General features: G+C 60.1%; 92 protein-coding genes and 1 pseudogene (1 of these 93 running past the window's edge). 49 read left to right on the top strand and 44 right to left on the bottom strand.

Annotation, left to right across the window (positions count from 1 at the left end):
- On the bottom strand, nucleotides 1-373 hold the 5' portion of the coding sequence (locus tag KIH81_RS05285; protein ID WP_214304405.1) for a type II toxin-antitoxin system HipA family toxin. It extends 869 nt beyond the left edge of the window; the window shows 373 of its 1,242 coding nt (coding positions 1-373); the start codon lies at nucleotides 371-373; its stop codon lies beyond the left edge, outside the window.
- A 29-nt stretch (nucleotides 374-402) separates the two neighbouring features.
- The gene (locus KIH81_RS05280; protein ID WP_214304404.1) at nucleotides 403-696 is read right to left on the bottom strand and encodes a hypothetical protein; all 294 of its coding nucleotides are present in this window, start codon (nucleotides 694-696) and stop codon (nucleotides 403-405) included.
- Between the two features lie 306 nt (nucleotides 697-1,002).
- On the opposite strand from KIH81_RS05280, the gene KIH81_RS05275 reads away from it, so the two are divergent.
- The 3 genes from KIH81_RS05275 (at nucleotide 1,003) to KIH81_RS05265 (ending at nucleotide 4,772) form a co-directional block, all read left to right on the top strand.
- The gene (locus KIH81_RS05275) at nucleotides 1,003-3,615 is read left to right on the top strand and encodes an LPXTG cell wall anchor domain-containing protein (RefSeq protein ID WP_214304403.1); all 2,613 of its coding nucleotides are present in this window, start codon (nucleotides 1,003-1,005) and stop codon (nucleotides 3,613-3,615) included.
- A 40-nt stretch (nucleotides 3,616-3,655) separates the two neighbouring features.
- Nucleotides 3,656-3,859, top strand: coding sequence for a hypothetical protein (locus tag KIH81_RS05270; protein ID WP_214304402.1), 204 nt, complete (start codon nucleotides 3,656-3,658; stop codon nucleotides 3,857-3,859).
- Between the two features lie 61 nt (nucleotides 3,860-3,920).
- Nucleotides 3,921-4,772: a VirB6/TrbL-like conjugal transfer protein, CD1112 family gene (locus KIH81_RS05265; protein ID WP_214304401.1), complete on the top strand. Its 852-nt coding sequence runs from the start codon at nucleotides 3,921-3,923 to the stop codon at nucleotides 4,770-4,772.
- On the opposite strand, the gene KIH81_RS05260 is transcribed toward KIH81_RS05265, so the two are convergent.
- Nucleotides 4,662-5,696, bottom strand: a complete 1,035-nt coding sequence (locus KIH81_RS05260) for a LysR family transcriptional regulator (RefSeq protein WP_214304400.1) — start codon at nucleotides 5,694-5,696, stop codon at nucleotides 4,662-4,664. The two genes, KIH81_RS05265 and KIH81_RS05260, sit on opposite strands and share 111 nt — an antisense overlap.
- A gap of 139 nt (nucleotides 5,697-5,835) precedes the next feature.
- Here KIH81_RS05260 and KIH81_RS05255 point away from each other — a divergent pair, with 139 nt between their 5' ends.
- The gene (locus KIH81_RS05255; protein ID WP_214304399.1) at nucleotides 5,836-6,582 is read left to right on the top strand and encodes a LytR/AlgR family response regulator transcription factor; all 747 of its coding nucleotides are present in this window, start codon (nucleotides 5,836-5,838) and stop codon (nucleotides 6,580-6,582) included.
- A 199-nt stretch (nucleotides 6,583-6,781) separates the two neighbouring features.
- Nucleotides 6,782-9,748, top strand: a complete 2,967-nt coding sequence (locus tag KIH81_RS05250; protein WP_214304398.1) for a glycoside hydrolase family 3 N-terminal domain-containing protein — start codon at nucleotides 6,782-6,784, stop codon at nucleotides 9,746-9,748.
- Nucleotides 9,749-10,045: 297 nt separating this feature from the next.
- Here the strand turns inward: KIH81_RS05250 and KIH81_RS05245 are convergent, their stop codons facing one another.
- From KIH81_RS05245 to KIH81_RS05220, 6 genes are all read right to left on the bottom strand, one after another.
- Entirely contained in the window at nucleotides 10,046-10,213 is a 168-nt protein-coding gene (locus tag KIH81_RS05245) for a hypothetical protein (protein WP_214304397.1), read from the bottom strand.
- 122 nt (nucleotides 10,214-10,335) lie between these two features.
- Nucleotides 10,336-11,142, bottom strand: coding sequence for a hypothetical protein (locus KIH81_RS05240; RefSeq protein WP_214304396.1), 807 nt, complete (start codon nucleotides 11,140-11,142; stop codon nucleotides 10,336-10,338).
- On the bottom strand, nucleotides 11,139-12,155 hold the full coding sequence (locus KIH81_RS05235) for a DNA-processing protein DprA (protein WP_214304395.1): 1,017 nt from the start codon (nucleotides 12,153-12,155) through the stop codon (nucleotides 11,139-11,141). Before KIH81_RS05235 ends, KIH81_RS05240 begins: the two co-directional genes overlap by 4 nt.
- A 250-nt stretch (nucleotides 12,156-12,405) precedes the next feature.
- Nucleotides 12,406-12,915, bottom strand: coding sequence for a hypothetical protein (locus tag KIH81_RS05230; protein WP_214304394.1), 510 nt, complete (start codon nucleotides 12,913-12,915; stop codon nucleotides 12,406-12,408).
- A 22-nt stretch (nucleotides 12,916-12,937) separates the two neighbouring features.
- Entirely contained in the window at nucleotides 12,938-13,615 is a 678-nt protein-coding gene (locus tag KIH81_RS05225; protein WP_214304393.1) for a hypothetical protein, read from the bottom strand.
- Between the two features lie 15 nt (nucleotides 13,616-13,630).
- A complete protein-coding gene (locus tag KIH81_RS05220) occupies nucleotides 13,631-14,227 on the bottom strand; it encodes a helix-turn-helix domain-containing protein (protein ID WP_214304392.1) in 597 nt (198 codons plus the stop codon).
- 94 nt (nucleotides 14,228-14,321) lie between these two features.
- On the opposite strand from KIH81_RS05220, the gene KIH81_RS05215 reads away from it, so the two are divergent.
- Complete coding sequence (locus KIH81_RS05215; protein WP_214304391.1) at nucleotides 14,322-14,675, top strand: hypothetical protein; 354 nt, start codon at nucleotides 14,322-14,324, stop codon at nucleotides 14,673-14,675.
- A 269-nt stretch (nucleotides 14,676-14,944) separates the two neighbouring features.
- Here the strand turns inward: KIH81_RS05215 and KIH81_RS05210 are convergent, their stop codons facing one another.
- A complete protein-coding gene (locus KIH81_RS05210) occupies nucleotides 14,945-15,205 on the bottom strand; it encodes a type II toxin-antitoxin system RelB/DinJ family antitoxin (RefSeq protein WP_214304390.1) in 261 nt (86 codons plus the stop codon).
- 287 nt (nucleotides 15,206-15,492) lie between these two features.
- Between KIH81_RS05210 and KIH81_RS05205 the strand changes: the two genes are divergently transcribed.
- From KIH81_RS05205 to KIH81_RS05185, 5 genes are all read left to right on the top strand, one after another.
- Entirely contained in the window at nucleotides 15,493-15,849 is a 357-nt protein-coding gene (locus KIH81_RS05205) for a PrgI family protein (protein WP_214304389.1), read from the top strand.
- 6 nt (nucleotides 15,850-15,855) lie between these two features.
- Nucleotides 15,856-18,189, top strand: a complete 2,334-nt coding sequence (locus KIH81_RS05200) for a VirB4-like conjugal transfer ATPase, CD1110 family (protein WP_214304388.1) — start codon at nucleotides 15,856-15,858, stop codon at nucleotides 18,187-18,189.
- Between the two features lie 630 nt (nucleotides 18,190-18,819).
- Nucleotides 18,820-19,506: a CHAP domain-containing protein gene (locus KIH81_RS12260; protein WP_338024739.1), complete on the top strand. Its 687-nt coding sequence runs from the start codon at nucleotides 18,820-18,822 to the stop codon at nucleotides 19,504-19,506.
- A gap of 170 nt (nucleotides 19,507-19,676) precedes the next feature.
- Nucleotides 19,677-20,678 carry a hypothetical protein gene (locus KIH81_RS05190; RefSeq protein ID WP_214304387.1) on the top strand — a complete coding sequence of 334 codons (1,002 nt, stop codon included), beginning with the start codon at nucleotides 19,677-19,679 and terminating at the stop codon, nucleotides 20,676-20,678.
- Nucleotides 20,675-21,091 (top strand): hypothetical protein, encoded by a 417-nt coding sequence (locus tag KIH81_RS05185; RefSeq protein WP_214304386.1) that lies wholly within the window; start codon nucleotides 20,675-20,677, stop codon nucleotides 21,089-21,091. Before KIH81_RS05190 ends, KIH81_RS05185 begins: the two co-directional genes overlap by 4 nt.
- 384 nt (nucleotides 21,092-21,475) lie before the next feature.
- Here the strand turns inward: KIH81_RS05185 and KIH81_RS05180 are convergent, their stop codons facing one another.
- From KIH81_RS05180 to KIH81_RS05170, 3 genes are all read right to left on the bottom strand, one after another.
- Entirely contained in the window at nucleotides 21,476-21,619 is a 144-nt protein-coding gene (locus KIH81_RS05180; protein WP_236029299.1) for a hypothetical protein, read from the bottom strand.
- Between the two features lie 1,027 nt (nucleotides 21,620-22,646).
- Nucleotides 22,647-22,880, bottom strand: coding sequence for a hypothetical protein (locus KIH81_RS05175; protein ID WP_214304385.1), 234 nt, complete (start codon nucleotides 22,878-22,880; stop codon nucleotides 22,647-22,649).
- A 378-nt stretch (nucleotides 22,881-23,258) separates the two neighbouring features.
- Nucleotides 23,259-24,494: an Abi family protein gene (locus KIH81_RS05170; protein ID WP_214304384.1), complete on the bottom strand. Its 1,236-nt coding sequence runs from the start codon at nucleotides 24,492-24,494 to the stop codon at nucleotides 23,259-23,261.
- 364 nt (nucleotides 24,495-24,858) lie between these two features.
- Here KIH81_RS05170 and KIH81_RS05165 point away from each other — a divergent pair, with 364 nt between their 5' ends.
- Nucleotides 24,859-25,554 (top strand): hypothetical protein, encoded by a 696-nt coding sequence (locus tag KIH81_RS05165; RefSeq protein WP_214304383.1) that lies wholly within the window; start codon nucleotides 24,859-24,861, stop codon nucleotides 25,552-25,554.
- A gap of 122 nt (nucleotides 25,555-25,676) precedes the next feature.
- Nucleotides 25,677-26,726, top strand: coding sequence for a helix-turn-helix transcriptional regulator (locus KIH81_RS05160; protein ID WP_214304382.1), 1,050 nt, complete (start codon nucleotides 25,677-25,679; stop codon nucleotides 26,724-26,726).
- Nucleotides 26,727-26,852: 126 nt separating this feature from the next.
- On the opposite strand, the gene KIH81_RS05155 is transcribed toward KIH81_RS05160, so the two are convergent.
- Nucleotides 26,853-27,458 (bottom strand): hypothetical protein, encoded by a 606-nt coding sequence (locus tag KIH81_RS05155; RefSeq protein ID WP_214304381.1) that lies wholly within the window; start codon nucleotides 27,456-27,458, stop codon nucleotides 26,853-26,855.
- Between the two features lie 396 nt (nucleotides 27,459-27,854).
- On the opposite strand from KIH81_RS05155, the gene KIH81_RS05150 reads away from it, so the two are divergent.
- The 5 genes from KIH81_RS05150 (at nucleotide 27,855) to KIH81_RS05130 (ending at nucleotide 34,624) form a co-directional block, all read left to right on the top strand.
- On the top strand, nucleotides 27,855-29,090 hold the full coding sequence (locus KIH81_RS05150) for an IS30 family transposase (RefSeq protein ID WP_214304380.1): 1,236 nt from the start codon (nucleotides 27,855-27,857) through the stop codon (nucleotides 29,088-29,090).
- A 111-nt stretch (nucleotides 29,091-29,201) separates the two neighbouring features.
- Nucleotides 29,202-32,099, top strand: coding sequence for a Spy0128 family protein (locus KIH81_RS05145; protein WP_214304379.1), 2,898 nt, complete (start codon nucleotides 29,202-29,204; stop codon nucleotides 32,097-32,099).
- A gap of 255 nt (nucleotides 32,100-32,354) precedes the next feature.
- On the top strand, nucleotides 32,355-32,735 hold the full coding sequence (locus KIH81_RS05140) for a hypothetical protein (RefSeq protein ID WP_214304436.1): 381 nt from the start codon (nucleotides 32,355-32,357) through the stop codon (nucleotides 32,733-32,735).
- A gap of 16 nt (nucleotides 32,736-32,751) precedes the next feature.
- Complete coding sequence (locus KIH81_RS05135; RefSeq protein WP_214304378.1) at nucleotides 32,752-33,123, top strand: hypothetical protein; 372 nt, start codon at nucleotides 32,752-32,754, stop codon at nucleotides 33,121-33,123.
- 346 nt (nucleotides 33,124-33,469) lie between these two features.
- Entirely contained in the window at nucleotides 33,470-34,624 is a 1,155-nt protein-coding gene (locus KIH81_RS05130) for a YPYG domain-containing protein (protein WP_214304377.1), read from the top strand.
- 92 nt (nucleotides 34,625-34,716) lie between these two features.
- Here KIH81_RS05130 and KIH81_RS05125 read toward each other — a convergent pair whose 3' ends face one another.
- The gene (locus tag KIH81_RS05125) at nucleotides 34,717-36,321 is read right to left on the bottom strand and encodes a hypothetical protein (protein WP_214304376.1); all 1,605 of its coding nucleotides are present in this window, start codon (nucleotides 36,319-36,321) and stop codon (nucleotides 34,717-34,719) included.
- 369 nt (nucleotides 36,322-36,690) lie between these two features.
- Here KIH81_RS05125 and KIH81_RS05120 point away from each other — a divergent pair, with 369 nt between their 5' ends.
- Complete coding sequence (locus KIH81_RS05120; RefSeq protein WP_214304375.1) at nucleotides 36,691-36,957, top strand: hypothetical protein; 267 nt, start codon at nucleotides 36,691-36,693, stop codon at nucleotides 36,955-36,957.
- Between the two features lie 34 nt (nucleotides 36,958-36,991).
- Entirely contained in the window at nucleotides 36,992-37,156 is a 165-nt protein-coding gene (locus KIH81_RS05115; protein ID WP_214304374.1) for a hypothetical protein, read from the top strand.
- Nucleotides 37,157-37,258: 102 nt separating this feature from the next.
- Here KIH81_RS05115 and KIH81_RS05110 read toward each other — a convergent pair whose 3' ends face one another.
- From KIH81_RS05110 to KIH81_RS05095, 4 genes are all read right to left on the bottom strand, one after another.
- Entirely contained in the window at nucleotides 37,259-39,499 is a 2,241-nt protein-coding gene (locus KIH81_RS05110) for a PASTA domain-containing protein (protein WP_214304373.1), read from the bottom strand.
- Entirely contained in the window at nucleotides 39,486-40,475 is a 990-nt protein-coding gene (locus KIH81_RS05105; RefSeq protein WP_214304372.1) for a zinc ribbon domain-containing protein, read from the bottom strand. The genes KIH81_RS05110 and KIH81_RS05105 overlap by 14 nt, the downstream gene beginning before the upstream one ends.
- 198 nt (nucleotides 40,476-40,673) lie before the next feature.
- Entirely contained in the window at nucleotides 40,674-41,009 is a 336-nt protein-coding gene (locus KIH81_RS05100) for a hypothetical protein (protein ID WP_214304371.1), read from the bottom strand.
- Nucleotides 41,006-42,037 carry an Abi family protein gene (locus KIH81_RS05095; protein WP_214304370.1) on the bottom strand — a complete coding sequence of 344 codons (1,032 nt, stop codon included), beginning with the start codon at nucleotides 42,035-42,037 and terminating at the stop codon, nucleotides 41,006-41,008. The genes KIH81_RS05100 and KIH81_RS05095 overlap by 4 nt, the downstream gene beginning before the upstream one ends.
- A 540-nt stretch (nucleotides 42,038-42,577) precedes the next feature.
- Between KIH81_RS05095 and KIH81_RS05090 the strand changes: the two genes are divergently transcribed.
- Complete coding sequence (locus KIH81_RS05090) at nucleotides 42,578-43,159, top strand: recombinase family protein (protein WP_214304369.1); 582 nt, start codon at nucleotides 42,578-42,580, stop codon at nucleotides 43,157-43,159.
- A 190-nt stretch (nucleotides 43,160-43,349) separates the two neighbouring features.
- A complete protein-coding gene (locus KIH81_RS05085) occupies nucleotides 43,350-43,616 on the top strand; it encodes a hypothetical protein (RefSeq protein WP_214304368.1) in 267 nt (88 codons plus the stop codon).
- Nucleotides 43,617-43,998: 382 nt separating this feature from the next.
- Here the strand turns inward: KIH81_RS05085 and KIH81_RS05080 are convergent, their stop codons facing one another.
- The 6 genes from KIH81_RS05080 to KIH81_RS05055 all read right to left on the bottom strand — a co-directional run bounded on the left by KIH81_RS05080 (nucleotide 43,999) and on the right by KIH81_RS05055 (nucleotide 53,363).
- Nucleotides 43,999-44,181 (bottom strand): hypothetical protein, encoded by a 183-nt coding sequence (locus KIH81_RS05080; protein WP_214304367.1) that lies wholly within the window; start codon nucleotides 44,179-44,181, stop codon nucleotides 43,999-44,001.
- A gap of 189 nt (nucleotides 44,182-44,370) precedes the next feature.
- Nucleotides 44,371-46,479 (bottom strand): AIPR family protein, encoded by a 2,109-nt coding sequence (locus KIH81_RS05075; RefSeq protein WP_214304366.1) that lies wholly within the window; start codon nucleotides 46,477-46,479, stop codon nucleotides 44,371-44,373.
- Entirely contained in the window at nucleotides 46,479-47,462 is a 984-nt protein-coding gene (locus KIH81_RS05070; RefSeq protein WP_214304365.1) for a PD-(D/E)XK motif protein, read from the bottom strand. Before KIH81_RS05070 ends, KIH81_RS05075 begins: the two co-directional genes overlap by 1 nt.
- A complete protein-coding gene (locus KIH81_RS05065; RefSeq protein WP_214304364.1) occupies nucleotides 47,437-50,259 on the bottom strand; it encodes a Z1 domain-containing protein in 2,823 nt (940 codons plus the stop codon). Before KIH81_RS05065 ends, KIH81_RS05070 begins: the two co-directional genes overlap by 26 nt.
- Nucleotides 50,256-51,707, bottom strand: a complete 1,452-nt coding sequence (locus KIH81_RS05060; protein ID WP_214304363.1) for an ATP-binding protein — start codon at nucleotides 51,705-51,707, stop codon at nucleotides 50,256-50,258. Before KIH81_RS05060 ends, KIH81_RS05065 begins: the two co-directional genes overlap by 4 nt.
- A gap of 96 nt (nucleotides 51,708-51,803) precedes the next feature.
- Entirely contained in the window at nucleotides 51,804-53,363 is a 1,560-nt protein-coding gene (locus KIH81_RS05055; protein ID WP_214304362.1) for a DNA cytosine methyltransferase, read from the bottom strand.
- 234 nt (nucleotides 53,364-53,597) lie between these two features.
- On the opposite strand from KIH81_RS05055, the gene KIH81_RS05050 reads away from it, so the two are divergent.
- The 4 genes from KIH81_RS05050 (at nucleotide 53,598) to KIH81_RS05035 (ending at nucleotide 57,758) form a co-directional block, all read left to right on the top strand.
- Nucleotides 53,598-53,771 (top strand): hypothetical protein, encoded by a 174-nt coding sequence (locus KIH81_RS05050; RefSeq protein ID WP_214304361.1) that lies wholly within the window; start codon nucleotides 53,598-53,600, stop codon nucleotides 53,769-53,771.
- Nucleotides 53,772-53,880: 109 nt separating this feature from the next.
- The gene (locus KIH81_RS05045) at nucleotides 53,881-54,879 is read left to right on the top strand and encodes a hypothetical protein (RefSeq protein WP_214304360.1); all 999 of its coding nucleotides are present in this window, start codon (nucleotides 53,881-53,883) and stop codon (nucleotides 54,877-54,879) included.
- The gene (locus tag KIH81_RS05040) at nucleotides 54,876-55,436 is read left to right on the top strand and encodes a hypothetical protein (RefSeq protein WP_214304359.1); all 561 of its coding nucleotides are present in this window, start codon (nucleotides 54,876-54,878) and stop codon (nucleotides 55,434-55,436) included. Before KIH81_RS05045 ends, KIH81_RS05040 begins: the two co-directional genes overlap by 4 nt.
- A gap of 114 nt (nucleotides 55,437-55,550) precedes the next feature.
- Nucleotides 55,551-57,758 carry a PASTA domain-containing protein gene (locus KIH81_RS05035; protein ID WP_214304358.1) on the top strand — a complete coding sequence of 736 codons (2,208 nt, stop codon included), beginning with the start codon at nucleotides 55,551-55,553 and terminating at the stop codon, nucleotides 57,756-57,758.
- Between the two features lie 177 nt (nucleotides 57,759-57,935).
- On the opposite strand, the gene KIH81_RS05030 is transcribed toward KIH81_RS05035, so the two are convergent.
- The 5 genes from KIH81_RS05030 to KIH81_RS05010 form a co-directional block, all read right to left on the bottom strand.
- Nucleotides 57,936-58,913 (bottom strand): ABC transporter substrate-binding protein, encoded by a 978-nt coding sequence (locus tag KIH81_RS05030; protein ID WP_214304357.1) that lies wholly within the window; start codon nucleotides 58,911-58,913, stop codon nucleotides 57,936-57,938.
- A 221-nt stretch (nucleotides 58,914-59,134) separates the two neighbouring features.
- Complete coding sequence (locus KIH81_RS05025; RefSeq protein WP_236029297.1) at nucleotides 59,135-60,142, bottom strand: ABC transporter permease; 1,008 nt, start codon at nucleotides 60,140-60,142, stop codon at nucleotides 59,135-59,137.
- 71 nt (nucleotides 60,143-60,213) lie between these two features.
- The gene (locus KIH81_RS05020; RefSeq protein WP_214304356.1) at nucleotides 60,214-61,728 is read right to left on the bottom strand and encodes a sugar ABC transporter ATP-binding protein; all 1,515 of its coding nucleotides are present in this window, start codon (nucleotides 61,726-61,728) and stop codon (nucleotides 60,214-60,216) included.
- Between the two features lie 78 nt (nucleotides 61,729-61,806).
- Entirely contained in the window at nucleotides 61,807-63,021 is a 1,215-nt protein-coding gene (locus KIH81_RS05015) for an anhydro-N-acetylmuramic acid kinase (RefSeq protein WP_214304355.1), read from the bottom strand.
- 112 nt (nucleotides 63,022-63,133) lie between these two features.
- A complete protein-coding gene (locus KIH81_RS05010) occupies nucleotides 63,134-64,180 on the bottom strand; it encodes a LacI family DNA-binding transcriptional regulator (protein WP_214304354.1) in 1,047 nt (348 codons plus the stop codon).
- A 286-nt stretch (nucleotides 64,181-64,466) separates the two neighbouring features.
- Between KIH81_RS05010 and KIH81_RS05005 the strand changes: the two genes are divergently transcribed.
- The 5 genes from KIH81_RS05005 (at nucleotide 64,467) to KIH81_RS04985 (ending at nucleotide 70,174) form a co-directional block, all read left to right on the top strand.
- The gene (locus KIH81_RS05005; protein WP_236029296.1) at nucleotides 64,467-65,570 is read left to right on the top strand and encodes a LacI family DNA-binding transcriptional regulator; all 1,104 of its coding nucleotides are present in this window, start codon (nucleotides 64,467-64,469) and stop codon (nucleotides 65,568-65,570) included.
- A 221-nt stretch (nucleotides 65,571-65,791) separates the two neighbouring features.
- The gene (locus KIH81_RS05000) at nucleotides 65,792-67,069 is read left to right on the top strand and encodes an extracellular solute-binding protein (RefSeq protein ID WP_214304353.1); all 1,278 of its coding nucleotides are present in this window, start codon (nucleotides 65,792-65,794) and stop codon (nucleotides 67,067-67,069) included.
- 37 nt (nucleotides 67,070-67,106) lie between these two features.
- Nucleotides 67,107-68,024, top strand: coding sequence for a carbohydrate ABC transporter permease (locus KIH81_RS04995; RefSeq protein WP_214304352.1), 918 nt, complete (start codon nucleotides 67,107-67,109; stop codon nucleotides 68,022-68,024).
- Nucleotides 68,025-68,056: 32 nt separating this feature from the next.
- Nucleotides 68,057-68,932, top strand: coding sequence for a carbohydrate ABC transporter permease (locus tag KIH81_RS04990; RefSeq protein ID WP_214304351.1), 876 nt, complete (start codon nucleotides 68,057-68,059; stop codon nucleotides 68,930-68,932).
- Between the two features lie 51 nt (nucleotides 68,933-68,983).
- Complete coding sequence (locus KIH81_RS04985; RefSeq protein WP_214304350.1) at nucleotides 68,984-70,174, top strand: glycoside hydrolase family 1 protein; 1,191 nt, start codon at nucleotides 68,984-68,986, stop codon at nucleotides 70,172-70,174.
- A 392-nt stretch (nucleotides 70,175-70,566) separates the two neighbouring features.
- On the opposite strand, the gene KIH81_RS04980 is transcribed toward KIH81_RS04985, so the two are convergent.
- Nucleotides 70,567-71,535: a hypothetical protein gene (locus KIH81_RS04980; protein WP_236029294.1), complete on the bottom strand. Its 969-nt coding sequence runs from the start codon at nucleotides 71,533-71,535 to the stop codon at nucleotides 70,567-70,569.
- 243 nt (nucleotides 71,536-71,778) lie between these two features.
- Nucleotides 71,779-71,850: pseudogene (locus KIH81_RS12350) on the bottom strand (zinc-ribbon domain-containing protein); the annotation flags it as partial.
- A gap of 129 nt (nucleotides 71,851-71,979) precedes the next feature.
- On the opposite strand from KIH81_RS12350, the gene KIH81_RS04975 reads away from it, so the two are divergent.
- Nucleotides 71,980-72,129, top strand: coding sequence for a hypothetical protein (locus KIH81_RS04975; protein WP_214304348.1), 150 nt, complete (start codon nucleotides 71,980-71,982; stop codon nucleotides 72,127-72,129).
- Between the two features lie 509 nt (nucleotides 72,130-72,638).
- Entirely contained in the window at nucleotides 72,639-74,075 is a 1,437-nt protein-coding gene (locus KIH81_RS04970) for an ATP-binding protein (RefSeq protein ID WP_214304347.1), read from the top strand.
- A gap of 277 nt (nucleotides 74,076-74,352) precedes the next feature.
- Here the strand turns inward: KIH81_RS04970 and KIH81_RS04965 are convergent, their stop codons facing one another.
- Both KIH81_RS04965 and KIH81_RS04960 read right to left on the bottom strand, forming a co-directional pair.
- On the bottom strand, nucleotides 74,353-75,327 hold the full coding sequence (locus KIH81_RS04965) for a glycoside hydrolase family 3 N-terminal domain-containing protein (protein WP_214304346.1): 975 nt from the start codon (nucleotides 75,325-75,327) through the stop codon (nucleotides 74,353-74,355).
- An 89-nt stretch (nucleotides 75,328-75,416) separates the two neighbouring features.
- Nucleotides 75,417-76,793: an IS3 family transposase gene (locus KIH81_RS04960; RefSeq protein ID WP_214304345.1), complete on the bottom strand. Its 1,377-nt coding sequence runs from the start codon at nucleotides 76,791-76,793 to the stop codon at nucleotides 75,417-75,419.
- A gap of 56 nt (nucleotides 76,794-76,849) precedes the next feature.
- On the opposite strand from KIH81_RS04960, the gene KIH81_RS04955 reads away from it, so the two are divergent.
- Complete coding sequence (locus KIH81_RS04955; protein WP_214304344.1) at nucleotides 76,850-77,335, top strand: MFS transporter; 486 nt, start codon at nucleotides 76,850-76,852, stop codon at nucleotides 77,333-77,335.
- A 115-nt stretch (nucleotides 77,336-77,450) separates the two neighbouring features.
- A complete protein-coding gene (locus KIH81_RS04950) occupies nucleotides 77,451-78,140 on the top strand; it encodes a hypothetical protein (protein WP_214304343.1) in 690 nt (229 codons plus the stop codon).
- Between the two features lie 95 nt (nucleotides 78,141-78,235).
- Here the strand turns inward: KIH81_RS04950 and KIH81_RS04945 are convergent, their stop codons facing one another.
- On the bottom strand, nucleotides 78,236-81,484 hold the full coding sequence (locus tag KIH81_RS04945; RefSeq protein WP_214304342.1) for a CAP domain-containing protein: 3,249 nt from the start codon (nucleotides 81,482-81,484) through the stop codon (nucleotides 78,236-78,238).
- A 950-nt stretch (nucleotides 81,485-82,434) separates the two neighbouring features.
- Here KIH81_RS04945 and KIH81_RS04940 point away from each other — a divergent pair.
- The 8 genes from KIH81_RS04940 (at nucleotide 82,435) to KIH81_RS04905 (ending at nucleotide 95,132) form a co-directional block, all read left to right on the top strand.
- Entirely contained in the window at nucleotides 82,435-86,337 is a 3,903-nt protein-coding gene (locus tag KIH81_RS04940) for a Spy0128 family protein (protein WP_420829128.1), read from the top strand.
- A 510-nt stretch (nucleotides 86,338-86,847) separates the two neighbouring features.
- On the top strand, nucleotides 86,848-88,254 hold the full coding sequence (locus tag KIH81_RS04935) for a prealbumin-like fold domain-containing protein (RefSeq protein WP_214304340.1): 1,407 nt from the start codon (nucleotides 86,848-86,850) through the stop codon (nucleotides 88,252-88,254).
- Between the two features lie 103 nt (nucleotides 88,255-88,357).
- Nucleotides 88,358-91,441, top strand: a complete 3,084-nt coding sequence (locus tag KIH81_RS04930; RefSeq protein ID WP_214304339.1) for a SpaA isopeptide-forming pilin-related protein — start codon at nucleotides 88,358-88,360, stop codon at nucleotides 91,439-91,441.
- The gene (locus KIH81_RS04925) at nucleotides 91,431-91,910 is read left to right on the top strand and encodes a hypothetical protein (protein ID WP_214304338.1); all 480 of its coding nucleotides are present in this window, start codon (nucleotides 91,431-91,433) and stop codon (nucleotides 91,908-91,910) included. Before KIH81_RS04930 ends, KIH81_RS04925 begins: the two co-directional genes overlap by 11 nt.
- Before the next feature lie 326 nt (nucleotides 91,911-92,236).
- On the top strand, nucleotides 92,237-92,851 hold the full coding sequence (locus KIH81_RS04920; protein WP_214304337.1) for a hypothetical protein: 615 nt from the start codon (nucleotides 92,237-92,239) through the stop codon (nucleotides 92,849-92,851).
- Nucleotides 92,852-93,014: 163 nt separating this feature from the next.
- Nucleotides 93,015-93,323, top strand: a complete 309-nt coding sequence (locus KIH81_RS04915) for a type II toxin-antitoxin system Phd/YefM family antitoxin (protein WP_214304336.1) — start codon at nucleotides 93,015-93,017, stop codon at nucleotides 93,321-93,323.
- Nucleotides 93,324-93,650 (top strand): type II toxin-antitoxin system RelE family toxin, encoded by a 327-nt coding sequence (locus KIH81_RS04910; protein WP_214304335.1) that lies wholly within the window; start codon nucleotides 93,324-93,326, stop codon nucleotides 93,648-93,650.
- Between the two features lie 315 nt (nucleotides 93,651-93,965).
- Nucleotides 93,966-95,132, top strand: a complete 1,167-nt coding sequence (locus KIH81_RS04905; protein ID WP_236029293.1) for an ATP-binding protein — start codon at nucleotides 93,966-93,968, stop codon at nucleotides 95,130-95,132.
- A gap of 715 nt (nucleotides 95,133-95,847) precedes the next feature.
- Here the strand turns inward: KIH81_RS04905 and KIH81_RS04900 are convergent.
- The 3 genes from KIH81_RS04900 to KIH81_RS04890 all read right to left on the bottom strand — a co-directional run bounded on the left by KIH81_RS04900 (nucleotide 95,848) and on the right by KIH81_RS04890 (nucleotide 100,569).
- Nucleotides 95,848-97,920 (bottom strand): IS3 family transposase, encoded by a 2,073-nt coding sequence (locus KIH81_RS04900; protein WP_214304334.1) that lies wholly within the window; start codon nucleotides 97,918-97,920, stop codon nucleotides 95,848-95,850.
- A 172-nt stretch (nucleotides 97,921-98,092) separates the two neighbouring features.
- On the bottom strand, nucleotides 98,093-99,298 hold the full coding sequence (locus KIH81_RS04895) for an MFS transporter (RefSeq protein ID WP_214304333.1): 1,206 nt from the start codon (nucleotides 99,296-99,298) through the stop codon (nucleotides 98,093-98,095).
- A gap of 38 nt (nucleotides 99,299-99,336) precedes the next feature.
- Nucleotides 99,337-100,569, bottom strand: a complete 1,233-nt coding sequence (locus tag KIH81_RS04890; RefSeq protein WP_214304332.1) for a hypothetical protein — start codon at nucleotides 100,567-100,569, stop codon at nucleotides 99,337-99,339.
- A 218-nt stretch (nucleotides 100,570-100,787) separates the two neighbouring features.
- On the opposite strand from KIH81_RS04890, the gene KIH81_RS04885 reads away from it, so the two are divergent.
- Nucleotides 100,788-101,573, top strand: coding sequence for a GntR family transcriptional regulator (locus tag KIH81_RS04885; RefSeq protein ID WP_214304331.1), 786 nt, complete (start codon nucleotides 100,788-100,790; stop codon nucleotides 101,571-101,573).
- 148 nt (nucleotides 101,574-101,721) lie between these two features.
- On the opposite strand, the gene KIH81_RS04880 is transcribed toward KIH81_RS04885, so the two are convergent.
- Nucleotides 101,722-104,895 (bottom strand): glycoside hydrolase family 3 protein, encoded by a 3,174-nt coding sequence (locus tag KIH81_RS04880; RefSeq protein WP_214304330.1) that lies wholly within the window; start codon nucleotides 104,893-104,895, stop codon nucleotides 101,722-101,724.
- 361 nt (nucleotides 104,896-105,256) lie between these two features.
- Here KIH81_RS04880 and KIH81_RS04875 point away from each other — a divergent pair, with 361 nt between their 5' ends.
- On the top strand, nucleotides 105,257-106,153 hold the full coding sequence (locus KIH81_RS04875; protein WP_214304329.1) for a LysR family transcriptional regulator: 897 nt from the start codon (nucleotides 105,257-105,259) through the stop codon (nucleotides 106,151-106,153).
- 85 nt (nucleotides 106,154-106,238) lie between these two features.
- Here the strand turns inward: KIH81_RS04875 and KIH81_RS04870 are convergent, their stop codons facing one another.
- The gene (locus tag KIH81_RS04870) at nucleotides 106,239-107,225 is read right to left on the bottom strand and encodes an AraC family transcriptional regulator (RefSeq protein ID WP_214304328.1); all 987 of its coding nucleotides are present in this window, start codon (nucleotides 107,223-107,225) and stop codon (nucleotides 106,239-106,241) included.
- Between the two features lie 147 nt (nucleotides 107,226-107,372).
- Here KIH81_RS04870 and KIH81_RS04865 point away from each other — a divergent pair, with 147 nt between their 5' ends.
- The 4 genes from KIH81_RS04865 to KIH81_RS04850 all read left to right on the top strand — a co-directional run bounded on the left by KIH81_RS04865 (nucleotide 107,373) and on the right by KIH81_RS04850 (nucleotide 111,164).
- A complete protein-coding gene (locus KIH81_RS04865) occupies nucleotides 107,373-108,557 on the top strand; it encodes an MFS transporter (protein WP_214304327.1) in 1,185 nt (394 codons plus the stop codon).
- Between the two features lie 96 nt (nucleotides 108,558-108,653).
- Nucleotides 108,654-109,526: a glycoside hydrolase family 43 protein gene (locus tag KIH81_RS04860; protein ID WP_214304326.1), complete on the top strand. Its 873-nt coding sequence runs from the start codon at nucleotides 108,654-108,656 to the stop codon at nucleotides 109,524-109,526.
- Nucleotides 109,527-109,964: 438 nt separating this feature from the next.
- A complete protein-coding gene (locus KIH81_RS04855; RefSeq protein ID WP_214304325.1) occupies nucleotides 109,965-110,798 on the top strand; it encodes an alpha/beta fold hydrolase in 834 nt (277 codons plus the stop codon).
- A gap of 111 nt (nucleotides 110,799-110,909) precedes the next feature.
- Nucleotides 110,910-111,164, top strand: a complete 255-nt coding sequence (locus KIH81_RS04850) for an AbrB/MazE/SpoVT family DNA-binding domain-containing protein (RefSeq protein WP_214304324.1) — start codon at nucleotides 110,910-110,912, stop codon at nucleotides 111,162-111,164.
- A gap of 148 nt (nucleotides 111,165-111,312) precedes the next feature.
- Here KIH81_RS04850 and KIH81_RS04845 read toward each other — a convergent pair whose 3' ends face one another.
- From KIH81_RS04845 to KIH81_RS04830, 4 genes are all read right to left on the bottom strand, one after another.
- A complete protein-coding gene (locus KIH81_RS04845; protein ID WP_214304323.1) occupies nucleotides 111,313-112,254 on the bottom strand; it encodes an NAD(P)H-binding protein in 942 nt (313 codons plus the stop codon).
- A gap of 286 nt (nucleotides 112,255-112,540) precedes the next feature.
- Entirely contained in the window at nucleotides 112,541-113,224 is a 684-nt protein-coding gene (locus KIH81_RS04840; protein WP_214304322.1) for a helix-turn-helix domain-containing protein, read from the bottom strand.
- A gap of 151 nt (nucleotides 113,225-113,375) precedes the next feature.
- Nucleotides 113,376-113,612, bottom strand: a complete 237-nt coding sequence (locus tag KIH81_RS04835; protein WP_214304321.1) for a macrolide ABC transporter ATP-binding protein — start codon at nucleotides 113,610-113,612, stop codon at nucleotides 113,376-113,378.
- Complete coding sequence (locus KIH81_RS04830; protein ID WP_214304320.1) at nucleotides 113,609-114,193, bottom strand: ParA family protein; 585 nt, start codon at nucleotides 114,191-114,193, stop codon at nucleotides 113,609-113,611. Before KIH81_RS04830 ends, KIH81_RS04835 begins: the two co-directional genes overlap by 4 nt.
- Between the last annotated feature and the right edge of the window lie 1,150 nt (nucleotides 114,194-115,343).

The raw sequence follows: 115,343 nt of genomic DNA, 5'->3' as shown, positions 1-115,343 counted from the left end.
CGTCCTCGTTCCAGAAGCGCAGCGCACCCTGTCGGGTTTCGTCGTTGACCGACAGGAGCAGGTCGCCCTCGAAGAGGGTCCGAGCCGTCCTCTGCTCCGACCGCGCCTCCTGCCGTTCCGCGCGCAGCATGAGGTTGCGTCCCCAGCGGTCCGGCATGCAGTCCTGAAATACCCGGTGCATCGTGTTCTGCTTGGCGTGGAACGCGCCGGGCGACAACGGCATGTCGGGGCAGAGAGGAATGGCGTCGCCGGAACGCAGATAGTCCGCGTCATACATGAACGTCGCGGACTCGATGCCCCGCCTGACCGTCGTGAACAGTTTTCCTACACGGACGTCCTTGCCTTGGATCTGCAGCGTGACGCTCGTCTCCATCGATGTCTCCTACTTTTCCTCGGTCGGTCTTATCTGATGCGCTTGGGGGTGTCCTCGTCGGCACGGAGGCGTCCGATGTCCGTATTGAGCGGATCGGTCGCATCCTGCACCGCGTCGAGCATGTCGAGCAGGCGCGCGACGCGCAGGAAACTCTCCAGACTGCCCTCGCCCCTGCGCAGCAGTTTCGTCACGGTCGGCACGGACAGGCCGGCACGTTCGGCGAGCAGCGCCATGGGAATACGCTGCTGCCGTCTCGCCAGATCAAGATTCGCGGCTATCCGACGTTGCGCGCGACCGACTGGAATCGGTGTCCTTGTGGGCAATCTTCGTCTCCCTGAAAGTGATTGGAATCTGTTTACATTAAAGAATACCTGTTTTTAGGAAGATAACCTAAATATATCTTTATGTTATCTTCCTATTCCGTATAACGGTAGCCCGAAAACATGGTCGGGACCATGGGCCATGCGGTGGAACGGCATACTGAGTGCGTGCGGTGGGGCCAACGGTGGCCCCGAAAAATCGGTCCGCACGGTCCATATCGATCCCCTGAGGTGGCCGGAACCGCCCTCGTGCGTCTTCGGCCACCTCCTTTCCCGGGTGATATGGAGTCCCTACGGAGGGTGCAGCGCATGGGCGTGAAGGGAACGATGAAGAAGACGTGGTGCGCACTGACGGCTGCGACGGTGGCGATATGCCTTCTGGCCGGGCCGGCCGTGGCGTCGTCGCTGGAGGTTCCGGACGGCGGCAGCGAGGACGGGACCGGAATCGTGGATGGTTCCGATCGCATGACCCGCGAACAGGACGTCGTCGGCGATGATGGGTCAACGAGTGATAACGGCCGTGATGGGTACGGTCCGGACGCCGGGGAATCGGACGCCGTTTTGCCGGGTGACGGCGATCATGCCATCACGCCGTTCGCGGTCGGCTTCTACCCGCCGAACAAGGCATGGGTACGCATGGGTGACGACGGTGCATGGCAGATGGTCACCGATTCGGAACGGGGCAATCAGGCCGGTGCCAACGGCCAGAGCTTCTTCAACGGCGACAGGGTCGCGGCCGCGGTCAACATGACGATCCAATCCGTGGATTGGAGCACGGAGGACCGTCTGGAACTGGCCGACGACTGGGGTCTCGTGGACCGGTATCTCGACCCGGCCGATACGGGCGAGGTCAGGGTGTACGCCCTTGCATTGGACTCCTACCGGGAACCGTCAACGGACGGCATCAACACCATCGGCGAGGACGTGACCGACCGCTTCGAGGTCACCGTGGAAGGCACGGTGACCCGGGCCGTGGCGACGGTCGATTACCTGGAGGAACTCAACGCCCGCACCAGTCCGATGCAGTTCTCCATGCTCGTGCCGTTCGTGGTGAACTTCGACGTTGCCGCAGACCTGCTTGAGGACCGGAACGAGTCCGGGACGGGAAACGGGGATTCCGATCGCAACACCTGCGCCGACGGGGATATGGCGTTGGCCAACAAGGCGGGCGTGTGGTGGGAGGACCAGGATTACTGGGAGACCAACGAGCCGGTCCTGTGCATCGTGCGTCCCGAACTCGTCAAGGACGTGAAACCGATCGATACGGAGGTCGAAGCGGAGGACACCGACGATGGTGGCTCGGCGGACGATACCGATGCCGAAGCGAAGCCGAGCATCAATGGCAAGGCCGTGCTGCCCGGCCAGAGAGTCTCCTATGAACTCGAACTGCACGTGGACGCGGCATCGGACTATGTGCTGGAACGTCTGGAACTGACGGACGACTACGATCCGCGCACCACCCCGGACCGGGACAGCCTGACGTTGACGGCACGAGACGAGACTGTCGGAGACGCCACGGAGAACGACGTGACGACGATACCGGCCGAGGCATATACGGCCGACTGGGATGAAACGGGACACCGGTTCACCGTCCGTTTCCATCGAGAATGGCTGGATGAGAACTGGGAGCCCGCCGTACCGCACCGGGTGCTGTTGACGTTCGACGCCATGGTCCGGACCGACATCGACTGGTCCTCCGAGCCCGACGACGGGGACGGTCCGCGCATCGAGAACCGGGGATGGGCTTCGCTCAACAACGGCAGGGTCACATCCAACGTAGTGGACAATCCGGTGCTCACGCTCGACCCGTACAAGGACGTGAGCGTCGAGGTCGGTTCCGAAAGCGCCGACGGCATGAGCATCTACCGGGGCCAGACGTTCCTATACCAACTCAACTCTTCCATCCTGGCCGTGGATCGCGCGTATCCGACCGTGTCCTCATGGCACATCGACGACGACTTCGACGAGACCGGCGACACGTACACCGGCCAATGGGCCGTGTACGCCGTTGAAGACCTGCATAACACGGACGGAACCGTGTTGGCGGCCAAAGGCATGCGCATCGCCGGCAGCGGCTTCGACTCCACGCCGTTTGGCGGCGAACTGTTCACCCTTGAGATGGGCGAGGGCATGTTCTCCGTCTCCGCCACCGAACGGTATCTCGCATTGGTGTCCACCGACGGCATGCATCCGCAGGCCTGGCGCGCCTACGTGCAGTTCACGCGCGTGAAAGCTGGCGAGTTCGCGAACACGTTCATCGAAACACTGGATGGGGCACGGCGTCCATCGAACACGGTGACCACCGTCACCCCGGAACGATCGCCGTCCATCAGCATCGAGAAATTCGACGAAGCGTCCGGACCGGAGGCAGGGGACAGGGACGGGACCGAGGATGCGTTGGCATTGGACGGCGGTGACGTGACGATCGTGTTCCGCGTCACCAATACGGGGGACGTGCCGTTGACCGCATTAGAGCTGTCCGACGAGACGGTGGCCGGCGACGGCGAGGTTACGGAACTCTCCTATCCCGACGATTGGGAGACGCTGACGTTGGCGCCCGGCGAATCAGTGGACGTCAGGGGAGTGCTGCGCGGCGTGTCCGCGACGCACACGGACCGTGCCACGGTCGAGGCCTCGCCGGTCATCGAATGTCTGCCGCATGACGACGACCCGTTCGACGACATACCGGCCCAGCCGGCGGCCCCGGACGAGATCTGCACCGATACGCCGGTCGAAAGCGAACCGGACGACTGGAACGCCTACGTGCCTGAAACGCCGGTCACGCCGGAGACGCCATCCGTGAGACTGCCGCATACAGGTGGTGACGTGGTGTGGCTCATGATGCTCGGCGGTGCGGCCACACTGGTTGGCGGCATCATGCTGGCGGTGCTGCACAGGAGAAAGGCGTCATCTGGCGCATAGGGCGTCAGGATGCGGAAAACCAAGGAAAAGGGGAATCATCATGGAAACGATCAACACGATACTGCAGCTCCTGCAGAAGGCCGCGGTGCTCGGTGGCGGCATCTGGAGCGTCTGGGGCGCGATCACGCTGGCCGGAGGGTTGAAGGACCATTCCGGGCCGCAGACACAGTCCGGCATCTGGCAGCTCGTCGGCGGCGCGGTCATCATCACGGCCGCGGCGCTGTTCGCCAACCTGAGCTTCTGAATATCGAGCAGTAAACGAACATTCTAAATATATTGAATAGTCACACAGGGAGTGAATCGTCATGTCGGGTCTGATGGAACCCTGCGTCAACATGCTCAACGCGATCGGCGGCGGCATCGACGGGACCATACTGGACCGCCTCGCCTTGGGGCCCGCCGAATTCTCGGCAAGCATGTACGGCATGACGTCCACGGTGCACGCGGTCGCCGTCAAACCGGTCGCCGCCACCGTGGCCAGCATCGTGTTCACGCTCGAACTGGCGCGCGCATCGGCCAGGGCGGACGGCGACCGGGAGCTCGGGGTCCGGATCATCGGCACCGTGCTCCTGAAATGCGCGCTGGTGCTCCTGTTCGCCCAGCACGCCGGCCTGATCCTGCAAGGCATCGACGGCATCACCTCGACCATCGTCAAGGCCATGTTCGGCGTGCTGTCCAACGCATCAGGCGTCGAAAGCCAGCTGCTCGGCGACCAGATGCGTGCGGCCATCGAGGACGCCGGCGTCGTGGGGCAGGCCGGGCTCATGGTGCTGGTGCTCATCCCCTTCTTCGTCTCGCAGGTCGCGGGCGTGGTCCTGCTCGCGGTGGTGTACATGCGGTTCATGCAGATCTACATGCTCTCCTGTTTCGCGTCGCTGCCGGTCGTGTTCATGGCCAGCGACCACACGAGATCCATGGGTATCGGCTACCTGCGCCGCTACGGCCAGGCATCCTTCCAGGCCATCACCCTGACCGTGGGCGTGGTCCTGTACCGCGCGTTCATCGGCGAGGCCCTGACCTTGGACGGCTATGTGGAGGGCTCAGACCTATGGCAGTACGTGATCTCGAACTTCGGCACGCTGATGCTGGGCGCCATCATGCTCGGCTGTCTGGTCATGGTCTCCTCCGCCACGGCCAAGGCGGTGTTCGGGGAGTGATGGCGAATGGGCTTGCGGGCTAGTTCCGTCTTCCTTTTCGATGAGTGAGACGAAATTCCGTATCGCGCTCGATGCGTTTTTCGGATAAATCAGCCCATATGAGACGGAGAATTCCCAATCGACGGATATGGTGTGCAGCATCGGATGGACGTCTCTCCAATGATTCAGCGTCACCAGAACCATGTTGTCTTGTATGCATCGGTTGAAGACACTGATGCCGTAATAGGCGGATGTGGAGACCACCTCGATTTCCGGATGGTTTTCCGTGAGCCAACGTCTCAATGCGTCGGGGCCGGAATGGTTGCCTGGTGCCGGCAACAGGAGTTGTTCCCCTTTCAAATCATCTACTCCGACGTGTTCTGTTCCGGCCAAGCGATGTCCCTCCGGGACCGCGATGCACATGCGATCCTGTTCCAGGGTCAGGGTTTCGTAAGGGTGTACGGCATTTCCGTAAGGGCCGATCATCACGTCGAAGTCGCGTCCGATGTTGGCGAATGTCCGGGAGATGGTGCGTTCGTTGTCGTCGAATGAGATGATGCTAAGTCTGTAGCGTTCCGCCTTATGTTTCGTCTCGCTCTGGTTGGTGATCCGGTTCCATCTGTCCAAGAGCGGCTTGCACGGGTACAGGACCGAAGTCCCGATGCGAATCTCCTCGACGTGGCTTGCATCGGCCTGCCGTGCATGTTCACGGGCTTTTTCCGACATCGAGACGAGACGCAGGGCGTCGTGGTGGAAAACCTTGCCGGCATCCGTGAGCCGTATGCCTGTCGAACCACGTTCCAGAAGTCTGACTCCGACATAGGCTTCCAGACGATTGATCTGATTCATGACCGCGGTGGGGGAGATGTACAGCTTCTCCGAAGCCTTGGTGAAACTGCCGCTTTGCGTCACTTGAATGAATACGTCTATAGCGGGATCGAGCATGCACTTCTCCTCTATCGGATTTCCTCGTATCAAGTCTAGCTTGATGCGGGCATGGGTATATCCGCTATTCCGCAGACGGCTTCATACGGCTATATAGAGGCATATAGGTTCGTGGCGAGGACATTGCAAGGAGGATAGCATGGTGAATGAAGACAATGGCATCGGTGATTCGTCCGCCACCCTGCGTGTATGCGTGGTCGACGACGAACAGTCGATTCGCGATGCCATGGAAGAGCATCTTGAACGGTACCGGTCGGAACATGGTATAGGAATCAAAATCGACATGTACTCGGACGGTGAATCCTTGTTGCGTGAATATCGTTCGGATTGCGATCTCATTCTGCTGGACGTGGAGATGGGAAGCGTGGACGGCTTCGAAACGGCCCGCATGATACGCAATATCGATAATGGCGTGAGTATCGTATTCGTCACCAACATGTCCCAGATGGCCATCCGGGGATACGAGGTGAATGCGTTGAGTTATCTGGTCAAGCCGGTTCCGTATTTCGCTCTCGAACGTGAGCTTGACCGTTGTCTAAACATCAAGGAGCACCGTATACGCGATACGTCGGTCATGGTGAGTGTCCCGGGCGGACTGGCTCGTGTGTCTGTCGGGGATATTCTCTATCTGGAAAGCGGCAAAAGACACCGCATTCTGCTTCATACCCTGCAGAGCACCTATGAATTCAACGGTTCGTTGCGCGGATTCCAGGACCAACTGCCGGAGAACGACTTCTATTCCTGCAACTCTTGCTATCTGGTCAATATGAGGCATGTGGTTTCGGTCAAAGACAGCGAATGCGTGGTCTATGGAGGCGATGTGCTGGAAATCTCGCGGCGGAGGCGTCGCGGGTTTCTTCAGAGCCTGGGCAATCGGATTTCATAAGAATTCGCGTCGCGACTGTAGCCGTATTTCTGGGAGACCCTAGGCACGTCCATTTAGGAAGGCAAACAATCCGTTCTTGCCAATCATCCATGAGCCGGTCGGTCGCGATGATGCAATGGTCCTATCGCCATGAAGATGTGGCGGAATCCCGGTGAGGATTCACCGGTTTCAGGGATGACAACCGAGAAGGAGAACCCCGATGATCGACATCAACTGGAGTGATGTGATTAATGTATTGCGGTCGGTAACGCCGCATCTGATAGCGGTCGGAATAGTGCTTTTGTTGGCGCTCATCGTGACCGTTGCGGTGAACCGTCGTACGGTGCAGCAGGTCGCGGTGCGCAAACTGGTGCATTCGCAGGCATGGCTCGTAGCATTCGTGGCGTTCCTTGTGGCGGTCAGCATGATGCTGTTCGGCCCGCTTTCCACGTTGCTTACCAGCGCCACCGCCGAGAAGCACGTGCTGTCCTCGACCACTGAGGCGCAGGCGAAGAAGCTCGGCGTCGAGGTGCAGCGCGAGGCGGTCACCCTCCTGAAGAACGATGATTCCAATCTTCCTCTGTCTAACAAGAAGGTCAACGTGTTCGGCTGGAGTTCCACCAACCCCGTGTACGGTGGCACGGGAGCCGGCGCGCTGTCCGATACGTATCCGACCGTGTCGTTGCTGGACGGGTTCAAGCAGGCCGGCCTGGAAACGAACACCGAGCTGAGCGACATGTACGTCAAGTACCGTGCCGACCGTCCGAGCGTGAACATGTGGATCCAGGACTGGACCCAGCCCGAGGTTCCGGCCGCGCAGTACTCCGATGAGATGATTTCCAACGCGAAGGCGTTCTCCGACGAAGCGGTAATCGTGCTGGCCAGGGTCGGTGGAGAGCACGCCGATCTTCCCACCGAGATGAGGCCCAACGGCAAGACCGGACTGAGCGATTCCGCGGAATACGAGCGTACCCACAACTGGTCCAAGAAGCCCACCGGCATCAAATACGAGGACAACTCCACCGAGTATCCCGATTATCAAGAAGGTCAGCACCTGCTTCAGCTGAGCCAGACGGAAAAGGATCTCGTGGACCTGGTCACCAAGAACTTCGATAAGGTGACCGTCATCTACAACGGCGCGAACGCCTTCCAGTTCGACTTCCTCAAGGACCATCCGCAGATCAAGTCCGTGGTATGGTGCCCGCCTGCGGGCCAGACCGGCTTCGTGGCCCTCGGCGAGATCATGGCCGGCAAGGTCAACCCCTCCGGCAAGTCCGCGGACACCTTCGTCACCGACCTGACCAAGTCCCCGACATGGAACAACTTCGGAGACTTCACGTACGACAACATGGATGAGTTCCAGATCCCGGCCGACGACACGTTCATGGCCACCGCGCGACCCACCTTCACCCGGTACGTGGAAGGCATCTACGTCGGTTACAAGTTCTATGAGACAGCCGGCGAGGAAGGCCTCATCGACTACGACAACGAGGTCGCCTTCCCGTTCGGACACGGCCTGTCCTACACCACGTTCAAACAGGATATGGGCAACGTGCATGTAACCGATGACGGCAAAGTCACCTTCGACGTGACCGTGACCAACACGGGCGATGTGGCAGGCAAGGACGTGGTCGAGGTCTACTACAACCCGCCCTACACCAACGGCGGCATCGAAAAGTCAAGCGTGAACCTGATCGCATTCGACAAGACCAAGAAACTGGCCCCCGGCGAATCCGAAAAGCTGACCATGACTTTCAACGAGGAGGACATGGCCTCCTACGACTACAAGAACGCCAAGGCCTATGTCCTCGAGTCCGGCGATTACGGCATCTCGATTCGTTCCGACGCCCATACGGTCATCGAGGAACAGACCGTGAACGTGCCCAAGACCATCACCTATGACCAGTCCGATCCGCGTTCCACTGACAAGACCGCGGCCACCAACCAGTTCGACGATGCCGAGGGAGATGTGACCTACCTTTCCCGTGCCGACCATTTCGCCAACTACGACAAGGCCACCGCGGCTCCGGCCAGCATGTCCATGCCGGAGGCGGACAAGGCCAAATTCGTCAACAACGGCAACTACGATCCGGCCGACCATGACAATGCCGACGACGCCATGCCCACCACCGGGGCGGACAACGGCATCAAACTTGCCGACCTGTATGGAGCTGATTATGACGACGAACGTTGGGATCAGCTGCTGGACGAGCTGACCGTCGATGACATGGAGAACCTCATCGCCATGGGCGGCTATGGCACGCAGGCCATCGACAAGATCGGCAAGATCTTCATGTTCGACCTGGATGGCTCCGCCGCGCTGAACAACAACTTCACCGGTGTCGGCTCCATCGGCTTCTCCTCGGCGGTCGCGTTCGCCTGCACCTGGAACACCGACCTCGCGGACCGGTTCGGTGCCATGATTGGCGACATGTCCCACGACATGGACTCCTCCGGCTGGTACGCCCCCTCGATGAACATCCACCGTTCGGCGTTCTCCGGCCGCAACTACGAGTACTTCTCCGAGGACGGTCTGCTCTCCGGAGTCATGGCCGCCCATGAAATCGCCGCAGCCAAGGACAAGGGCGTGTACTCGTTCATGAAGCACTTTGCCTTGAACGACCAGGAAACCAACCGATGGTCGATGCTGTGCACCTGGTCCAACGAGCAGGCGATTCGCGAGATCTACCTCAAGCCCTTCGAACTGAGCGTCAAGGATGGCGGTGCGCAGGCTGTGATGAGCGCCTACAACTACATTGGAATCACATATGCGGGTGCTTACTCGCCGCTGCTCAACACCGTGCTCCGTGACGAATGGGGCTTCCACGGCATGGTCCTGACAGACTATTTCGGAGGCTTCGGCTACCAGAATTCTGACCAGATCATCCGCAATGGCGGCGACGTGATGCTCGCCACGACGAACATCACCAACCACGTCTCCGACAAGTCCGCCACCTCGGTGATCGCGATGCGCCAGGCGGCGAAGAACATCCTGTACACCACCGCCAACAGCTACCACTACGCGAATGGCGATCCGAAGTCCCAGACGCCCGTTTGGATTACAATCACCATCGTCATGGATGCGGTCTGCGGCCTGCTGATCGCCGGACTCGAAGTCCTGGCCATCCGTCGATACCTTGGTCGTCGTAAGGCCATCGTCACGGTAGAGAGTTCAGACGAACAGTGATGGATAAGAATCAATAATCAGGATTTCGGAAAGTCGCTGTGATTGGCCTGTGTTGTGGATTACCGGACTGCAGTAAACCAGTACGGTAATCCACAACACAGGCCAATCATTGGTAAGGCCTGCATGCCTAGGCCCAAGCCTCGGAGCCTTCGGGAAACTGCGATCCCTTGACCCACCGGCCGTCAATTTGACGGTTCGGTGGTACGGGATCAGTACAAGAGAAACTGGTGAATCGCGGCTGATCGGACTTGTCAGCGAAACGAAAACGAACTAGCACCCTGTCGTTTCGTCCGCAGCTCAGGCGTAAACCTGTTCGCACGGCGACGGGACAGTACCCGTCTCCGTTTCGGATGACTTGCCGAGAAATTCCAGCACATCCTGCGACAGGGGCGCATCGCACAAGCGCAGATAGTCGTATTCGGCACTGTCCTTGTCCACTGTGTACAAATCAGTGAGGTTTACCATGACACGCCTCCTTCCTGTTGGAAACATGCTACCGCAAGCCGTAGTTCGTCACCAAGGGCCTTGCCGGCGCGGATTATACCTTGGGCCAAATGGGGATGCACCTTATACGGGAGTAATGAATGTCAGGGCAATTCGACTTTCCGGTGCCAGGGGCAGTATCCGCCTGTGTAGCGGACGCCCCGCATGAATGACTTCGTCAGGCCTTTGCCCAGGGTGTCGAGATATCGGGTGTTGGCGATGCGGGCGACGCAGTAGATCGATACCTGCGCCGCGCCTTCCAGCTTCAGCCGGACTGCCGCGGATTGGACGGTGCCTCCGGTCACCCAGGTGTCGTCGATGAGTAGCACGTTGTCGGAGAGAAGTCGTCTATCGGCTGAATTGGCCAGAGCGAAGGCGTTCGGATCCAGGAAGCGTTGCTTCGGTTGACGGGATGCAAGGCGGATTTCGGGAAGATTCGGCAATAGACCGCTGATGATGGCATGCAGGGGATGCTCCTGATCGAAACGCGGGGAACTGCGGGTGGAGGGCACCATCGCCCAGCCGCTGAGCGGCAGGTCCGCCAGTTCGTTCAGGCATTGGACGTGGCCGATGATGGCGAGGGCCAGGATGGCCTGTATGTTCCTGCGATAGTCGGGGGAGACAGGACATGGCTCCTTGTACCCGTACATCATCTTCAACGTCTGGCTATCGGGGTCGGTCGCATAGACGCCGCAGGCGACGCGATCGGCCAGTTTGCCATCCAGTCCGATTGCATGCGCCTGGTGTGCGATCATTTCGCAGCTGCGGCAATCGTGGTAGGAGGGGTTCTTGAATCCTCCGCAAACAGGGCAAAGGAGATCGCTCTTCGATTCGTACCGCACGGTCTGCAGGTAGCTTCCCGCCATGGAATCGAGGATGCGGTCAAGATCCAGTCCGTACCGGCTGATCATCCGACCGGCTCCATATGAATGAGACGGCTGATGGCCAGTTCGAGGTCCGAGCCGAGATGGAGCAGCTTCAGCAGGATGTCATGCACCTCATCGACCGATGATGCCACGTATACTCCGGGTCGGTCGATGAGCTCACGGCCCCAGTGTGTGCCGGTGGCCACCGTGTCACGCAGGATGACGGGACGTCCGTGCCGCTGCGCCTGACGTGCCTGGATGCGCGTACCGGAGTATTCCCCGGCCTCCACGATCACGGTCGCGACGCCGTAGCCGCTCATGGAGGCGTTGCGCATGGGGAACGTATGCTTGGAAGGCCCCTGCTGCGGCCAGAACTGGGAGAACACCAGCCCCCGCCGTGCGATTTCGCGCTGCAGCGCCTCGTTCTCCCGCGGATACTGACGGGTGATGCCGGTACCGATGAACGCCACGGTCCGCCCGTCTTCGGCCAACGCTTGGCGATGCGCGGCCGTGTCGATGCCGGTCGCGAGCCCGGCGATCACCGAAAAATCGATGGATACCAGCATGGATGCCGTGTCCCGGGCGAACCTGAGGGCTTCCCCCGACGCCTCACGCGATCCCACGACGCTCACGCCGAGCTCGTCCTGCACCATGGTGCCGTCGGCGAACAGGAACGGCGGCATGTCCGCAACCTCCCGCAACCGGTTCGGATACCGGTCATCCAGCACCGAAACGAAATCAAGCCCCTGATCGCGCCATTCAGCCACTTCCCGGCGCGCGTCATCCAAAGCGTGGGAAAGCTGCATCCGTCGCAGATCGGTGGGAGGAATCTCGGCCTCATCGAAAAGGGATGGCTCGTCGTCGGGTTCCGTCCGGTTCCCGTCCTCGACAAGCGGATTGTTGGCGGGATCCATCTCATGCGCGAGCACTGTTGAGGCACTGCCGTTGCGGGCCACCCTGTTCGCGACGGACGACCACGTGTCATGTTCGGCGTCGATGGTCCTGAGCAACGCCACCAACGCAGCGTTCTCCTCCATCAGCCGATCCGATCCGTTCATGACATGCTCCCGCTGGGTCATTCGTATGAGCCATCAGTCTACTGGTGCGGCGTTACCGCAGCGGATGATGATGCCGCGAATGACGTTTTCTCGACAAATGAATGTGTATAAAGGAATAGATATTAATAATTATTTGAGTATTTATATCATGTGTCATCAATACTTCGACACCATAATCTTTATGGGATTCAGCAACATCCCCACCCAGATTGCGGACGTGGATTGAAAGAGGCTGAAGATTGGTCGACATTCAGAGAATCATGGTCTTCGACCACCTGTCATACCCGTCGGCGCGCGGGGTCGGTCCATCATTTGGATGGACCGAAAGCATCCTGATACGTCCATCGGTCACTTCCACGGTTACTCTTACCAGATCCCTGTCCTGCATGGCGGCGAGATGCCTCACCATATGACCGACGGAGGGGAACAGCAGGTACCGTATGCGCGTATCCGCGGAACTGGCGGGATTGGCGATGAACAACAGATCGCTCTGATCGCAGGGTACCGCTAGCCAGTGTTGACGCTCCCAACGGCCACGTGCATGGCCCAGCAGGAACGCGGTGACCGCCGCAATCAACAACGTGACGGTAATGCCCATTATTGCATCCTGATTCCCCTCGGACGCGGCATGTAGGAAGTTGAGCGCCAGTCGGAGATCCAACGTCATGCCAAGAGCCAGGCCGATGACCACATGTGGCTTGAACGTCCGGCGGCGATACTGTTTCGATGCGAGCTTGGCGCTGCCGTCAACCCAATCCATAAATTCTCCTCTACTTTTTTGCTCATTGCCGTTCCGTCGGAACGTTGTTCCACGGCTCCGTATATGCCTCGACTTTGCGGATCAGCATGCCCACAGCCTTGTTGGCTTCTTTGAGGCGTACATATGGTCTGCTCAGATGCTCTGGATGAATGCCGTAGTTGCATACTTGCACTGCCTCCATCAGCAGATTCCGCTCATCTTGCGTAAGATATGGCCCGCAAAGTTCGATGAGGTCACGCAGGGGCAGACCTGGATATGGCTGGTCGAGGTTGCGGTCGAGGATGCAGCGCACGCCCCGCTCGATGGACTGCCGGACATCGGTGGCCACCTCGCCGTACAGCATGCGCAATCTGCTTCGGTCGGTTTCCTCACGTGTCTCCTCAAGCCGCTGATAGGCCAACGACCACGCCGACTCCATGTATCTCACCTGTTCGTCGTAATCAAGAACTTGCACTTCGGTTCTATAATCCCAGTTCGGTCTCGAGCCGACATGGATGATTGGCCTGTATGGCCTCACGACAACGGATGGCTCAGGCTCGACGACGATTGACGTGGCAGCGGCTTTGCCGTTTTCCCGAACCGCGGTTTTCCGGCAATCGGATAGTTCCGACGTCCGCAGCTGCAAAGCGGAATTAATCGTGTTGACCATGGATAACGCGAGCTGCAGGCCGATGTTTAGTGTGGTCTGGCTGATTTGCATCTTATTTCCCTTATATTATCTATCTTGCTCGGCTTCCTTCGGAATCTCTGTTCCGTTCACCGGGGTGACGATTTTTCTGGCTTGTCTGACCTTTTCCCGATTCTGTTCGACCTCGAGCGTCAGCAATCTGATGAGTGTCTCCTTGGCTTGAATTTCGTGTTCCCATTGGGTGATCTGTTGTTCCAAGGATTCCCGCAATTCCGTTGTCTTGACGGTTTTAATATCGCCCTCAATAGTCGGTTTCCCGCCTGTGGCCTGTTTTTGGAACGGCTTCATCAGATATTGTTCCATGAACCTGCCTGCCGCCTCCGCCACCTGCACGGCGGTTTTGCCCATGTTCTCCGCGAGTTCGTTGGTGGTGTCGTCCAATGCGTCGGCCATGTCATTCAGCGTCGAAATCACTGCTTTTCCCATTATCCGGTACTTGGACGAGCCTTGGGAAAAGCTGCGGATGCCTTTCTCTGTAATCCGGTATCCCGTCTTGTTGGACGCCTTGTAGGCATGGAGGTATCCGTGTCTTATCCATCTCCGGACCGTCTCTTCGTTCACGTGGAATGCCTGCGCGACCTCTTCGACGCTGTATGTTTTTTCTGCCGGCGGCTTATCGGCCATCGCACACCTCTTAATGCTACATGTTGACGCTTATGTTGAGAAATAATACTATAAATGTAGCAATAGAGTCGTGTTTGTATTAAAAGAAAGGTACATGATGGTCTCAACCGAACTCATTCAGCCGGTCGACGATCTATTCATCGAAGGATGGTCCGCCGATGCCATCACGCATGGGCTCAAAGAAGTCGGTGGAGGCAACATGGGTGAGGGGGTCCGTCGCATCGCCCAGACGGCTTTCGATGCGGGACGTATCCGTGGGTTCTCCGAGGGGCGGGTGTGCGGCATAACCACTGGCAGGATGCAAGGTGCCGTCATCACCGGATTGGCATTCGTGGGGATTGGCGCAGTCGCCTATTTTCTTGTGCCCGGGATCAGGAGGAACGGAGATTCCGAAGACGGGGGTCGAGAGAATGAAGAGTCACAGCAGACGTCAACGAACTCCAACTGACCTTTTCGTCATCTTCATGTGTCGTGAAGGCGCTCCTCGTCGCGCTTTTTGAGTGTTGTTTTGTGACGTGGACAGAAAGGCTGTTCCACAGCTTTTCCGTCTGTCATGCCTCTATGCCGTGAAGTTCTGATCTGCGGTGGCTGAAGCGGTCATGCATCCGCTTTGTTTTCTCCTTTTGGCGTGGCAACGGCCATCAGTAGAGCTGGTTGTGCGAGCCGGTACTGTTCGACGCCAGTTGCAGCTCGTCGTGCTCGATGAGATAGATGGATTTAAGCATCCATCAGGTCCTTCATCAGATCGTTCGCCGACGAGAACGACGCGCCTTCGCGGGCATCCGCCTGACGACGTGCCTCCACGTTCAGCGGGTTCTCGCGCGTGGCGCGGAACGGCATGCCGTTATCCGTCAACGACTGGCGCAGGAACATGTTCAATGCGGTTGACAGGTCCAAGCCCATCGACTCGTACAGCTCCTTCGCCTGCTGCTTGACCTGCGGATCGGTCCGGAAGCTAATCGTTGCCTTGACGGCCATCACGCACCTCCTATTGAACATGCCAGTGTATGAACAGTGTAATTACAAACGTAAGTATAGAAAGTCCGGTAACGCCGATGGCTTGATTCCCATTGACACCGGCATTGCGCATTATGCCGCCATTTCATGGGCGCGAACCTTGGCCGTGCTGCTGGTCATGATTCATCCGAAACGCATGGGGGACCACCGGTTCTCCGGAGATGTGCGAGGGTCGGAGGGTGAACCGTATCGGCCGGCTGGCCGATGGTCTTTCCTTATTGGGCGGAAGCGGGGGAGGGGAGGCGACGATGACGTTGGAGATCCGCGTATACAAGGAGATCACGGCCACCGAGGCCCGGGTCATGTGGGGTATGAGCTGGAGGCAATTGGCCGCAGCCGCGATGATGGGCGTGCTATCGGTCGCGGTATGGCTGCTGTTCTGGAAGGTGCTTGGCCTGCCCGGAATCGGCCAGTATGTGGTGTTTGTGGTGGATGTGCCGTTGGCGGCGTGGGGTTGGCTTCGGCCGAAGGGCCTGAAGCCCGAGGTGTGGCTCCGCTATATGCTGTCCCATAGGTTCGGACAGCGTCTGTTCCTCCTCGACGGTCCTGCACACAGGACCGTGCCCGTGCGGTCGGACCGTACGCGGATGAGTGAACGGGGATGAACCATCATGTCACGCAAGGAACGAAGGAAGCGCGAACGCGACTACCGGACCGCCAAGGACCTCATCGGCTACGAGGCCATGCTGGAGAACGGCATCGCGTACCTGGGCGGCGATAGGTGGAGCATCACCCTGCGCCTGTCGGACATCAACTACGAAATGGCCACACGGGAACGACAGATGCAACTGGTGGGCATGTGGGCCGAAATCCTGAACACGTTCGACGGATCCACACGGGTCGAGATCACCTGCAGAACCCGTACCCTGGGCCAGCAGGACATCGCCCGCATGGTCAGCATGCGGCTCGACGGCGGGCCCTTCGACCAGTTGCGCGGCGAATGCAACCGGCTCGCGTTGAAGAAACTCGGCGAACGGTCCCGCAACGCCGTCACCGACAAATACCTGACCCTGTCCATCGAGGAGGAGGACCGGGAACGGGCGTGCGCGACGCTGAACCGACTGGCCAGAAGCGCCGCCAGCCAACTCGCCCCTCTGGATGGCTGCCGTGCCGTCCCGTTGAATCGCGGGGAACGGCTGCGATTGCTCGCCTCGATCCTGAGACCGGACGAACCGTTCCGGTATGACGGCCGGCTCATCGAGGCGGGCCGCGCGGCCTCCAAGGATTTCATCACGCCATGGGGCGTCGAGGCCTCCGATGCCAAGGAACTGCGGTTCTCGAACGCGGATGGCGAGACGATGATGCGCGTGCTGTGGATCCGCGATTTCCCGCCGATCATGTCCGACAGACTCATCGGGGAGATGACCGGCATCAAGACGGACGTCATCGTATCCATACATCTGAGCCCGTTCGACCGGAGCGAAGGCGCTGCACTGGTGGATCGCAAGATCGCCGAAATGGACATGCAGCGCTTGGAGGAGCGCCGCCGCAACATCCGACAGCACATCCCGGCCGACGAGATCTCAGCCGAACTGCGCGACTCACTGGAGGAGGCCAACAGCCTTCGGGACGAAATGCGGCAGTCCAACGAGCGGCTCGTGAACACGGTGGCCGTGATCGCCGTCTTCGCCAGGGAACAGTCCACGCTCGACCAGCGTGTCAAGGATGTGATGGCGGCATGCCGCAAACTCTCCTGCACGACCGAGAGTCTGGCCTATATGCAGCTCGACGGACTGAACGCCATGCTGCCGTTGGGCATGAACCCGCTGCCGATGCGACGCACGCTGACCACGAGCGGCGCGGCGATCCTCATTCCGTTCTCCACCCAGGAGATCATGGACGAGCAGGGCGTGTTCTACGGAATCAACGCGCGCAGCGGCAACGCGCTCATGGTCGACCGGACACGCACCACACTGAACGCGAACGGGTTCATCCTCGGCACCACGGGAAGCGGCAAGTCTCAGGCCGCGAAGATGGAGATGACCTCCCTGTTCCTCACCCGTCCCCAGGACGAAATCCTCATCGTGGACCCGGAACACGAATACGCCCCGTTGTGCGGCGCTTTGCATGGTGCGCGCGTGACGATCAGCGCGGGATCCAAGGACCGCATCAACCCGATGGACATCGTGCTCGACTCCACGCTTGACGATGATCCCATCCGGACCAAGACCAATATGGTCGTCTCCGTGATCGGATCATTGGTGGGCGGCTCCGACGGGCTCGATGCCGCGGAACGTTCCATCGTGGACCGGTGCGCGCTTGGCCTGTACCGCGAATACCGCAACAATCCGGCCCTGCCGCAGCCCACTTTGGCTGACCTGTATCGCAGGCTCGCGTCCAGCAACGAGCCGGAGGCGCGGGGATTGGCGTTGAGCCTCGAATCGTACACGCTCGGCAGCCTGTCGGGCTTCGCCGGCCAGACCTCCGTGGACACATCCAACCGGTTCACCGTGTTCGACGTGGCCGCATTGGAAGGGGAGCTCAAGACGTTCGGGATGATGGTCGTGCTCGACCATCTGTGGAACCGGGTCGCCCGAAACCGGAAAGCCAACCGGCGCACCTGGATCTACGTGGATGAGTTCCACCGCATGTTCTCCCACGAATACGCCTCCAGACAGTTCCTCGACATGTTCAAACGCGCCCGCAAATGGGGTCTCGGCATGACCGGCATCACGCAGAACATCGAGGAACTGCTCGTCAGCCAGGAGGCAAGGTTCATGCTCGCCAACTCGGACTTCCTGCTGCTCATGAACCAGACGCCCACCGACGCGGCAAGGCTGGCCGACATGTGGCACTTGTCGCCTGAACTGAAGGAACGGCTGGGCGGGTCACGTCCCGGCGAGGGGCTGCTTAAGGCCGGTGAGGTGTTCATCCCGTTCGACGGACGGATCGATACCGATTCGATGCCCTATCGCTTGTTCACCACCAAGTTCGGGGAACGGTGAGCGGTGCTGGTCCGGTTCATCGGAGAAACGCATGACACGGCTGCTGCCCGGTTCATGGCCGGTTTCGAAACGAACGGCCTGGTTGCCGGATTTCGGGGACGATTCCGTGACGGAGCTTCCGTATTCACGGCGGGAATCACTTCACGTGAGCTTGGTTTCCGCGGTGTCGCCAAAGGCAGAAGCGGTAAAGGTGCTGTCGTTCGAGGATCAGAGATTACCGACTCTATGCGGGGACGTGTCCGGCGTGACTTTCGTTCCGCCGGCATCGATGACGATGACGATGCAGGCACTTCGGTAGCGGGAATGACGGAGGATAGCATCGGATCCGCCATACGATTCGCCGGGCACGGCGAGCATTCCATTGCCGGACCGGCGTCTGACATGACCGGCACCGGGACGGGTATCTCGCCTCATGCCGGTCGCTCGGGTTTGGCGCGCTTCGGCAAGGTGGAGGCGTCGGCGCACGGTGGGCCCGGGCATTCTATGTCTTCGATGCCGGGTGGGTTACGGCCCCTGTCCTCTCATGGTGAGTTCGGCGGTTCCCGTATGAAGGTCGGAGGCCGGAACTTTGCCGGTGTTGTCGGGCATCGTGGCGCCAAGACGGGTGCCCGTGGCGCGGCGACGCGGGGTGTGCGGCAGATTTCCGGCATGGCCGGCAAGGTCTCGGGCGGCCTGTCACGTCTGGGCCGTGCGGCGGCCGAGATGGGCAGGCGCATGACCGCCGCGCTCATATCGTCGGTTGGCGGCATGGTAGGCGTGCCGATGATGGTGCTCGTGGCGGGACTTATCGCCGTCATCGCGATGATGGGCGCGCTGCTGGCATGGCTGCCGGGGTTCGAGTCCTCCGGTTGCGAGGAAGATAGCGGTGACTGCGTCGCATGGGGAGAGACCATGGGATCGCTTGACCCGGTGCTGGCGATGAAGGAGAACGGGACCGTGGATGTGGAGGCCATGGACCTTCCGTCGATCACCTCATATGAACGTTGGCAGTGCACCTGGTGGGCCGCCGCACGCCGCGAACAGATCGGCAGACCGGTCGACCCGTGGATGGGCGACGGGCACATGTGGTCCGGCAGCGCGCGACGGTTCGGCTATCCGACGGACAAGACCCCGCGCCCCGGAGACGTGATGGTGTTCCAGAAGGGCGTATTGGGCGCGGATCCCACCTATGGGCATGTGGCGATCGTTGAGGAGGTAAGGGAGGACGGGTCGATCGTGATTTCCGAAAGCGGCGTGGGGTTCGGCATCGTCGCCCTGCGCGAATTCACGGCCGAAATGCTGCGAGATTATCGCGACGGCATCGACTTCATCCATTGACCCGATGCGTGCTTGCGCAAAGGCAGTATTAATTAATTATTTATTTAAATATATAAATAATACAGAAGGGGAGAAGATGAAGGAATACCCGAGAAACGAACGCTTTGCAAAGCCCGCCGGCTGCACCAAATCAGCGTTCGATGTGCCTATGTGGCTCGGAAGGAGGTGACGTGATGCGGTGGAACCATCGAAGGAACGAAGACAGGAGCCTCCGGACGGATGGGGCGATCAATCTTGGGCCGGTGTCCGGCGACCCCGGCGTGAGGGGTGCGGAGGAGCCTTCCTCGCGGATCGAGCCACAAGCCCATATGAATCTGGGTCCGCCGGCCAATCGCGATGACACCGCAACGATGGAAGACACCGCACGGGATGCTCGGAAGACACGTTCCCGTCATCGTCATGGTTGTATTCGGCTTGCAGTGCCGGCTGTGCTGAAGGACAGAGGCAAGGCCATGGCCTGCATGGCCGTGTTGGGTGCGTTCGCGGCAGGCGGTGGGGCCTATCTCGTGGTTCGGTCGCTTCTTTCTGATGAGCGTCACGACGCACGGATAGCGGAATCCGTTGCATCGGCTGATGATCAGAATCGGTTGCGGTGGGACCATGCCGTGTCATGCGCGGAGGACCTGCTTGCGCGAATCGCCTCGAGTCCGGTCGCCGGGAAGGTCGAGGTCGGGCCACTGGAACAGGCCAAAACGTCCGCGACGGTGCCGTGCGATGTTGAACAACTGGAAACGCTGACGGTGCAGGTCGAAGAGGACTTTCATGCGGCGTTGGATGCCGAGGCGGAGAAGATTGCGGAATCGATACGGCAGACGGCCGAGCGAGGTGATTTGCTGACTGATGCTCCGGACTCCAGAGAGCATGACGAACTCAACCAGCTCGTGACGCAATGGCGGCAGGTCACAATAGCCCGTGCGAATCTCGAGTCGGCCGCCGAAGCCGCAAGCCATCTCAAAGAGCTTGCCGATGTCGTAGAGCGGCAACGTGATGAGGCGCGGGAACAGCAAGATCGGGCGGAACAATCTGAATCAGCCGACCCGGCGCCTCAGTCATCAGGGCTTTCGCAACCGCAATATGCGCCGGTTGTTCCACAACGGCCGTCGGGACCGACATGGCGGGTTCCGGGGGAGTCGACCACGCAACGTCTGCCGGGAAAGGATGGAAGCCTATGAACCGCGACGAGATGATATACGAGGGAGTTCCGGCGTATGCGGTGCAGCCGGATGATACTTCGAACGCCGCCGCGCTTGCGTCGGTGATTCCGTGTGGGGAGCCGGTGCCCCATAGAAGAGATTCCTGGACCGTGATGATCATCGGATTGGGATTGCTTGCGCATGCGATGCTGTGGGCATTGGTCACCTGGATGCTGGTCATGGTGCTGGAAGGCATCACTTACGATCCAAGCGGATACGCGGTGTTGGCCGGCATGATGATCACGTCTGCGTTGGCAATCCGTTCGGCTGAGGCCGGGGCTTTGGCGCTCGTTCTGGCGGCGATCATACGCATCGTCGAATGGTTCAAGGAACGGAAAATACGGCGCGAGGAGGAGCGGTACGGGCAGTCACTCGACGCTCACTGCAACTAGGTGTTGTCTGAGTCCGTTCTGTTATTGATGGGTCCGCCGAAGCGGAGATCCTGATCTAATGGTTGTGGAACGAGTTATTCCCCGAGATTGGTTGATCGACGGACCGATGCGGCGTCGTAAGAGAGCTGTGTGGTGAGGGATGTGCGGGAATCGAGAGGTTCATCTGTACCCCGCGCGGAGTCGGACGGACTTGTTTGACCGTTGGGATATCGGACGATATCCCAACGGGTGCTGGAAGGGATGATGATTTCGAAGGAACCGGTGTCGGACGGCGCGATGGTACTTGGAGGCGCTCTTGAAGCCTTCTGCCGGCCGTGTGGATCCTGAACGCAAGGCATTGCCCCCGTGGGATGCTTCCTGCCGGCATCGATGATGACTGATGGCTTACGCCTCCAGGCTATGGGGGTCTAGGAGGAAGTCGTAGACGCTCATGGTCAGGATGCCATGGTCGTCGCGAGTCGGTTTGACGATGTCCCGGACGAGGATGATCTTCTTGAAGCTGTCGTCGATGCCGAGCAGGGAGGCCATGTGACAGTCATCTACTCCCTGGACTCGCAACCGGTCCTCGAACAGCTCAAACGACGGGAAGATCTTGCCACAGCGTGCCTCGGGGCCGTCCTTACCATGCCATTGCCGATGCGGTCGGTGAGCTCGTTCAGATACTTGTCCCTAGTGATTAGCATGGGTACTTCTGTTGGATGAGGCCGTGGCATTCTCTATTGAAGAAGAGCATCATATTTACCATTCATATTCAATAGAGAAAGATTCTATTGAAGTTTTTGTCATATATGTCGATGATTTTCAATAGAAATCCATCTGTAGAAAGCAAAGTGCGTACGGCGGTGCATGATGGAGCGGTGATTGACCGTTTCGCGAGTGAGAGTCTCCGCGGTTTTTGACGAGTCGGAACTAGAGATTGTCTGCGTCTATCCCGATGTTAATGGGGTTGCTGAAAGTCTGTGGCCTTGGACTAATGGCTGTGGAACGAGTTATTTTCGTGAGATTGGTGGGACGACGGGCCAATAGCCGGGCTACGCATTTGTTCGTATTGAATTGGGGTTGTTATGTCTGCTGAGACATAGCACGTACGTGATGCACGCGTCCGGTTTCGACTTGGCCATCGTCACCTCGGGCGCATGAGAATCTGTCGTGTTCGGCGGCATGCCTGAATCCATCGGTCATATACAGCCAGTACCCGTGCAGGTCGTCTATATAACCGGATGCGATACCCGGGCATCATGTAGAACAGCGGAACAGATTCGGAAGCGATTCGAGATTCGTTCCTGATGGCCGGACCATGTCAGGGAACTATTCCCAAGGAATTCCCAGCATCTGCTCATGTCCTATTGAAGTAGCCGCGGTTATATAGATGCAGGCCGCAAGGCCGGATAACTGAATCTTCTTCTCTCTTCTCTTTGTGGGGCCCGGAACCTTGTTCCGGGCCCTTTCCGTTTTGGTGGTTCGGGGTTTGGACAGTTCAGACTCAATGGATCTGAGATCAATTCCTGATTGTTGCACTCTGCTAGGCCCGTTTGCATAGATAGCGATCGTGGTGCTACTTGTCGTCTCCCAGAATCTCACGCTCGAACGCATCGAAATCGGCATCCGACCGCAGCACGGTATCGGTTGGCAGAACGAACGGCGATTTGTCGCGTTGGGAGACCGGGACAACCGGTCCGGGATGTACGGAACCGGGAACGCCTCCGAACTCGCCATTGTCGGCGTCCTCCGCCCACCGGTCCAGCATGTCGTCGGTGACTACGCGGCCGTTCTTGGCAATAAACGTCATGGCGCCTCCTCTGTCTGGCATATTCCCTATTTGCACCACTGTGATGCATCGCGCTGCATGCTTCAACAGTAACGACATTATCCCCGAGATGAGCGGGCGCGCGCTGATCACCGGTGTGAGGGCGACTCTTTTTCTGGTATGTTTCGCGATTGGTGCTGGGGAACGCACGCGTATGGTGCTAGCGTAGGTTCCGATCCTGGGTTATAGGAACTAAACGTGGTGTTTTAGGCTCTGGTTTCTAATCGGTTTGGTTCCATGTGATGTGGGTGTGGAAGTCGTTCCAGTCGACGCCGGTCCCTTATTGTGGTCTGCTGTCATCGTTGTCGTTGGTGTCAGTCGCTTCCCCTGCATCAAGTTATCTCCGGACAATCCGCCCGTCTACTTGAGATAGACGAAATTCGCCCGTGTCGATTCGAATGCTTCACGAAGGGTTTTGTCGCGTTCCAGCATCCTGAAGCTATCGGCGGATCTGCTGGTCATGCTCAGGTTGTTGATGGCATACCATCGGGAGCCTGAGCATGACCCTGACTGAGCGAAAACGTCAGGACATCGATATCCCGGTGCCTTTCCATCGGGGCTGGTGTTTTCCTTGATCAGTCCTTGAGCGGCTATAACGCCGACCGCGATATGGTCGTTATCGGCATACAGCACGATTTCGCGGAGTCTGCCGAAATACTGGTTGCGTACTCGTACGGAATTGCAGAACAGCACCCTTCCGTTATGGTCGTCCGAGTATCGGACCAGCTCTTTCAGCACTTCGAGCGCGTTGAGATGCCCGTCGCGGGCGTCCAGTCCCGTCAGTTTGAACGCGGCGGCGCGGATGGGCTCGTTACGGCGCGGATCCCGGTAGGAGACCTGGCGGACGATGTCCGGGTTCACCCAGCCGTGCGTATACCGCGGGTCGATGGAGGCAAGCAGCGACATCACCGCGTCGATGACGTTTTCCGGATCCACGTACAGCAGGTTCTCGTGATGGGCCTCGCGGTTCCTGATTTCGCGCAATTGCATCAGCTTCCGGGCGATCTGGATGCGGCCGTCTTCGCCGGAAGAAACCTGCGGGAAAGCCTCATGCAACACGCTCGTCCACAGTCTCTGTGTTCGCTCGGTCCTACGCGAGGTATACGGTTCTCCGACCAGTCGGCACCAAGTGCCGAACATCAATTGGGACAGCACGTCCTGATGGCCGTATCCCCGATCCGTTCTGGGACTTTTGCGTCTAATGATGCGCTCCAGCGAGGCTTCCTGCGCATGTTGGTGGGCCTTGAAGACATCAGTGCGAATCAGAGGACTGATTGCCGAGGGGAGACGCATCCGTTCGGACGGCTTCTTTTCCCCGTTGTAACGATAGGAATCCACTCCGGTCCAATGCGTCGTGCCGAGTTCGGACGCGCTGAGCTGGGACAGGGCGCGATCGATGCTGTTGCGCAACGCGATCTCCGCGTAGCTAAGGATGACGTGCAATGCTCCCGCGTATTCCTGATTCCAGGAGTGCAGCGCCAGCGCTTTCTCCAAGTCCGGCAACTCACGACGATAGCGATCCAACCTCGCCTGACCCAGAAATCGCTCGGCTATTTCCTGGCGGTCCTTCTCGCTCCCGGTCGATTCCATGTCCATGTAGACCAATGATATACTGTCAGTGTTCGATAGGCTCGACCTATCGGTTGCTTTCACCGGCCCGCTTCCTTTCGCAGGATGCGGGCCGAGTGCTTTCCCCGGGGTCAGGGCCGGAGCCGTGAACCGTCCTCCAGCTCCTTGAGCTCCAGGCGGGCCTGCCGCAGCTGGTTCCATAGGGTGTTGCGCTTGGATATCTTTGGGGGGGCTGAAGGTCAAAGTGGACCTATAGGCCGGCAAACGCCAATCCTTGGATAATGGGCCAGGTGAGTTCTCATGCCGCATATCAAAACGGTAGATATCTACCTGATGGCTGGCGGGCTGTTTACGTTGGAATCACGGATGATTGCCAGGCGAAGGAGCGCATATGGACGACTTGGGTGCGATGAGCAGGGCCGGCCTGATTGAGGTCATGACGGAGCTGAACCGACAGTACGCGCGGCTGCAGCGGGTGGAGGATCTACAGCGGCAGGCCATGACCGAATTGGATAAGACCGGCACATATGGCGCATACTGCCTGATTCTCGGGGTGCTTGGCGGCGTTGCCTGCATGCTCGGTATTCTCGTCGTTCTGGCGGCGAGCGGTGATTCGGATGCCGCCATATTCGGATGGGTGCTGCTTACCGTCGCCGCCCTGCTGTTGGTTTCCTCGTTGACGCAGTACCGAAAGCGCATGCTCCGCTTGGCCGGACCGGACATCGAACTACGGAACCATCTGGCTCGTCTTCAGACCGAGCATGACCGGATAGAGGCGGCGATGAGGCCGTTGGCGTGGCGTTTCCCCGTTTCATGCCGTGGAGCGGAGGCGAACGCTTATATGCTGCAGATGCTGATATGCGGAAGAGCGCGGTGCTTTGCTGACGCGGCATCTCAATGGGAGGCTTACGCTCATCGACGCAGCATGGAGGAATCCGAACGCCTGAGGGTTCAGGAGGCACGCAGACAGACCGTGATGATGTGCCTGATCGCGGCAGTCGAAATCAGCCGAGCGATCGGCCAGCAACGCCTGATTCGTGAGCAGAGTGAGCTGTCAGCGCTGACCGGCGGTCAGGGCGACCGCTAAGTAGGCGAAGGGTCGTCACCTGTGGTGGGTTCGGCTGATGCGCCGGGTTAAAATGGCCGGTAGATTTCTACCGGCCTTAGCTTGGTGGTTGGTTGCCATGATGCGGGATGGAGGGTATGCGTATGGCTGTGGTGGCTCGTCCTGCTCCTCCCACGTCGCAGATCGTGGTCGGCATCCTCGAACTGCTGGATGGCCACACGGATCGCGAGCACGGGGTGAGTGCCGCTTGGATCGCCGAACAGCTCGGTGTGACCGAGAAGACCGTGCGTGGGCATCTGCATACGTTGGAGGGGATCCAGCCGTTCGGGCGCCGGGTCGGGCGAATCATGCGCCGTGACCTGGAGCATGCGGAGAGCGCCGATCCGAGGCCGGGCTGGTATATCGAGCCCGTGTTCGATACCGCGCAGATGCGGTTGCTTGCGGATGGGGCGGTCATCTCCCGTTCGGATGGCGATTATCTGCGTGATCTGATCGCCAAGGTGTATTCGTTCGCCGGTCGTTCCGGGCAGGTCGACGACATGGGTGAGCCGCGTACGCCGCGCAACTACAACCGTGAGTTCCTCAACAACATCGAGCTGTTGAACGACGCCATCGACCATGAGCGGGCCATCGGCTTCCATTACTGCACGTACGATGTGGACGGTTCGCTCGTGCCGCGCCGCGACGCGGAGGGCCATGTGAGGGAGTACCGGGCGGACCCGTACCGGCTGATGTACCGCAACGGCAAGTACTACCTGATCTGCCACATGCAGTCGTACGAGAGCCTGTCCTACCTGCACGTGGAGCGTATCCGCGACCTGAGGGTCGACGGGGCCGACCATTCATTCGAGCGTACGCTCGAGAGCCTCAATCCTCATCCGGATGTCCCGTTCGATTTGGACCGTCATATGGGGGAGCGGCCCTATCCGATGAGCGAGGCGGCCGTGCCCGTTCATTTGAGGATCCGCAAGACGCTGGAGCCCGTCTATGACTGGTTCGACGACGCCAAGGTCACGCGGCTTGACGGGGACGTGTACGACGTGTGGGTCACGGCCAACGAGTACGCCGTCCTGTGCTGGGCCCTGCAGTACGCTGCGACCCGGCTCATCGAGGTGCTGTCCCCGCAATCCCTGCGCGATTCCCTGCGTGATACGGGCGAGTACCTCGCGGGGCTTTACGCCGGAAGTGTGTAAGGGGTTGGCGGCGGTATCGGAGATTCCGCCATATCCTGCCGTCGTGGCCACTGGCTGGTCGAATTGTCAGGTTCCCGTGGATTCCGATGGGTGAAGGCGGTCGCGAATTCTACATTCACGACCGCCTTATTCGGCCGTCGTGCGGCGAGACATGCGGGAGATCCGAACCACGTCGAGCGCGATGGCCAGCCCGCGCTTGAGGTCCCGCATCCATCCGGCGGTCAGGGGCAGCGTGCGGCTGGACGATTGTATGGTCAGAAAACCGGTCGCGCACGTGGTCGCGCTCTCCAGTGTGGCGAGATGGTCGTTGATGGGCTCCGTCATCTGCTCCCAGCTGGCCATCCTGACACGGCTTCCGTCGGGCAGGACGCAGGTCCCGGCGTGGAAGTCGATGCCCGTGATGCCCTGCCTGCCGATACGGGCGAGACCGTCCAGCAGGGCAAGCAGATCGTCCATCCGCCATTCGGCGTCATCGCCGGAGGCCGGGACGAAGGACTCGCACCAGTCGTGTTCGTTCTGTTCCGGCTCGTCCGGTTCGAAGGCGGAGATCATGGTGCGTCCGTTGATCCGGTCGATATCCGTGTCCGCTCCGATGACGGCGTCGATGAAGGACTGCAGGCGTTCGGTCGCGTGACGACGGTCATCCCGGGTCATGCCCTCCAGATGGTCATGGTCGAGCACGTCGTACGAGTCGACCGTGATATCTGTGGTCCATTCGAGATAGATGCACATGGCCGGTCCCTTCCTGCTGTGGTTGCTGATGTCTGCAACATAGGCAGGCATTCGAAAGGTCGGTGCATATCTACCGGAAAACGAGATTGGTTCGTGGGTGTGGCGACCGTGGCGGGTCGGGGGCATGACGGTGAGTCGGGGGCTGTGGATGTCGTCTGCTTCCCGTACTGACGAAATGTCGAATAGTGTCTGCGTGGTCGTTGATGATTACGGTGACGGCGAGTACCATCGCAGCTGAAGAGGTTCACTGTGGCCCTCTTTGTAGCGGTTCCCAAGACGGATTCTTGGGAGAGAAGGAATGGGAAATGTTAACGCTGCCATCCAGGGGGGGGCGAGTTGCGGCGCGGCGGGTTCTAGTGATCGTTGCAACGCTTGGCCGGGTGGCGGGAGTCATGTATGGGCAGGTGGGTTTTCGAGGGCGTGGAGTACGCGAGTCGGGGTCTTATGTGCGAGGCGAGGCGGGAACGCTACGTCGAATACCTCGACTCGGGTTTGAACTTCACGCAGGCCGCGAAGGCGGTCGGCGTCTCCAAACGCACGGGCAAGGTGTGGAGGAACGGCAGGACCCGCGCCACGGGCAGGAACGAGAAAGCCTCGGTCGACTGGTATCGTTCCGCCATGGGCAGGCCGAAGAAGATTCATCCCAGGTATCTGAGCCAGGACGAGCGCATGAGCATCGCCGACCGGAGGCTCGCCGGCGACTCGATCCGCGGGATCGCCCGCCTGCTCGGACGCGAGCCGTCCACCATCAGCCGTGAGATCGCCCGGAACACGAACCCGGTCACCGGCGCGTACGAGCCGTACCGGGCGCAGCGGATGAGCGCGGACCGGCTCGGACGGCCGAAGACCGCGAAGGTGCACGCGGTGCCGGGGCTGCTCGACTACATCCGCGACGGGTTGAGGGCGCATTGGAGCCCCGAGCAGATCGGCGGCATGCTCAGACGGGACTTCCCCGATAATGGGGACATGCACGTTTGCACGGAGACGATCTACCAGGCCATCTACGTCCAGGCCAAAGGAGAGCTCAGGAGGGAGGTCTCCAGGGCGCTTCGCTCCGGCCGGACCGCCCGACGCGCGAGGAACGACGGCGACGGACGCCGTCCGAGGTTCCGCGAGCCGATGGTCATGATCTCGGAACGGCCGCCCGAGGTGGAGGACCGCGCCGTGCCCGGCCATTGGGAGGGCGACCTGATCATGGGCGCGAACAACCGCAGCGCGATCGGCACGCTCGTGGAGCGCTCCACCCGGTTCCTGATCCTCCTGCACCTTCCGGACGGTCACGACGCGGAACACGTCCAGCAGGCCGTCATCGACCAGATGGGCCGTCTCCCGAAGCACCTGCGCAACTCGCTGACGTGGGACCAGGGCTCCGAGCTCGCGCTCCACAAGCGCATCTCGACCGCCCTGGACATGGACGTGTACTTCTGCGACCCGCACTCCCCGTGGCAGCGCGGCACGAACGAGAACACCAACGGGCTGCTCAGGCAGTACTTCCCGAAGGGCACCGACCTGGGCGGGTATTCACAGGCGTACCTGGACGCGGTCGCGGAGGAGATGAACGACCGGCCGCGCAAGACGCTCGGGTTCCGGAAACCCTCCGAGGCCATCCTCGACCTGATTAACGCCGCATGATACGATCACACCACCAAATCAAACAGCAACACAGGTGTTGCAACCACCACTAGAATCCGCCCGCTGATTGCCGCGGTCGCCACCATGATATCCATGTGCACGTCCACGGCAATGGCCGAGGACGCACAGCCTGACGTCGCTCAGGCGACTACGGTCAAGGTCAGTGACGAGCAAGGACTCGTCGACGCCATCAACGCCGCCGCAGGCGACGGCGTCACCATCGAGGTCGACGGGGACATCGCCATAAGCAAACGCATCCCGGTCAAGTCCAAGATCAGCCTGACCGGAACGGGCAAGCTCACCTTCGGCGAGAAAGCCGGACTCCGTGTCACCGACACGGGCGACCTGACCCTCGACGGTCCGACTCTCGACGGCGGGGGCGAAACCGTCGCCCACAAATACCCGATTGTCTACTCGGAAGGGTCGCTCACCATCCAATCCGGCGAGGTGAGCGACTACCATGCCTCGACCGCCAGTAGGGACAGTGATGTCGGCAGCGCTGTCACGGTGTACGGTGGCACGTTCACCATGAACGGTGGCAGCATCACGAACAACAGTATGAACAGCCCTACCGGCATCGGTGGCGGTGGGCTCCAGCTCCTCGGTGGTGTATCCAAAATTACTGCGATCATGAATGGCGGCACCATTAGCGGAAACACCGTTGACGACAGTGGCAGGCCCGCGGGTGAAGGCGGCATGATGCTCGGCGGCGGCATCGCCATATTGGGAGCCCGTGGCCCCGTCGATTTCACTATGAACGGCGGCGTTGTTTCCGGCAATACGCTTAAAGTTCAGCAAGCTACGGCCAACGGTGGCGGCATTGGCATATGGGGCCTGGGCAATCCCGCTTACTTCACCATGAACAACGGAACCGTCGACGGTAACAAAGTCCACGGCGCTCTCGCACACGGTGGCGGTATCGGCGCCGGCACGCATAACCCGGTCACCATTAACGCCGGTAAGATCACGAACAACGAATCCGACGGCATGGGCGGCGGCATCTATACCGATGACGGGCGCAGCAGCGTCGGCTCCGGCAATCCCAACGCCCATAACGAGTTCCATAATCTCCTGGTCACCGGCAACACCGCATCCAACCTCGGTGGTGGCATCTGGCTGTGCCCCACGGGAGCCGGCAACACATATGTGACCGAGGGTGGTGCCGTTTACGGCAACAGCGCGCCCGGCGACGCAGACACGCACATCGAGGCTTCCTCTGCGGCCGGTGATGATTTCGTCGCGCACCCGCGTCCCGACGCCAATAAGGTGACACTGTCCGACCGTATGCTCGGCGGTGGAGTCAACCACTGGTACACAGACGGAGGCACCATCAAGAACACGGACGCGGGAGGCCCTGACCCGGTAGCAGACGGCACCGTCGCACGCTACGACTCCACGTCTGATGCGAATGATGAGCAGACAGTCACCGGCAACACCGATCCGCTTGCGTTGAAGAACGTCACCACGTCCGACGCGCAGGAGCTTTCCAAGGCACTGGCCAAGATCGTCGTCAGTGGCAACAAGGCCATGCTGGGCGGCGGCATCGCGTCCAATTCCACCATCACCATCGGCAAACCCGACGCACAGGAGATCTCCATCACCGTCAACAAGAAGTGGGATTCCAGTGTCGCCGAGGCTGACAGGAAGGCCATTAAGGTCCAGCTCAAGGTCACGGGCACTTTGAACGGTCAGACGATTGACAAGGTGATTGACGAGGCGACCCTCGACGAGACGGGCAATTGGACGCACACGTTCACCGGGCTGCCCGCGGAGGATACGCTGAACGGCCTGAAGTATCAGGTCGTCGAGGTCGGCGACGAATACGAGTCCAACGTTGGCGAATTCCAAAAGGACGAAACCGACGCAAACCATTGGACCATGACCGTCACCAACAAGGCCAAGAAGCCCACGGACACGACGCTGACCATCCCGGGAACCAAGACGCTGAACGGCGGTACCTTGACTGCGGGTCAATTCCGGTTCCAAATCAAGGCCAAGAACCCGTCGACCGCGCCATTGCCCACGGACACGATTGTCACCAACAAGGCTGACGACTCGTTCTCGTTCGGACCCATCACCTACAAGGAATCCGACCTGAACGGCAGGGATTCGGCCGACTTCGAGTACGAGATCACTGAGGTCAAGGGTACGGATTCGACCGTCATCTACGACGACACCGTGTACGACGTCAAAGTCACGCTGAGCAAACAGCAGGATGGCTCGCTCAAGGCCGAGTATTCGATTACCGTCGATGGACAGGAAAAGCAGTCGGTCGCGTTCACGAACACGATCACACCTCCAGGCCCGCCCGTCACCCCGCCGGACAAGCCTGACACCCCTTCCACGGATATCACCATCCCCGGCACCAAGTCTCTTCGGGGACGTGACCTGCAGGCAGGCGAATTCTCGTTCACAATCAAGGCCAAGAACCCTACGACCGCTCCGCTTCCCGTGGATAAGACCGTGAGCAACAAGGCCGATGGTTCGTTCTCGTTCGGACCCATCGCATACCGGGAGACCGATCTGAACGGCAAGGATTCGGCCGACTTCGAGTACGAGATCACCGAGGTAAAGGGCACGGATTCGACCGTCACCTATGACGATGCCGTGTACACCGTCAAGGTCGCCGTGTCCAAGGTTTCGAACAGACTCAACGTTACCTATACGGTATTCGACAAGAACGGGGACACAGTCGATTCCATCGCATTCGACAACACGGTAAAACCCGACAAACCTGACAAGCCGGATCAGCCCACCACGCCGGACACTCCGAACCAACCCGAACAGCCAAACCAGCCCGGCAAGCCCGACACCCCCGGTACGCCGGGTCAGCCCACGACGCCGACCCAGCCTGACAAGCCGCAGAAGCCGACGCTGTCCGTCACCGGCTCCAGCGTGACCGCTGCCGCGGTGGTGACGGTGCTCGCACTGGCGTGCGGCCTGGCTATGTTCGTCGTGCGTCGCCATACCGCGGTGAACAAAACGGCAAGGAGCCACCACTCACGGTAACAGGCGGTTCCCGTAACCGTAACGGCCGGATGATGCGACCGAACTGATAGTTGATTCAGTCCGGCCCCATCACCCGGCCGTTCCTGTCTGTTCAAGTAATCGTTCGTCTCGGACCTGCGCGCCGTGCTTTTCATCCCCATGCGGCGAGTTGCCTGCGGGGATGGCGTTTCCCGGCCTGATGGAATCGAACAAATGTCCACTCTGGGGTAGAACATCTGTTCTAATAATTCGGTTGGTTTCGAGGACGGAGGCGGCATGGCTTGGAGGATCATCACGCACAGGTGCGGGCATCGTGAGCGCATCAACGTCGACGGCACCTATGTGATTGTCGAGCAGCGGGTGCGCAGGGCCGAGGAGAGCCTGTGCGCGTCCTGCGCCGGCAACATCAGCCGACGGGACAACATGCTTGCCGGTTTCTGCACGCTCCTGGGATCGAAGGACCAGTGCGACCGGGCGGAGCCCATACGCATGCGCGTGCTCAACCAGGTGGAGGTGCTGGCCTCGCATGCGCGCATCGAGGATAGGGACGCTTTCCGGGAACTGCGCAGGCAGGTCCTGTGCCGCGATGACGCCGCATGGTGGATTGAGCATCGCAACGACGCCGTCACCATCCTCGCTCAGGACATCGAACTGTAAGGAATAGGGGGCGGTCATGAATGGGAAACGTGAAGAAGGGTCGACGGTGCTGCACCTGTGCGAATGGTACGAGGACGGGAGGCGGTATGTGGCGCAGTTCGAGACCCTCGCGGACGGTTCCATGTTCGCCGTGACTGACGATTGGAGCACCGGGGAGGAACTGTATATCAACCATGCGTTGGCGAGGCCGGATGGCACGGCGATGCCCGGCATCGAACGGCTGAGGTTCTTCGACCTGCCCCTCAGCCACAACGGCTGCTGCCGGCGCGACGACTACACCGCGTGGGAGATCGAGGTGAACGAGCAGATCGAACATGACCGGTTCGATGACGAGCTGCGCGCGTTGGGCGTATTGGACGACGGGGACACTATATTCGGCCGTCCGTGAATCGTTCGGCCGCCGGGAGTGCGTCGGAGACGTTACACGCGCGTGAAGGGAACGCAAGCCGCACGCATGGTGTGCACTTCCCCGTGGAAACGCGAACCGAGCCATACCCTGAGCGTGCGCAATTCGGAGCCGACCCCGAACCAATGGACGGGATCATGCAAACTAGAACATGCTGGATTGCAACGGTTTGCGCACCATGTCATGGCAATCCCGTCAGTTCACGGTTCCGGTGGTTACTCCGTTGTATGTCTCTGTGCTGTACAGCCGTCATGGCATGACGTTGCTCTACCACCGATCTTTGGCAGGTTAATATGGAATGCCATACGAAAACGAGGAGTAAGATTTTATGCTCGACCTAGATGGTATCAACAAGGGGCTTGACGATTTGAAGCGTCGCGCCTCCGAGTCAAAGACGCTGAAGAACATCGCCAACTCCGACGCCGTGCGTAACGCTGCTGCCGGCGCGTCGGATGCTGCCGCTGGTGCGGCGGACGCGGTCGCGAAGGCTGCGCAACGTCTGGAGGAATTCGCCAAGTCGAACGAGCGTAAGTCCTCTGGTGTGCGCTCATCCGAGCGGATGAGCGATGTGAAACCCTTCGCTGCATCTGATGACGGAAAAACCGGGGCGAGTTTGCCGGAGGATGGTCCGGAAATCATCCCGGTGACCGAGATCGTGGATGCGGGAGGCCCTTCGAAACCGTCCGATGGCGGTGCGCGTCACGGTGGCCGCCACGGCGGTCAGACTTCGAAAGCCAAAACGACTAAAAGTGATCGTGTTTTTCTGATTGCCATGATTGCCGTAATCGCCGCGTGCTTCCTGTACCTGGGTATTTCCGCGCTGTTGGATTCGCACGATGATACGGGGTCGGAAACACAGCAGACTGTCCAGACGACGCCCAAGGCATCAGAGACGCCGGAAGCTGATTCGTCTAAAGATGCTGAGGCGAAGCCGGAGACGGTGGACACGGGCGCACTCGTGGGCCGTGACGCCCGCGACGTCATCACCGATCTGCAGAACAAGGGTTTGACCGTCGACACCCGTTATGTCGCGAACCGTGACGCCGACCACACGTCCGACGTACTCGCCGACACCAGCACCAAGTACGTGGTTAAGGAGGCCTCGCAGACAGATTATATGGTCACGCTTATCGTGGAGGCCGACTTGGCCGCGTCGAAATCCGACGATTCCAGCGATTCCGGTTCGTCCGGCTCGGAGTCGTCTTCCGATACGGGTACCGGCTCCTCGGCGGGCGCGAGCATGACCGCCGCCGTGCGTGTGGCCTGCAATCAGGCCGGTGAACGCGCCTTCCCCTACGGATTCAAGGCGCATGGCATCACCGGCGTGGTCCAGGAGGTCACCCTGGAAGCCGATGGCACGTACGCGTACGTTGTCATGGCGGACGTGAAGAACGCCGCCGGACAGAAGCAGGAGCTGCAGGTCACTTGTACGGCAGTGTCCCTGCCCGACGGATTGAGCGCCCAGATCGTCGCCGCCAACTGAAAACTTCGAAAGTCGCGGCCGCAACGACATGACAGGGAACTCCCGCATCAGTGGAAGGACCTTTCATTCCTCCCCTGTGAATGCTGGTGGCGTCAGGCTCTCGCTTGGTCGACCGAGTCGAGCAGGTGGAGGATGTTGATGTCCTTCAGGCGTTTGTCGGCCGTGAGCTGTTCGGTGGGACGGATGCCTTGGTTGGTGTCGGTGTCGTAGACGATGGTGTCGGCCAGACGGGTTGATTCGTCCGTCCTGTCGTGGGCGGGTTCAGGGATCGTTTCGGTTTCGGTGTCGGCGGCGCATTCGTCGCAGGCCGGTAGACCGTCGATGGCGTGGGACATGTCGCCGAACTGTCCGCAACGGGAGCAGGTGCGGATCGCCGCGAGCCGGTAGAGGAACAGCAGGTCCGTCATGAGCGTCACGGGACCCGCCTGCCCGTTTCCTGCGGCCGTCGCGCCGGCGGCGGAATGACCGCTGTCGGACTGCCAGAAGATGCGGGGCAGGCCGAATTTCGTGTCGACGCCGGTGATGCGGAATCCTTCGAGGCCTTGGTCGATGATCTGCTGCATGTCGCGGATGAGTTCGGGGCCGAACGCGAGCTTCCACCCGTCGGGCAGACCGTAGAGGGGAGCGGCCCAGGTCCAGTGGTGTTCGAGGACGGTGTCGAGCATGCGTTTGGTGGTGTGCGCGACGAGGAGGTGGCGCAGCAGGGGCATGCTGATCTCGCTGGCGAGGATGCGTTGGCGGTCCTGTTCGGTGAAGTCGTACAGGTGCTCCCAGGTGTCCGTGCTGTCCCCGGACGGGTCGATCACATTCAGGACGGTACGGTACGTGAAGCAGTCGCGGGTCCACTTGTGGATGAGCCCGATGACGGTAGAGCGCGGGGTCTTCAAACGGGAATTGTTGCTGTATTCTGCCTGCAGCGCGTAGCTGAGACGTCGGTAGTGGGCCTGAAGCGCGGGCGAATCGTCCGGTGTCCAATCGTAATCATCCATACTGGGATCGCACCGGTATTCCAGGGCGATGAACTCGGCACTCAGGTCGTTCATGCGGTCGTGCTGCGTCTCGGCGAGCTGCCAGTCGTCCTGGTCGTCCACTGGATACGTGCCCTGACGGCAGGCGTACCGGTCCATCGGATCGTCGACCAGATCGCCGTCGCTTTTCCTTGGGTCCTGTTCCATGGTCTCGTGGATTTCACGGCGTTGGTCGGGGTCGGGCCAGGCCAGGGGCTCCAACGCGAGCAGACGTTCACGCCAGACACGGGACGCCCGGTTCATGCGGTCGAACTCGTAGGATTCGATGGCCTCGCGCTTCTCGCACAGGGCATGCCATTCGTCCGTGTAAGCCCGGTATCGTGCGTCGTCGCCGTCCCGCTTGGCGCGGTAGGCGAGCAGGCTCACACGTTCCAGGAGCCGGGAGAGGGCCTTTTCACCGTCCTCGAACACGCGCATCGTGCCGCGGGCCGATACGGGTTCGCGTGGGGAGCGTCCCTCGGCGATGTCGTTCTGAATGGTCCGGCTGACCTGACGGGCGAGGTATTGGAGCGCGGCCTCACCGTCCGGCGAGCTTACGCTTTCTATTTCCGGGTATTCCAGGCAGGATGCGGTGAACGCGAGCAGTTCCTCGTCCCACTCGACCCGGTACGTCAGCTCGAACGCGGGATCATTGCTCCAGATACCCCAGTAGGCCATCCTCAACCCCATGGTCGGCTCCTTTCCGTTTTTCGACGGATCTCCTGTCCCGATTCTCTCTCGGAACGTCCTACCCCTCATAACCGGACAACTCCATGTTTGGCATGCGGGACTGCCGGGTGTTCCGACGGTGTGTTTCGAACCGTGACAGTGGAACCGGGATTCCAGCCCGATGGTCCGCATGAGGGTTCCGCGGTGATTTCCGGGACCGGCCCGGCTGCTTCAATGGCGCGTTCTTGGGTGCCGACATGGCGGAATCGTTGGCTCCTATCGGTAATCCGAAGTACGTGATTACCGGCAAGGAGCGGGGTATCGCGGTCGGGCATGGGTCTTTCCTTGTAATGTGTGACAATTAACACCGACACGGAGAAAGAAGCACCGATGAGCAACCTCAGCCTCGAAAACCTCGAAGACAGCGTCCTCTACGACCTGTTCTATGAGGCCGGATCCATCCTCGGAGGGTCGCTCCTGGCGAAGGAACGCGAAGCCAGGCAAGAAGGCGACCTCGAACAATACCGGAAATTCCACGATGAACGCATGGCGATGCGCCGGGAACGCATGTCGGTCAAGTCCAATGACCGCGCGCTCCAGATCGAATGCAAACGCAAGTGGGATGCCCGCGTGAAGGAACTCAGGGAGTCCCGATGAAACTGCTACCAGAGGGCGGGTAGGATACGGTGTTATGACTGTGGTTTCAGGAAGTCATGCGCATCGGAAGACGGTCGGCGGATGGGTGCTCACATCCGCCGACCTCGCGGAATTGGAACGTCTCGAGGACGAACTCGAACGTTCGCTCGCCGAGCTCGACGAACGATTGGAACGGCTACGCGGATCCTGGCGCGGGTGATTCGACGACACAAGTCTCCGATGATTCCGTGAAAGGCCGGAATCATATCGGATTCCGGCCTTTCACGGAGTTGTTTATCTGCGGAGCGTCTGATACTGGTGGTCAGCTCAGATCTGATCTGAATGGAAGACCGCTTTCCGACTGGTTATTGAGCAGCATGGGGCCGCTTCCTCCCAGCCGGTTCACCCATGCGGCGGTCTCCTCCGGCATAGCGGAGGAATCGAATCCGTCGGGGAAACCGGTAAACGTGCCGCAAGGTCCCATGCCGGTGGCATCACCGCTTGCGTTGTGGTAACGGACTCCTTGCCTGATGGTGCTTTCGTCGGGTGTTGTGGCCAGTTGGAACGCAGAGGTGTCGCATTCCAACGTGTATGAGCCGTCCTTGTTCTTCGTGATTGATTTGAAACGGCCGGTGAAGTCATTCACCTCGACGGTGCCGTTCGGATATCCATCGCCGGAATCGCCCATGTTCGCATCCTGGAAATGACCGGAGAATGAGCCATCCGACTTCATCTCCAGACTGGTATACCAGGCCCCTGCTCCGCCAGAGAGCATGTACTTGCCGGCGAACGGCGTGAAGTCGGATGTTCCCTTGGTCTTGGATGGGACGCCGCCGGTGCTGATTGTCTTGCCGTCGAGCAGATCCCAGTCGATGGGCTTCTCGACGAGGTAGTACACGTTCTTCGTGTTGGGCGCGTCCTTGAACGGGACGGGCTTGGCGTTGCTGGAGGGGACGAACGGGCTTGCCGCGTATGCCTTGATGGTGGACGCATCCACGGGGCTGTACTTCGTCTTGTCCCGGATGACGACGTAGGGTCTGTCCTTGTCGGGCGTGTACGTGGTTTTCCCGTCGAAGTAGCCGTCGGCTTCCAGGGTCTTGAGGTCGGCGTCGACGGGCATGTAGAGCAGGAAGTCCTCGGCCTTGTAGACCACACCGGTGCTTGGCGTCGAGGCTGTTGGGTCGCTCTTGGGTGTCCCGTTGTCGCAGTAGGTGCCCGGGCTGCCGGACATGGGGAGGTTCCCGCATACGGGCAGTCCGCCGCCGGCGTAGAGCTCGAACGCACCGGTGTCTCCGGAGATGAGGTGATTCTTCGTTGTCTTTTTCGCGTATTCCTCGTCGGTCTGTGATGCCGGGGCGCAGTTCACGTTTTGGGTGTATGGGCATGCGCCCAGTACGCCGTCGCCGAGGATGTCTGATCCGCCTTCGCCGTTCAGCCCCACTCGGTATGCATCCACCGCGCCGTACGAGTTTCGTTCATCGAGGGTGATGCAGTCGCCTCCGTCCGTGCAGTATTCGCCGGCCAGACGGTTCACGTGTTCGATTTGCGTGTAGCTCCTATCACCCATCTTCAGCGTCCCGTCCAATACCTCGTATCGGCCGGATGCGTCGACGCCGTAGTAGAGGGTGACGTCCTTGGTGTCGGTTTTGACGCCGATGGCGGGGTTGGCGCCGACGATTTTGCCGAGGTATTGGCGGCTGGAGAAGCGGGGTTCCATGGTGACCGTGTAGCCTTTCTTCTCCAAGGCCGCTTGCGCGTCGTCCTTGTTTTGTCCGGCGATTTCGACGGGGATGCCCTCGCCTTCGACGCCGACTCCAAGGTGGATGCCGTCCTGGGTGTCGGTGACCGGGTCTCCGTCGGCGGGCGTGGTGATGACGACTTGGCCGGGTTTGTCGGAGACGACCTCGTGTTCGGTGAGGGTAACGCCCATGCCTTTGAGGTTGTCTTCGGCTTTGTCGGGCGTGAGTCCGACCGTGCCTTCGGGCACGCCGGGCCCGGCGGATTCGACTACCGTGACGGTGCTGCCGGCGTTGAGCCTGTCGCCCGGCTTGGCGCCGTCGAGTCCGAGGTAGGAGCCCTTCTTGGCCCCGGCGTACTGTTTCTTGCGCACGACCTTGAACCCGTGGCCCTCGAGCTGGGACACCGCATCCGAGGCGGTGTCCACGCTGATCTGGGGTACGGTCTTCGGGCCGAACACGTTCCAGGCGACCAGGCCGCCGGCGACCACGCATATGGTGATCAACGCCGCCAGGATGGTGATGAGGATCGCGCGACGGTGATCCGGTTTCACGGCCGCGGCGGTCGTGTCGGCGCCTCCCGCCTGCGGCGTCGGGTTTGCCGGGATCGGCGGCATGGGTACGGGCGCGGCGGCACCGGATGCCGGCGGGGGCGTGCCGGGAGTGGCCATGCTGGTCGGGGAGGCGGCGGGAGCCTGTGCGGAGGGTTCCGGTACGGGCGTCTCTTTGAGGGTGTGGGTGTCGTCGGTGGGGGTGAGGGATTTGCCGCAGTCGATGCAGTATTTGCTGTCGGGCTGGTTCTGGGTGCCGCATTCAGGACAGGACATTGGAGATCGCCCCCATGAAGGTCAGGCCGAGCGCGCCGGCGACGATGGTGGTCAGGATGATGCTGATGATGGTCTGGAGGATGGCCATGAGGAACGTGGTGAGGAATCGGAGCCATTGGCCGTCGAGCTTGCGGCGGGATTCACCCTCCCAGACGAGCACGTACACCCAGATGGATTGCGCCCATGAGGCCAGCGACCAGACCGCGAGGGCGAGCGGGTCCAGGTGCACGAGGGCGAGCAGGAGCGCGGCCGTGTACGAGACCGTCCACGGGGACAGGCGGTGCGCGTATCCGTCATGCAGGGATGCGAACGTGTCGGGCGAGGCCATGATCGCGCGCGTCAGGCGCAGGCAGCCGAGCGTGGCGTACAGGAACGCGGTCGTGCCCAGCCAGATCCCGAAGAACAGGGCCGTGCCCGCGCGGGTGACCAGGTCGTCTACGTAGTAGGCGATCTCGTAGGGCATGTAGTAGCCGAACTCGTCGTAGATGTGGCCCAGGATCACGATGAACGTCAGGGCCGAGATCGCGGTGGTGGCCAGGATGACCGCGATTCCGTACCACGCCTTGCCGCCGCCCGTCTCGGACGGTTTCGTGACGAACGTCTTGAACCATTCGCCGAACGCGCGTGCCTCGGCCTTCGCCTTCTCCTGCTGCTCGGGAGTGAGCAGTGGCTTGACCTCGGAAGGCTGTGGCACGCCGGCAGATGGGGCGGTCGGCGTCGGGGTGGGTGGCTGCATAGGTGCGGCCGCGGGAGCGGGAATCGGGCCGGAGGCGGTCGGTGGCATCGGGATGGACGGTTGCGGCGGGACCGTTGGCACAGGCATGGGCTGCGCCGCGACGGGCGTGGATGCCGGGGCGGACGGTTGTGGCGTGGCGGGCGCGGGCGACGCGGCTGCGATGATTATCGGGGTGCCGCAGCCGCGGCAGAAGCGCGCCTCGTCGGGGCTTTCCGTGCCGCATTTCGGACAGGTGTACATTCGTGTTCCTCCCTCTCTCAATGGGTGAAAACTGGTTATGTGGAATGTTTTAGGGGATTGCCGTCCCTGAAACGCCGTGACGCCCGGAATATCGCGGGTAAAGGGGGCGTCAATCGGGGTGGTTCCGGCCGGTGGTTGGCTGCGGTTCCGGATTCGTCAGTGGAAGCCGAGGCTGACCGTGCCTCGAAGCTCCTGCGGTCAGCCTCGGCTGTAGCGGTCGATGACCTGCTGTGCGGCCTGACGGTCGGGGCCGTCCCGCCCGTCGAGGGGAAGGATGCGGTCGCGTTCGACGGTCATGTTCTTGAACATCATCGGCTCGTCCTCGTCGATGATGTCGTACGACCATTCGTTGCCGAAGAAGTCGTGATAGTTGACCGCGCACACGACGCCCGTGTGCGTCCTGCCGTCGTAGTCGAAGGCCACGCGCGCGTACCGTTCGAAGACGATGCTCGCGCGGTTCAGGTCGACGTGCTTGGCGGCGATACTGCCGGCCGCGTGGCCGGTGTTGGTTTCCGTCTTGGTTCGGCTTCTCACTTGCTCTCCTCGATGGTGGGCAGGTCGAAGTTCCACAGGATCTGGTTCTTCCAGTGGTCGGGGATGCCCATGGTCTTGTTCGGGCTCATGCCGGGCACGTCCGTGGGGAACGCCTCGAGGCAGCGCTTGAGGTTCAGGGCCTCGTCGTCGTCACCGAGGTTGCGCAGCATGTACGCGATGACGGCGATCTGCCCGTAGATCCGGGTGCGGCGTCGGGACTGCTGGAATTCGCGGTACGTCTCGTAGCTCATGCGGGCCAGGTTCTCGAGGCGCTGCAGGTAGGCCTCGTTGGCCTGCTTGGCGTGCGCGAGTTCGGGGCGCTGCTCCCAGTTCGGGATGTTGTCGAATTCGCGGTCGAACAGGCGCTCCTGATGGGCGACGCTGTTGCGCAGTTCGATTAGAGTCGGGAACCAGGAGCGCAGGGCGCCGCGGGAGACGCCGAAGTCGGCGGCGATCTCGTCGCGGTCCTCGGGCTTCATACACAGCAGCAGGCTGATGAGGTTGCTCAGGGTCATGGCCTCGGTCGCGGCCCATAGGGGCATCTGGCCGTCGTAGTCGTTCCTGAAGTGCTCGGCGTAGTCCTCGTTGTTGCGTTTGGCCTCGCGGGTGAACGAGCTGACGAAGTTGGCGTAGTCGACCACGTCGAGGTCGTCCTTGAGCATCGCGGGCTTGAGATAGGCGAACGCGTCGCGACGGCCCAGCACGTAACCGGTCTTGACGCGCAGGGCGACCTCGATCTTGCTCAGCGCGGAGTACAGGGCGGCGCGCAGCTGCTCGTCGTACCGGTACAGGCGCATGACGTGCTCGAAGCGCGCGCCCTCGACGAACTCGTCGAGCCTCTTGCCGGTGGCCTGGTCGATCCTGCGCAGCGGATACCAGTAGCCGCTCAGACGGTAGTAGCCGATGCGGGCGAACTCCATCGCGTACTCGTGCGCGTCGGTCATGCCGCGTTCCTCCACGCGGCTGATCTGCTCGTCAAGGCTCAGCCAAGGCTTGTCGTAATGCGGCTTGTGGTTGTTGCGTCCCATGTGTTCCTCGCTTCCGGAAAGATCCTGCACGCGCCGGGCGTTCCCGCCGCGTCGTCCCGGCCCTCTCGCCGTGACACTGAAGACAACCGGACAACACGGCGTGACGGCTTGGAATCGCAAACCGCCTTCATGGTTTCTTCACATTCCGGTACGAGGTATGCGCTATCCGGGAGGAATAGTCAGACGGGATTCGTCATGTCGTGTGAGATGGGAGGTGCCTGTCCGGGCTTTGCCGTCGGAGGGGTGAGTCGTCTTCGGTGTGGATGGCCGCAGTGGTTTCATATACGGATGCGCGACGGGTGAAGGGTATTCATCAAATCGTGATTTGACAAATCACGATTTGATGGAATGGGGCAGCATGGAAGACTCCGCGGTCGGCGGGCATGTGACGCTTGGTGTCCGAAAACGACCGTTTGCGGACACCTGACGGCCGGATTGGGGCATGTCTCCGACACGCCGGGCGAATGTGTATCAAAAACCGTCCCGTAAACAACGTATCAATATTCGATGCCTTTCACGGGTTGTGATACGTTTGCGGGTATGGGAAAGCGATTCGGGTACGCCAGGGTGAGCACGAACGGCCAGACGGCCGACCTCCAACGCGACGCATTGGACAAGGCCGGGTGCGACCGGCTGTTCGTCGATGTCGCCTCGGGTGCCAAGGCCCACCGGTCCGAACTCGACCGGATGATGGAGCTCCTCAGGGAGGGCGACGTGGTCGTCGTCTGGAGGCTCGACCGTCTGGGCCGGAGCGTGCAGAACCTCGTGGAGCTCATGAACCGGCTCCAGGAGATGGGCGTCGGGTTCGTCAGCCTCAACGAGGCCATCGACACCACCACGCCCGGCGGGATTCTCGTGTTCAACATCTTCGCCGCCCTCGCCCAGTTCGAACGCGACCTCATCCGCGAACGCACCAACGCCGGCCTCGAGGCCGCACGGGCCCGCGGGCGAAAGGGAGGCCGGCCCGCCAAGCTCGACGGCAGGCAGGTCAGGGAGATCCGCCGCCTTTACGAGTCTCGGACGGTGACCGTCAACCAGATCGCTGCCATGATGGGCGTCGGCCGCGCCACCATCTACCGGGCGCTCGAACGGGGCGGCGGGAAATCAGCCGTCGCGCGCTAGTCGGACTCCATCGAACCGGGATGGATCTGGCCGACGATGATTATGGCCCTGCCTGTTTTGCCTGTGGAATGGGTCGTGTCTGGGTGTACACAATTATTGACGAGCGTCAATAATTGTGTACATATGAGCACTGAGTTCCTTTAATCGGTCGCCCCGGAAATCGTTGTAGCGTGGCAGGAAATGTTTGGATATGTCCGATTCCATGATTGAGATGCAAGCTCTTGGCAGTTGCAACAGCTTCGATCTGCTGTTCAACCCGGTTAACAATCGAATCATTGCCGAGCGGAAAACTGATCTGGCCACTGCGTTGTTTGATTATCCCTCCCTCGCCTTAGCCCGCCAATGGGGATGCAGCGGCGAAGATATCCGAAATCTGCTGGACTATCTTAAAAGTGATCGGCCAAGGCTGAGGAATGCAAAAAGAGAATCCGGGATTAGTGCGAGGATATCCAGCTAAATGGATTCGGCCTCGTCAGGTGGTCTCTACGCTACGGCACAGGTGCACGAATTCCATCTTTACGCTTGTCCCGAACACTCTCGTACAACTGCTTTCAAAGCCGATGAAAGGATAACGCCAAGTTCGGTAGCAGGCGGGGCAAAGAGATCTGCCGTTTCTACGAGTCCAAGGTGGTAAGGCTTGATGTAAGTCGGAGTACATCGGCTGACGTTTCCCCGTGCATGAGGGCTACCTTACCGTGCTTGTAGGCAAGGTGTTTACGAACAGCTTGCCTACAAGCACGGTAAGAATTTGAGATGCTGTTACCGCATCGCATGGTGATGACACATCATCATGTTCGGCTTGATGGTTTTCGGCCAGAGAAAACGTCGGTCGTGTCGTGTTATCGGTCGCCGTGGCGGGCGATCTTGTATCTGCCGTCGCCGGAGAAGAAGCCGGAATGGCGGTCGGCGTAGTCCTCGGCCTCGTCGATGGATACGTCTTCGAGCACCGCTTCGTCGGTGAGGAAGCACCAGCCTTCCCTGATCACGTCGTACGTGTTGAACAGGCTCGACAGGAAACTCATACCGGCATACATATAATTCACAAACAAGATTCCTGCATAGGAGACTCGATTATAGGATTCGCTTGGATGGTGCGGTCAATGGGAGGATGCCGGATTGGAAAGTTGAAGAAAGCTAAACTCCACGATATCCAAGACTCGTCCGGCGGCTCGTAGGTGTTTCCTCGAGCCGCCGGACGGTCATGATGGCGGTCAGTCGATGTTCTTGATTCGATAGGGACATCCGACCTTGGCCAAGCGTTTCATGAGCTGGACGATGACGGCGCTCTGCTTATCACTGGGAATCTTGCTCGGCATGGAGGCTGCCACGTTCACGCAGCCACGTTCCTTGACGTCGCCTTCGTTTTCGTCGATAAGCCATTGCGCGACGTCCTTCCAGAACGGGGCGCCCATCTTGACCACTGACGAGGTGTATTCGATGCCGTTGGTTTCCCTCTGTTCCTTGGAACTATGACGGTTACGCCGCCACTCTTCGCGTGGTGATATGAGTTCGTCAAGCCATGCCTTGTTCCACTCGACATGAAGCTGCTTGACCGCTTCCCAACATCTCGGTTGCTTGGCCCACTCGCTGATATTGCGGTATCCCGGCGCCGGGTGCATGAGAATCGGATGAACAGCATCGGCCGCTTCGCGAATAGCCTGCTTGAATGGTTCGTCCAATGTCTGTGCGTCCCAAATTCGCTCGTAATCAACCTTGCGGTTGACCTGTCGTACCGCTTCTGCGATAAGGCCTATGGCCAGTACCACATGTTGGGAACGATATCCGCCGGCTTCATACCATTCCATCTGCGGGATGGTCTTTTCGGTGGTATCCCAGATGATTTTCTGGGCGATTAGTGTCTTGTAGTAATACTCGTTGAATTGAGTGTTGTCTTCAGTCCATTGCTCTGCAATGTCCTTGGCGAATTCGGCGAAATTCTTCTGTGCCCCTCGATTGACATAGTATGCTTTGTCAGTCCAAACCATGGCATACTTCGCCAGATCGGTCTTGGCAAACTTCTGACTCTTGGGGTATTCGGACAAGAACTTGGTCTTGTCTGCCCGCGACATGTACGCCTGTGCATCGCCATACTGGCCGCGCGCCCTCTCATAGAACCATTTGGTCTGTGTGAAGCTGCCTTCTTGCGCGGGGGCAAGGATACGACGGGAGAACGATTCGATACGCGTATGGAACGGATGATTGGCGAACAGATCCGCCTGAGACACCTTGTTCTGACTATTGGCGTATTCCGATATGCGGGGGACGAGATCCTCGGCCTGCTCTGGGTTCACGATGCTGAGTTTCATCTGTACAAAGACCTTGCTGAGATCTTTTCCGGCCCGATATGCGGCGTAAATAGAGGCGGTGGTCTGTCCTCCGTTGACTATCTGTAGATTATCGAGTGACAGGATATTCAACCCGTCGCCCGTCATCTTTGTCTCGATGTGTTCGGCCGTTGCGGTGATGCCGTTATTGAAGGAGAAGAACAGTTCCGGTTCGCTCTCCAGAGTGCGTTTGATTCCTTTATTGACATTGCTGCGGGCTTGAAGGAACACTCGTACGTTTTGCTCGAGAAGCCTTGCTCCCCAACGATCATAAATATGAGCTAGATCATTGCCTGGCACCGCGGCGAGATAAACGGGATTCTTCGTGTTTGACGCACTGGCAAGTAACGCCCGCAATGGGTGCAGCGGTTTTTCCGCAAAGTCCACTCGAAGAGGTTCCTGACCGTTTATAGCCCGGCTAAGGGCGAACAGCCGATTGATGTCCCATACGCTGTAGCTAATTGAACGGGTTTGGTAGCTACCCGCTGTCTTGCCGTCGATGCGACTGCTCAGTACTTTGTTCGTTAATAGATACAAGCGGATTTTAGTAATACGATTCCATCTCGTATGAATGAGATCCGCGAGTCCGAAACCGGGATCTGACACTTCCAGCGATTTTCTCCATTGCGGTTTGAGGGCCGAATCGAGATACCGCATAAGTCGATTGAGAATGGTGTTCATATCGCGGGCGCCCAGAGTTTGCAAATCCGGCCCTTGGTGAAAATCCAAAATAATGAGACCAAGTGTAAGCGGCTCATCAGGGTCAGCGGTCGCTCGACTGTCAAGAGGATCTCCGCAGTAACCGTCAACGCGCAAGGTGCCATTTGCCGGCTGATAGCTAGCGCGGATTGCTTCGTTCATTTCGCCAGCATCAACGAGATACTCCGTAAACTTATCGAAGAATATGTCTTCCTTCCACCCGCCGGTTTCGGCTTCGTTGACGATGTCTTGGAAGAATTCCTCTGCGAATTGTTCCAATTCATTCGGTTTGGGCATCATGCTCCTTTCAACGTGGCCAGAAGTTCTTCCTTCGTTGCTTCGAACTTACCGCACAAAGCAAGGTTAATACGGTATGTAACGCCAAAAATTGCCGAATCGAGCGAGGACCTGTCAAGGTGAGGGAAACCATCTGCAACCTTGAAAATACGGCTTATCCCTTGGGACCAAGCACTTCCGTCATAGTTGTCCATGCCGAAATAGCCAGCATGGGCAAGCTTCTCCTCGAATTGTGCCTCGGCCATAGGAGAGTTGATTTGTTCGTGGACGCGTTCAACATACTGCGTCAACGTTAGACCGTTTCCGTCGGTAGCTTGATTGAGTTCAACGACGAAAAGGAACAGTCGCTCTTTCTCGTTGACACTAAGCTGGTCGATAGAACTTACTGTAATGCCGGGGGTCCCGGAGCCGCGATTCGATTTGACTTCGATGGCATCCTGTCCAAGAGTGAAGTCGTGCACCGCCCGGTCGGGGCCAGTCCAAGCCTCAACTGCGTCATACTCGTCAAATGTTGACAGAAGCACCTCCAAACAGATTAGTTCAGCTATAAGTCCCTTTTGCTCTTCCGGACTTAAGTCGAGTCGTTCCGTCTGGAAAAAGACGGCCCACCGTTCCAATCGGCAAAGACATATCTGCCTTTGCCGATCGCTCGGGACATTTTGAAGAACAGCGATGATATCAAGGCAAACCTTGAGGAAGACATCCTGCATTGAAGGGTCGGTAAGTTCAAGCGCAAGGAGGTGCCTCAGTGGGTCTTCTCTGATGCGCATTCCTTTGAAATGAGGGATGCGTGAAGATCCATTGCTGTCGTTGTACTCCACTATCAGCGACCGGTTCCCCGATTCGCTGATAGCCCAGTCGATGCGACATCCGCTGGGATTCAAAGAAGTGGACACCCTTTTGCTGGGATAGTATTTGGCGGATGAGGCACCACGGATGCTCCGCCATGGATCTGAATCAGTCATCTGGAGTGGCGTCGTCATCTTGTTCCTCGTTTTCGATGTCGGGCGTAAGACCCATGTGTCTGATCATGACGTCGTTATAGGTGTAGTACGTTTCCGCTGGTATTCCGACTTCGGGGAAACTGATGCTCCATCCTATGGCTTCTTCGGCGTAGTCATAGGATGGCCATATATCGTGATTCCGGATTGCCGTATTTTCCAGCCAGTTCTGCTGGTAATCCTTTTCGTCTTTAAATTGCAGCATGACAGGATGAATGATGAGCAACGGTTTACGGCCGGGAACTTGGCGATAATAGATATCGGACACATTCTTTTTGCTTGACTCATCCTTATGCTGTTCGTGGAAACGATCTTCCGCTTGACGCACTTGATCCTTGTTAAGGGTCACTTTCTCCACTCCGCGGCTAGCCAATCGTCCGTTTTTCACCATGAATACGAGATCAGTGGTATCGGGACTTGGGCTGCGGCGTTCACGGCGAAGCGAGACTTGTTTGTTCGGATCAGTGTCGGACAGGTGGAATTCGCCGGAGGACCCTGCCTCTCCGGAAGCTATGTAGATGTCCCACGAATCATGCCCATACTCATCGAGTCGAGAGATATGTCGGATAATCGACGCTGGCTCCGATTTCGGGGATCTGCTGCAATTATGATATTCGCGGATGAACTGCCTAACCGTGCCACTTGGTACGTTGCGATACAGCAGGCCCTTGCCGTACTCCGGCGCAATTGCTTGATATCCGTGTGCTTCCAGCTCGTCAAGGAGCTCTTCAGCAGCCTTTGTGTTAAGTCGACACGTTTTCTCATCGCGGTTAAAAGCAATCGTTTCGATGAATGCGCCGTCGAGGCTGACTTTCTCTGACTTGAAGCGCTCTCCAGCTCCCATCTTGTTGCGTGCCGTAATCATTAAGGTATCTGGATCAGTGCGCACACGCAGACCGTATTGATCTGGCGTCGAATGTGCATTGCACATAGAACGAACCTGATCTGTGAGATCCTTGGTCGCAGTGGCAACGTAAGCATACCAATCAGCTGATTGGCGGGTCATCCAGATCCGGCAAAGATGTTCGTACCCGAAACGATAGCCGAACCATCGAGCCATCTGCATCAGCGAGTCGTATGCCTTTGCGTTTCTTGCGTAGTAGGACACGAGCAAACCTTCTAATGTCAGACCGCGCGATAAGCGGTATCCGCCGATGGCGATAACTCGTTGCGCCATATGCCCGTAATCCAGTGTGTCGTTAGATTGGGAGTTAATCTCTACGATGTGCAGCGGCTTTACTGTATCTGCGAGTGAATGCTGCACGTCTCCCCATGTGAATTCCTCTTGAGGATACTGTTTTTCCCAAGTCAACTTGAGCTCTCGCAACAGGCGGCTGGAAGCGAGAGCTTGCTTCTCGGGAAGAGAAGAGAACGAATTAATGGCATTTTTGTATTGATCAACATATTCGCTAACAAGGTAATATACGGAATGCTGTACGGATTTGTACGGTGACATGTTGATCATCATCGACATATGTTCGTCTGCGTCTCTAGACAAGACTCGGAGGGAACATGCTACGATAAATGCTCTGACAGCCTCTTCGAGGCTCTCCGGCAAGCCGGTTAAAACGTCTCCGCTACGTCGCTTTATTCCTTGAGACTCGTCGTCGTCGGTTATCCAGCGTAGATACTCTGGAAATCCATTGTCTTTGTCTCCGAAGACTTTTTCTGCTCCGAAATATGCATCAGATTGCTCAAGGGTATAGATAAAACTGCGAGGGAAGATGTCATCGCCTTTTTTATCATCATGGCTTGTGGAATCAATGAGGACATTTGCGAATGGCGTAGCAGTATAACCTACATAGGCACTCTGAGAAAACAGCTGAAGGATTCCTCTGATTTGCCCATTGATTTTGGAGATTTCTCCTTTATCGTAAGAGACATTGATGGAAGCGTTGTCTGCCTCGTCATCAATAAGCAGCAGAGGACCGTCATCTTTGCAATTAGTTTCCAACCAGAGAGAGATTTCCCGTAGCGAGTTGGCGTTCTTTTTGATGACGAACACCAGTGGTTCCCGTATATGTCCTGAAGTTACGCCTCGCATTGTATCTTCGGTGACCTTGTTGAAATCACGATTTCGTGATGTGCCCAGCAGAGGTCTCCTGCTGTTGCTGCAACCGATACCGACTCCGACGCGTTTTCTCTCCACTAGATCGTAGCCGATGAATCCATCCTCAATGCGCTCCTGCGTCTGGTTGCGCAGCACGTTATAAATACCGGCCATGACGATGATCACTTTATAACCAGCATCCGCCGCTTTCGAAATCAAACCGATGTAATTTGCAGTCTTTCCGGATTGCACAGAGGCGATTACCAGACCTCGGCGATCGAAAGAACTCTCTGATTTCGGGTCAGCGATTCGGTCAAGAATGTTATCCGTATCCTCGTTCATTGAACGAATTGTTGATTCGCTCCAATGCTTTCGTTCTCGCAAGTATTTACGGTATCGATCCCAGTAAAACCAATCAATGGATGGTTTACGTTCGTTCAGCCAAGGTTGCGTATTCTCATCTTGGTAGCCAAATCCTACAGGCTTGAAATAACTCTCTCGCTCTTCGTATTCTTGAACTAGTTTGTCGATATAGTCATTAGGAACAGATGCGCAAATATCCTTGAATTCAGGTCGGACTATTGCAGCGACGTTAAACCAATTCCGGAAGTTGTCTTTAATCATCTCTTCGGTAATTGGAGTAGAACTCGTTTCTCGATCCTGTATTCGACCGAGTTCCCGCGCGACATTCTCATAAATCCAATCGGATAGATCTTTGATGCTGGTCATAGTTCCTCTATTCCTAGTGCAGACAGAGTCTCATTCCATCGGCTACGATACGGTTCGATCGAACGCATGGACTCGATCGCTCCCTCTTCATCTTTGAATTGCATGATGGCTGCGTAAAATGTTCGAGCGTTCGTTGCAAAGTCGTCATGCGACAGTCGTTGAGATTCCACAGCGTCGGCGTCATTTGAAATATCGTAGAATAGCGCCTCGGTGGGGAGCATGGAACCAATGAACGCCATAAGAGAACTGAAACGGTTGCGTAGAGAATCGTCCAGTTCATCGCCGAATGCACGTACTAAAGGATGTTCCATGTTAATGCCGTAAGTGGTCTTTTCTCCGTTTTCAGAGCGTGTCCATATGGGATATACGTCTGGGCTAGTAAGACGCGCTCCACGTCGGCTATAGACTTTGCGAGAGGGAGCTCCAATAGCTTGAATAAGGGCCTTGACCCGTTTACGCACGACTTCTGGCATCTGGGCAGAAACTTTTTTGACGTCAATCTTCCACGTCTCATCTTGATCCGTTCCGATGTCTATCTTTACCCGTGTCAGCTGCGTTAGTGCGGTCTTCTTGGCGAGGCCAAACCATGTTCCGAAAATAATGAGACGCTTGGCCCGATATAGATACACGCCTTGATTGCGAAGATATCCTCCACGAAGCCCATATCGTTCGTACGCGGCTTTATCTGCATACGTAGAGATGTGAGGTAGCGTGAACGAACGTAATGTAACGCCAGGGCAGACGATTTCTTCAGGGGAAGCCTGAGTGGCGTCATTGGACATGTTGAAAGGGTCCAGCGGTTCAAGCCCGCGGCCATTGAATGAAATACTCAGGTTTGGGGTTCCTTTTTCCTTAGACAGAAATCTGTGGAACACCAAGGAAAGATGATCTTGGGCTTCGCTGATTACTCGGTCATAGTCCACACGGCCCGAGCCATTGTCTCCTGTGAGACAGTCGACTTTTTCCCACAGTACCAAAGTGCCATTTTCCGGCAATGTGTCATACCCGAAAATCTCGTTATAATCAGTGCGCTCTAGCACAGACCAAGAATTCTCTCGAACGACTGTGTCGAGGTCCCATGTGAAGGCTGACGTCTGTCCATCTCGTCGGGATGCTACGGTCAAACGCCGGCATTGAGAGAACGATGCTGTCTTCAAACCCAGTCCGAATCTTCCCAAGTCTCCAATAGCCCGCTCGTCCCGAGGATTGGAGCTGCCTAGTCGCATTGCTCGCAGCAAAGATTCTCTGTCCAAGCCATTGCCATCATCGAGGATGGCTACCTTGAACGAGTCATTCACCGGAAGCGCCATGATGTTTATAGTCGAGGCGTTTGCGGTGATTGAGTTATCGATGACATCGGCGAGGGCACTCTCGAAGGAGTAGCCGATATCTCGAAGGCTTTCGATAAGGATTTTTGGTTCTGGAGTCAGTTCGATTTCGTCTGTCATGCTCTGACTCCTGTCTCCTTTGCGTGTCTTAGTGTCGATTATAAAGCGACCGACATTTTCATCAAGGCGGCAGCATGTGCTTTATCGCTTGTACTGTCAATCCGTAAACTCATCAAGTCGGTGCTGTTCATCGAAGTAATCTTCCGTGACTTTCCCGAGGCAGCGAGCGACGATTTTCGCTATCTGATTCGCTAACAGAGGCGGAACGGCATTGCCGATCTGCTGAAATTGTGCAGTGCGGTTACCCTCAAAGAAGTAATCGTCGGGGAACGTTTGCAGACGTGCTGCCTCACGTACGGTCAGACTGCGGCATTGATGAAAATCCGGGTGGATAAAATAATGGCCGTCCTTGGAGATATGCGAGGTAACCGTAGTGGAGGGAGAGTCGTAAAGCTGGACTCGGAAGCGATCAGAAAACTCCACGGTCTTCAGCTTGTCGGCAGAAGCTGACTGTTCGACGTTCTTATGATTGGGCAACAGGTATGGTGGGAAGTTGTCCAATTTTGCGGCTTTGCCATGAGCTGCTGCATAAGCCGAGCAAAACAGATAGCGGTCCAAATCCTTTGCCATATGGGATCGTGCGGTGTGATTCATCAGCAAGGAGGAGCCAATATTATCCAATCGACCTCGATACCAGTCGGTAAGTAGATTGCGGCCTTGGCTGTCGATGTGATTTGAAGATATCTGAGAAGGCAGTTCTGAGGCAGTCAAACTCGACAGTTGCTCGGCTATTTTTGGATCGCCGCAATGAAGAGACTCATATCGAGCGGCTTGCACGATATATTCCTCCCAGCTGTCTTCGACGTGTTTGCGACTCCGATGGGAGAAGTCGCTCCGCACTGCAGGTATGCCTAGGAGTGCGTCTCTGACAGTAAGTGGATGGCGGGAAGGCTTAAGCTGTGTTGGGGTGAAATCATGATCTTTTCGGATGCCCAACAGTATCACGCGGTGCCGTGCTTGAGGGATTCCGTATTGTTCGGACTTCACCACATAGTCAGAGGATGTATGAGGCTCATCAACTACAAGGGAATGGAGTGTGTACCCGGCCTTGTCGATATCGGCTCGAATCATTCCGAGCACACCCTCGTTATGTAGTTTTGCCGACAAAATGCCTTTGACATTCTCCATGACGAATATATCCGGTTGAATGCCTTCAAGAAAGCTGAGATAGCACTTATATAGCGTCTGTTTTACGTCGCCTTGCAAATTGGGGTCGTTGGTTCGACGTGCGCGCCCTACGAGCGAATATGCTTGGCAAGGAGGTCCTCCGATGATGACAGTGTATCCTTTGTGACCTACGAGCCTCTTTCGGGCTTCTTCCACAAAGGTGTTGTCGCCTTCGACGAGAGTCCCCTGTACGGCTTCATGATCGGCTTCCGCCCATTGATTGGGAAATGACTCCTTGAGAATCTCCAAATGGCTGGCATCGGGATTGGTCGCATACTCCAAGTACTGCTCTGGTATACGGTGATGGAGGTCGTAAATCTTACGGAAGAACGAGCGCAGCCGCAAAGTGTTATGCGCGGATTTTTCCATCTCTACCGACATGACGATTTGGAAGATCCTTTCGCCATCGGAATCCCGTAGCGAGGAGAAGCCCTCTCCGAGGCCTCCTGGTCCGGCGAATAAGTCAATTACGCGTATCTTCCCACTCATGCCTGTTCTCTTATGCTGCTTTGGCGAACTAACTTTGCTCCTGGAGTCTACCAGGAGGTGATTAGTGGGACAATGCGGCGAGCCGATGCGTGTATTTCGTCAAGCTGGCGTTTTGGATTGATTACCGTGACGTGATCCGAGGCTGCGCGGTGTTCGCTTGGGATATAAGGCCCGTATGCCGTGTTATGCGGGTGTCGGTTTGACGGTATCTGGTCTGGAGGGAATGAAGTTCCTATGACTGTCGGTGATAACGCGGCATTGGCGCCGCGTACGTTGGACGATTTCATCGGACAGGTCATCAGTGATATGGCCGCTGGTGGGGACGGGGAACGGTATGTGGTGTTCGCTCCCGCCCGTTTGCGCCCGTATACGGAGCGCCGCACGCTCAACCTGCTGAACAAACATTGAAGCAATACACGCGGGCCATGAGCCGGCCGATTCCAGGACGGGCGAGTTCCGCCCGTGGGAGCGGGAGGTCCTCGGAATCTCGATTGGACTGGGGCAGGAGGATTGGACCATGTCGCGCGACATGGTCGAACTGTCCGACGCGAAGCTCAGGACACGGCTGGACGACACGTTCGTCATGCTGCACGCCATGCTGATCGCCGGATCGGCTGAAGCCCTTGCCCGAGGCGACGTGAAGGCGGCCGACGCCTCGGACCGGGCCCGGTTGGCGTTGGGCGAATCGTATCTGGGAATCAGCCCGCACGACCGGCGCAAGATGATCGCGTGCACGGACCGGTACCTGCACCTGATCGCCCGCCACGCGCTCGATCTCGGTTTCCAACCGAACGTCCATATTCCACCGGACGAAGCCACGGCCATGCGGCTGCTGGCCGCCGACCCGCGATTCCGGTACGCGACCCTGCGCCGCGCGACCCGCCGCAGGCGCCCGTGGGCCGGGCCGCTGGCGGACATGCCACGGGGATGGATGATCCGCTTCGGTCCCGAACTCATGGACGACATGCAGCAGGTCATCGACCTCGGTTTGCGCGGGTTCGGCATCGACCAGGTCAAGGAGAAATGGGGCGGCCTGCGCGTCCTGTTCGACGACGACCCGATCGACTGGACCACCGGCCTGGAACGCCCCGCACGATGGATGGACCTGGCCGGGCTCATGCGCGAACTGCTGGACCTGTACGAGACGCTCTCGACATGCACGTGCATCCGATGCGGCTCCCAATACCGGGTACGCGCCAGCGCGGGACGCTGGATCGAACCCGTATGCCGCCGCTGCGCGCATGCCCGGGCCACCGGCAGGCGAGGCACACCCCCGGCCAAGAGCGAGTGGAAACGGATGCGGCCACTGGACTGCGGGGAACCGCTCGCCGCATGGGCCGACGGAAACCACGCGCGGCTCCTCGGGGACGGGCGTCTCCGTGGTTTGCACATCCGCACGTTGCTGGACCGGTGCGACCGGGAACAGGCGGGATACGCCGATACCGGCAACGGAACCCCGCAAAGCCACGATTCGGACGAAACACAGGACCGCACCACAGGAAGGAAGAACTCATGAACGACAAGGACACGGCAATGGACACACTCGACGAGACCCCGCTCCTGGACCAGCTGCTGCGCGACGGGCTGACGGACCGGGACACGATCCGGCAGATCACCGGACATCCCCTGTATTCGCGGGTGCGCCCGTATCTCACGCACCGGATGACCATGCGCAACCGGAGCCGGAACGTCGAACCGATCGAACGATACGACTACGACATGGAACCGGCGTGGATGATCCTGTTCAGCCCCCGGTTCGGGGGACGCTGGTTCACGCTCGACCAGCGCATACGCCTGCTCGCCGATGCGACTCCGCTTCATTGGCGGTTCGCGCTCGAATCCATGCGGCGCGTGTTCGTGTCCGTGCACGTGCGCGGCGGCAGCAAGGAATTCGGCTGCAACCAGGAATACCATCACCTGTTCGCCAGCGCCCTCAACGCCCTGGACGCGGGAGGCCCGGAACTGCTCGACATATTCCTGCACCTGGCCACGCTCGTTCCCGACACCGGCGGACGCCTGCACGTCACGCCAGACGGATTCGACGTGACCTACCCGAACACCACCAGCCACTGACCGGCGAAAACCAATGATTCCCCGCGGGAACCGGCGTTTCGCCGGCCGCATATCGGCTAGAACGGTGTGCGTCGGCATCGCCGGCTCCCCGGGAGAGAGGAAAGGAAGAACCCGATGAGATACTGCACCGAATGCGGGGCCGGCAACGAGCCGGACTCGAAGCACTGCATCATGTGCGGCGCGCCACTGGACACCGCGCCATCCCAGCCGTCAGCGAAGTCTGCGGCCCCTACCGGGGCCGGGCCGCAGACGGAACCCGGCGGGGACACCCGCACACTGCATGACATGCCGGCACCGCCATCGCATGGCGGTCCCGCGACCGCGGTTCCGGGACCGGTACCCATGCCGCCCATGGGCGGGACGCCTGAGCCCGCGCCCGTATCCGACGGGACGGGGGATGCGACGGCCGTCGCATCCGTGAGGCCGGACCGCAGGCGCGCGATCATCATCGCGATCCTGGCGGCGGTGCTCGCCATATGCGTGGTCGTGGCCGGCGTCGCGGCGTGGAACGTGTTCGGACCGAAGACCGTGCCCGAGATCAGCGTGAAGACCGCGTCCGACGCGGTGTCGCAATTGGAGGGACGAGGGTTCAAGGTCGTCAGGAAGAAGCAGTACGACGGGGCGAAGAAAGGCTCCTACCTGGGGCTCGACGGCGTGAAGGCCGGGGACAGGGTCTCCCCGGGCCAGCCGGTCACGGTCCTCGAATCCGCCGGTCCCGGCGTGCCCCAGGGCACGGTCGGCATGACCGCCAGCCAGGCTGAACAATCCCTGTCGACCATGGGCGTGACCGTCACCGAACACGAGGTCGTCTCCGACAAGCCCGGCCACGTGGCCATCACCACGCCCGCCGACGGAGACCCGGTCACCGACGTCGAGGACGGCATCCACCTGGGAGTCGGCGTCGAAGGCGAGGGCATCCCGGTCGAGATCGCCGGACAGGACATGAACGACGCGCAAAGCGAACTCGAGGACAAGGGGTACACGGTAACCATGGAGCCCCGCTTCTCCAGCCGCCAATACCTCGGCAAAGTGGTGGGCGCCAACCCAGCCATCGGTTTGAAGACCGACGTCAAGGACGTGACCCTCTACTACGGCGTCGACGCATCCAAACGATACGACGTGCTCACCAGGAACGAGGACGGCTGGGGTACGGTCGCGGTCAACGCCTACCGCCTCGCCGGCGAATACTGTACGGACGGCGGAGACTGCCTCACCCTGGAACAGGATCCTGACGACACGGGACGCACCATCCCCAGCGGCAAGATCGGGATGACGGGCAAGGACACCGATACGACCCTCAACCTGTGCCCCTACTCGCAGAACCCGCCCGCCGGATGCGCTCCCAGCAACAAGACCGACGACAGCTTCACCGGCCAGGCGATGGCGAACTACCTCATCTCCGGCGACACCGGCGGCTTCGAACTGCACGCCGGCGACGGATTCCCCTCCTGTGGGGACACCGTGTTCTACTCAGGCGGCGGCGTCATGGGATACCACTGCGACAACGGCACCGTGGCCGACGGCATGGGCACCAGCACCGGACTGACCTACAAGCCGGACGAATTCCTGCTCTACATGCCCGTCGACGCCAACCTCAAGACCCTCGAATCCGACGGCTACTTCGACGGAAAGACCACGTACACGCCCGACAAGGACCGGCCCTACATCATCCGACGCGACAATGCGAAGTACACCGACTTCTCGAAGTCGTTCATTCCAAGCTACGCGGGCAAGGCCGTGGCCTTCAAGGACGCGCCCAACAAGAGCAACGTCTACTACCTCGTCGAGAAACCCGTGGACTGGACCCTCATCGACGGCACCACCGTCGACAAGGCCAAGACCAAAACCGAGACGAAGACAGAGGGTGCCGGTTCCGCGGAGGCGGAGACCAAGCAGGACGACCAGGCCATGGCCCGACTCGCCGGCACCTACATGATGCAGCCGCCGATGGGCACCTGGCATTCAGCCATGGTCATCAAGGCGGACGGCACGTTCGCGGGAGTCTACAACCCCGGCGGCATGGGAGGCGGCCCCACCAAGTTCACCGGCAAATTCACCAACCTGACCGCGAAGGACGACGGCACCTACACCATGGATTGCGAAGACTACACGATCACGGAAGGTGATAACGGCGACGCCACCGGACTGATCCCCTGCGGCTCGTTCGCCTGGCATCCCAAGGGATCCGAGGCGTCCCTCATGACCGACCACGCCCGCGGCTGGCTCTCCTACGACACCCCATCCAACGGACCCCTGCCCAGGGACGCCATCACCAACCTCGAATCACAACAGGAGACCACCTTCGAAAAACAGGAATCCTGACCAGACCGAAGATAGTGCTCGGTGAAGGCATATTTATCTGGCTTCAGCTGAACCGAACAGAATAAGACTGCGGGGTCATGAATCAAGCGATTCATGACCCCGCAGTCTTATTCCATGTTCGTCCTAGACCATGCTTTCTCCGTGGAGGAGAAATCTAAGCGAATACTGGCGGAACAATCAGTCGTACATGGCCTGCTGAACATCGGCGTCGTCGATGTTGGTGGCGTCGTACCAGAAGCAGCCGGAGTCAACGGACTTCTCGACCTTTTCACCCTTGAGGCTCTTGACCGCCGCCTCGACGGTCTTGTATCCGATCTGGTAAGGGTTCTGAGAGACAGAACCGGCAATCACGCCATCGCGGATGTACTGCTGCTGGGCCTTACCGGAGTCGACGCCGACGAGAACCACGTTATGGCCGGACTTCTGAGCGGATTCCACCGGGGTTGCTGCGCCCACGACGGTGGCCTCATTGGTGGTGAAGATGCCGTCGAGGTCGGGGTTGGCCTGCAGGATGGCGCTGGCGATGTCCTGCGCCTTGGCCTGGTCCGCGTTGGAGTACTGAACCTCGCCGACCATTTCCATGTCGGGGGCGTTCTGCTTCATGTAGTCGAGGAAGCCGTCGCGGCGTTCGGTGGAGGTGGCGTCGGTTTGGCTGTGGGCGATGACCGCGTACTTGCCCTTGCCTCCCAGCAGTTTAATGAAGTTCTCGGCGGCGACCTTGCCGACCTCGGTATTGCTGGTCTTCACGGATGCGGTGATGAGGTCGGCGTTCTTCTCGAAGGCGGTGTCGAAAGCGAACAGCGGGATGTTGGCGCTCTTGGCGCTTTGCAGGGCCGGGGTGAGGGCCGCCTCGTCAAGAGGTGCGATGGCGACGGCGTCGGGAGACTTGTTGATGGCGTTCTGGACCATCTCGGCCTGCTTGTCGACCTGGCTGTCGTTGTCGGGGCCGTTGAAGGTGACGGTGGCACCGTACTTGGCGGCCGCGTCGTCGGCACCGTTGTGCACGGAGACCCAGAAGCTCTGGCTGAAGCCCTTGGCTACCATGGCGATTTCGTATCCGTCCGAACCGGATCCAGATCCGGATCCGCATGCGGCGAGGGGCATGAGGGACAGGGCGGCTACGGCGATGGCGGCGAATGTCTTCTTCTTCATCATTGAAGTTTCCTTTCGGGAAGGTGTTGGGTTGGTTGGTGGGACGGCCGCGGCGACGCGGCCGTCCCTTGTGTTCGGTTATGGGGCAAGGAAGGGGACAGCGAAATCGGTTGTGATGACGCTTGGTGTGAGTCGGAGCGAAGGAAAAGGAGAGAGGAATTGCGGGGAAGGAGACTGGTGAGGTCCGGTGGGGGTCGGAGGAGCAGCGGCCCACCGGACGCGGGTCACTTGACTTTCTTCTGGTTGTGCTGGCGGTAGAGGTCCACGAGCACGGCGGCGACGACCACGATGCCGAGGAAGATCTTCTGCCAGGGGTCGGGCACGGACAGGATCTGCAGGCCGTTGTTGATGGTGGTGATGATGAGGGCGCCGATCACGGTGCCGACGATGGAGGCGCGACCGCCGGCCAGGGATGCGCCGCCGATGACGGCCGCGGCGATGGCGTACATCTCGTATCCGGAACCGGTGGCGGGCTGGGCGGCGGACAGGCGGGAGGTCATGACCACGCCGGACAGGCCGGTGTAGGAGCCTGCGAGCACGTAGATGGCCCACTTCCAGCGGCGTACGTTGACGCCGGACATGCGGGTGGCCTCCTCGTTGGAACCCATGGCAAGCGCATAGCGGCCAAGACGGGTCTTGTTGAGGATGATCCAGGAGATGACGGCCAAGCCGAGGAAAATCCACACGGCGTTGGGGATGCCGAACAGCTGGGTGCCGCGGGCGATTTGGTCGAATCCGACCTCGTCGGTGGTGTAGACGGGCTTGGATCCGGAGAGCACGAGGGCGGCACCCTGGGCTACGAGCATCATGGCCAGCGTGGCGATCATGGGCTGCATCTTGAATCCTGCGATGAGCAGGCCGTTGACCCAGCCGAGGATGGCGCCGGAGAGGATGCCGATGATGACGGCGAGCCAGATGGGCAGGTGGAAGGTGACCATGCACATGGCGGTGATGACGCCGGTCATGGCCATGCCCAGACCCGGGGTAATGTCGATGCCGCCGGTGGCGATGGTGAAGGTCACGCCGAGCGCCTGGATGCCGGTGACGGCGGAGGCGAGCAGCAGGGCAACGATGTTGCCCATGCGCATGAAATGCGGGTCGGCGATGGAGAATCCGATGAGTAGGACAATCCAGGTGCCGAAGATAAGCAGCTGCTGCAGCGAGGACGAAGGGATGCGGCGGGGCAGGGCCGGCTTCTTCGCCGGTGCGCTGACGGCCTGTACGGTGGACATGATCTGTTCCTTACGTTGAGATTTGGGTGCTGAGAAATATGTCTTGATGGACGGGGCTTCCGTGTCCCGACCTATTTGCGGAAGGTGGTGGCGAGCTCCATGATGCGTTCCTGGGTCGCTTCCTTGTGACTCAGTTCGCCGGTGATGGAGCCGTTGCACATGACCAGGATGCGGTCGGACACACGGATAAGCTCCTCAAGTTCGGAGGAGATGACCACGACGCAGTGGCCTTCCTGGACGAGCTGGTCGAGCAGCGTGTAGATCTCCTGTTTGGCGCCGACATCGATGCCTCTGGTGGGTTCGTCGAAGATGAGCACCTTGCTGTTGCGGGCGAGCCATTTGGCGATGACGACTTTCTGCTGGTTGCCGCCGGACAGGTTCTTGACCTGCTGCGTGGCGCTCGGAGTCTTGATACTTAGCGCGCCGATGTACTTCTTCGCGGTCTTGGCGATGTCTCGATCGCGGATTAGGCCGATTTTGCTGGTGAAGTCCTTGAGCGAGGCGATGGCCACGTTGTCGTTGATGGTCTCGTCGAGCACCAGACCAAACTGCTTGCGGTCCTCGGACAGGTACGCGATGCCGGCATCCACTGCGTCGGAGGGACGGCGGATCGTGACCGGTTTGCCGTCGACGAGAATCTCACCGCTCGTCTTCGGGTCGGCGCCGATAATTGCCCTTGCCAGCTCGGTGCGTCCGGCGCCGGCCAGACCGCCGAAACCCAGAATCTCGCCTGGGTAGACGCTGAACGAGGCGTCCTTGACCATGGCGTTGGTGATGTGGCGTACCTCCAAGGTGGGCGTGGCGTCAGGGTCGCGGACGTTTTCGGGACGGTCATATGCGGTGATCTTGCGTCCGACCATGAGGCGCACGATCTCATCGCGGCTGGTGTCCTCGGTCTTGAGCTCCTTGACGAAGCGACCGTCGCGGAACACGGTGATGCGGTCGGAGATCTGCATGAGCTCCTCCATGCGGTGGGAGATGTAGATCACCGCAGTGGTGGGGGAGACGAAATCGTGGATGAGTTTGAACAGGGCCTCGACCTCGCGGTCGGTCAGGGCGGCGGTGGGCTCGTCCATGACCAAGAGCTGGGAATCGAACGAGATGGCCTTGGCGATTTCGACCATCTGCTGGCTGGCGACGGGAAGGTCGCGCACCAGGGTCCTCGCGTCGAACGTCACTCCGATGCGGTGCAGCAGCTCGGTGGCCTGCTTGACGGCCTTGTCCTCGCTGAGCAGACCGGCGCCCATGGGTTCACGGCCGAGGAAGATGTTCTGCGCGACGGTCAGGTCGGGCACGAGGTTGAGTTCCTGGTGGATGAGGCTGACGCCTTGGCTTTGCGCGTCGGCGGGGCCCTTGGGCGTGTAGGGTTTCCCGTTGAGCAGCAGCTCGCCGCCGTCGGGCTGGTAGATGCCTCCGATGATTTTCATCAGGGTGGATTTGCCGGCGCCGTTTTCGCCCATGAGGGCGTGGACCTCGCCGGGACGGATGCTCAGCGAGACGCCGTCGAGGGCGAGTACGCCGGGGAAGCGCTTGGTGATGCCTTTCGCTTCCAGCAGCAATCGCTCCTGCGATGCCGATTCTGTCATGATTGCTCCAAACCGTTGTGCATGTGGGGGATAGGGGCGGGGCGGGATTCGTACCCCGCCCCCGTCGTGGTAGGTATGTCAGTCGGTCAGCTTGGCCTGGCTCGGCGGAAGGACGAGCTTGCCGAGGATGCCGAAGCGGGTGGCGCCGCAGGCGGCCGGGATGTTGTCGGCGATGCCGCGCTTGGTGGAGAAGGCGATGGTGGCGAACTTGATGGCCTCCTTGTACTGCGGGGGCACTCCGATGACGTCGGAGGTCTCCAGCTTGACGCCTTCGGGCAGGCGTTCGGCGATCATCTTCATCAGGGTGTCGTTGCGCACGCCGCCGCCGGAGGCGATCAGGCGGGTCACGCCCAGGCCGGCCGGCACCACGAACTCGTTGAACGCGCGGACGATGGCTTCGGCGGTGAACGCGGTGATGGTCGAGAGCTTGTCCTCGCCGCTCAGGTCCGCGTACTTGTCGAGCATCTTCTGGGTGTATTCGGCGCCGAAGTCAAGCCTCCAGGCGCAACGCGGGATGCCGCGCTTGAAGAACGGGTGCTCGAGCATCTCGTCGAGCATCGGCTGGTAGATGGTGCCGCGGGCGGCGGTCTCGCCGTTGGCGTCGTATTCCTTGCCGTACAGGACGCGCATGGCCTGGTCGATCATCACGTTGCCCGGGCCGCAGTCGAAGGCGCGCATCTTGGAGCGATCGGCGCAGGCCAGGTGGAGGTTGGAGATGCCGCCGATGTTCAGGGTCGCGGTCGGGCCGACGTTGCGGAACAGCACGTAGTCGAAGTACTGCATGAGCGGGGCTCCGGTGCCCTGCAGCGTGTGGTCGACGCTGCGGAACTGGGTGACCACGGGCGCGTCGGTCAGCACGGAGACCACACCCGGCTCGCCGATCTGCAGGCCGCACGGGTAGCCGTACTTGGTCCACATCTCGTAGAACGGCTTGTCCGGGGTGTATCCCTTCATCTGATCGTGCTCCGGCGGCTCCTGGTAGACGGTCTGGCCGTCGTAGCCGATGACGTCGATGTCGGTGCCCTTGAGGCCGTGCTTCTTCATGAGTTCGGTGGCGGCCTGGGCGAACACGGCACCGCACACGTAGTTGAGACGGGTCAGCTTGAAGATGCCGAGGGTGTCGTCGAACGCGGCGAGCACTTCCTTCTGGATGTCCTCCGGCCAGTCGATGGACAGCGCGTCGATGTACTTCGGGGGCAGAACGCTGCCATCCTCTGCCTGGTTGATCTCGATGAGCACGGCATCGACGCCATCGAAGGAAGAACCGCTGTTGAGACCGATTGCGTATGGCATGGAAAGCTCCTTTGCTTGTGTTTGTTTTTGTTTGGCTGATTATGCTAAACGTTTATTTTTTAGTTATTAAAAACGGACCCTGAAGTTCAGGGTCCTAAACCCTTATTGGCCTTTACCCCCCCCGGGATTTCCGTGGGGAAGTGCGGTCGGCCACCGAGCCCCGTTCGACGAGCGTCACTCCGATGGTGAGCTGCTGTCCGTTCAGGGCGTTGCCCTTGATGGCGTCAATCACGAACCGGGCGGCCTGTCGGCCGATCTCCTCCATGTTCTGCGCCACCACGGTCAGTGGAGGCTGCAGCAGGGGAGCCCAGTCGAAGTCGTCTATCGCGATCAGCGAGATGTCCTTACCGACCTTGACTCCACGTTCCTTGAGCGAGCGGAACGCACCCATGACCATCATCGTGTTGAGCGCGAACACCGCATCCGGCCACTCCGATGGCTTGCTGCGTTCCAGCAGCCCGTCGAACGTCTCGAACGCCGATTCCGGGTCGTTGTCGCGGGTCTCGCACACGTGGACCTGCATTCCATGCTTCTCCGCCGCGTCCTCGAAGCCGCGTGTTCTGGCGTTGAACGTGGACCAGATGCGGGGGAAGGCGAGCACCGTGGCCCTCTCATGTCCACGTTTTCCCAGGTAATCTCCCGCGATTCGCCCAGCCTGGTAGTTGTCGCTGCCCACGAACGGGTAGTTGCCGGATTCGGGCGGCGAATCCACGAACACGACCGGAACGTTCATGCCGTCGATGATCGCGAGCGATTCGGGCCGTAGCAGGTAGGTGGCGATGATGGCCGCCGGACGCTGCTCGAGCAGGAGACGGACCGACTCCTCCTCGGACTCCTGGGCGTTCGTGCGGTCCTTGATCATGTCCGTGGTCACGGCGAAGTACCCGTACTCGTGCAGGGTGTTGTCGATCGCCTGAGCGAGCATCGAATAGTACTGGTTGCGTCCCGAGGCGGTCAGGATGCCCACGGTGTGGCTGGACCTCATCTTCAGCCCCGCCGCCATCTCGTTGCGCACGTAGCCGAGCCTCGCGGCGGCGTCTACGACGCGGGCGCGGGTGGAGGCCGCGACGCCGCTCTCGCCGCGCAGCGCGCGGGACGCGACGTAGACGGAAACGCCGGCTGCGGCGCCAACGTCCTTCAATGTCGGTCTCCTGTTCACGATGGGCTCCTTTGCTAATCGTTTAGTATGTGTTAAACCATAACACTCGTTTGGATTCGATGTCAAATTGATTCGCAAAGAAAGCTATACGTTTATTATTCGGCGTGTCGCACTCACCCCTGTCATACAAGCTGCCTACTAAATACACGAACACTCAACCGGTGCTATCTGACAAGACGAGATGAATATAGGAAACCGTGGTAATTACGATTCCGCTCAGTCTAGGATGCACCTTTTTGACATCCAAGGAGAACTCATAGATGTCAGATAAAATGGAACCTGTAAAATGGTGTTTATGCGTAGAACGACGGTGTATGACGTAGCGGAGCGGGCAGGCGTATCCACGGCCACGGTCTCATTCACTTTCCGCCGTCCAGACATAGTCAGGCCGGAAACCCGAGAAAGGGTACTTGCTGCTGCCAAAGAACTTGACTACGTTCCTAATGCGAATGCCAGGGGACTCGCCCGAGGACAGACTGGTGTGTTAGGCCTGTATTCATTCGATATGCTTATAGATAGGCCACTTGACGACGAAGGAGATTTCGCAGCACGCGAAGAGGATATTCCGCACCTAGACGAGGGTGACGGACCAAGTGTTCTGGCATATCCGCTATATGTGGACGAAGTGCAACGAGGATTCGAACTCGAGAGTTGGCATCGCGGCCGAAACGTTCTCTTGGGGACAACTGCGTTGACAGGCGCTGGCGAAGATATCATGGAAGTTGCCGGACGCGTCGATGGTTTAGCCGTCTTTCCAAGCCGATATAGCGACATGCTGCCTTTTCGAACGCTGTGCCGCAATATTCCGGTCGTAAGGCTGAGCCAAGGGGCAGTTGAGGATCCATTAGCATGTATCACATGTGACAATGAGTCTGGTATTCGTCAGATCGTTGAGCATCTGATTCTTGTCCACGATGTCCGTCGTGTCGAATTCATAGGTGATTGCAGCAATTACGATACTTGCTCAAGATTTGCAGCTCTTTGTAAATATCTTCACGACCGTGGCTTGGAGGTTCCAACGCGGCCTTTAGACGATAACAGCATGGCGAATGCGGACGTACGACTAGTGGGATTATGCGAAGCCATTGAAAATGGAAGACTGCCTCAAGCTTTAGTATGCGCGAATGACCAAACGGCGTTCGAGGTTATTCAAGTATTACGCGATGCGGGGCTTGATATACCACACGATGTGATTGTGACAGGCTTTGACGGTGTGCTTGCCAGTCGTGTTATGTCTCCCAGCCTGACGACAGTTCGCCAACCTATGGAGGCGATGGGGCGCTTAGCCGCACGCTTGCTCGATGAACAAGCAGGAATTCCATGGGAAACGAATAAATGCTATCAGGTTCCGGTGCGTCTACTTGTGCGTGAAAGTTGCGGTTGCTGCTGATATCTCTAATAATCGTCAGTGTTAATCAGTTGCCAATAAGATTTCTCCTAAGCGTGCGCCCATCACCCATGTCATTGTCATTTGATAAGTGACACATGCATATGTTATGACCTGTCGAACGAGTTTCTGATTTGACAAAACAGAATCTATGCGCTTAGATAGTGCTTGCAATCTAAGCGGTTAAACTTACGGATTGCAACGAAAGTTCAAGGAGGAACTCGATGAGACGAAGCATATCGAAGATTTCAATTGCAGCTGTTACTAGCATCATGCTATTAGCAAGTCTGGCGGGATGCGGCCGCACGAATGGTAGTTCCACTGATGCCAACAATGTAACTACCATCGATTCAGGTAAAGCCACTGGCGAGGTAACCGTTTGGGCAATGGGCAATGAAGGCGATTTACTGGGCGACTTCGTCAAAGGTTTCGAAAAGGAAAATCCTGATGTCAAGGTAAAGGTTACTGCCATTCCATGGGCTTCCGCTCATGACAAAATTCAGACAGCAATTGCTGCCGGAAAGGTCCCAGATGTGATGCAAATGGGAACAACGTGGATGGCAGATTTTTCAAACGCTTTTTCGGAAGTCCCGGAGAATTTTGACTTGGCAGACTTCTCGGATGGACCGTTGAAGACCGGGCAGGTCAACGGTGTTCAACTCGGGGTTCCCTGGTACGTCGATAGTCATGTTTTGTACTATCGCACAGATATTGCGAGCAAGGCCGGATGGAACAAGCCTCCCGAGACCCTTGAAGAGCTCCAGCAGATGGCCAAAGACGTGAAATCTGTTGAGGGCGTCAAAAATGGAATGTTCATTGCGGCATCGGGAGCGGATACATGGCAGGGAACGCTTTGGGCGTATTTCTCTGACGGGGTTTCACTGATGAATGATCAGAAGAAGTGGACTCTTGACACCCCAGAGATGAAGGAAGCCACGGAATATATAGACCAATTCTTCAAAGAAGGTCTATCAAGCACTGGCTTTGACGCAACGCCAGGCGTTTCAATCACTCAGTTTGTGAACGGAGAGACACCGATTATGACGGGCGGACCGACGACTATCAGTCAGATAGCCACCCAAGGCGGAGATCCAAACACATATGCCACGGCCGCTATCCCCAAAGGCAGCGTTTCATCTACATCATTTGTCGGAGGCGCAGATTTTGTCGTAATGGACGAAGCCCAAAACAAACAGTCTGCATGGAAATTTATCCAGTGGATGACCGAACCGGAAACACAAGTCAATTGGTATCAGAAAGCCTCAGTTCTTCCATCTTCCCAGAAAGCTTGGGAGTCTGATACTTTAGCCAAGGACGACAAATTGAAAGCCTATGGAACTCAGCTAAAGAGTACATCTGCACCCCCTGCTGTTGTGACTTGGGCGCAGGTATCCGCTGCTGGTGACCGGATAATGGAACAAATTCATAAAGGCCAAATCAGCGTGGACGACGGACTTAAAAAGCTGCAGGCCGAAGCTGATTCGATTGGCACCGGTGAGTGATCCAGTCGAGTATGATCCGTTGCCGAGGTAACAAATAATGACCAAACGCACATCAGACACGGCGAAGGGTAGCGGCAACGCCCTTCGCCGTCGCCGGACACTTCTTGCATGGGGATTTGCATTGCCGTTCGCAGTCATCTTCTGCGTGTTCATGCTTATACCTCTCGTTTCTTCCATGACGATGTCCTTGACTGACATCACCTCTCGAGATTTGCGCACCCCATTCAATGTGAATTTCGTGGGGTTCAAGCAATACCTCACACTGTTTTCTGATGCTCGATTCCTGCATTCGCTACAAGTCACCGCCATCTTCGTAATTGTGGGTCTGCCTATCACCATGATTATTGCCCTTGCATTCGCGGTAGCACTTGATAAGGGATTACAGCATGTAAACGCTTTCTTCCGCGCGCTGTTCTATGCTCCGGTCGTAGCCAGCGTCGTCGCGGTCTCCGTGGTCTGGCGCTACATCTTACAAGCAGACGGATTGCTCAATTCCTTGCTCGCAATGATTGGGATAGAAGGACCAGACTGGTTGCACGACACTCATTACGCCCTTCCCGCGTTAATGGTTATGACAATCTGGCGGAACATGGGCACATTGATGATAATCTTCTTGGCCGGTCTGCAGGCAATCCCGGAAGAGCTCAAGGAAGCTGCAGCTATTGACGGAGCCAGCGAGTGGCGCACTTTCTGGTCGATTACGTTGCCGCTGCTCAAGCCCACATTGCTGCTTGGCGCAGTGCTGCTGTCCGTGGCGTATCTTCAATTCTTTGAGGAATCATTTGTCATGACGCAGGGCGGCCCGCTCGACTCGACCCTGTCCGCCGCATACTACGTCTACCAGAAGTTCGGATTCGGCCAGTACGGCATCGCCTCAGCCGCCAGCTGGGTGCTGTTCGTCATCATCGCGCTGGTGAGTGCGCTGCAGTTCCGCATCCTGCGCTCCGACGACTGACCAGAAACGACATGACTGAAAAGAGACATGACATGAGCGCCACGACGCAGTCAGCAATCATCCCGGACAACAAGCTCTCCCTTGGCCAGCGGTTCATCAAGGGCCGCGGCATCTCCTACATCATCCTCGCGCTGATCGGCGTGGTCTGGATCTTCCCGTTCCTGTGGATGGCTCTCGGCTCGCTCAAGACCCAGCGCGAGATCCTCGCCAAACCACCGAAGCTGCTGCCCGAGCACGCCACCCTCGCGAACTTCACGCAGTGGTTCACCCAGCTGAACTTCGGCTCGTTCTTCACCAACAGCCTCGTGGTCGCCGTGATCACCGTGCTCGGCAACATCGTGTTCTGCTCGATGGTCGGCTACGCGCTGGCCAAGATGGACTTCGCCGGCAAGAACATCCTGTTCGGCGCGGTCATGGTCACCCTGATGGTGCCGAGCGTGGCGACGTTCGTGCCGCTGTTCGTGATCATCTCGAACCTGCACCTGTCCAACACCTACGCGGCCCTGATCCTGCCGTTCCTGTGCCAGCCCATCGGCGTGTTCCTCATGCGCCAGTTCATCGGCGGCATCCCGGACGCGCTCATGGAGGCCGCCCGCATGGACGGCGCCGGCGAGCTGCGCATCTTCTTCCAGATCATCATGCCGCAGTGCGGCCCGGCCCTGGCCACCCTGTCCATCCTCACGTTCCTGTCCAGCTGGAACAACTTCCTGTGGCCGTTGGTCTCCGCACAATCCGAGGAGATGTACACGCTGCCCGTGGCCCTGTCCCTGTACTCCACCGGACAGAACGCGACGAACTACAGCGTCCTGCTCGCCGGCGCTGTGCTGGTCATCACCCCGATCCTGCTCCTGTTCGTCTTCCTGCAGCGCTACTTCATCCAGGGCGTCGCCATGACCGGCATCAAGTAAACCGACAACCACACCGATACAACTACGCAACCGACAAAGGAGTCCGACACCATGACCTCCCCGACATACGCATTCCCCGACGGCTTCCACTGGGGTGCCGCCACCGCCGGCCACCAGATCGAGGGCAACAACACCGCCAGCGACTGGTGGGCCCGCGAACACTCGCCCCGCACCGACGTCAAGGAACCGTCCGGCGACGCGGCCGACAGCTACAACCGCTTCCGCGAGGACATCCGACTGCTCGCCGACTCCGGCCTGGACACATACCGGTTCGGCATCGAATGGGCGCGCATCGAACCGGCCGAGGGATGCTTCTCGCGCGCCGAACTCCTGCACTACCGCCAGATGATCGACACGTGCCACGAGTACGGCGTCGAACCGATGGTGACCGTCTACCACTTCACCATGCCGCTGTGGTTCGCGGCCAAGGGCGGCTGGAAGCGACCGGACGCGCTCGAGAAGTTCGAACGCTACGTGCGCTATGTGCTGCCGATCCTGCACGACGTGAAGTGGATCTTCACGATCAACGAGCCGAACATGGTCGCGCTCACCCAGGGCGGCACCGAAGGCACCGATTTCATCGCCGCGTCGCTGCCCGCGCCCGACCCGGTCATCTCCAAGGCGCTCGTCGACGCGCACCACATGGCCCGCGACGTCATCAAGTCAGCGCTGCCGGACGCGAACGTCGGCTGGACGATCGCCTGCCAGGCGTTCCACGCGATGCCCGGCTGCGAGAAGGAGATGGAGGAATACCAGTACCCGCGCGAGGACTACTTCACCGAAGCGGCCGTCGGCGACGATTTCATCGGCGTGCAGGCATACCTGCGCACCTTCATCGGCAAGAACGGCCCCGTGCCGATGGCGGACGACGTGGAACGCACCCTCACCGGATGGGAATACTTCCCGGCCGCCCTCGGCATCGCCGTCCGCCACACCTGGGACGTCGCCAGACACACGCCGATCCTCGTCACCGAGAACGGACTGGCCACCTCGGACGACACACGCCGCATCGACTACACGTTCGACGCTCTCGCCGGGCTCCACGACGCGATGGATGACGGCATCGACGTGCGCGGATACATCCACTGGTCACTGCTCGACAACTACGAATGGGGATCGTTCGGCCCCACGTTCGGCCTGATCGGATGGGACAAGGAAACCTTCGAACGCAAGCCCAGGCCATCCCTGAACTGGCTCGGCGCCATCGCGAGGACCAACACCGCCTTCCACCCACTGCGATAGGCAGAAGTTGGGTTGGAGCCCAATACAAGTGGCTCCAACCCAACTTCCCAAAACTCCGATGCTGTTCATGTTTTTGTTGGCTACGAGTCACGACCATAGCTTTGGACACAACATCGTACCTAGCTTGGCAATGGCCTATAGGACATACGGGAACGCGCCACGGCATAGGTTCGGTTAATCCGGGGAACGACTCTCATATTCTCATCTTGATCATTCTGCAGCTTTTCCCAGACCGTCAAGCGTTTTCTGAAACTGGAATAACCGTCGGCTAATCCGATTATTGTCCGACGCCATGTTCCATGGATAATCCCTCAATAGCGCTGCTTCCAAGGTATCATCCTGTCGTTAACTGGAATCTGGCATGGGCTGCTCCGGTCCGGTGGTCCGCATGGTCATTGCTTGTGGAAGGTGACGTCGGGGCTGCCATCCTGGCCTGCTTCGGTGAGTGTGCCCGCATCGGGGTCGTAGGTCATGGTTCGGTTGGCGGCGAATTCACTGACGTCGCTGCTTTCGGTCAGGGAATTGTATCCGGATACCGGAGTGAGGTACACGGTGTCCCCGTCGAGCTTGACATCGTAGGATATCGAGACATTCACGCTCTTGCCTCTGGCGGTAATGGTCATGTCCGAGTCGGCCGATTGCCCGTCGAACGTGATGGTCTGGGTGCCCTTCATACCTTTGTACTCGCTGGTTGCGGAGTAGGTGCCGGATGGGTAATCGTCCAGGAGCGCCTGCTGGGAATCGGACACCTGATTGATCGCGTCAATCAGGTTGGCGTATGCCTCGGTCTTTTTCTCGGGGTCGTCGGATTGCCGCGCGCTTTCGGCGTCGGATAGCGCGGCCTTCAGATTGTCGATGGTCGTCGGGTCCTTGACCGTGTCCGAACCGTATCCGGTCATGGCCTTGGCGGACAGGATCACCTGTTCGAGCTTCACGTCGATGGTGGATTCCTGGCTCCGTTCCACCTTCTTGATTTGGTCGGACAGAGAGGCTCCGAGTTTCTTGTTCCCGGCGGCTTCTCCCGATAGCGCCGCTGTGGTCTGATCGAGTGTCTCAGTTGCATCGGACGCGGAGCAGGACTGATTGTATCCGAGCGCCTTCTTGGCCTGTTTGGTGAGGTCCAACAGCTTTTCATGGAGCTGCTGATCGTCGTACATGGCTGAGTTGAGGGCTGACAGTTTGTCGGCCTGACTGGCCAGTTTCTTCAAATTCTGGTACGTGGTCTGCTGGGACTGTTGCGCCGTCTCGCAGGAAGCCAATGCGGTCCGGTGCTTGTGATTGGCCCATAGCCGGGTGCCTCCGATTCCTGCTGCGGTCACGATTAACGCAGCGGCGAGAGTCGCGGCGACCACCGTGAGCATCCGCCTGCTTTTCGCCCGGTCGGCAGGGGTACGCTCGGGTTTGACTGATTTCCGGACCGTGTGCATCGTCGCGGGAGCGGGTTTCGGTGCCGGAACCGGAATGGTTTCCGGTTGGCGAGCGGAGGAGGGCAACGGTATTTGAGGTACCGTTGGTGATGGTTGGGAACTGTTGGCGGGGGTGTGCCTGATTGTCGGGTTCTCCGGTGCCGGCATCGGATTCGAGTTGTGGTCCCGATTCACGGGCGTGCCACAGTTGGCGCAGAATTTCGCATTATCAGTGAGCTTGTGTCCGCAGTTGGTGCAGAACCGTTGCATGTCGTTCCTTCCCTAGTCGCCGGACATCTCGTCCTTCTTCCCGGATCATTTCCCTTGAACCACATCGTATGACCTCGAGCGCGGCTAGTCGAACGGGGATTCATGCCGCTCTGCGCGGAGAGGGCAGAGGTGACGTTCCACGGATGCAACAACGGTCAGAAAGTGGTTCGTCTCCTGCTCCAATACAAGTTCCAGGTCGACATTGCGTTCCCATGGGCCGAGGTCAGCTCGCTGGTCGACAAGATCTGGCACGACAAGTACGGCGACACGATCCAGTGACTCCAGATGGATGACATACGGAAAGCGGTGTGAGGATATGCCTTGAGTGCAATATCCTCACACCGCTTTCCGTTTGCGGGGCCTTACCAAGCTTTCTGGGTGGCGAAGAACCGCTTCCAGAAATCAAGGATCCTTTCGGACGCGACTGGCTCGAGACTGAATTCCGTACCCAGATTCATCATCGCCATGGCACAACAAGAACAATAACCGCTTGCACGCATCACCACGGAGATCCGATCTGCGCATCGCATATCACAGGTAGGATGCGTGTGCATATGATATGCACACGCATCCTATTTACGTTCCATATTCCACAGTTCTCGTAAATACCCGTGGCGACGGGGGAGCGGTTGAGCTTAGCTTTTGGCTTGCGACGGCGGACATCACCTTTATCGGCCAAGGAATCGTGAACCGACGACTAACGTGCCAGATACCACTGAGTTCCAGTAGATACTTTTTGGTATGATACTCGTAAGTATCATACTTATGCATATTCTATTGGAGGCGATATGTTCGTCGGCAGGGAACGTGAGCTGGGGACGCTGCAAGACCTCTGGGAGCAGGAGGATTTCCAGATGCTGGTGCTGTATGGACGCCGGCGTGTGGGAAAGACCGCTTTGCTGGACGAGTTCTCGAAGGACAAGCGCGTGTTGTCGTTCACGGCCCGTCAACAGACTTCGGCGGCGAATCTCAGGGACTTCTCCCGTGCGATCTATCGGTTCTTCGGACTGCCGGAAACCATGCCGGCGTTCGGCCTGTGGCAGGACGCGCTGGACTTCATCGTGACGAAGGCGCAGGGCGAGCCAGGCCGTCGTATGCTGTTCGTGTTCGACGAGTTCCCCTATGCGGCGGCCAGCGAACGCTCCCTTCCCTCCTCCCTGCAGATCGCCATCGACCATGGTTTCAAGAACGCCAATGTCATGATGGTCCTGTGCGGCAGCAACGAGGGATTCATGGAGAGCGAGGTCCTCGGGTACAAGAGCCCGTTGTACGGGCGTCGGACCGCTCAGCTTCGACTGATGCCGTTCGATGTGTTCGACACCGCGCGCATGCTCCCGTTCGCCCCGCCCGTGGACGTCGTCCAGTACTATGCGACTTTCGGGGGAACGCCTTACTATCTCAGGCAGATACGCTCCGGCATGACTTATGAGGATAATGTGCTGCGTCTGCTGTTCGATACCAGCGGCCTGTTGTACGAGGAACCGTTGATGCTTCTCAGGCAGGAGCTGCGGGACATCACGACGTACAACTCCGTCATGGGGGCCGTCGGGGCGGGGGCGACGAAGCAGAACAAGATAGCGGATGTGGCGGGACTCGCTTCGTCTTCCGGGGTGAGCAAATATCTCAGCGTGCTTTCCGATCTCGGGTTGCTCGAACGGGACGTGCCCTTCGGGGAGAATCCCACCCACACCAGGAAAGGACTGTGGCGGATCAAGGATCCGTTCTTCTCGTTCTGGTACCGTTTCGTCGGCCCCAACGCCGACCGGATCGAACGAGGGGACGGTGACCTTGCCGCGCGAGCCGACGTGTTCGGACCGGCGTTGGACACGTATGTCGGGCAACAGTTCGAATCCGTGTGCGAACAATGGATGATCCGCGCGAACCGACGGAACGAATTGCCGTTCCGGGCCACCAATTTCGGCAAATGGTGGGGGAGCGACCCGCGCGCGCGTCAGCAGGCCGACATCGACGCCATCGCCGCCGCGCCACGCACCGGGGACATCATGCTAGGCGAATGCAAATGGAAGGCGAATCTTGATATCGCGCAGACCACCGCGACGCTTCGTTCCAGAGCCGACTTGGTACCGGGATATGACAACCGCTACTTCGCCTTGTTCGTCAAGACCGACGAGTTGGCTGAAGCCGCCAGATTACGTGGCGAGCCAGATCTGACCGTCCTATCGGCGGCGGAGATGCTGCGTGAGACAGAGCCCATTGCCAGCTGAATCACTCGGGAACGACGCCGAGAAAAGAGAGACGGGGGGAATCCATGATCAGCAGCGCGGCCATGGAATCATCCAGCAGCTAATCGCCGTTCTACAAGATAGAAGCCGGATAGGGGAGAGCGGGCGGCCTTTGGGCAGTGGCCGCCCGCTCTTGGAGGAGGTTCCTAGGTCGTGGTTTACGCTGCCGACCCTATTAGGAGCCGAATCCTCGATCGTTGAATCCGAATTGCCTCGGGCCAATGATCAAGGGCAAAATCCACGCGGTGTTTGGGATTACTCACTCTCCCGCTGACGAGACAGTGACCGTCGCCATGCTGGGCCTACGGATCCTGCGCAGTCTGTGAATGGACAATGCCAACCCGATAATGCAGATCACGTAGACGGCTGCGCTGCCTGCGATTGCGGGCATGCGCCAAGGCGCCATGGCCGGTGTGAGATCGACCGCGAAGCTGTTGGCCACCGTGTACAGGTACTGGTGGGCGGCCTCGCGCAGGAGTTTCTGGCCGGATGCCGTCTCGCGCAGGCGGGTCATGCTCTTGGAGCCGTTCATGCCGTTGTACAGCAGTGCGGTGCCTCCGGCAGTAATGGCCACTTCCTGGTTCATGAAGCCGTGTTCCTCGTTGTTGTCGGTGAGGACGGTGCCCTTGAAGCCCCATTCGTCGCGCAGTACGCCCGTGAGCAGGGCCTTGTCGCCACCGGCCCAGGTGGTGCCGATGTTGTTGTAGGAGGACATGATGGCGGTGGTGCCGCCCTGCTTGACGGCCTGTTCGAAGGGCTTGAAGTAGATCTCGCGCATCGACTGCTCGTTCGCCCATGTGCACAGGCCGTAGTGACGCCAGGTCTCACGCTCGTTGAGCGCGAAGTGCTTGATATACGTGTACAGGCCGTTCTTGTTGGCTGCCTTCACCGTGGCGGCTGCCATGGCGCCGCCGAGGGTGCCGTCTTCGCTGTAGTACTCGAAGTTACGTCCGGTGAACGGGTTGCGGTGTGTGTTGGCACCGGGAGCGTACCATCCGGAGATGTTCCATGCACGGGCTTCCTTGGAGATGGCATCTCCGAACGTCTTGGCCAGATCGGTGTTCCAGGAGGAGGCGAGCACGACCTGTGCCGGGTAGGTGACGGTCTTGTACGTGGTGGTGCCCATGAACGCGTCGAACACGTAGGACAGGGCCGCCGGTCCATCCATGTCGTAGATCTGGTTCTTGCCTACGGACTTGACCGCGGCGCTGCCCCAGCCGTTCTGTGCGACCATGGTGTCGATGTCATCCAGGGTGAGCTGGTCGAGGAGCTTGTCCCACTTCGGGTCATCATAGGGGGGGGTGCGGATGTTTTCTTGGACGGCTAGGAGGCCAGTCCAAGGTGTCTGCGGTATTGCATTGGGCTCATCCAGCCCAGTGACTTCTTGATACGGGTTTCATTGTAGTGGGTCAGGTAGGAGGCCAGGCGTTCGCGGAACTCCTCGAAGCCCACGCCCCTCCAATCGCGCCCGTGGTAGAACTCGTTCTTGAGCCTGCCGAAGAACCCCTCCGCGGCCGCGTTGTCCGGGCTGCAGCCCTTCGCGCTCATGGAACGGGTCAGCCCGTTCTCCTCGCATATCGCGATCCACCCGGGCCACCGGTAGTGGCAGCCACGGTCCGAGTGGACGACCGGCCGCTCGCCGTCCCCGAGCGCGGCGACGGCGTCCAGGAGCATCCGGTTCGCCATGCCGGCGTCCGGCGAACGCGACAGCGTCCAGGAGACGACCATCCCGTCGAAGCAGTCGACCACCGGGGAAAGCCAGCATTTGTACCCGTCCATGGTGAACTGGGTGACGTCCGTGACCCACAGCCGGTTCGGCCGTCCGGCATGGAAGTCCCTGTTCACGAGGTTCGCGGGCGCCTCCCCGATCTCCCCGGCATAGGAGCTCCAACGCTTCGGACGCTTCAGGTACACGGGCCTGAGGTTCCCCTCGCGCATGATCCGGCGCACGACCTTCTCCGAGACGACGAGCGGATCGGCCCCGTCCAGGCGCAGCATCCGGTGGATGCGCCGATAGCCCCACACCCGGCCGCCGGCCTCGAACAGGCCCGTGACGCGGGCCCGCAGCATGGCGTATCTGTCGCCCACGGCGACGGCGCCGCGCTCGTAGTAGTACGTGCTGCGCTTCAGACCGGTCGCATCCAACGCGGCCGCCAGGCCGAACTCACCCCTGATCGCGTCGACGACCCGCGTCCTCTCCCTGTTCGTCAGCATGGACGGGTCGAGGCGCGGGTCGTCGGCTTTTAAAACCCTGATCGTCTCCCGCATCACCGCGTTCTCCAGCCTGAGGGCCTCCACCTGCCGGCGCAGCGCCTCCACGTCGGCGCCGGGCCCCGGCGCCGGAACCTCGGGCAACACCACGTCGCCCCGTCTCATCGTGGCCAATCCGACACCGCCCTCCTCGCGATACCGCCGGGCCCACGCATACACCAGCACCGGGCTGCATCCCACCGAGGCGGCGACCGATTCCGCGCGGCCTTCCCGCAGGAACATGCGCACGGCCCTCAACTTGGTCTCCAGCGTATATGACGATCTCCTCCCGCCATGCCGGGAACCACGGATATGACGCGGGTCGGCGACGACCCACCTGCCGACCGTCGACTTGGTCGGCATGCCCGGCAACGCGCTAATCGCACGCAACGTCAGCCCATCACCGAAATACAATTCAAGAGCCCTCGCCCTCACACCACCAGATTCCATCACGAACTCCAATCCGGACGCCAAACGTCCAACTTTTCGTCCGCACCCCCTTCCTCGTGGTCTACGGCCACGAAGAGGGACTCGGCAGCAACGTCGGCCTGTTCGACACCGTATACGGACTGGCCGTGTTCGCGGCGGCGCCCCTGGGCGGATGGCTCGTGGACCGGCACGGCCATTACATGATGATCCCGATGCTCGCGCTCATGTCCGCATCGCTATGGCTCATCAGCTACTCGTCCGACCTGCGGATCCTCCTCCTGGCCGCCCTGGTCGGCGCGTTCGGCTACGGCGCCGCCGGCCCGGTCGTACGCTCCATCGCCATGAGCGTGGTCCCCGAGGAACGCAGGGGAGCCGCATCGTCCACCCTGTTCGTCGCGTCCGACCTCGGCCAACTCGCCGGCCCGGTCGTCGGCGGCCTCATCGTCTCCCGCTTCGGATTCGCCGTCATGTTCCGCATCGCCCCCGTCTGGGTCCTTCTCGCCATGCTCGTACTCATCTCCACCAACCGCTACGTCAAGGCACGCATCGCGGAAAACCGGTGAGCGGACCTCCACTCCGAGTCACTCACGGAGCCGAATCGGCGCGGGCGTTTCGGATCCGACGTGAGGATCGGCAAAACCGTGTCTTCCTCTAATATTGGCTTCGGAAGCATTCACGGTGACCGACAGGAGGGACAAGATGGAATCCTACGAGCTTGACGAACTGCGAGGCAAGCTGGACAGCATGGAATTCCGCCTGAATGATCTCGAAACTGCAAACCAGCAACTGTCCATAACGGTGACGGACCTCACCAACAGGCTTGACGAGATCGGCCGTCGCGACCGTGATTTCCAGTACGCGATGTGGATTCAGACCGATGACGGGAAACGCTACAAGCAGTGGATCGATACCTGGGATCCGACATGGAAGGAGTTCCTCACCCTCAGGGAGGTCACGGAGCGGGAACGCCGCCAGTATGCGTTGGAGGCGACCCGTGAGGCCGGTTTCGAGCAAAAACCGGAATGGGCGGAATACCGGGGTCGGGAGAAGAACCCCATCAAACGGCTGGTGGGGCACACCCCGTGGCGCGAGGAGTACGAAAAGGACCTGCGACGATGGCAGGAGACGTATGACGCCGCCATCAAACCATTGCCTCACGCCTCGTTCTTCGTGGAAGGCGGCCGGGGCGTGGTCAAGCAAGTTGAAGACACGTACAAGGCGGTCGATGCCGCCATCAAGGACGGCCGCTATGCAGCCATCGGGGAGCTCATCGGTGCGACCATGCCATCCTTCGCGTACCGGTATGACGCGCAGGTGCCCGACGCGCTGCCCGGTGTCGCCGCGTGGCTGCGGGAACACCGGCATTGATCTGATTGGGATGTGAGGCAGCGGGGAACTCCGGCATGACGGTCGGATGTTCCTGATGGGAACATTCTGTCATGCCGGAGCTCGTGATACGGCCGTCAGTCCCTGCGTGCCGAGGCGTGGCGTACGGTCTCGATGCCGAGTCCGGCCGTCAGGGTGAGCGCCGCGGCGACGATCAGGGCCATCGGATCGCTGCCGGTGCTGGCGAGCTTGGACACGTCCTTGGCGTCGGCATCAACCCGGTAACGGATGGTCTCGGTGTCCTTGTCCTCCGGGGCGTGGACGACGTTCCGATCGGTCGAACCGTCCGGGATGGTGACGGTGTTGCCGTCGGTGCCGTTCCCATTGCCGGTGCCGCCGGTATCCGGGGCGTCGGTTCCGCTACCAGAAGTGTCGCCGGCATTGCTCCCGTCACCCGGAGTGCCGGAATCGGTCTGACCCCCATCGGAACCTGACCCATCGCCTGGCCTGCCGCTGTCCTGTCCGCTGCCGTCCGAACCGTTACCATCCGAACCGCTGCCATCGGTATCGGCGCCTCCCTCGTCGGAACCGTTCTGTTCCCCGCCATTGCCCGGGTTGCCGCTCTCGCCGGGATTCGGCTCCGGGGTAGGGGAGAGAAGCCCGTCGAGGGTCTCCTGCGCCTGGGCGAGGGCGGCGTTCGCCTCGGTCAAAGCCTGCTGCGCATCCTGCACGGCTTTGAGGAGCTCGTCCTGATGTTCGGCGACGGCCTGCGCGTCGCCCAGCCGGGCCTTGAGATCGGCGAGAGTGGCGTTGGCCTGTTCGAGGGCGGCCGTCTTCTCGTCCAGCACCTCGCGTGCGGCCTTGATGGCCGGCACCTTGGACGGGTCTGCTGCCGTCGCCTCCAGACTGTCGAGCCTGTCGCGGGCCTCCTTCAAATCGGAGGCCGCCCTCTCCGCCGTCTCGGTGGCCGAGTCCAGCGCGTCCCGTGCGGCCCCGGCATCCGCCTGGGCGTCCAGGAGCGCCTGCTCGGCCTTGTCGAGCGCGCTCTTCGCGTCTGACTGCGCGTTGACGGCCGTCTGGTAGGCTTCGGCCGCATCATCGGCCTTGCGGCGCAGGTCCTTCAGGGATTCGAGCCGATCGTTCTCGGTCTTCAGCGCGGCCTGCTTGTCGGCAAGGTCCTTGCCGGCCTTGTCAAGCGCATCGTTCTTCTCCTTGAGGGTCCGATCCGCCTCGGCCAGACGCTGGTCGAGCTTGTCGGCCGCCTCCTGCCTGACCTCGTACTCGGCCTGTAACTGTTCGGCCTTATCGAGGGCTTGTTCATACTCCTGCTGGAGTCGGTCGACAAGCTCCTGGCCGCCTTCCATCGACGGGGGAGTGGCGGAACCGTCCTTGGCCGCGTCCTCGTACGCCTTCCTCGCCGCATCCAACGCGGCCTTCAGCTGCGCGGCGGCCTCTTCGGCTGCCTGCTGGCGTGCCGCCGCCTCGTCGGCCTCCTGCTGCTTGGACGTGGCGACGCCGGCGAGGGTGTCGGCCTCGGTCTGCTTGTCGGTCGCCTTCCCGTCGGCGTCCTTCCAATCGTCGATGGTCGCGTTCAGGCCGTTCTCGTACCGGTCGAGACGGTCCAGGTACTCGCTGGTGGTGTAGAACTGGGTGTCGTCGCCGAAAGGCTGGATCTGGAAGTTCTGGGTCATGTACGTGTACCCGGTCCGGTAGTCACGTCCGATGCCGAACCCGGTGACCTTCAGCCGATTGTCGATGATGTTCAGGTAGTGGCCGACCGCCTCGTACTTGACGCCGTCGTGCTCCTCGCCGTGGTAGATCCACGGACGGTTCTCCGAGATCCACTCCGAGTCGGTCTTGTTCGCCGCGAGCTCTGCGTCAGTCTTGGCGTACTCGTCGAGGTAGTTCTTCTCGTCCGTGTACCACAGGCCGAACACGCAGTCCGCGGTGGTGCAGCCGTAGGCGATGTTCTCGCCCACGTCGAACTTCTGGGGATGGTTGAACCCGTTATCCTGGATGGCCTCGTTGTCGGCCATGGACGAGCCCATGAGATAGTCCGACACCTTCAGCTCGGTCAGGCCGTTGTCCTTGCGGATCTGGTTGAAGTAGTCGATGTAGGCCAACGACTTCCTCATGTTCGTCAGACTGATGCTCGTGCCCAGCTCATGGGTCGGTCCCACGATCCAGCCCTTGTCGACCCACTCCTTGAAGGTCGGGTCCTTGTTGACCAGGTACTTGGCCGCGTCCGTGCCCTCCTGACGCAGGAATCCGATGGCTCCCTCGTCCAACTGGGCCTGCGCGGCGTCGGCGGCCTGCTTCTTACCGTCGGCATCAGCCTTTAACGTGGCGGCATCGCCCTTGGCCTGGTCGGCTTCGGCCTGGGCTTGGGTTGCGGCCTGCTTGGCTTCGGCGGCCTTGGCCTTGGCGGCGTCTGCCTCCTGCTGCTTGGCCTCGTAGTCGGCCTGTGCCTTCTCGTACGCGGCCTTCAGATCAGCCAGGGACTGGCTGCCCTTGGCCTCGTCGAGCTGCTTCTTCGCCGCTTCGGCCTTCGCCTTGGCATCAGCGGCCTCGTCCTTGGCGTCCTTGGCGTCCTGCTTGGCCTGATCAGCCTTCGCCTTCAGATCAGCGGCGGTGTTCTTCGCCTCGGTCTGCTGCTGCTTGGCGGATTCAGCGAGGGTCTGCGCGTCCTTGACGTCCCGGTTCAGGGAGTCGACCGTGGCCTGCGCCTTGTCGATGTTCTCCTGGGCGGCGCCGGCCTTGTCCGCGGCGGCCTCGGCCGCGTCCAACGTTGCCTTCGCGTCCGTGGCGGCCTGAGTCTTGCCAACCAGCGTCTGCCGGGCGTCGTCCCTGTCCTGTCCTGCGGCGTCGGCCTTCGCGTCGGCGGCCTGCTTGTCCGCTTCGGCCTGCGCCTTGCGCTGGTCGGCCTCGGACTTCGCCGTCTCGGCGGCGGCCACGTCCTGCTGCGCCCGGTCCAGGGAATCCTTGTCGATGCCGGCGTCCTGCAACGCCTGATCGTAACCGGCCTGTGCCTGGTCCTTCTCGGCCTGCGCCTGGCCAACCACCGTCTGCTGGTCGGAGACCGCCTGCTTCGCGGATTCGACGGCCTGCCCGGCCTGGTCGATCTCCTCCTGCGACGGGGCCGCCGCCTGCGCCTGATCCAACTGGTCCTGCTTCTCCTGCACGTTGGCCTTGGCGTCCTCCACAGCCTGCCTTGCGTCGGACACCGCGTCACGCGCCGTGACCGGCGCCGGATCGACCGGCACGGACGTAGTCGGGTTGACAGCTGCCTCATCGGCCATCGCACCCGGTGCGAACATGCCGACCGCCAAAGACGCGGCCAAACCAGTGATGACGGCCCTGCGGCCGTTACCGTTGCTGCTTCCCATAAGGGACTCCTTTCACAATCACGCGGCACGACCCCTTGCCATGCCGCGACCCGTCGCAAACGACGAATGAAAACGGATGGGAGACGAAAGGAACCCGGTCGCCCGGGATGTCCCCTCCGTCGCCGACACCCCAACCAACCGGACAACCTGGCATGCGACACGCCGGATGCTTCACCTTGGCGGAATCCGTTGGGCCTGAAAGGAATGGAGCTTGATAACGGTTTGATAACTATTAGGGGGTGTTGTACCCCCTTTCCTTGTTTTCGCAGAGACGGTAGGAGTAGACATGTATATGGTGTGATGTCGTATCGCCGAAGGCGGCGGTATTTGCCGAGGATGGTACGTGGCACATCCGGGCTTCATGGCGGAGTCCGTGTTCCGTATAACTTCATGGAATTGAGGAATGAAGAAGATGGGGAGTGGATCTTCAATAAAAGGACGGGTGATGGCGGCCTTGACCGCATTGGCCACACTGGCCGCGGTGGCCGTCGCCCCTGGCGCAGTGGGCGAGGAAAACGTCGGGGGGGGGTATCGTCGCTGACACTTCGTTTACCATCAACGCGCCCGAAGGAAAGACGTTCGAGAACATAGGCGCGGACAATGTTTACGCCATCCGGTTGGGTGAGTATTCCAATGCGCAGGACACAGATGGCGACGGCGTCATAGACCAGTTCGATTTAGGCAATTCGTATTCGTCTAATACGGGTTATGTTTTTTGGTCCTCGTTCGCAGAGGATACGGGCTTGTCAGCCGCGGAGGGCAATTCGTATGCGGCGAAACTGTGGCGTGTGCAGCAGGGGCAAACGTCGCTGGACTTTAACGAGCTGATCGACACATTGTTGTATGGCCGGTCAAAGGGTTCTAATGATGCATACTTCAGGTTTCCTGTCAGTGTAGCCTCGGATATCGGCTCGCAGAAATCCGCGACCTTGACTTTGCCTGAAGAAGGCATGTATCTGATCTATTTCACCAAGTCGCAGGGTTTATATGATCCTCCAGACTGCGGCGTTGAAGGAGCTTCAGGGGTATTCCAAGAATGCTTCGGGCCTCTGTTTTCCTCGAGTTCAGCCCCTGCACTTCCGATTCTTGCCTTCACTAAAATCAACGGTCATCTCATCAATAACATCAGCCAGAATGCGGTGATTTCACCTAGATCAAGTTCAGATGGTGATGACTCAGATAATGCGGGACAGGGACTGACTCTTCATAAAGTGGATATGAACGGCAATCCGCTTCCCGGCGCGCAGTTCGAGTTGCGCCTTGAGCTCGGTAAGCCGGTATATTACATGAGCTGGAATGAATCTACCCATTCTTGGAGTGCAAGCGACGACTATTATTCGAAGCGGTACGTGTTCACCACTGATGCCAACGGTAACGTTACTATACCGAAGTTGCCTGGAGAGCTGTTTATAGGGGATGATTACCTTCTTACGGAGGTCCATAATCCCAATGGATACAGAGGCGATGTCTATCTTTATATCTCCTATGATGAAGAAGGAAACTGGCATGTGCCGTATGTGAATAATGGTGATCTTTATGGTGGCTTCGACACGGTGACGAGCACGGTCACAGTGAAGAACAAACCAGCCGCCAAGATAACGATCTCGGGAACCAAGATTATTAAGAATAGTACGTTGAAGGGCGACGACTTCTCGTTCACCATCAGCCGTGATGATAATAGCTCTCCATTGCCGTACCCGGCGACCGTAAAAAACGATGCGCAAGGCACCTTCTCATTCGGACCTATTGAATATGAACAGGCTGGCACCTATTGGTACACCGTCAATGAAAAGGCCGGTGATACCAACACAACCGGCATCAAATACGATAACACCGTATACAAAGTGAAAGTCACAGTCACTGAGAATGCTGCCGACGGCACGTTGAGTGCCGTGTCTCAGGTATACGATTCGACCGGCCAGACCATTCAGCCGGACGGCATCAAGTTCACGAATGAGGACACCGGCGCGGCGGAGACGACTATCACTGGTTCCAAGAGGCTGACGGGTGCCAATCTCAAGGACGGACAGTTCAAGTTCCAGATCACCGCGAAGACCACAGGTGCTCCGATGCCGAAGACCACACAGGTATCGAACAATGCGGACGGTTCGTTCGCATTCGGTCCGATCCGCTACACCAAGTCCGACCTAGGTAAGAATGATGCGCCCGCTGACTATGAGTACGAGGTCAGTGAGGTGAACGACGGACAGACCGGAGTCACTTACGACACGACGAAGTATCTGGTCAAGGTCAAGGTCGCGAAGGATGCAGATGGCAAATTGACCGCCACCCCGTCGTACAGTGTCGGCGATTCGGCAAAGACCGGCATCGCTTTCAACAACGATTACAAGCCATCCGTACAGGCGTCCATCGCTGGTGTGAAGACGCTGGACAACAAGCAGCCCGGTGACAAGAAGTTTAGCTTCGAAATCAGCAGGGCCGCGGGCGATACCGCGTCTCCGCTTCCCGACCAGACGACCGTGGAGAACGATTCTAATGGAACGTTCTCGTTCGGTCCCATCACCTACACGGCGGAGGGATCCTATAAGTACATGGTCAAGGAGACCGGATCCACGCCCGGTATCACCAACGATTCCACGGTGTACGAAGTGACCATGACCGTCGCCAAGAACCCCAATGGCACGTTGGCCGTGACCCCGTCGTACATCGTCGGCAACGAGACGAGGAACAGTATCTCCTTCAACAACACGACCACGCCAGGTGGCGGTGATGCATCAGCATCAGTGTCTGTCAAGGGTACAAAGACTTTTGAGAACGGTACTCTGAAAGGCAACGACTTCACGTTCAAGCTCACGCCAGATCAGGGAACTCAGGGTCAGGAAATCATCGCGACCAACGACCAGAACGGCGACTTCACTCTCGGCCCGATCGAATACAAGAAGTCCGATCTGGGCAATGCGGCGGAGAAGACGTTCCACTACACGGTCTCCGAGGTCAACGACCACCAGGCGGGCGTCACCTATGATTCGACCACCTTCGGCGTGACTGTCACGGTGAAGCTGGCCGGCGACACCATGACCGCCACCCCGACCGTGGACGAGGGCAAGACCATCGCGTTCACCAACTCGACCACCCCGGGCGGCGGCGAAACGTCAACGACCGCGTCGATTACGGGCTCGAAGACCCTGAACGGCGGCACGCTCAAGGGCGGCGACTTCACGTTCCACCTCAAGGCCGACGAGCAGGGCGCACCCGGCGACGACCTGACCGCGAAGAACGACAAGAACGGCTCCTTCACCCTGGGCCCGATTACCTACAGGGAGTCCGACTTGGGCGGCCAGTCGTCCAAGTCGTTCCACTACACGGTCTCCGAGGACAACGATAGCCAGCCCGGCGTCACCTACGACACGACCACGTTCGGCGTGACCGTCACCGTGTCGAAGGGCGCGGACGGGATGACCGCCGTCCCGACCGTGGACGACAACAAGGCGATTGCGTTCACCAACTCGACCACGCCCGGCGACAATGGTCATGAGACGACCGCGTCCATCACCGGCTCGAAGCGCCTGACCGGCGCGGACCTGACCGCGGGACGGTTCTCGTTCAAGCTCCAGGCCGAGAAGGCGGGCGCACCCGGCGACGGTACGACCACGACCAACAATGCGGATGGCACGTTCACCTTCGGCCCGATCCGCTACGTGACCGCCGATCTCGACGGAGCCAAGGAGAAGACGTTCAACTACACGGTCTCCGAGGTCAATGACCATCAGGCGAACGTCACATACGACGCAAGCACGTACCGCGTGCACGTGACCGTGAAGCTTAACGCGAACGGCACGCTGACCGCGACGCCGGTCATCGAGGGCGGTCCGATCACGTTCGACAACTCGACCACGCCGGGAGGCGGCGGCGAGAGCCACGACACGACCGTGACCATCCCCGGCACCAAGACCCTGACCGGCGCGGACCTGACCGCCGGACGGTTCACGTTCCTGCTCAAGGCCGACGAGACCGGTGTCCCCGGCGACGGGCTGAAGGTCTCGAACAATGCGGACGGTTCGTTCTCGTTCGGTCCGATTCGCTACACGAAGTCCGACCTCAAGGGCGCGCAGTCGAAGACGTTCGACTACACGGTCTCCGAAGTCAACGACGGACAGACGGGCGTCACGTACGACGCGAACACGTTCCGCGTGCACGTGACCGTGAAGCTTAACGCGGACGGCACGCTGACCGCGACCCGTAGCATCGAGGGCGACACCATAGTGTTCGCCAACTCGTACACCCCGAACGAGTCCACGCCCGAGACGTCCGTGTCCATCCCCGGCGTCAAGCGCCTGGATGGCCGCGACCTGAAGGCGGGGGAGTTCACGTTCAGGATCACGGCGCGTGACGGCGCACCGCTGCCGGCCGGCACGACCGTGTCGAACAATGCGGACGGTTCGTTCTCGTTCGGTCCGATTCACTACGTGAAGGCCGACCTGGGTGGCGCGAATGAGCGCACGTTCGTCTACGACGTGAGCGAGGTGGCCGGTTCGGATGCGACGGTGTCCTACGACAAGACCGTGGTCACGGTACGCGTCACGGTCACGCTCGACGGCGACCGGCTCGTGCCGACCGTGACGGTCGATGGTGCGGACGGCGTCACGTTCACCAACACGGTGAAGCCGGACAAGCCCGACCAACCGGACAAGCCCGACCAGCCGAACAAACCGGACCAGCCGGGCGACAACAAGCCCGAGCAGCCCGGCAAGCCCGGTACGTCGACCGACACCACGACCCCGTCCAAGCCAATCGCTCAGACCGGCGCGGACATCGCCGTGGTCGCGGCCGTCGCGATCGGACTCATGATCGCCGGAATCGCGGTCTACGCCACGCGCCGCCGCCTCGACTGAGGCTGATCCGCGGTCCATATAGCAAATAACACAGAAGGCCCGTGCAACGGTTCGGAGGAATCGTTGCACGGGCCTTCCTCGTATGCGTCGGTACGAGATTCGCGGCGTTGCCCGGTCGGCTGTGATGCTTGCGTCTGTTGTGGTGTCGAGGATTGGCCGCAGTGCCGTTATGTCCCGTGTGGGGACGTGGCAATGGAACGCCGTCCGAATGCCGCCATGTTCCTTGACGCTCTCTGCCAATCGGAATCGTAGTGTTCGCATCAGTCGTAGAGGATTTGCCGATTCGAAAAATGCAATCCTTTGCATTGTGCGAAAACCCGTGCGAAAGCCGATTGGGCGGCGAGTTCCGTTTGACGAAAACGCTTTGGTGGGGGGTATTAGTGGCTTATGGAGGGCGTTATGGAAGACGCCCAACGGGGGTTCGCGTTTCCGGTTGTTTTCAGAGACACGGGTTTCCCGAGCCGCGAATGTGAGCGGTAACAGACGGAATCGGGAAGGATTCACTGGAACATGAAGATGGGTTTGAGGGCGACGGGTCTGCTGGTCGCCGCCGCCACGATGCTGTCCGGACTGGCGTTCGGCGCCACCGCGTACGCTGAGGGTGATCCCGCGAACGGCGCGCAGGATGCGCCGAAGGCGACGTGCACGGCCACGGTCGGCGCGGCGACGATCACGATCAACGCGAAGAACGTCAACCAGCTGAAGAAGAGCGACACCGACGTGCGCGACTTCAAGGTGATCAGGATCGCGCACTACAAGACGGACGCGAGCGGCAACTTCACCGGTCTGGAGACCCCGGACAACGTCAGGGCGACCCCCGTGCTCGGAGAAGCGTCGACCAGCGGCGCGGCCAAGGGTGTCACCGCCGGCAACATCGCCAGGGCCGGCCTGCAGGGCCTGGAGGATCCCAACGGCCTCGTATACGACGAAGCGACCGACGGCGATCCGATGCAATGGGCCGCCGACCATCTCCTGAACGGCGATTCCGGCACCGGCTTCCGCGCGTTCGTGGACGGTATCGACCGAACCCAGTTCGGCGTCCTCGGCGGTGCCAGCCAAGACAAGAACGACTTCCTCATCAAGGGCTATCTCGCCAAGGCGGACGCGAAGATCGCCGATCCGGCCAACCAGCCGTCCGCGACGCTGACCGAGAACCAGGACGGCTCCGGCAAGGTCACCCTGACCTTCCCGACGGATGACAACTACGACTACGCGGGCATGTACCTGGTCTACGACATGAGCGGCGACGCGACGTTCGGCACGAAGACGTATTCGGCCAGCCCGACCATGCTCGTGGGCACCCCGCTCAACTCGACCGGCGCGGACTGCACGCCGATCGCGAACGCGGACGGCAACGTGAACATCAAGAACCAGTTCACCCAGAAGGGCGACTTCGAGTTCCAGAAGGTCCAGGCGGACGGCACGACCGGCCTCGCGGGCGCCGGGTTCGTCATCAAGCAGGACGGCAAGTACGGCGTCCAGGGCACGGACGGCAAGTGGTCGTTCACCGCCGACAACATCAACGACGCGACCGAAATCACGTCCGGCGCGGACGGCACGGTGAAGTTCTCCGGACTGGCGGCGGGCACGTACACGGTCGAGGAGAAGACCGTGCCGAACGGCTACCTGCAGGACGTCAAGCCCACGTTCGACGTGACCATCGCCTTCACCGGCGAGAACGGCGCCCTGACCTACACCGCGACCGGTACCGGCAAGTACGACGGCCTCGTGTTCAACGACAACGGCGACAAAACGATCACCTCCGGCCTGAAGGTGAAGAACGTGACCAGCCAGAGCCAGCTGCCGAACACGGGCGCCGCCGGCATCGCCATGTTCGCGGCCGTGGCCGTGCTGCTCGCGGCGGGCGCGGGCGTCACGTTCGTGCGTTCCCGTTCCGTCAAGCGCGCGCTGCACTGAACCGATGGCCGACATCCGGTCGATTGAGTGATTGAGGCATGCGCCCCGACCCCTGTCATGGGGCTTGGGGCGCATGCCCGTACCTGAAGGTGGAGTGGAAAGAATGATGCGGAACGTGGACGTGGCGCGTCGGATGCGCGCCGGTGCGGCGGCCGTGGCGTGCGCGGCGATGCTGGCCGGCGGCCTGACCGTCGCGGCGAACGCCGAGGACGCCTACACGGTGAAGGACGCGGCGGGGTTCGTGTCGGCGCTGACCTGCACGGCGGCGGACGCGGCGCGCACCGTGACGATCGCGGAGAACATCACGGTGACGGACGGCGACGTGGGCGGGGCCGGCAAACACATCAGCGCGAACTGCCCGGTGACGATCGTGTCCGACGGCGCGGCGCGCACGGTCACGTGGGCGGGCACGGCCTCGATGCTCTGGCGGGACGGGAACGCCGTGGGCTCCCTGACCATCGGCGCCGCGGACACGCCCAACGGCCAGGGCGGGAACGCGCTGACGTTCACGCATCCGGATGACAAGGCCGATCATGGTCCGATTATGCACTCGTACGGCACGGTGGCCATCCACGGCGGCACGTTCACGGGCCTGCGCGTGGGCAAGGGCGGCGTCGTCCAGAACGACGGGACCCTGACCATCGACGGCGGACTGTTCCAGGGCAACACGGCGTCCGACGAATCCGGGGACACGAAAATAGGCACCGGCGGCGGCGTGATCTACCAATCGCAGGGGTCGACCACGATTACTGGCGGCGAGTTCAGGGACAACGTGGCGGCCCCGACCGGCTGCACGTCCGACGACGACTACTCTTCGTGCAAGAACTACGTGGGCGGCGGCGGTGCCCTGTTCTCGAAGGGCGGTTCGGTGACGATCGGCGGGAACGTCGTGTTCGACCACAACGGCGCGACCGCGGCCCACTTCAATTCGGGCGGCGGCGCCATCTGGGTGCAGGGGACGCTGACCATCCGCAACGGGCGCGACGGATCGTCCAGGCCGACCTTCACGAACAACTGGGCCGTCGTCGCCGACCCGAAGAATCGCAATCTGGAGAATGACGGCATCCTCAGGGGCGGCGCGGGCGGCGCCGTGTTCCTGAACAACGGATCGAACGCGTACATCACGGGCGGCAGGTACACGGGCAACGTGTCCGGCTACCTAGGCGGCGCGATCTACACGGAGGAGGGCACGACCACGTACGTGGGCAAGGCGGTCGCGTGGAAGAACATCGCGGGCCATTTCGGCGGCGGCCTGTGGTTCTGCCCGTCCGGAAGCGCGGCCGCGTCCAAGGGCGGCAACATCGCCCTGTTCGGCAACACGGTGAATGCGGACTACGACGCGAACCCGGACAACAAGGTCACACCGCTGCCCGTTGGGGCGACGTCGACGACCGCGGGCGCGGATCTGGCGATCATGAACCCGTGGTACAAGAATCATGACGACACCCAGTTCGAGCTGCTGGACACCTGGTTCACGAACCGCTCCGAGGCCGCCGTGACCTGGCAGTGGGACGGCACGCCGTTGAAGGAGTCCTCCGGCTACCACGATTCGTGGCTGCACACCGCCAACAGCGTCACCCAGGGCATCAACGCCGTGCTCGCGGACAACGCGCATCAGGGCGAGCAGAAGCCCGCCGTGGTCAGGCTCACCAAAGGCACCGCGCCCGCCGGATCCGCGGACTACTACGACACCGGCCTCGCGCTGAAGGCCGAGGTGAAGGACGGGGTCGACACACAGGCCGCCATCGACGGCGCGCAGCTGACCATGACGGGCAACTACGCGCGCCTGTCGGGCGGCGCGTTCGGCTCGGACGGCGTGGTCGTCTTCGACTCTCCGTACTCGATGGACTGGAACAAGACCGACTCCGTGACCGGACTGCACGTGAAGGGCAAGTCCACGTGGAGGCTGAGCATCAGGTCCGCGGACCTGACGGACCGCGACACGTCGAGGACCGAGGGGGAGAAGACCCCGTACTTCGACGTGGACATGCGCCCCTCGAACTGCCAGGCCACGAACGACACGAAGAACGACTACTGCTGGGGCGAGACGAACGGCATATGGACCGTGCTGATCGAGGACAACGACGACCTCATGCACGACAACAACCGGCAGATCGGCTCGCTGAGCCTGGATAACCTCGCGCCCGGCACATACACGCTCGAGGAGGTCACGCCCCCCGACGGGTACGTGAAATCCGACAAAAAGTACATGTTCACCATCGTCGAGACCGCCCAGGGCTCCCTCCCCAAGCCGCCGGTGCTGTACGTGCTGAACGATGACGGCACCCAAGGCGACGAGGTCAAGGATTCGAACGTGGACAACACGCCGAAGACGGGCTTCCTGGAATGGTCGAAGACCGATTCCGTAACCGGCGGCCGCCTGCCCGGATCCGAATGGAAGATCACCGACGCGGATGGCAACGACGTGGAAAACTACACAAACATCACGGACTGCGCGACCGGCGAGGGTGGCAGCTGCGACGCCTTGCTCGGCGACCAGGACCCGATGTCCGGTAAGTTCAGCATCCGCCTCGGCGACGGGTATCTGCCCGCCGGCTCGTACAGGCTGGTCGAGACGAAGGCCCCGGAGGGCCACTTCCTGTCGAAGGATGCGACGCACGCGTTCACGGTCACCGCCAACGGTGACAAGTACGAGGCGACGTGGGACGGCGTCGAGACCGGCACCATCGAGAACATACCCACCTCGGTGTCGTGGACGAAGGTCGGCTCCGACTACACGTCGAAGGCTCTGGCCGGCAGCACGTGGAAGCTGACCGGACCCGACGGTACGGAGACGGATATCACGGACTGCGTGAAGCAGGACGCCTGCAAGGCCGGCGGCGACCGCGACGCGACGGCCGGCGTCTTCCGTCTCATCGGGCTGAAGGCCGGCAAGTACACGCTGACCGAAACCAATGCGCCGGAAGGGTATGTGAAGTCCGACAAGACGTACACGTTCGAAATCAAGACCGACGATCCGAATGCGACCGTGGCCATCTACTCGGATTCCGACATGACGGACGCCGTCACCGACAACAAGATCGTCAACCAGAAGCAGGTGTCCGTCCTGCCGCTGACCGGCGGCTCGGCCCTGGACTGGCTGGTCACGGGCGGCGTGCTGGCGCTCCTGGCCCTGGCCTCCGCCTTGGTCATGGGCCGGATGCGCGGTCGGGCCGGTGTCCGATAGCCGCGGGTTTGATTCCGGGCAGGTCGCGTATCTGAACGGCCTGCCCGCCGTGGCCCGCGCGGACTCCAGACGCATCGTGTATGCGGATTGGTTCCGCGACGAGGTCATGCGCCGCTACGGCGAGGGCGTCCCGCCGACAGCGGTGTTCCGCGAGGCCGGTCTCGGTCCCGAGATCATCGGAGGCAAACGCATCGAACGATGCGTGGCCCGCTGGAGGCGGGAGACCGGAACGGCCCCGATGCGCCGCGGACGGCCCCCGGTTTCCGCAGACCGGAATAAGAAGGCGGAGATTGCTGCAAGTCAGCTGGCGACGATTGCGGAGCTGGAACGCGGTGTCGTAGCACTGGGCGAGCGGCTCGGCCTCGATCCGATGGGCATCGACGCGGACCGTCGGCAGGTCGTCATCGACGGCCTCAGCCGACTTGTCGAAGACTACAGACAACGGCTGGGGGAGAGGATTCCGGAATGATATGCCGACAGGCCGAAACCCCGCCATCAGACTGGTGGATATTCTGACCTGTCGGTGACGGTGTGGTTTTTCGATGCTGCTCTGAGCGTGTAATGCAGGTCCGCATTGTTGCGCGCTTGAAGTCCGCCGGTGGTCGCATGAACCCTGCACGTGCGCTTGGATTCTTCGGAGGGACCAGTATATCTTCCTTACGCGTGTGATTCTGAAGGCAATGCGGCCCATGCCCAGTCTCTTGGTGTAATGGATTCGCAATATTCTTCCTATGATTTCCTGAGCTCGAACCGCCGCGCCATTCTCCGTTCACCCTGAAGCGTCAGAATGCAACCATGAAGACGGAAACGGATTGGATGCCGGGTGACGAACGGCTCGCCCGCCGGGTCTGGCTGCGCCGTCGCGGCCATTGGATTCTGTTCACCCTGGGGGCGGTCTCGATCGCCATGGGTGTGGGTGGGCTGATTCTCGCGCCGCTTGACGATTGGCTGAACAGGGTGACGCACGGCGATTCGCCGGTCGATATGGGTTGGGTCGTGTTGGCCCTGATTGTGGCGACCGACGTCCTGTACGCCTTCTTCTATTTGAGGTGGCGGCTTCGCGGCCGTCCGGAGCACTTGCTCGCCGTACCCACCAAAGACTGGCCGGTTCAACCAATCGCGTTCCCCGACACGACCGACGACGATGGCGATCCGGTCAAAGGCGATATCGAGTACATCCTGTTCACGCCGGATACGGACCGCACGTTCACCGTGCCGCTCCGTACGGCAACTGGCACGCGGATCGGCGACGTCACGGTACGGGACGGGCGCGCCAGACTCGAAACGGTGCGTGACACGGCGGCCGTCCGGTTGCGGGCGGATGCCAACGACCGCATCGGATGGCTGGAAGAAGGACTGAACTACGACGATGATTCGGACGCACTGCTCGTCGGCGACAGGCTGGAATGACGTACGGCGTTACATACCACTGCGGGTAGCTGGTGTCCATGCGTCACTCATCCACTTCATCTGATTGTCGGGGATTCCGTCGGAGTTCGATATATTGGATAGAATTATGAGCATAATCATAATCACAATATGATTCATCTTTTATCGAAAGGTCGGTGGAATCATGGCGGGAACCGTATCGTTGGATAACCTCGTATCGGTGTCGGAACTCAGCCACGGGGGCGTCAGCCGCACCCTGGGGCGCGTCTCCGACAACAATCCGGTGGTGATCATGCGCAACAACAAGCCCGCCGCCGTGGTCATCACGCCCGACGACTATCGGCGATTCACTGAGGCCGAGGAGGAATTCGCCCTCTATCTTGAGGCCGAGGAACGGATGAGGAACGACGATGGAACCCGTCTGAGCATGGACGATGTGTTCGGCCCGGACTACCGGCCGGTAGATGACGGATTCGAACCGGAGTTCGAATAAATGGCATGGGCGATAGAATTCACCCGGGACGCGGCCCGCGACGTGGAGCGACTGCGTGAGCCGGCGAAAAGACATGTCCGCGCGATGCTTGTCAAGGTCGCCGAAAACCCGCTGCCCTTCACGGAGGGCGGTTACGGCAAACCGCTCGGCCATAAGCGGGACGGCAATCTCACCGGATACCTGAAAGTCAAGCTCAGGGGAGACGGGTTGCGGGTCGTCTATCGGTTGGAACGCGCGGCCGGGGCGATGGTCGTCATCATCGTGTCCGTCAGGGATGATGGCGCGGTCTACAAGGAGGCCGTGAGGCATATTCGCAAAGGGGCCTGATCCCTGCAATCGCGGCAGGACCGGTCGTCCCGATTTTCCCCCGATTAGTGCGATTAGCGGGTTTCCGGGCAATTCGGTGTGTTGTCATGAATGGGATATATCCGATAATGTACCTTATGTCAGATTGGTGATTCCGAAAACGTGATAGTGGATGAGTCGTGTGATGTCGGCCGACTTTCGTGGCTGATATGAGATTGTCGTCCGGACCTATGCAAATCAAAGAGTAGCGATTATGCAAATCATTGGTTTTGATTTATGTAAATCATGGATTATGATTTATGTAAATCAACGATTATCCATAGGGACGGACTGAATATGATTCCACGTGCGCTTACCGACAAGATGCTGTCGATGTCGAAGCTGTTCCCGGTGGTGACGGTTACCGGGCCGAGACAATCGGGCAAGTCGACGCTGGTGCAGCATGCGTTTCCGGATTACCGATATGTGTCCCTGGAGGATGCGGATATGCGCGCCCTGGCCCAGGATGATCCCCGCTCGTTCCTGGAACGGTTCGATTCCAAGGTGATTCTGGACGAGGCCCAACGAGTGCCGGAACTGTTCTCCTACATGCAGGGCGTGATCGACAATCGGAACGAACCGGGCCAGTACGTCCTGTCGGGATCGCAGAACTTCCTGCTGCTCAAGAGCATCTCCCAGTCTCTGGCGGGCCGTGTCGCGATCCTGCATCTGCTCCCGCTTTCGTACGAGGAGATGACGGCCGCGGGCGTGACGCCAGAGAGCATGAGCGGCTTCCTGTTCGCAGGCGGGTATCCGCGCCTGAAGACGATGGGCATCGACCCGCAGGATTTCTTCCCCAACTACATCAGCACCTACATCGACCGGGATGTGCGCGAGGAGCTTGGCGTCAAGAAGGTGGCCGAATTCAACACGTTCCTGACCATGTGCGCCACACGTGTGGGAGAAGTGCTCAACCTGTCGAGCCTTGCCAATGACTGCGGCATCAGCGTGGACACCGTGCGGGACTGGCTGTCCATCCTCGAGGCAAGCTTCATCGCGTTCCGCCTGCATCCGTATCACAGGAACTACGGCAAACGGCTCATCAAGGCATCCAAGCTGTATTTCTACGACACCGGTCTGGCGGCGAATCTGCTGGGCATAGAATCCGGGGACCAGATGCTGACGAGCCAGTATCGGGGCAACCTGTACGAGAACGCCGTCGTGGTCGAGATCATCAAACGATACCAGGCGCTGGGACGGGAGCCGAAACTGTTCTACTGGCGCGACAGCAACAAGAAGGAAATCGACGTGATCCTCGAGAAAGGCGGCAAGCCATGGTATGCCGTCGAGGTCAAATCGTCCGCCACCTACAATCCCAAGGCCTTCGAGATCCTCGAGGATCTGGCCCCGGCCATGGGATTGGATCCGGATCGCCGTTTCGTGGTGTACGGGGGCGACGAGTCGTTCTCCACCAAACATGGCCAGGTCATCGGCATGGGCGATCTCGGCAGGCTTGTCGGATAGGCAAGGAGTCCGGTGGTCGTCTGCGGGCATCGCATTGCCTCATCGAGGGAATCGTCGACAACGATGCCATGCACCCGAGGAGGCCGAGGTACGGTCATTGTCTTCGATGGGATTCAATTCATAAAAGAAGGAACAGGGAGATGGTAAAACAGGGAATCCGAAAGCCGTAAAACAGGGAAAGCAAATATCGCAAAATCGATATCCTGCATGTTCTACGACATAAGAACGATAGCCGATTGTGACCCTGGATGCGTAAACGGATGGGTGGGCCCACTTCATCGGTGACTTTGACAGTCAAGAGTTATGGTTCATGCGAACCGTGGGCTGCCGATGGATCGTCGGGCTTGGCTGTTCATCTTTACGGGCAGCGGAACGTTGCCGAGTTGGAAGTTCTCGAGCGGGATCCCGTATGATCCAGCCCTTCATGGCGCGGGTGCCAGGATGTTTTCACGCAGAATGCATCCAGGCCTCTGAGCTGCCGGATACGACCTTTCCTCCGATTCACCGCTGGAGCACTCTTGACGGTTCATCGGAGCAAGTGCACGCCGACCGCGTTCTCCATCAGATGTCATCTGCTTGCGGTTTTGAATTCAATGGAACAACGCCGTCATGAGCGCTGTATTCGTGATGCGCGTCGTTCCAATCAGGATGATAAGTATTTTTGCTCAGTCATTGAGTAAAAAAAAAGGGGCTGCGGACATTTTCTTGGAGATAATCACGCAGCCATTCCTTGGCTTTGACGGTATTGTACCGGGCTCATCCAACCAAGCGACTGTTTGATGCGCTCGTGGTTGTACCAGCGTATGTACTCATCGACCAAGGCGAGCACCTCGTTGCGGGTGTGTTCCTCCCACTTCTCGGGGTAGACCGCCTCGGTCTTCATCCTGCCGAAGAATCCCTCCGCGGCCGCGTTGTCCGGCGAACAGCCCTTCGCGCTCATGGAGCGCGTCAGCCCGAAGCGTTCCATGAGCCCGAGCCATCCGGGCCACCGGTAATGGCATCCACGGTCGGAATGCACCAGGGGACGCGCGTTCCCTGGCAGCGTCGAGGCCGCTTTCTCCAGCATCCGGTTGGCCAGCTCCGCGTTGGGGCTGAAGCCGGCGGTGTATGCGACGATCTTGCCATCGAAGCAGTCGATCATCGGCGAGAGGTACACCTTCCCGTCCCTGGCCTTGATCTCGCTGATGTCCGTCAGCCACTTCTCGTTCGGACGCTCGGCCGTGAAGTCCCGGTCGACGAGATTGGCGGGAGCCGGCGTCGTCTCGCCCTCGTAGGAACTATACCTGCGTCGCTTGGGCACGTGCGCCACGAGCCCTTCCTCCGCCATGATCCTGCGGACCACCTTCTCCGATACGCCGGTCTTGAGCACCGCCTTGATCCTGCGGTACCCGTACCTGCCCTTGGAATCGGCGAACGCCCCGGCCACCTCTGCCCTGAGTCCGGCGTACTTGTCAACGCCGAGCCGGGCGTGGTGGTAGTGGTAGCTGCTGGGCGCGATGGCGAGCAAGCATGTCATCGAGCTGAGCGAATACGCCGGCCTCAACCGGTCGATCAACAGGGTCTTCTCCCTGTTCGACAGGCGCCGCAGGTCGGCGCCGGGGTCTTTTTTTACGACCTCCACCACCTCCCGCATCAACGCGTTCTCCAGCTCCAGTTCCTCGACCCTGCGGCGCAAAGCCTCCGCGTCATCATCATCGGCTGCGGACGGCCAGCGACGGGAGTCCGCGGGCTTATTGCCCTGCGCGGAGTTCCTGTTTTTGGGCTGCAACGCGGCCATGCCGCCCTTGCGGTACGCCCTGACCCAGCCATGCACCGCGCCGACGCTCACGCCGAGCTGTTTGGCGGCCTGCTTCTGCTGCATGCCGCCCAGCACCAGCTCGACTGCCCTTCGCCTGGTCTCCAGTGGGATGATGGGTTTGGCCATATGGCCAGCATACCGGGAATCCATCGCCAGCCAACGCTCCAGACACTGCCTGGTCGGATAACCCAGATGCTCCACCACCTGGGCCGTCGTCATCGGCGTGGTGAAATACAACTCCACCGCACGCTCTCGTTCCTCAAGACTGAACATACGAAAATCTTTCCGTTCGGTCTCCAAGAAAACGTCCGCAGCCCCGAACGCGAACACGCAGGACCAGGCCATCATGAATAGGAACTGCATGAGCGCGGGCGGGATGGCCTCGCGGGCGAGGAATCCGGACAGGGAGAACCGGAATTTCTCGGTCCTGTTGTGTTCCACGCGCAGGTTGAGGATGGCGATCAGGGTGACGATTTCGATGCCCATGGCCAGGAGGAACGCGACCTGGTAGCCGGCGGTCTCCTGGATGCGCAGGGCGACGTAGGGACCGCACATGCCGGCCACTCCCCTGGCGACCGAGAGGGTGCCGATGCCTCCGGCGAAGTTCTCGCGGGTCACGGTTCCGGCGGCCAGGGTCAGGCATATGGGCGCGGTGAACGCCTGGCCCACGCCCTGCAGGATGCGGAAGCACATGAGCACGGGCACGGAGGTGGCGAACGCGTCGCCGAGGAACGCGACCGCCAGGATCGCGACGGCGATGAACAGGAGTTTGCGCCGGTCGAACGCGTCGATGGCCGATCCTGCGGCGAGGCGGAAAATCATGGACCCGTACGTGAAGCCGGTGGCGACCATGCCAATCACGACGGGGGTGGCGCCCAAGGACGCGGACAGCGGGGAGACCAGCGTCTCGCCGAACTCGAGTCCGAGGTTAATCATCAGATACACCACGAACACCATGACGAACGAATGGTTCCTGATTGCTGCGGACATCGTTGTCCCCCTGCGTTTTCCTTGGCCTTGCGGCCGTCTGTTGGTTTGGTGTGGGTTTCGGGCTGCGGCTCCGGCCACCAGCCTACTGGGGGCGGCCCCGGTTTCGCGGGATATACGGCGGCGCGCCCGCACCCCGTCCTTTCGGAGTTGCGGACGCGCCACCGGTCCGGTCTTATTCGACGTCGTCCTTGAGGGCGGCGGCCTTGTCCTTGACGTACTTGTTGGTGAACACGAGCAGGATCACGGCGAGCAGGACCCAGACGGGGGCGATGCGGAACATGACGGCGTATCCGAACGAGGAGACCAGTAGTCCGCCGACGACCGGGCCGGCCAGCTGGCCGAGATCGGACGCGACGAACAGGGTGGACGAGGCGGCGCCTCGACGATCTTCGGGGACCACGCTCATGGCCATGGAGCGCACGACCGGGCCCGCGGCGCCGTAGCCGAACGCGCCCACAACGGCGGCGAACAGAAGCATGCCCAGGTTGGAGGAGAAGCTGATGAGCCACAAGGACGCGGACATGAGCACCAGCATCGGGATCATCATGTAATAGCCGAATCTGTCGATGAGGCGTCCGCCGAGCGGTGCGGCGACGAACACGGCCAGTCCGTAGGCGGTGTTGAACAGGCCGACGTTGCTGCCCAGACCCTGTTCCTGACCGTAGACCACGAGGAAGCCGAACACGCAGGACCAGGCCATCATGAACAGGAACTGCATGAGCGCGGGCGGGATGGCCTCCTTGGCGACGAATCCGGACAGGGAGATGCGGAACTTCCTGGTCTTGTCGGAGTGGCGGACCTTGAGCAGGGAGACCACGAGGAAGCCGAGCGCGAGGATCACGAAGGAGGTCAGGTAGGCGAAGCGGAAGCTGGTGGCCTCCTGAAGCTTGAGGCCCACGAGCGCGCCGAACAGGGTGGAGCCGGCGGTGCCGAGCGCGAAGACGCCCATGCCGGAGGACATCCTCTCACGCGGCAGACTGTCGGCGGCGATAGCGATGAACGTGGTCGCGGTGAATGCCTGGCCTACGCCCTGCAGGATGCGGAAGCACATGAGCACGGGCACGGACGGGGCGAACGCGTCACCGAGGAACGCGATGCCGATCACGATAAATGCGCCGAGCAGCAGGCCCTTGCGGTTGAAGGAGTCGATAGCCGGACCGGAGAACAGCTTGAACACGATGGACCCGTACGTGAAGCCGGTGGCGACCATGCCGATGAGGACCGGTGTGGCGCCCATGGACTTGGCGAACGGGGTCGACAGGTTGTTGGCCATGTTCAGGGACAGATTGACCAGGAAGTAGGCGGCCAGAAGCCCTATGAACGTCAGGCTCCATATGCCCTTTGCCCTTGTGTTCTTCTCTTCGATTGCGTTGCTCATCTTGTGTTGATTCCTTTCCTTGTCGGTTACCCGGGCGCCTATGCCCGGTACTCGTCCATCACGATGAGGCCGGTCCGTTCGTCGCGGCGGAACTGGCGGAAGAACTCCCAAGCGAGCCGTCCGGCCATCACCGGCCAGCAGTGGGGCGCGTTCTCGGCCACGACATAGCGGAAGGCGTCCATGCCGTCGGAGTTGCGGATGTCGACCATCCAGTGCTTGTACCCGTAATACTCACGCACACGCTCCTCATCGCCATAGAAGCCGACCACCCGATGCAGTTCGCTGTCCGGTTCGGTCAGGTAGGAGATGCAGGTGGCAGGATCGCGTGGCGTGCAGCCGAGGCTGTCCATACGCCGGTTAAGCCGTTCGATCATCCATTCGTGCCGGTCGGCGCCCTCGGGGGGCGCGGGCTGGTCGGAGAACGCGCGGTGGCCGCCGACGATGCGGGTGGGGTCGCGTTGGTCGTCGCGCCGGGGATCGCGGTACGTGTGCGCGGACGCGGCGGGACGACCCCAGTCCTTGCGCGGGGCCCAGTCGTTGACCGGCGCGAAGTTGGAGGCCTCGTACTGGCCGACCACCTGCATGACCGGCACGAACGTCTCCTTGAGCCGGCGGTATTCCCCGTCGGTGAACCGGATGTTGAAGTTGTCCCAGTCACGCCAGATGTCGTTGCCGCACGGTGCCACGGCGGTGATGCGTTCGGGCATGCGGAACAGCGCGGAGGTCACTTCATAGCCGCCTTGGGACTCGCCCATCAGATACACGCGCTCCCGGTCCACCGGGTAGAGCTCCTCGATGCGGTCAAGAACACGACGCACGTTGCCCCAGTTGGTGTCCTGCAGCATGGCCACCATGATGCGCTCGTCGGCAGCGATCTGCGGCATGCCGCACGCGAACTCGTCGTTCGGGACCGGCACGGAACCGCCATGATGGGCGAACACGAGCGGATACCTGCGGCCCTTGGCGGCCTCGGAGGCGAGCTCCTTGGGTGTGATGAGAATCCAACGACGGTAGTAGTCCTCGTTCTCGAACATCACGCGGTCGAGACCGAGCCCATCGTAATAGGCGCGCACGGCCTCGCCGGTGGGGTCCTCCTCGAACTCGAATCCGAGACGAACCAGGCGGCCGTGCTCCTGACCGTACTCGCTGCGCACGAACGCTTCGATGTCAGCGCCGCCGTTATGCGCCACATGGAGATAGTCGAGGGCGTCCGCCATCTTGCCGTCCATGACGGCATCGCCGGTCGGGGCCCAGATGTCCTGCTGATTCAACTTCGAACCTTTCCTTGACATAACTTGGATATCTTTCAAGAACTTATTCTTCATAGGTCTTTAAAAGGTATCTATAATGTACGATACATATCGAAGATAAGTCAAGGCGCGACACGCCGCAAACCACTTAAATGCCTTCATCCGGCTTGATACATCTTTTATAAGTACCTAAAATAGGGTCTTGAAAGATACCATTGACGATCGCGCGAGGAGCAGCCATGACAGAGACCCCCGGGGAGGGCGGGACCGTCCCCAAGTACGTCCTCATCTACCGGAGGATCAGGCAGGACATCCTGTCCGGCAAATACCCGGAGGGCGGGTTCCTGCCCACCGAGGCCGAGCTCATGGACGCCTACGGGGCCAGCCGCACCACCATCCGCAATGCCGTCAAACGACTCAAGGACGACAACCTGCTGCGCACCACGCAGGGACGCGGCACGGAGGTCCTGCCCGTGCAACGCCAGTCGGGTTACGACTTCTCCCTACAGGGCAGGACCACGGTGGCCACCAACTTCGCGGGCCGCAGCACCGACGACATCGTCGGGCAGCCCTCCACCATCGACATCGTCCCTCCCCCGGACACCGTGCGCGAGGCGCTCAACCTGGACGAGGGCGAGACGGTCTACCGCCTGCAGCGGGAGAAGATCATCGACGGCGAACCGTTCCTCTACGTCATCAGCTACCTGCGCCGCACGGACTTCCCCGGACTCGAGGCGTATGACGGGCAGATCTACTTCCTCTACAAGTTCCTCGAGGAGCACTACGGCACCACGTTCTCGTCCACCGAGATCGACATCACCGCCACCTGCGCCGACTACGTGCGCTCACGCCTGCTCAACACCACGGTCGGATCCCCTTTGCTCGTCCAGACCAGGCACACCTACTCCGCGGACCGCATCATCGAGGTCTCACACAGCTACTGCAGGCCCGAATACATGTCCATCACCGTCACCACCTCACCCGAGGACCTCTCCCTGAGCCCCTTCCTCACCCGCGGGTTCTGAAGTCCCCAACCATCTCATTGGCAGTCACGACGGCACCGTCATGCACGAAGAATGCGGGCCGATGGCCGGAGGAGCCCAGCCATCGTCCCGCATTCCTGTGTGATCCATGGATTCGAGGGGCAGTGATTCCATGGAAGCTTCTTTTGCGTTACGCAGTCATCGCATCACCATCCGCCATATCGGTCTTGCGGTTCCGGCGCGGCTTGCGCGCCTTGTACCGTTCGGGGTGGGCCTTGGCGTCCTTGGCTCGGCGAATCATCACCACAACCATGCCGAGGGCGAAGGCCGCGACCACGGCGTCGGCTGTGCCGAGCCAGATCTTCCACGGGGAGGTCTTGTAAGTGATCTGGGTGCCGGGTGCGATGCCGTTCATCGTGCGGCTGTTGACGATCGCATAGCTCATGTCCTTCACCGCGCGGCGGATGGTGGCGACTCCTGTTGCGGAGGTCTTGTCCCCGATCAGGGAGGTGAACGCGGTGCCCCATGCCATCCAGCTGTCGGTGCCAGAGCGCAGGGCCTGGTCCACGCTGTTGGAGCCGGCGTTCATCACCATGTCGGAGATGAGGAAGCCGTTGAAGCCCCATTCGTCACGCAGCAGTTCGGTGTTGAGCGCGTAGTCCGCTCCGCCCCAGGTGGTGCCGAGGTAGTTCATGCAGCCCATGACCGCGGTGGCGCCACGGATGGTCTTGGAGACGGTCTGCTTGTCCTCGTTCACGTACTTGATGGTCGTCTTGACGTTCTTGACGGCCATTTCGAACGGTTTGAGGTAGATCTCGCGCATCGCCTGCTCGTTGGCCCAGGTGGCGACGCGGCTTCGGTCGTTGTCGTACATCTCTTGGTCGTTGAGCGCGAAGTGCTTGATCGTGGTGATCAGTCCCTGGTCGGCGGCGCCGGAGACCTCGTTGGCGAGCATGTGCCCGGAGAGCACGGGGTCTTCGGAGTAATACTCGAAGTTGCGGCCGGAGAACGGGGAGCGGTGGATGTTGGCGGCGGGCGCATACCAGGAGTTGACCCCGGCCGAGGCGGCTTCCTGGCCGACGCTGTCTCCCATTTCACGGGCGAGGTCCTTGTTGAACGTGGCCGCGATGATGGGTTCAGTCGGGTAGGCCGTGTATTCGGTGGCGTCGGTGATCGATCCGACAATGCCCTGGGGTCCGTCGAAGTCCACGGTGGCGGGCTTGCTGATGGATCCGATCTGGGCGGTCTGGTCGTAGGATGCGGCGAGGGCCACGTACAGGCTGGACTCGTTGAGGTCGAGCTGGTCGAGCAGCTGGTCCCACTTCGGGTCGTTGAAGTCCGCGCCGCGCAGGTCGGACAGGGTCAGTCCGTTGTCGGCGTCCGTCTTGGGCTTGCTGTCGGTGTACACCTTGCTGTCCTTGACGTTGCCGAGCGTGGTGTCGGTGTCGAGGTCCATCTGCTGCAGGATCATGCGACCGTCGGAATCCTTGGTGTAGTGGAAGCCGTCGGGGATGTCGGCCTTGTCCTGTTCGGTCGGGAAGGTGGCCGTGTTGGCCAGCGGCCCATTGGCTCGGGTGAGCTGGTCGGTGCCTTCCATGTGGTCGGACAGGTCCTGGAACAGGTTGGCCGCGGCCTTGAACGTCTTCCCGTCGGCGGGTTTGCCGGTCGGTTCGCCCTGGTCGTCGAGCGTGGACTGGGCGTCGATGTCGCTCTGACGCGGGTTGTCGTTGTCGTACCAGATGGTTTCAGGCACGTTCACCTTGACGGAACCGTATTCCTCATGCGCGTTTTTATTGACGCTCAGCGTGTAGTCGCCTTCCTCGAGCAGGTAGGCGCCCTTGGTGCCGTCCGGGTTCTCGCGCTTGTAGCTGTAGGAGGCCATGTCCTCCTTGCTGATGGTGACGGTCACGTCCTGGGATGCACCGGGCGCGATGTCGCCGGTCTTCTCGAAGGCGATCAGGTTGACGGTGGCCTTCTCGATGCCGTTGGCCTTGTCGTAGTCGGTGTACGGCGGGTTGTAGTAGATCTGGACCACGTCCTTGCCGGCCTTGTCGCCGTCGTTGGTGACCTTCACATCGAGGGTGATGGACTTGTCGTCCTCCTTGCTGGAGACGATCCGCTGGGTGAAGTCGGTGCCGTAGCTCAGGCCGTAGCCGAACGGCATCTGCACCGCGGCGTCGTAGTCCTGCCCGGTCTTGCCGTTGACGGTGAACGTGCCGCCGGTGTCGTCCACGGTTTCGTAGTACCGGTATCCGACGTAGATGTTCTCCTCGTATTCGATGAAGTTCATCTCGGTGGGGTCGCCGACCGGGGTCGGGTATCCGCCCTGCAGCAGGTACAGGTCCTTGTATTCGGCGTTGCCGAAGTTCGACATGCTCGGGTCTGCCATGATGTCGGTCATCCACGTGTCGACGGTCTTGCCGGACGGGTTGACCTCGCCGGTCAGGATCTCGGCCAAGGCCTTGAATCCCTGGCCGCCGGGACCGCCGATCCACACGATCGCGTCGGCGGACAGTTCGCCGTTCTCGGCCATGAGATCGGAGATCTCCATCACGTTGGATGTGTCGAGCACGACCACGACCTTGTCGCAGTTGGCCTTGGCGAACCTGATGGTGTCCTTCTCGTCCTTGCTCAATGCGAGCTGGTGAGGGGTGCCGTCCGCATACCCCTTGCCTTCGATGGGGCTTCCGGGGACGTTAGCCGTTACGTCGCGGCCCTCGCCGCCGGATCGTCCGATGAACACGATACCGGTGGTGCCATGCGCGGAGTCTTCAAGACCCTGGTAGATGCTGGGATCGTATTCGATGATCTTGTCGGTGGCTCCGGTGAATCCGGCCTTCTCATCCGGTCCCTGGTAGCCGTCGGAGTCCATGCCACGGGCGGTGGCCTTCTCCATCGCCTGTTCCGCCGCATCGTTGACCTTGAAATACTCCCCCATCGCGCGCTGGGCCGTGTAGATGCGGGACGACGACGTGTTCACGCTTCCCGATCCGGTGCCGCCATAAATCGGACTGATGTACCGGTATCCGAACGGGGTTACGGCCGAGTCCTTGGCCAAGGGCAACGTATCGGCGTCGTTCTTCATCAGCACGATGCCCTGTTCCGCGATTAACAGCGCGGTCTGATTGGTGTGATTATTCAGATCGTCGGTGGGCTTCTCATAGTAGGCGGTGTCCACGTTGGCCATGTCCGGGTCGGTCTTGACGACCTGTTCTCCACGACCGAGGAAAATCTCCATCGACAATGAGAAGAAGTTCATTGCCACCGTCGCAGCCAGAGCCAGTACGACCAGCACGGATACGATGGTTGTCCATATGATGGTGAATTTGCGGTTGTTCATCCTGAGTTTCGTCTTCGAACTCATCTCGTCCTCCTTGATGTTCTCGCGCCGAGTAGTGGTTTCCGTCCGCATCGGTGTGGAGTCTTCATCTTCCCGGCGTTTCTCGCGTAAGCGATGGTCCCATTGTCAGGAAAAACATTCAGCGGAAAAAATGCGAACCATGCGAAGGACAATATGCATTCCATGCATATTGTGGGGGAACGAGCCGGCCCGAGGCCCTCTCCCAGAAGGGTTTTCGACGCATTCGAATAAATGCTTCGACGGAGTCCGGGAATGACCGACGGAGATAACCTGTCGTTTTGGATGCATAATCTGTCACACATCAGCATCTGCACGTATCGCATATAGTTCAATTAGCGGCAACAGCCGATGACGGAAGGCGCGCATGGAAACCGAAGTACTGCGACATTTCACAATCGTCGTCCAAGAAGGAGGCATAGCCTCAGCTGCTGAAATGCTGAAAATCAGCCAATCCACACTGTCGCGCCAGATTCAGTCCCTCGAACAGGAGGTCGGGACGACGCTGCTGCAACGTCGCAATCGTGGCCGGGAACTGCGGTTGACCCGCGAGGACCAACTCCTGTACCGCAGGGCCGAGGAGATCGTTTCGCTCACCGACCGCGCGTGCGCCGAAATAGCATCGGGAGCCATCACGGGAGATGTGCACATCGCGGCCGCGCAGCTGCCGTCCGTGTATATCATCGCCCAAGCAGCCAACGACACCCGTTCCGAACATCCTGACGTTCGATTCCATCTTACGGATGGCTACAGCACCGACATCATGCGACAATTGGACCGAGGCCTCGTTGATTTCGGCGTATTGGTCCAACCGGTGGATATGGGCGACTACGACTACATCGACCTGCCGGACACGGATCGCAACGGGCTGCTCATGCCGGAATCCCATCCGCTGGCGGACAAGGAACATATCACCAAGGCTGATCTGCGGACCGTGAAGCTCCTCGTTCCCCAGGGGGCGCTATCCCGGAACAACCTCAGCGGATGGCTGAACGCCAGGGACCGCCGCAACAATGTCGTGGGAACCATGAACCTAGCGTACAACGCCAGCCTGTTCGTGAAAGCCGGCTACGGATGCGCTGTCATACCCGAAGGCATCATCGACACATCCCCCGGCAGCGGACTGAAGCTCGTTCCGCTCGATCCGCCACTTATGGTCCGCTCATGCCTGGCGTGGAAGCGTCATCAGCCCCTCACGGAAGCCAGCGAGGCGTTCCTCAGATACGTTAAAGCACGGATAGAGGCACGGAAGATCGACACGTAGTCGGCGGCAAGCGTTCACGGCAGCGGACTGGTTCAGAGAACCTGCATAGGTGTTGCCATGTCCTTCAACATCGCCTTTTCCTTTGTCATTGCCGTCCCAAGGCGATGCGGAAGTCGTTGCGGTACCGGTCGGGTGTGGTCTGGTAGCGTTCGCGGAAGAGTTTGTGGAAGTAGGCGGCGCTCTCGTAGCCGACCGTGTGGGCGATCTCGGCTATGGTCCGGTCGGTGGTGACGAGCAGTTCGGCTCCCATGCGCAGCCTTTCCTCGTTGATGAGGCGTCCGAGCGTTTTGCTGCCGTGTTTGCGCGCGTATCGGGACAGGTAGCCCACGCTGTATCCCAGCGAGGCGGCGATGCCGTCGTTGCTCGCCGCGGCGGGGTCGGCCGCTATGGCGTCGAGGATCGCGCCGATCAGCGGGTCCGTCTGAGCCCGTTGGCCCAGTACGTGGGCGGCCGCGTGGAACAGTTCGCACAGGTTCCCCATGACGGCGAGGTCCGGACGATATCGGCCGTCCCTGCAGTAGGCGATGAGCATCCGGCTCAGCGCAGCCTGCCCTGTCTGATGGCGTCCGGCGGCCAGGAAGCATGCCGACTGCCGCGAGTCGTCCAGCCATTCGAGGAACGGGCCGTCCGCCTGCCCGTCACCGAGACGGCGGGCCATCTCGAACAGGGCCGGTCTGACGAGCACGTCCGCCTCGAGGGGGACGCGCCCGTCCTCGATGATCGGGGAGATGAGGTGGCGTGCTCCGGGCTTGACCAGTATCGTCCCTCCCTCCTCCAGCACGAAGGTCTCGCCCTCGACCCAGACGAGCACGGTGCCCCTGATCGCGTGCGTGATCTCGAGGTAGTCGTGCGTGTGCAATCGGGACGGATGGTCCAGGTCGTGGCCGATCACGCCAAACAGGTCGTCTTCCTTCAGATGGGGCGCCGCATGGGCGATGGTGTCGAACCGGGTCAGCGGGGCGTCCGCGTCGAGGTCGGCCGCCCGGGCGGCCTCGTGCCCGCTTCGCGCGTGGTCGGCGTACCGATCATCGTCGCCCGGCTCCAGCCGGGGAAGCCGCAACGTATCCTCCATGCTCCCCTCCGTCCTGTTCCCGGATACCTGGGATGAAGGTCATTATAGAGTGCAATGAGGTCAGTATACGCGATTTTGCGTCGCATATCCTTGATATCAACAGCGCTGCATCGAATGTAACAAGGTTGTTATCGAGGAGAGTTTCCAATGAACGCAGTGAAAACCCGGATAGGCATCCTGTCCCTGAGCTCCATCACCCTGTCGGGCATCTTCATCGTCCCGATCATCGGGCTGGTCGCCCAGGCCTTCCCGGACAGCTCCCTGTCCGGAGTGCAGATGATCATATCCGCATCCACCCTGACCGCGCTGGTCGGCGCGTGGCTGACCGGCAAGCTCGCCAGCATCCTCTCGCGCAAGACCGTGGCCCTCATCGGCGCCGGCGGCATCCTCCTGTTCGGACTCCTGCCCTACTTCATCCACTCGTCGCTGGCCGCGGTGGTCGCGTTTTCCGCGCTGATGGGCGTGTGCCTGGGCTTCATCAACAACATCCTGCCCACCCTGATCTCCGTGCACTACGAGGGCGAGGCCCGTCAGTCCCTCATGGGCCAGCAGGTCGCCGTGGCCTCCATCGGCGCCATGGTGTTCATGTCCGTGGCCGGCAAACTCGCCACCGCCCAGTGGTACGACGCCTACCTGGTCTACCTGTTCGCGGCCCTCGTGCTGGTCGTGTGCGCCTTCACCCTGCCCTCCGAGAACGGCGAGAAGGCCGAAGCCGGACAGGAACGGCAGTCCGGCCCGTCTGTGTCGGTCCGCGAGGCCATGAACGGCAAGCTGTGGTTCCTGGTCGTCGCCGGCTTCCTGTTCCTCCTGGCCAACAACGCCTACTCCAACAACCTGTCCCTCCTGGTCGAGCAGCGGGGCCTGGGCGACGCGGGCACCGCTGGCCTGGTCTCCACCATCGGCCAGCTCGGCGGCCTCCTGGCGGGCCTGCTCGTCGGCGTCATGGTCCGGTTCGTCAAGAACCACCTGCTCATGGTCGGCTTCTTGGTCGAGGGCCTGAGCCTGCTGCTGCTCGGCTTCTCGAACAGCCTTCCCCTGCTCATCATCGGCAGCTTCCTCGCCGGCGCGGGACTGAGCCTGTACTACGCGCAGGCGCCGTTCCTGGTCACCGTCATCGAGAAGCCCTACCTCATCCCGCTCGGCATCGCCGCCATGACCACCGCGAATGCGCTTGGCGGCTTCGCCAGCCCCGTCGTGGTCAACCTCGTCAACGGCCTGTTCGGCTCGACCGCAGCCGGCGCCATGTTCATCGGCGCCGCCATCGCCCTCATCGGGGCCGTGGCCCTCGGCGTGACCGGATTCCAGAGGAAGTGCCTCGAGGAAGCCCGCTGACCGCACCGGCCTCATCGCCCCCGACGATCCCGCCGGTTCGGCCCGGCACCCGGTCCGGGCCGGCGGCATGAACCGCATACGCAAAGGAACAACACGATGAAAAGCACCGACATCCACATCCGCGACCCGTTTGTCCTGCCCCACGACGGCGTCTACTACATGTACGGCACCCGCGCCGACAACGTGTGGGGCGCCATGGACGGCTTCGACTGCTACACCAGCCGCGACCTCGAGAACTGGGAAGGCCCCTTCGAGGTGTTCCACAAGCCCGAAACCCTCGCCGCGGACCGCGCCTACTGGGCCCCCGAATGCTACGAGAAGGACGGCGTCTTCCACCTGATCGCCACCCTCGGCCAGCCCGACGGGCGCAAGGGCGTGCACGTGCTGCGCGCCGACAACCCGCTCGGACCGTTCGAACACGTCGGACAGCTCACCGACCCAGCACAGTCCTGCATCGACGGCACCATCTTCGAACAGGACGGACAGCCCTGGCTCGTCTACTCGCACTCCCTCGAGGACGTGCCCGAAGGCGACATGGACGCCGTCCGCCTGACCGACGACCTCACCGCCACCATCGGGGATCCCGTGACCCTGTTCAAGGCCTCCGACGCCCCATGGTCCGTGCCGGTCCCGTTCGCCAAGGCCGAGTTCGGCATCGACGGCGACGCCTACTTCTCCGACGGGCCGTTTCTGCACCGTCTCGCTGACGGACGCCTGGCGATGCTCTGGTCCAGCTGGACCCGAACCGGCGGCTACGCCGTCGGCCAGGCAATCAGCCGGACCGGCGAGGTGACCGGCCCATGGGACCAATGCCCCGAGCCCGTGCTCACCCACGGCGGCCACGGCATGCTCTTCACGGGATTCGACGGCATCACCCGCTACACGTTGCACGCGCCCAACGACCCTGGTCAGGAACGCCCCACGTTCCTGACCGTCACCGAACGGGACGGGCGACTCGCACTCGGGTGACCGACGCATCCCACCATGCACATGGCAAGGGGTGGGAGGAAACCGATATGGGCGGTTTCCTCCCACCCCTTTCTTCGTTGCGATGCCACAAAAAAGAAACATGAAACTCAAAGAAGTATTCGATATAATTTAAATACTCATTATCGATGAATAGTTCACCTTTGCAATCGTCCATACCCGTTCAGGCATCGTCATCCCTTATACAGCACGGGAGACAAGCCGCCAACACCACCTCCGACGTGGAGCAAATACACGATTCCTAAGGTATAAATCACGAAAACATACACGATTCCCAGGGTTTGGATTCAAGATTGCACTCACGAATCCCCGATAAGGGACCAACGCAGTCCGATACTCGGCCCCGGCCGGCATCCCGGCCACCGCCGCGCCTAGGCTGATGCATGGAACAACGGTTGTTCCGGAAAGCTGAGGCGCATCATGGCCAAGGACAGGGCTGAAAGCAAGTATTTCACGGTGGATCCGGGAATCGAACTGCATTACTGGGACAAGGGCGAGGGCGACGCGATCGTGTTCATCCCGGGGCTCTCCTACTCGGGCGAGATCTTCAAACACCAGATCGACCACTTCTCCAAGACCCACAGGGTCATCGCCATCGACCCGCGCGGACAGGGCCTGTCCACCAAGACCGTGCACGGCAACGACTACGTCACCCACGGCAAGGACCTCATCAAGCTCGCCGACGGACTGGGCCTGAGGAACGTGGTGCTGGTCGGCTGGTCCACCGGCAACCTCGAGGTCTGGTCCTACCTCAAACAGCACGGCTACGACAACGTCAAGGGCGCGGTCACCATCGACATGAGCCCCCTGCCCATGAACCCCGACCCGGCCGCCTGGACCGAGGGAAGCATACCCGAACTGTCCCAGGCCGCCAGCGAGATCCTCACCAACCCCGAAGGCGCCTCCGATTTCTGGTACGAGTACCTCACCCAGGTCATGCTCCAGCACGAGGCCGACCCGGACGAGCTCGAATACCTGCTCGACATGGGACGTCGCACGCCCTACTGGATCGTGCACGAACTGTTCTGCAACGCGGTCTTCAGCAACTACCTCGACACCGCCAAGGAAGCCGCCAGGACAATCCCCACGCTCATGTACATCGCCGAACACTGGGCCGACATTGCCGAACCCTGGTACCACAAGGAATGCCCCGAAACCCCCACCTACGTGATGGGCGGCCACCTCATGGCCTACGAATACCCCGACAAGTTCAACAAGCGACTCGACCAATTCCTCGAATCCATCGACAAGTAACCCCACGGAAAGCCGCCGCCCCTCACCTTGGAAGGACGACGGCTTCCCATATCCGCCAATCCATGGGCATGCCCCGCCACAAGGCATAACCGTATATTCACGAAGGAAGGCATGATGGACACGACGATATTGGACAAATGGGGCAACGGGCAGGGTGTGCGCCTGTCCAAGGATACGATAAAACGCGCAGGGCTGCGCGTGGGCGACTCGTTGGAGATCAACGTCGAGAACAGCGTGATCACGCTCGTACCGACGAAGAGACGGCACATCGACATCCCCGACTACAGGCAACTGTTCAAAGGCTACGCGGGACCTACGCCTGCCGAAGATGGGTTCGCCGCACCCGCCGGCGGAGAGGCCATCTGATGGAGGCGGGAAGGCCGATACCATGCGGTGATATCGGCCGGCCCAATATCGACCCGCCATCGCGGAACGTCAGGGCATGGGCCGAGTCCATGTCCTGACGGAAATGTCAAACGCACGCCAAGGCGTTCCCTGGCGTGCGTCACCGCTTTCAGGCGTCCTTGGAGTGGCGGTCGCCGATCTGGAACTCGTCGGCGTGCTCGAACATGTAGCGCACCGTGATCGGCTCGTCGCCGGTCAGCTTCTGGAAGTCGTCGGTCTGCACTGCCATCTTGCCCTCGCGGATCGCCTGTGCGAACGTGACCATGCCGTCCGAGCTGAACGGCGCCTCCGAACCATCCAGGAACACGCCGTCCGTGGTGCGCGGCACGCCCATCGCGTCGAACACCTGGTAGTTCTCCTCGTCGGTGATCTCCTGGTAGGTCACGTGGTTGCCGGTGGCCTCGTTGCCGATCTCGACGAATTGGCTGATGGTCATCAGCTCGGGACCGTTGATGTCCAGGATCGCGTGATGCAGATCCTCGGCGAGCAGCGCATGGGCGACGGCCTTGGCGCAGTCGCGGCGGCTGATGTAGGCCATGAGCCCGTCGCCCTGGCTGTTCTTGAGCACGCCGTCGCCGTGCACGTACGTGAAGTAGTTGGTGATCATGGCCTCCGCGTACTGGCTGTTGCGCAGGAAGATGTAATCCAGGCCGGAGTCCTTGACGTGCTCCTCGGTCCAGATGTGGTCCTTCTTCTCCACGCTCGGGTTGGTCGGGTCTCCCGCGTTGACCAGCGACGTGTACACGACCGTGGCGACGCCCGCCGCCTTGGCCGCGTCTACCGCGTTACCCTGGGCACGCTGGCGCTTGACCCCCACGAACGGCATCGACACCAGAGCCATCACGTCGCCGCCTTCGAACGCCGCCTCCAGGCCGTCGCGCTGGTTGAAGTCCGCCACGCGCGTCTCCACTCCCCTGGCCGCGTACTTCTCGAGCGAGGCCGGATTGTAGCCGGTGAAGATCAGGTTCGACGGGTCCGTCAGTTCCAGCAGGTAGTCCGCGGCCCGTCCGCCGAGATTGCCGTCCACGCCGGTGAGAATGAGTTTGCCCATGATGATTGATCCTCCTTGATCGGATAGTTAACTACCATATGGAAGCTATCACACGGATGCTGGGAATTCCATGAACAACCCGCCCGGAAACGCATATGACTACGGTTGCCCGTCATGCCACCCCTCGCTTACGGCGACCATTCCATATGGCACCGGATTCGGTCTCGCACTCGACCCATATAGGGATATAACATAAAGGATGATTATCCTTTATTAAAGGAATATTTATTTTCTTTCGAATGTATGTTTCTAACGGCTTGCATCAGCCAGACGAGCATCGGCCAGGTCAGCCCATCCCGTCGTATCGCAACGGCTGCGGCGCGATGCGTTCGATGTATCCGGCGTCCCTCGCCTTCTTGATCCATCGGCCTGCGGTGGACTTGCTGACGCCGAGGGCCTTTGCGACCATCTCGTGGGCATCCGCATTGCCGTACCTGGATGAGACGTACACCCTGGCCACCTTCTTGAGGTCCCACTCATCCCCGCCCCTGGAATGCGATGCCCCACCATACAGATAGGCGCCGTTGTCCCATGAGTGCCATCTGGGTTCGTCTTCGGGACCGCCGTCCTGCAGGACCCACGAGGAGATGACCTTGCGCTTGTAGCGCTCCAGCGGGAGCCTGGTCAGCGTGCCGCCGTCAATGTCGATTGGGCCTTTTCCGGATTGGGAGACGTTTCCGTTCGTGGGTGAGCCGTCGAGGACCAGTTTGGAGATCACGAAGTCGTCCTTGCCGGCGAGGTAGTTCACTTCTATGGCGGCGATACGCAGGCCCGGTACCTCTTCGACCACGATGTCGAAGGCCTGCATGTTGCAGGGCACGTACAGGTCGGCGCCGAGGTGCTTCATCTGGTTCGGCACCGCGGGGTCGAGCTTCGATTCGGTATCCAGCACTCCCCTGACGCTGAAACCTTCGATGCGATCGAACAGCCATTCCCGGTGTTCGTAGCCGGGACCCAGATTCATTCTCATGCGACCATGATACATGAATTAGGATACGAATACACTATAGGTATCCGTTTTGTTTTTAATATTCAGCCTTTTCCCCGTTGCCGCCGCTCCGCGTCTCCTCACTCAACAAAAGACCCGTCGGCGATATCATCATCGCCGACGGGTCCATGTCTCACTTCATGCCGAGATACTGCCTGAGCGCCGCATCGATGACATCCTGCAGTTTCATGCCGTGCTCGACTGCATAGAGTTTCGCTGCGGTACGGGTCTTGGCGCGCAGACGGATGGAGGTCATCATCAGAGGGTTGTCCTCTTCGACGGCGGTCGGGTCCTGGCGGAACACGTCCTTGACCTCGTTGATTTCCCGTTCCTCGCTCACGGGCTTGTAGGCCCTGCGGTTGCCTTTCACTGTTCGACCTCCTTGATGAGTTCGCTGAGCACGTCGCCGTACTCGTAGAGCTTGGTGGGGTTCCAGCCGAGCGACTTCTTGATTTCCTGACGCTTGCGGACCACGGTCTCGAAGCGCACGGTGTCGTTCTCGTCCAGCGCCTCAAGGGTCTCTTTGAAAGCGTTGGTGCCCATCTCGGCGCGCACCACCAGCGCCGCGGACGGCTTGGTCCCGCTTACCGCCTTGAGCGTGGCCCAGGCCTGCTGCAGATCGAGCGGAGAATCGGAGGTCGGCACGATCACGAAGTCGGCGGCCTCGATCGCGGCCTCGAGCACACGACCGGACGGCGGGGCGTCGATGAACTTCCACTCCCCCGGCCTGCAGTCCAGACGCGCAAGCGTCGACAGGTTGGCGGGCACCACGTCAAAGGGCAGCGGATCGTTATTGTCCGCGGCGAGATCGGCCCACATGCTTGCGGACGACTGCGGGTCGGCGTCCAGTACCTCCGCCTTCAACCCCCTCATCACCGCGGCGCAGGCCAGGTATATAGCCGTGGTGGTCTTCGCCACCCCTCCTTTGGCGTTCGCTATTGCTACCTTCATCAGCGGTCCTTTCCTGAACAATAATTAATTAATACAATAATTAATTAATTGGACACCGCCGGGGCATATCGTCGTAGCCAGACGTCACATGTCGCTTCGCTTGTCAGCCTCGCCGACGTTCCGGTACTGGACGGGTGCTCTGTCCACACATATGAGCCAGAGTCGCCGCACAACCGGAAGGTTGCATCCGAGTGCCCCGAACCATCAATGAACTATCGAAGTACTTTGCGTGAAGCACCTGCTGTTTTCACCGCACCTGCATTGATGGACTATCGAAGTACTTTCCCTCGAAGACTCGGGCCATGCAGGAATCGCCGGCCCGATGTTTGAAGTCGCTGCACGATGGTGGACTATCGAAGCATTTGGGTCGTATTCGCCGACTCCACTTGATGGACTATCGAAGTACTTCTCGTACGATCCTCCTCAGCATCGGTTCGCCGCGTGATAGTCCTTCGCCTCGCGAATTCCGCACTCGTCGAAATCGCTAGGCACCTCCCGACGCCGAATTTCCCCGCACGCTTCCATGTGTGCCTCCCACTCGGCACAGGTTCTCGGTCGTATGTTTCCGTCGCTGGGACCGGGATATACGAATCCTGTGGATAACTGGCCACCGTAGTGGACTATCGCAGTACAATCTGATGGACTATCGCAGTAACTCGGTCTCCAAGACGCCTTTCTGATGGACTATCGCAGTAATTGGTAGTGGACTATCGCAGTAGCTTTGGTGGACTATCGAAGTCGTCGAAGTGGACTATCGCAGTACAAACAGTGGACTATCGCAGTATTTGACATCCTCTCAGCCTTACTCCCGTAAGGCCCGAGGCACCCCTCTTATAGTGTTATAGCTGTTATAGGGTCATAGATTAGTTATAACGACCGTGTTTGCCGACTTATCCACATAGGGAAACTGCAGTTGCTTCCAGAACCAATCAGTTGAACCTCTACTACTTTGTTAGTCCATCATCTCATCACTGGCACTGTTATTCAGCCGTTGACTTCATGAAAGACACCCATCCCACGCGCTTTCTGCTATGTTTTCCCACCTCATACGATCAATGATGTACTACGAAAGTCCATCATCCCCGCCGGAGGGAGCCCTCTCGCATCCGCACTTCTCCTGTCCTTACGTAAATACTGCGATAGTCCATCA

The sequence above is a fragment of the Bifidobacterium miconisargentati genome (assembly GCF_019331675.1).
GTDB lineage: Bacteria > Actinomycetota > Actinomycetes > Actinomycetales > Bifidobacteriaceae > Bifidobacterium > Bifidobacterium miconisargentati.
The sequence above is the reverse complement of the archived record's forward strand: the minus strand, read 5'-3'. Positions and strand labels throughout refer to the sequence as shown.

What these genes read in the sequence shown, in the direction of transcription:
- KIH81_RS05000 (WP_214304353.1), top strand. Translation starts at nt 65,792, where the DNA reads ATGAGACGAAGCATATCGAAGATTTCAATTGCAGCTGTTACTAGCATC.
- KIH81_RS04920 (WP_214304337.1), top strand. Translation starts at nt 92,237, where the DNA reads ATGAAGACGGAAACGGATTGGATGCCGGGTGACGAACGGCTCGCCCGC.
- KIH81_RS05075 (WP_214304366.1), bottom strand. Translation starts at nt 46,479, where the DNA reads ATGCCCAAACCGAATGAATTGGAACAATTCGCAGAGGAATTCTTCCAA.
- KIH81_RS05070 (WP_214304365.1), bottom strand. Translation starts at nt 47,462, where the DNA reads ATGACGACGCCACTCCAGATGACTGATTCAGATCCATGGCGGAGCATC.
- KIH81_RS05210 (WP_214304390.1), bottom strand. Translation starts at nt 15,205, where the DNA reads ATGGCCGTCAAGGCAACGATTAGCTTCCGGACCGATCCGCAGGTCAAG.
- KIH81_RS04960 (WP_214304345.1), bottom strand. Translation starts at nt 76,793, where the DNA reads ATGGAATCTGGTGGTGTGAGGGCGAGGGCTCTTGAATTGTATTTCGGT.
- KIH81_RS05080 (WP_214304367.1), bottom strand. Translation starts at nt 44,181, where the DNA reads ATGAGTTTCCTGTCGAGCCTGTTCAACACGTACGACGTGATCAGGGAA.
- KIH81_RS04990 (WP_214304351.1), top strand. Translation starts at nt 68,057, where the DNA reads ATGAGCGCCACGACGCAGTCAGCAATCATCCCGGACAACAAGCTCTCC.
- KIH81_RS05030 (WP_214304357.1), bottom strand. Translation starts at nt 58,913, where the DNA reads ATGATGAAGAAGAAGACATTCGCCGCCATCGCCGTAGCCGCCCTGTCC.
- KIH81_RS04910 (WP_214304335.1), top strand. Translation starts at nt 93,324, where the DNA reads ATGGCATGGGCGATAGAATTCACCCGGGACGCGGCCCGCGACGTGGAG.
- KIH81_RS04915 (WP_214304336.1), top strand. Translation starts at nt 93,015, where the DNA reads ATGGCGGGAACCGTATCGTTGGATAACCTCGTATCGGTGTCGGAACTC.
- KIH81_RS05200 (WP_214304388.1), top strand. Translation starts at nt 15,856, where the DNA reads ATGTCACGCAAGGAACGAAGGAAGCGCGAACGCGACTACCGGACCGCC.
- KIH81_RS05060 (WP_214304363.1), bottom strand. Translation starts at nt 51,707, where the DNA reads ATGACAGACGAAATCGAACTGACTCCAGAACCAAAAATCCTTATCGAA.
- KIH81_RS04970 (WP_214304347.1), top strand. Translation starts at nt 72,639, where the DNA reads ATGTTCGTCGGCAGGGAACGTGAGCTGGGGACGCTGCAAGACCTCTGG.
- KIH81_RS05255 (WP_214304399.1), top strand. Translation starts at nt 5,836, where the DNA reads ATGGTGAATGAAGACAATGGCATCGGTGATTCGTCCGCCACCCTGCGT.
- KIH81_RS04865 (WP_214304327.1), top strand. Translation starts at nt 107,373, where the DNA reads ATGAACGCAGTGAAAACCCGGATAGGCATCCTGTCCCTGAGCTCCATC.
- KIH81_RS05245 (WP_214304397.1), bottom strand. Translation starts at nt 10,213, where the DNA reads ATGGTAAACCTCACTGATTTGTACACAGTGGACAAGGACAGTGCCGAA.
- KIH81_RS05130 (WP_214304377.1), top strand. Translation starts at nt 33,470, where the DNA reads ATGCTCGACCTAGATGGTATCAACAAGGGGCTTGACGATTTGAAGCGT.
- KIH81_RS04935 (WP_214304340.1), top strand. Translation starts at nt 86,848, where the DNA reads ATGAAGATGGGTTTGAGGGCGACGGGTCTGCTGGTCGCCGCCGCCACG.
- KIH81_RS05045 (WP_214304360.1), top strand. Translation starts at nt 53,881, where the DNA reads ATGTCGCGCGACATGGTCGAACTGTCCGACGCGAAGCTCAGGACACGG.
- KIH81_RS04965 (WP_214304346.1), bottom strand. Translation starts at nt 75,327, where the DNA reads ATGGTCGCACAGAACGGCTGGGGCAGCGCCGCGGTCAAGTCCGTAGGC.
- KIH81_RS05140 (WP_214304436.1), top strand. Translation starts at nt 32,355, where the DNA reads ATGGCTTGGAGGATCATCACGCACAGGTGCGGGCATCGTGAGCGCATC.
- KIH81_RS05160 (WP_214304382.1), top strand. Translation starts at nt 25,677, where the DNA reads ATGGCTGTGGTGGCTCGTCCTGCTCCTCCCACGTCGCAGATCGTGGTC.
- KIH81_RS05055 (WP_214304362.1), bottom strand. Translation starts at nt 53,363, where the DNA reads ATGAGTGGGAAGATACGCGTAATTGACTTATTCGCCGGACCAGGAGGC.
- KIH81_RS04830 (WP_214304320.1), bottom strand. Translation starts at nt 114,193, where the DNA reads ATGAAGGTAGCAATAGCGAACGCCAAAGGAGGGGTGGCGAAGACCACC.
- KIH81_RS05180 (WP_236029299.1), bottom strand. Translation starts at nt 21,619, where the DNA reads ATGGCCTCCCTGCTCGGCATCGACGACAGCTTCAAGAAGATCATCCTC.
- KIH81_RS04845 (WP_214304323.1), bottom strand. Translation starts at nt 112,254, where the DNA reads ATGGGCAAACTCATTCTCACCGGCGTGGACGGCAATCTCGGCGGACGG.
- KIH81_RS05175 (WP_214304385.1), bottom strand. Translation starts at nt 22,880, where the DNA reads ATGACGTTTATTGCCAAGAACGGCCGCGTAGTCACCGACGACATGCTG.
- KIH81_RS05225 (WP_214304393.1), bottom strand. Translation starts at nt 13,615, where the DNA reads ATGCAAATCAGCCAGACCACACTAAACATCGGCCTGCAGCTCGCGTTA.
- KIH81_RS04840 (WP_214304322.1), bottom strand. Translation starts at nt 113,224, where the DNA reads ATGAGAATGAATCTGGGTCCCGGCTACGAACACCGGGAATGGCTGTTC.
- KIH81_RS05135 (WP_214304378.1), top strand. Translation starts at nt 32,752, where the DNA reads ATGAATGGGAAACGTGAAGAAGGGTCGACGGTGCTGCACCTGTGCGAA.
- KIH81_RS04860 (WP_214304326.1), top strand. Translation starts at nt 108,654, where the DNA reads ATGAAAAGCACCGACATCCACATCCGCGACCCGTTTGTCCTGCCCCAC.
- KIH81_RS05265 (WP_214304401.1), top strand. Translation starts at nt 3,921, where the DNA reads ATGTCGGGTCTGATGGAACCCTGCGTCAACATGCTCAACGCGATCGGC.
- KIH81_RS05120 (WP_214304375.1), top strand. Translation starts at nt 36,691, where the DNA reads ATGAGCAACCTCAGCCTCGAAAACCTCGAAGACAGCGTCCTCTACGAC.
- KIH81_RS05015 (WP_214304355.1), bottom strand. Translation starts at nt 63,021, where the DNA reads ATGCCATACGCAATCGGTCTCAACAGCGGTTCTTCCTTCGATGGCGTC.
- KIH81_RS05205 (WP_214304389.1), top strand. Translation starts at nt 15,493, where the DNA reads ATGACGTTGGAGATCCGCGTATACAAGGAGATCACGGCCACCGAGGCC.
- KIH81_RS04985 (WP_214304350.1), top strand. Translation starts at nt 68,984, where the DNA reads ATGACCTCCCCGACATACGCATTCCCCGACGGCTTCCACTGGGGTGCC.
- KIH81_RS05250 (WP_214304398.1), top strand. Translation starts at nt 6,782, where the DNA reads ATGATCGACATCAACTGGAGTGATGTGATTAATGTATTGCGGTCGGTA.
- KIH81_RS04895 (WP_214304333.1), bottom strand. Translation starts at nt 99,298, where the DNA reads ATGAGCAACGCAATCGAAGAGAAGAACACAAGGGCAAAGGGCATATGG.
- KIH81_RS05090 (WP_214304369.1), top strand. Translation starts at nt 42,578, where the DNA reads ATGGGAAAGCGATTCGGGTACGCCAGGGTGAGCACGAACGGCCAGACG.
- KIH81_RS05125 (WP_214304376.1), bottom strand. Translation starts at nt 36,321, where the DNA reads ATGGGGTTGAGGATGGCCTACTGGGGTATCTGGAGCAATGATCCCGCG.
- KIH81_RS04905 (WP_236029293.1), top strand. Translation starts at nt 93,966, where the DNA reads ATGATTCCACGTGCGCTTACCGACAAGATGCTGTCGATGTCGAAGCTG.
- KIH81_RS05235 (WP_214304395.1), bottom strand. Translation starts at nt 12,155, where the DNA reads ATGAACGGATCGGATCGGCTGATGGAGGAGAACGCTGCGTTGGTGGCG.
- KIH81_RS05260 (WP_214304400.1), bottom strand. Translation starts at nt 5,696, where the DNA reads ATGCTCGATCCCGCTATAGACGTATTCATTCAAGTGACGCAAAGCGGC.
- KIH81_RS05105 (WP_214304372.1), bottom strand. Translation starts at nt 40,475, where the DNA reads ATGTACACCTGTCCGAAATGCGGCACGGAAAGCCCCGACGAGGCGCGC.
- KIH81_RS05220 (WP_214304392.1), bottom strand. Translation starts at nt 14,227, where the DNA reads ATGGCCGATAAGCCGCCGGCAGAAAAAACATACAGCGTCGAAGAGGTC.
- KIH81_RS05115 (WP_214304374.1), top strand. Translation starts at nt 36,992, where the DNA reads ATGACTGTGGTTTCAGGAAGTCATGCGCATCGGAAGACGGTCGGCGGA.
- KIH81_RS05020 (WP_214304356.1), bottom strand. Translation starts at nt 61,728, where the DNA reads ATGACAGAATCGGCATCGCAGGAGCGATTGCTGCTGGAAGCGAAAGGC.
- KIH81_RS05185 (WP_214304386.1), top strand. Translation starts at nt 20,675, where the DNA reads ATGAACCGCGACGAGATGATATACGAGGGAGTTCCGGCGTATGCGGTG.
- KIH81_RS05035 (WP_214304358.1), top strand. Translation starts at nt 55,551, where the DNA reads ATGAGATACTGCACCGAATGCGGGGCCGGCAACGAGCCGGACTCGAAG.
- KIH81_RS04885 (WP_214304331.1), top strand. Translation starts at nt 100,788, where the DNA reads ATGACAGAGACCCCCGGGGAGGGCGGGACCGTCCCCAAGTACGTCCTC.
- KIH81_RS05170 (WP_214304384.1), bottom strand. Translation starts at nt 24,494, where the DNA reads ATGGACATGGAATCGACCGGGAGCGAGAAGGACCGCCAGGAAATAGCC.
- KIH81_RS05005 (WP_236029296.1), top strand. Translation starts at nt 64,467, where the DNA reads ATGGTGTTTATGCGTAGAACGACGGTGTATGACGTAGCGGAGCGGGCA.
- KIH81_RS05065 (WP_214304364.1), bottom strand. Translation starts at nt 50,259, where the DNA reads ATGACCAGCATCAAAGATCTATCCGATTGGATTTATGAGAATGTCGCG.
- KIH81_RS04940 (WP_420829128.1), top strand. Translation starts at nt 82,435, where the DNA reads ATGTATCTGATCTATTTCACCAAGTCGCAGGGTTTATATGATCCTCCA.
- KIH81_RS04875 (WP_214304329.1), top strand. Translation starts at nt 105,257, where the DNA reads ATGGAAACCGAAGTACTGCGACATTTCACAATCGTCGTCCAAGAAGGA.
- KIH81_RS04870 (WP_214304328.1), bottom strand. Translation starts at nt 107,225, where the DNA reads ATGGAGGATACGTTGCGGCTTCCCCGGCTGGAGCCGGGCGACGATGAT.
- KIH81_RS05145 (WP_214304379.1), top strand. Translation starts at nt 29,202, where the DNA reads ATGGCCGAGGACGCACAGCCTGACGTCGCTCAGGCGACTACGGTCAAG.
- KIH81_RS05040 (WP_214304359.1), top strand. Translation starts at nt 54,876, where the DNA reads ATGAACGACAAGGACACGGCAATGGACACACTCGACGAGACCCCGCTC.
- KIH81_RS04850 (WP_214304324.1), top strand. Translation starts at nt 110,910, where the DNA reads ATGATGGACACGACGATATTGGACAAATGGGGCAACGGGCAGGGTGTG.
- KIH81_RS04995 (WP_214304352.1), top strand. Translation starts at nt 67,107, where the DNA reads ATGACCAAACGCACATCAGACACGGCGAAGGGTAGCGGCAACGCCCTT.
- KIH81_RS05085 (WP_214304368.1), top strand. Translation starts at nt 43,350, where the DNA reads ATGTCCGATTCCATGATTGAGATGCAAGCTCTTGGCAGTTGCAACAGC.
- KIH81_RS05150 (WP_214304380.1), top strand. Translation starts at nt 27,855, where the DNA reads ATGGGCAGGTGGGTTTTCGAGGGCGTGGAGTACGCGAGTCGGGGTCTT.
- KIH81_RS05110 (WP_214304373.1), bottom strand. Translation starts at nt 39,499, where the DNA reads ATGTCCTGTCCTGAATGCGGCACCCAGAACCAGCCCGACAGCAAATAC.
- KIH81_RS05270 (WP_214304402.1), top strand. Translation starts at nt 3,656, where the DNA reads ATGGAAACGATCAACACGATACTGCAGCTCCTGCAGAAGGCCGCGGTG.
- KIH81_RS05050 (WP_214304361.1), top strand. Translation starts at nt 53,598, where the DNA reads ATGACTGTCGGTGATAACGCGGCATTGGCGCCGCGTACGTTGGACGAT.
- KIH81_RS05215 (WP_214304391.1), top strand. Translation starts at nt 14,322, where the DNA reads ATGATGGTCTCAACCGAACTCATTCAGCCGGTCGACGATCTATTCATC.
- KIH81_RS05025 (WP_236029297.1), bottom strand. Translation starts at nt 60,142, where the DNA reads ATGTCCACCGTACAGGCCGTCAGCGCACCGGCGAAGAAGCCGGCCCTG.
- KIH81_RS04900 (WP_214304334.1), bottom strand. Translation starts at nt 97,920, where the DNA reads ATGTCCGCAGCAATCAGGAACCATTCGTTCGTCATGGTGTTCGTGGTG.
- KIH81_RS05240 (WP_214304396.1), bottom strand. Translation starts at nt 11,142, where the DNA reads ATGATCAGCCGGTACGGACTGGATCTTGACCGCATCCTCGATTCCATG.
- KIH81_RS05165 (WP_214304383.1), top strand. Translation starts at nt 24,859, where the DNA reads ATGGACGACTTGGGTGCGATGAGCAGGGCCGGCCTGATTGAGGTCATG.
- KIH81_RS05155 (WP_214304381.1), bottom strand. Translation starts at nt 27,458, where the DNA reads ATGTGCATCTATCTCGAATGGACCACAGATATCACGGTCGACTCGTAC.
- KIH81_RS04855 (WP_214304325.1), top strand. Translation starts at nt 109,965, where the DNA reads ATGGCCAAGGACAGGGCTGAAAGCAAGTATTTCACGGTGGATCCGGGA.
- KIH81_RS04980 (WP_236029294.1), bottom strand. Translation starts at nt 71,535, where the DNA reads ATGCTCACGGTGGTCGCCGCGACTCTCGCCGCTGCGTTAATCGTGACC.
- KIH81_RS05275 (WP_214304403.1), top strand. Translation starts at nt 1,003, where the DNA reads ATGGGCGTGAAGGGAACGATGAAGAAGACGTGGTGCGCACTGACGGCT.
- KIH81_RS05230 (WP_214304394.1), bottom strand. Translation starts at nt 12,915, where the DNA reads ATGGATTGGGTTGACGGCAGCGCCAAGCTCGCATCGAAACAGTATCGC.
- KIH81_RS04930 (WP_214304339.1), top strand. Translation starts at nt 88,358, where the DNA reads ATGATGCGGAACGTGGACGTGGCGCGTCGGATGCGCGCCGGTGCGGCG.
- KIH81_RS04880 (WP_214304330.1), bottom strand. Translation starts at nt 104,895, where the DNA reads ATGAGTTCGAAGACGAAACTCAGGATGAACAACCGCAAATTCACCATC.
- KIH81_RS05095 (WP_214304370.1), bottom strand. Translation starts at nt 42,037, where the DNA reads ATGGGACGCAACAACCACAAGCCGCATTACGACAAGCCTTGGCTGAGC.
- KIH81_RS04945 (WP_214304342.1), bottom strand. Translation starts at nt 81,484, where the DNA reads ATGGGAAGCAGCAACGGTAACGGCCGCAGGGCCGTCATCACTGGTTTG.